99 protein-coding genes and 8 pseudogenes (2 of these 107 cut by a window edge) are annotated in these 113,546 nt (G+C 66.4%); 49 read left to right on the forward strand and 58 right to left on the reverse strand.

Annotated elements, in window-relative coordinates; genetic code table 11:
- Positions 1 to 281, reverse strand: the start of a protein-coding gene (locus ABNQ40_RS04645; RefSeq protein ID WP_109048947.1) for a NosR/NirI family protein. The gene continues 2,032 nt to the left of window position 1, outside the view; only the first 281 of its 2,313 coding nucleotides appear in the window; its start codon is at positions 279 to 281; its stop codon lies beyond the left edge, outside the window.
- Between the two features lie 347 nt (positions 282 to 628).
- Here ABNQ40_RS04645 and napE point away from each other — a divergent pair, with 347 nt between their 5' ends.
- The 6 genes from napE to ABNQ40_RS04675 are packed head-to-tail and all read left to right on the forward strand — an operon-like array spanning position 629 to position 5,349.
- Complete coding sequence (napE, locus tag ABNQ40_RS04650; RefSeq protein ID WP_109048948.1) at positions 629 to 784, forward strand: periplasmic nitrate reductase, NapE protein; 156 nt, start codon at positions 629 to 631, stop codon at positions 782 to 784.
- Between the two features lie 13 nt (positions 785 to 797).
- Positions 798 to 1,358, forward strand: a complete 561-nt coding sequence (gene napF / locus ABNQ40_RS04655; RefSeq protein ID WP_109048949.1) for a ferredoxin-type protein NapF — start codon at positions 798 to 800, stop codon at positions 1,356 to 1,358.
- Positions 1,345 to 1,632, forward strand: a complete 288-nt coding sequence (locus tag ABNQ40_RS04660) for a chaperone NapD (protein WP_109048950.1) — start codon at positions 1,345 to 1,347, stop codon at positions 1,630 to 1,632. The genes napF and ABNQ40_RS04660 overlap by 14 nt, the downstream gene beginning before the upstream one ends.
- A gap of 55 nt (positions 1,633 to 1,687) precedes the next feature.
- Positions 1,688 to 4,180 carry a periplasmic nitrate reductase subunit alpha gene (gene napA / locus ABNQ40_RS04665; RefSeq protein ID WP_391345636.1) on the forward strand — a complete coding sequence of 831 codons (2,493 nt, stop codon included), beginning with the start codon at positions 1,688 to 1,690 and terminating at the stop codon, positions 4,178 to 4,180.
- A gap of 15 nt (positions 4,181 to 4,195) precedes the next feature.
- Entirely contained in the window at positions 4,196 to 4,681 is a 486-nt protein-coding gene (locus ABNQ40_RS04670; protein WP_109050421.1) for a nitrate reductase cytochrome c-type subunit, read from the forward strand.
- Complete coding sequence (locus ABNQ40_RS04675; protein ID WP_391345638.1) at positions 4,678 to 5,349, forward strand: cytochrome c3 family protein; 672 nt, start codon at positions 4,678 to 4,680, stop codon at positions 5,347 to 5,349. The genes ABNQ40_RS04670 and ABNQ40_RS04675 overlap by 4 nt, the downstream gene beginning before the upstream one ends.
- A gap of 100 nt (positions 5,350 to 5,449) precedes the next feature.
- On the opposite strand, the gene ABNQ40_RS04680 is transcribed toward ABNQ40_RS04675, so the two are convergent.
- The 10 genes from ABNQ40_RS04680 to ABNQ40_RS04725 form a co-directional block, all read right to left on the reverse strand.
- Positions 5,450 to 6,337: a ParB/RepB/Spo0J family partition protein gene (locus tag ABNQ40_RS04680; RefSeq protein ID WP_247879821.1), complete on the reverse strand. Its 888-nt coding sequence runs from the start codon at positions 6,335 to 6,337 to the stop codon at positions 5,450 to 5,452.
- Positions 6,327 to 7,340: an AAA family ATPase gene (locus ABNQ40_RS04685; RefSeq protein WP_109050156.1), complete on the reverse strand. Its 1,014-nt coding sequence runs from the start codon at positions 7,338 to 7,340 to the stop codon at positions 6,327 to 6,329. Before ABNQ40_RS04685 ends, ABNQ40_RS04680 begins: the two co-directional genes overlap by 11 nt.
- Positions 7,337 to 7,846: a transposase gene (locus ABNQ40_RS04690; protein WP_199235337.1), complete on the reverse strand. Its 510-nt coding sequence runs from the start codon at positions 7,844 to 7,846 to the stop codon at positions 7,337 to 7,339. The genes ABNQ40_RS04685 and ABNQ40_RS04690 overlap by 4 nt, the downstream gene beginning before the upstream one ends.
- Positions 7,843 to 7,980, reverse strand: a complete 138-nt coding sequence (locus tag ABNQ40_RS04695) for a hypothetical protein (RefSeq protein ID WP_158285590.1) — start codon at positions 7,978 to 7,980, stop codon at positions 7,843 to 7,845. Before ABNQ40_RS04695 ends, ABNQ40_RS04690 begins: the two co-directional genes overlap by 4 nt.
- A 333-nt stretch (positions 7,981 to 8,313) precedes the next feature.
- Complete coding sequence (gene flgK, locus ABNQ40_RS04700; RefSeq protein ID WP_109050157.1) at positions 8,314 to 9,720, reverse strand: flagellar hook-associated protein FlgK; 1,407 nt, start codon at positions 9,718 to 9,720, stop codon at positions 8,314 to 8,316.
- A gap of 63 nt (positions 9,721 to 9,783) precedes the next feature.
- The gene (locus ABNQ40_RS04705; protein ID WP_109050158.1) at positions 9,784 to 12,210 is read right to left on the reverse strand and encodes a flagellar hook-basal body complex protein; all 2,427 of its coding nucleotides are present in this window, start codon (positions 12,208 to 12,210) and stop codon (positions 9,784 to 9,786) included.
- Positions 12,211 to 12,235: 25 nt separating this feature from the next.
- The gene (locus ABNQ40_RS04710; RefSeq protein ID WP_109050159.1) at positions 12,236 to 14,095 is read right to left on the reverse strand and encodes a flagellin; all 1,860 of its coding nucleotides are present in this window, start codon (positions 14,093 to 14,095) and stop codon (positions 12,236 to 12,238) included.
- A 494-nt stretch (positions 14,096 to 14,589) separates the two neighbouring features.
- Positions 14,590 to 15,843: a glycosyltransferase family 87 protein gene (locus ABNQ40_RS04715; protein ID WP_109050160.1), complete on the reverse strand. Its 1,254-nt coding sequence runs from the start codon at positions 15,841 to 15,843 to the stop codon at positions 14,590 to 14,592.
- Positions 15,844 to 15,969: 126 nt separating this feature from the next.
- Positions 15,970 to 16,311 carry a multidrug efflux SMR transporter gene (locus ABNQ40_RS04720; protein ID WP_109050161.1) on the reverse strand — a complete coding sequence of 114 codons (342 nt, stop codon included), beginning with the start codon at positions 16,309 to 16,311 and terminating at the stop codon, positions 15,970 to 15,972.
- Positions 16,308 to 17,378, reverse strand: a complete 1,071-nt coding sequence (locus ABNQ40_RS04725) for an SDR family oxidoreductase (RefSeq protein WP_391345642.1) — start codon at positions 17,376 to 17,378, stop codon at positions 16,308 to 16,310. Before ABNQ40_RS04725 ends, ABNQ40_RS04720 begins: the two co-directional genes overlap by 4 nt.
- Before the next feature lie 327 nt (positions 17,379 to 17,705).
- Between ABNQ40_RS04725 and ABNQ40_RS04730 the strand changes: the two genes are divergently transcribed.
- The 10 genes and pseudogenes from ABNQ40_RS04730 to ABNQ40_RS04775 form a co-directional block, all read left to right on the forward strand.
- On the forward strand, positions 17,706 to 18,833 hold the full coding sequence (locus tag ABNQ40_RS04730; protein WP_109050162.1) for an ABC transporter permease: 1,128 nt from the start codon (positions 17,706 to 17,708) through the stop codon (positions 18,831 to 18,833).
- Between the two features lie 10 nt (positions 18,834 to 18,843).
- Positions 18,844 to 19,593, forward strand: coding sequence for an ABC transporter ATP-binding protein (locus ABNQ40_RS04735; protein WP_109050163.1), 750 nt, complete (start codon positions 18,844 to 18,846; stop codon positions 19,591 to 19,593).
- Positions 19,580 to 20,587 (forward strand): HlyD family secretion protein, encoded by a 1,008-nt coding sequence (locus tag ABNQ40_RS04740; RefSeq protein WP_109050164.1) that lies wholly within the window; start codon positions 19,580 to 19,582, stop codon positions 20,585 to 20,587. The genes ABNQ40_RS04735 and ABNQ40_RS04740 overlap by 14 nt, the downstream gene beginning before the upstream one ends.
- On the forward strand, positions 20,584 to 22,044 hold the full coding sequence (locus ABNQ40_RS04745) for an efflux transporter outer membrane subunit (RefSeq protein WP_109050165.1): 1,461 nt from the start codon (positions 20,584 to 20,586) through the stop codon (positions 22,042 to 22,044). Before ABNQ40_RS04740 ends, ABNQ40_RS04745 begins: the two co-directional genes overlap by 4 nt.
- Positions 22,045 to 22,152: 108 nt before the next feature.
- Complete coding sequence (locus ABNQ40_RS04750; protein ID WP_109050166.1) at positions 22,153 to 22,842, forward strand: response regulator; 690 nt, start codon at positions 22,153 to 22,155, stop codon at positions 22,840 to 22,842.
- A gap of 38 nt (positions 22,843 to 22,880) precedes the next feature.
- The gene (locus ABNQ40_RS04755) at positions 22,881 to 23,924 is read left to right on the forward strand and encodes an ATP-binding protein (protein WP_247879822.1); all 1,044 of its coding nucleotides are present in this window, start codon (positions 22,881 to 22,883) and stop codon (positions 23,922 to 23,924) included.
- 101 nt (positions 23,925 to 24,025) lie between these two features.
- Positions 24,026 to 24,325: an ABC transporter transmembrane domain-containing protein gene (locus tag ABNQ40_RS04760; protein WP_199235338.1), complete on the forward strand. Its 300-nt coding sequence runs from the start codon at positions 24,026 to 24,028 to the stop codon at positions 24,323 to 24,325.
- A gap of 38 nt (positions 24,326 to 24,363) precedes the next feature.
- Positions 24,364 to 25,374 (forward strand): annotated as a pseudogene (locus ABNQ40_RS04765) (ABC transporter ATP-binding protein); the annotation flags it as partial.
- A 294-nt stretch (positions 25,375 to 25,668) separates the two neighbouring features.
- Positions 25,669 to 26,176, forward strand: a pseudogene (locus ABNQ40_RS04770) (hypothetical protein).
- A 70-nt stretch (positions 26,177 to 26,246) separates the two neighbouring features.
- Positions 26,247 to 26,324 (forward strand): annotated as a pseudogene (locus ABNQ40_RS04775) (2,5-dichloro-2,5-cyclohexadiene-1,4-diol dehydrogenase); the annotation flags it as partial.
- Positions 26,325 to 26,489: 165 nt separating this feature from the next.
- On the opposite strand, the gene ABNQ40_RS04780 reads toward ABNQ40_RS04775, so the two are convergent.
- The 6 genes from ABNQ40_RS04780 to ABNQ40_RS04805 all read right to left on the reverse strand — a co-directional run bounded on the left by ABNQ40_RS04780 (position 26,490) and on the right by ABNQ40_RS04805 (position 31,444).
- Positions 26,490 to 27,242: an SDR family NAD(P)-dependent oxidoreductase gene (locus ABNQ40_RS04780; RefSeq protein ID WP_109050819.1), complete on the reverse strand. Its 753-nt coding sequence runs from the start codon at positions 27,240 to 27,242 to the stop codon at positions 26,490 to 26,492.
- Positions 27,243 to 27,344: 102 nt separating this feature from the next.
- Positions 27,345 to 28,004, reverse strand: coding sequence for an alternative oxidase (locus ABNQ40_RS04785; protein WP_109050820.1), 660 nt, complete (start codon positions 28,002 to 28,004; stop codon positions 27,345 to 27,347).
- A 390-nt stretch (positions 28,005 to 28,394) separates the two neighbouring features.
- Positions 28,395 to 28,925, reverse strand: coding sequence for an Rrf2 family transcriptional regulator (locus tag ABNQ40_RS04790; protein ID WP_109050821.1), 531 nt, complete (start codon positions 28,923 to 28,925; stop codon positions 28,395 to 28,397).
- A gap of 86 nt (positions 28,926 to 29,011) precedes the next feature.
- On the reverse strand, positions 29,012 to 29,440 hold the full coding sequence (locus ABNQ40_RS04795; RefSeq protein ID WP_109050822.1) for a cupin domain-containing protein: 429 nt from the start codon (positions 29,438 to 29,440) through the stop codon (positions 29,012 to 29,014).
- A gap of 71 nt (positions 29,441 to 29,511) precedes the next feature.
- Complete coding sequence (locus ABNQ40_RS04800) at positions 29,512 to 30,267, reverse strand: SDR family oxidoreductase (RefSeq protein WP_109050823.1); 756 nt, start codon at positions 30,265 to 30,267, stop codon at positions 29,512 to 29,514.
- Between the two features lie 211 nt (positions 30,268 to 30,478).
- The gene (locus ABNQ40_RS04805) at positions 30,479 to 31,444 is read right to left on the reverse strand and encodes a LysR family transcriptional regulator (RefSeq protein WP_109050824.1); all 966 of its coding nucleotides are present in this window, start codon (positions 31,442 to 31,444) and stop codon (positions 30,479 to 30,481) included.
- Between the two features lie 160 nt (positions 31,445 to 31,604).
- Between ABNQ40_RS04805 and ABNQ40_RS04810 the strand changes: the two genes are divergently transcribed.
- From ABNQ40_RS04810 to ABNQ40_RS04830, 5 genes and pseudogenes are all read left to right on the forward strand, one after another.
- The gene (locus tag ABNQ40_RS04810; protein ID WP_109050825.1) at positions 31,605 to 32,708 is read left to right on the forward strand and encodes an HlyD family secretion protein; all 1,104 of its coding nucleotides are present in this window, start codon (positions 31,605 to 31,607) and stop codon (positions 32,706 to 32,708) included.
- Positions 32,709 to 32,736: 28 nt separating this feature from the next.
- Positions 32,737 to 34,311 (forward strand): MDR family MFS transporter, encoded by a 1,575-nt coding sequence (locus ABNQ40_RS04815; RefSeq protein WP_109050826.1) that lies wholly within the window; start codon positions 32,737 to 32,739, stop codon positions 34,309 to 34,311.
- Between the two features lie 35 nt (positions 34,312 to 34,346).
- Complete coding sequence (locus ABNQ40_RS04820) at positions 34,347 to 35,591, forward strand: adenylate/guanylate cyclase domain-containing protein (protein ID WP_391345648.1); 1,245 nt, start codon at positions 34,347 to 34,349, stop codon at positions 35,589 to 35,591.
- Positions 35,592 to 35,684: 93 nt separating this feature from the next.
- Positions 35,685 to 36,176: an Rrf2 family transcriptional regulator gene (locus tag ABNQ40_RS04825; protein ID WP_109050828.1), complete on the forward strand. Its 492-nt coding sequence runs from the start codon at positions 35,685 to 35,687 to the stop codon at positions 36,174 to 36,176.
- A 285-nt stretch (positions 36,177 to 36,461) separates the two neighbouring features.
- Positions 36,462 to 37,170 (forward strand): annotated as a pseudogene (locus ABNQ40_RS04830) (IS6 family transposase).
- A gap of 295 nt (positions 37,171 to 37,465) precedes the next feature.
- On the opposite strand, the pseudogene ABNQ40_RS04835 reads toward ABNQ40_RS04830, so the two are convergent.
- A pseudogene (locus ABNQ40_RS04835) lies at positions 37,466 to 37,913 on the reverse strand (carboxymuconolactone decarboxylase family protein).
- Between the two features lie 83 nt (positions 37,914 to 37,996).
- The gene (locus ABNQ40_RS04840; protein ID WP_109050830.1) at positions 37,997 to 38,749 is read right to left on the reverse strand and encodes an SDR family oxidoreductase; all 753 of its coding nucleotides are present in this window, start codon (positions 38,747 to 38,749) and stop codon (positions 37,997 to 37,999) included.
- A gap of 259 nt (positions 38,750 to 39,008) precedes the next feature.
- Here ABNQ40_RS04840 and ABNQ40_RS04845 point away from each other — a divergent pair, with 259 nt between their 5' ends.
- Positions 39,009 to 40,604 carry a winged helix-turn-helix domain-containing protein gene (locus tag ABNQ40_RS04845; protein WP_109491060.1) on the forward strand — a complete coding sequence of 532 codons (1,596 nt, stop codon included), beginning with the start codon at positions 39,009 to 39,011 and terminating at the stop codon, positions 40,602 to 40,604.
- 123 nt (positions 40,605 to 40,727) lie between these two features.
- Here the strand turns inward: ABNQ40_RS04845 and ABNQ40_RS04850 are convergent.
- Positions 40,728 to 41,687: pseudogene (locus ABNQ40_RS04850) on the reverse strand (IS5 family transposase).
- Between the two features lie 270 nt (positions 41,688 to 41,957).
- Between ABNQ40_RS04850 and ABNQ40_RS04855 the strand changes: the two are divergent.
- The 5 genes and pseudogenes from ABNQ40_RS04855 (at position 41,958) to ABNQ40_RS04875 (ending at position 47,648) form a co-directional block, all read left to right on the forward strand.
- Complete coding sequence (locus tag ABNQ40_RS04855; protein ID WP_109048592.1) at positions 41,958 to 43,115, forward strand: ABC transporter substrate-binding protein; 1,158 nt, start codon at positions 41,958 to 41,960, stop codon at positions 43,113 to 43,115.
- Between the two features lie 60 nt (positions 43,116 to 43,175).
- Entirely contained in the window at positions 43,176 to 44,210 is a 1,035-nt protein-coding gene (locus tag ABNQ40_RS04860; RefSeq protein ID WP_109048593.1) for a branched-chain amino acid ABC transporter permease, read from the forward strand.
- Entirely contained in the window at positions 44,203 to 45,978 is a 1,776-nt protein-coding gene (locus tag ABNQ40_RS04865) for an ATP-binding cassette domain-containing protein (protein ID WP_109048594.1), read from the forward strand. Before ABNQ40_RS04860 ends, ABNQ40_RS04865 begins: the two co-directional genes overlap by 8 nt.
- Positions 45,978 to 46,694: pseudogene (locus ABNQ40_RS04870) on the forward strand (ABC transporter ATP-binding protein); the annotation flags it as partial. The gene ABNQ40_RS04865 and the pseudogene ABNQ40_RS04870, both read left to right, overlap by 1 nt.
- A gap of 324 nt (positions 46,695 to 47,018) precedes the next feature.
- Positions 47,019 to 47,648 carry a TetR/AcrR family transcriptional regulator gene (locus ABNQ40_RS04875; protein WP_158285542.1) on the forward strand — a complete coding sequence of 210 codons (630 nt, stop codon included), beginning with the start codon at positions 47,019 to 47,021 and terminating at the stop codon, positions 47,646 to 47,648.
- A 69-nt stretch (positions 47,649 to 47,717) separates the two neighbouring features.
- Here the strand turns inward: ABNQ40_RS04875 and ABNQ40_RS04880 are convergent, their stop codons facing one another.
- The 5 genes from ABNQ40_RS04880 to argE form a co-directional block, all read right to left on the reverse strand.
- Complete coding sequence (locus tag ABNQ40_RS04880) at positions 47,718 to 48,083, reverse strand: RidA family protein (protein WP_109048597.1); 366 nt, start codon at positions 48,081 to 48,083, stop codon at positions 47,718 to 47,720.
- A 128-nt stretch (positions 48,084 to 48,211) separates the two neighbouring features.
- Positions 48,212 to 48,754, reverse strand: a complete 543-nt coding sequence (locus ABNQ40_RS04885) for a MarR family winged helix-turn-helix transcriptional regulator (RefSeq protein ID WP_109048598.1) — start codon at positions 48,752 to 48,754, stop codon at positions 48,212 to 48,214.
- Positions 48,755 to 48,887: 133 nt separating this feature from the next.
- Positions 48,888 to 50,108, reverse strand: a complete 1,221-nt coding sequence (locus ABNQ40_RS04890) for an alpha-hydroxy acid oxidase (RefSeq protein WP_109048599.1) — start codon at positions 50,106 to 50,108, stop codon at positions 48,888 to 48,890.
- The gene (locus ABNQ40_RS04895) at positions 50,105 to 51,433 is read right to left on the reverse strand and encodes an MFS transporter (protein ID WP_109490784.1); all 1,329 of its coding nucleotides are present in this window, start codon (positions 51,431 to 51,433) and stop codon (positions 50,105 to 50,107) included. Before ABNQ40_RS04895 ends, ABNQ40_RS04890 begins: the two co-directional genes overlap by 4 nt.
- A gap of 26 nt (positions 51,434 to 51,459) precedes the next feature.
- Entirely contained in the window at positions 51,460 to 52,812 is a 1,353-nt protein-coding gene (gene argE, locus ABNQ40_RS04900; protein WP_109048600.1) for an acetylornithine deacetylase, read from the reverse strand.
- 581 nt (positions 52,813 to 53,393) lie between these two features.
- Between argE and ABNQ40_RS04905 the strand changes: the two genes are divergently transcribed.
- The 10 genes from ABNQ40_RS04905 to ABNQ40_RS04950 all read left to right on the forward strand — a co-directional run bounded on the left by ABNQ40_RS04905 (position 53,394) and on the right by ABNQ40_RS04950 (position 64,309).
- Positions 53,394 to 54,488: a diiron oxygenase gene (locus ABNQ40_RS04905; RefSeq protein ID WP_109048601.1), complete on the forward strand. Its 1,095-nt coding sequence runs from the start codon at positions 53,394 to 53,396 to the stop codon at positions 54,486 to 54,488.
- 117 nt (positions 54,489 to 54,605) lie between these two features.
- The gene (locus ABNQ40_RS04910; protein ID WP_109048602.1) at positions 54,606 to 55,061 is read left to right on the forward strand and encodes a MaoC/PaaZ C-terminal domain-containing protein; all 456 of its coding nucleotides are present in this window, start codon (positions 54,606 to 54,608) and stop codon (positions 55,059 to 55,061) included.
- A 1-nt stretch (position 55,062) separates the two neighbouring features.
- On the forward strand, positions 55,063 to 55,833 hold the full coding sequence (locus ABNQ40_RS04915; protein WP_109048603.1) for an enoyl-CoA hydratase/isomerase family protein: 771 nt from the start codon (positions 55,063 to 55,065) through the stop codon (positions 55,831 to 55,833).
- Between the two features lie 2 nt (positions 55,834 to 55,835).
- Positions 55,836 to 56,285 carry a Zn-ribbon domain-containing OB-fold protein gene (locus ABNQ40_RS04920; protein WP_109048604.1) on the forward strand — a complete coding sequence of 150 codons (450 nt, stop codon included), beginning with the start codon at positions 55,836 to 55,838 and terminating at the stop codon, positions 56,283 to 56,285.
- Positions 56,282 to 57,436, forward strand: coding sequence for an acetyl-CoA acetyltransferase (locus ABNQ40_RS04925; RefSeq protein WP_109048605.1), 1,155 nt, complete (start codon positions 56,282 to 56,284; stop codon positions 57,434 to 57,436). The genes ABNQ40_RS04920 and ABNQ40_RS04925 overlap by 4 nt, the downstream gene beginning before the upstream one ends.
- A 22-nt stretch (positions 57,437 to 57,458) precedes the next feature.
- On the forward strand, positions 57,459 to 59,126 hold the full coding sequence (gene paaN, locus ABNQ40_RS04930; protein WP_109490785.1) for a phenylacetic acid degradation protein PaaN: 1,668 nt from the start codon (positions 57,459 to 57,461) through the stop codon (positions 59,124 to 59,126).
- Between the two features lie 70 nt (positions 59,127 to 59,196).
- Positions 59,197 to 60,534 carry a phenylacetate--CoA ligase family protein gene (locus tag ABNQ40_RS04935; protein WP_109048606.1) on the forward strand — a complete coding sequence of 446 codons (1,338 nt, stop codon included), beginning with the start codon at positions 59,197 to 59,199 and terminating at the stop codon, positions 60,532 to 60,534.
- A gap of 2 nt (positions 60,535 to 60,536) precedes the next feature.
- Positions 60,537 to 61,718, forward strand: coding sequence for a CaiB/BaiF CoA-transferase family protein (locus tag ABNQ40_RS04940; protein ID WP_109048607.1), 1,182 nt, complete (start codon positions 60,537 to 60,539; stop codon positions 61,716 to 61,718).
- A gap of 60 nt (positions 61,719 to 61,778) precedes the next feature.
- Positions 61,779 to 62,852, forward strand: a complete 1,074-nt coding sequence (locus tag ABNQ40_RS04945; protein WP_109048608.1) for a 2Fe-2S iron-sulfur cluster-binding protein — start codon at positions 61,779 to 61,781, stop codon at positions 62,850 to 62,852.
- Positions 62,853 to 62,935: 83 nt separating this feature from the next.
- A complete protein-coding gene (locus tag ABNQ40_RS04950) occupies positions 62,936 to 64,309 on the forward strand; it encodes an FAD-binding oxidoreductase (protein WP_109490786.1) in 1,374 nt (457 codons plus the stop codon).
- 32 nt (positions 64,310 to 64,341) lie between these two features.
- Here ABNQ40_RS04950 and ABNQ40_RS04955 read toward each other — a convergent pair whose 3' ends face one another.
- Positions 64,342 to 64,692, reverse strand: a complete 351-nt coding sequence (locus ABNQ40_RS04955; protein ID WP_158285543.1) for a YciI family protein — start codon at positions 64,690 to 64,692, stop codon at positions 64,342 to 64,344.
- A 130-nt stretch (positions 64,693 to 64,822) separates the two neighbouring features.
- On the opposite strand from ABNQ40_RS04955, the pseudogene ABNQ40_RS04960 reads away from it, so the two are divergent.
- Positions 64,823 to 68,297 (forward strand): annotated as a pseudogene (locus tag ABNQ40_RS04960) (indolepyruvate ferredoxin oxidoreductase family protein).
- A 3-nt stretch (positions 68,298 to 68,300) separates the two neighbouring features.
- Here the strand turns inward: ABNQ40_RS04960 and ABNQ40_RS04965 are convergent.
- Positions 68,301 to 68,582, reverse strand: a complete 282-nt coding sequence (locus tag ABNQ40_RS04965) for a hypothetical protein (RefSeq protein ID WP_109048611.1) — start codon at positions 68,580 to 68,582, stop codon at positions 68,301 to 68,303.
- Positions 68,583 to 68,728: 146 nt separating this feature from the next.
- Here ABNQ40_RS04965 and ABNQ40_RS04970 point away from each other — a divergent pair, with 146 nt between their 5' ends.
- Positions 68,729 to 70,774, forward strand: coding sequence for a 3-hydroxyacyl-CoA dehydrogenase NAD-binding domain-containing protein (locus ABNQ40_RS04970; protein WP_109048612.1), 2,046 nt, complete (start codon positions 68,729 to 68,731; stop codon positions 70,772 to 70,774).
- A 146-nt stretch (positions 70,775 to 70,920) separates the two neighbouring features.
- Here ABNQ40_RS04970 and ABNQ40_RS04975 read toward each other — a convergent pair whose 3' ends face one another.
- From ABNQ40_RS04975 to ABNQ40_RS04995, 5 genes are read right to left on the reverse strand one after another with little or no spacing between them, the layout of a single operon-like run.
- A complete protein-coding gene (locus tag ABNQ40_RS04975; RefSeq protein WP_109048613.1) occupies positions 70,921 to 71,802 on the reverse strand; it encodes a phosphonopyruvate hydrolase in 882 nt (293 codons plus the stop codon).
- An 11-nt stretch (positions 71,803 to 71,813) separates the two neighbouring features.
- A complete protein-coding gene (locus ABNQ40_RS04980; RefSeq protein ID WP_109048614.1) occupies positions 71,814 to 73,016 on the reverse strand; it encodes a pyridoxal phosphate-dependent aminotransferase in 1,203 nt (400 codons plus the stop codon).
- A 55-nt stretch (positions 73,017 to 73,071) separates the two neighbouring features.
- A complete protein-coding gene (locus ABNQ40_RS04985; protein WP_109048615.1) occupies positions 73,072 to 74,079 on the reverse strand; it encodes an extracellular solute-binding protein in 1,008 nt (335 codons plus the stop codon).
- A 12-nt stretch (positions 74,080 to 74,091) separates the two neighbouring features.
- Positions 74,092 to 75,738 carry an iron ABC transporter permease gene (locus tag ABNQ40_RS04990; protein ID WP_109048616.1) on the reverse strand — a complete coding sequence of 549 codons (1,647 nt, stop codon included), beginning with the start codon at positions 75,736 to 75,738 and terminating at the stop codon, positions 74,092 to 74,094.
- 14 nt (positions 75,739 to 75,752) lie between these two features.
- Positions 75,753 to 76,832 carry an ABC transporter ATP-binding protein gene (locus tag ABNQ40_RS04995; RefSeq protein WP_109048617.1) on the reverse strand — a complete coding sequence of 360 codons (1,080 nt, stop codon included), beginning with the start codon at positions 76,830 to 76,832 and terminating at the stop codon, positions 75,753 to 75,755.
- A gap of 209 nt (positions 76,833 to 77,041) precedes the next feature.
- Between ABNQ40_RS04995 and ABNQ40_RS05000 the strand changes: the two genes are divergently transcribed.
- Positions 77,042 to 77,932, forward strand: coding sequence for a LysR substrate-binding domain-containing protein (locus ABNQ40_RS05000; protein WP_109048618.1), 891 nt, complete (start codon positions 77,042 to 77,044; stop codon positions 77,930 to 77,932).
- Positions 77,933 to 78,071: 139 nt separating this feature from the next.
- Positions 78,072 to 78,452, forward strand: coding sequence for a DDE-type integrase/transposase/recombinase (locus tag ABNQ40_RS05005; RefSeq protein WP_199235258.1), 381 nt, complete (start codon positions 78,072 to 78,074; stop codon positions 78,450 to 78,452).
- A gap of 62 nt (positions 78,453 to 78,514) precedes the next feature.
- Here the strand turns inward: ABNQ40_RS05005 and ABNQ40_RS05010 are convergent, their stop codons facing one another.
- The 7 genes from ABNQ40_RS05010 to ABNQ40_RS05040 are packed head-to-tail and all read right to left on the reverse strand — an operon-like array spanning position 78,515 to position 84,657.
- Positions 78,515 to 79,168, reverse strand: coding sequence for an RraA family protein (locus ABNQ40_RS05010; RefSeq protein ID WP_109048619.1), 654 nt, complete (start codon positions 79,166 to 79,168; stop codon positions 78,515 to 78,517).
- A 34-nt stretch (positions 79,169 to 79,202) separates the two neighbouring features.
- A complete protein-coding gene (locus tag ABNQ40_RS05015; protein WP_109048620.1) occupies positions 79,203 to 80,228 on the reverse strand; it encodes a C-terminal binding protein in 1,026 nt (341 codons plus the stop codon).
- Between the two features lie 24 nt (positions 80,229 to 80,252).
- Positions 80,253 to 81,017 carry an amino acid ABC transporter ATP-binding protein gene (locus ABNQ40_RS05020; protein WP_109048621.1) on the reverse strand — a complete coding sequence of 255 codons (765 nt, stop codon included), beginning with the start codon at positions 81,015 to 81,017 and terminating at the stop codon, positions 80,253 to 80,255.
- Positions 81,014 to 81,814 carry an amino acid ABC transporter permease gene (locus tag ABNQ40_RS05025; RefSeq protein ID WP_109450217.1) on the reverse strand — a complete coding sequence of 267 codons (801 nt, stop codon included), beginning with the start codon at positions 81,812 to 81,814 and terminating at the stop codon, positions 81,014 to 81,016. The genes ABNQ40_RS05020 and ABNQ40_RS05025 overlap by 4 nt, the downstream gene beginning before the upstream one ends.
- Positions 81,815 to 81,819: 5 nt before the next feature.
- A complete protein-coding gene (locus ABNQ40_RS05030) occupies positions 81,820 to 82,527 on the reverse strand; it encodes an amino acid ABC transporter permease (protein ID WP_109048622.1) in 708 nt (235 codons plus the stop codon).
- Between the two features lie 45 nt (positions 82,528 to 82,572).
- Entirely contained in the window at positions 82,573 to 83,766 is a 1,194-nt protein-coding gene (locus ABNQ40_RS05035) for an alpha-hydroxy acid oxidase (protein WP_109048623.1), read from the reverse strand.
- A 45-nt stretch (positions 83,767 to 83,811) separates the two neighbouring features.
- Entirely contained in the window at positions 83,812 to 84,657 is an 846-nt protein-coding gene (locus ABNQ40_RS05040) for a transporter substrate-binding domain-containing protein (protein ID WP_109048624.1), read from the reverse strand.
- A 134-nt stretch (positions 84,658 to 84,791) separates the two neighbouring features.
- Here ABNQ40_RS05040 and ABNQ40_RS05045 point away from each other — a divergent pair, with 134 nt between their 5' ends.
- A complete protein-coding gene (locus ABNQ40_RS05045; protein WP_109048625.1) occupies positions 84,792 to 85,697 on the forward strand; it encodes a LysR substrate-binding domain-containing protein in 906 nt (301 codons plus the stop codon).
- Between the two features lie 230 nt (positions 85,698 to 85,927).
- Here ABNQ40_RS05045 and ABNQ40_RS05050 read toward each other — a convergent pair whose 3' ends face one another.
- The 10 genes from ABNQ40_RS05050 to ABNQ40_RS05095 form a co-directional block, all read right to left on the reverse strand.
- Positions 85,928 to 86,251, reverse strand: coding sequence for a DUF4387 domain-containing protein (locus tag ABNQ40_RS05050; RefSeq protein ID WP_109048626.1), 324 nt, complete (start codon positions 86,249 to 86,251; stop codon positions 85,928 to 85,930).
- A gap of 1 nt (position 86,252) precedes the next feature.
- Complete coding sequence (locus ABNQ40_RS05055) at positions 86,253 to 87,596, reverse strand: acyclic terpene utilization AtuA family protein (protein WP_109048627.1); 1,344 nt, start codon at positions 87,594 to 87,596, stop codon at positions 86,253 to 86,255.
- A gap of 157 nt (positions 87,597 to 87,753) precedes the next feature.
- On the reverse strand, positions 87,754 to 88,674 hold the full coding sequence (locus tag ABNQ40_RS05060) for a LysR substrate-binding domain-containing protein (protein WP_109048628.1): 921 nt from the start codon (positions 88,672 to 88,674) through the stop codon (positions 87,754 to 87,756).
- Between the two features lie 337 nt (positions 88,675 to 89,011).
- Positions 89,012 to 89,791 carry an anti-sigma factor gene (locus ABNQ40_RS05065; protein ID WP_109048629.1) on the reverse strand — a complete coding sequence of 260 codons (780 nt, stop codon included), beginning with the start codon at positions 89,789 to 89,791 and terminating at the stop codon, positions 89,012 to 89,014.
- Positions 89,788 to 90,306 carry a sigma-70 family RNA polymerase sigma factor gene (locus ABNQ40_RS05070; RefSeq protein WP_109048630.1) on the reverse strand — a complete coding sequence of 173 codons (519 nt, stop codon included), beginning with the start codon at positions 90,304 to 90,306 and terminating at the stop codon, positions 89,788 to 89,790. Before ABNQ40_RS05070 ends, ABNQ40_RS05065 begins: the two co-directional genes overlap by 4 nt.
- Before the next feature lie 89 nt (positions 90,307 to 90,395).
- The gene (locus ABNQ40_RS05075; RefSeq protein WP_109048631.1) at positions 90,396 to 91,859 is read right to left on the reverse strand and encodes a YncE family protein; all 1,464 of its coding nucleotides are present in this window, start codon (positions 91,857 to 91,859) and stop codon (positions 90,396 to 90,398) included.
- A complete protein-coding gene (locus ABNQ40_RS05080; protein ID WP_391345664.1) occupies positions 91,856 to 92,341 on the reverse strand; it encodes a DUF305 domain-containing protein in 486 nt (161 codons plus the stop codon). Before ABNQ40_RS05080 ends, ABNQ40_RS05075 begins: the two co-directional genes overlap by 4 nt.
- 309 nt (positions 92,342 to 92,650) lie before the next feature.
- Complete coding sequence (locus tag ABNQ40_RS05085) at positions 92,651 to 93,052, reverse strand: nuclear transport factor 2 family protein (RefSeq protein ID WP_109048632.1); 402 nt, start codon at positions 93,050 to 93,052, stop codon at positions 92,651 to 92,653.
- A gap of 46 nt (positions 93,053 to 93,098) precedes the next feature.
- Positions 93,099 to 93,698: an NADPH-dependent F420 reductase gene (locus ABNQ40_RS05090; protein WP_109048633.1), complete on the reverse strand. Its 600-nt coding sequence runs from the start codon at positions 93,696 to 93,698 to the stop codon at positions 93,099 to 93,101.
- 31 nt (positions 93,699 to 93,729) lie between these two features.
- The gene (locus ABNQ40_RS05095) at positions 93,730 to 94,485 is read right to left on the reverse strand and encodes an SDR family NAD(P)-dependent oxidoreductase (RefSeq protein WP_109048634.1); all 756 of its coding nucleotides are present in this window, start codon (positions 94,483 to 94,485) and stop codon (positions 93,730 to 93,732) included.
- A gap of 110 nt (positions 94,486 to 94,595) precedes the next feature.
- On the opposite strand from ABNQ40_RS05095, the gene ABNQ40_RS05100 reads away from it, so the two are divergent.
- From ABNQ40_RS05100 to ABNQ40_RS05120, 5 genes are all read left to right on the forward strand, one after another.
- Positions 94,596 to 95,525 (forward strand): LysR substrate-binding domain-containing protein, encoded by a 930-nt coding sequence (locus tag ABNQ40_RS05100; protein ID WP_391345665.1) that lies wholly within the window; start codon positions 94,596 to 94,598, stop codon positions 95,523 to 95,525.
- Between the two features lie 448 nt (positions 95,526 to 95,973).
- Complete coding sequence (locus ABNQ40_RS05105; protein ID WP_146255385.1) at positions 95,974 to 96,225, forward strand: hypothetical protein; 252 nt, start codon at positions 95,974 to 95,976, stop codon at positions 96,223 to 96,225.
- Positions 96,222 to 97,061 carry an extracellular solute-binding protein gene (locus ABNQ40_RS05110; RefSeq protein WP_109047437.1) on the forward strand — a complete coding sequence of 280 codons (840 nt, stop codon included), beginning with the start codon at positions 96,222 to 96,224 and terminating at the stop codon, positions 97,059 to 97,061. The genes ABNQ40_RS05105 and ABNQ40_RS05110 overlap by 4 nt, the downstream gene beginning before the upstream one ends.
- Before the next feature lie 2 nt (positions 97,062 to 97,063).
- Positions 97,064 to 97,657: a DUF2478 domain-containing protein gene (locus ABNQ40_RS05115; protein ID WP_247879484.1), complete on the forward strand. Its 594-nt coding sequence runs from the start codon at positions 97,064 to 97,066 to the stop codon at positions 97,655 to 97,657.
- A gap of 228 nt (positions 97,658 to 97,885) precedes the next feature.
- Positions 97,886 to 98,494, forward strand: a complete 609-nt coding sequence (locus ABNQ40_RS05120; RefSeq protein ID WP_391345667.1) for a nitrogen fixation protein NifQ — start codon at positions 97,886 to 97,888, stop codon at positions 98,492 to 98,494.
- Positions 98,495 to 98,907: 413 nt separating this feature from the next.
- On the opposite strand, the gene ABNQ40_RS05125 is transcribed toward ABNQ40_RS05120, so the two are convergent.
- Positions 98,908 to 99,156: a hypothetical protein gene (locus ABNQ40_RS05125; protein WP_391345669.1), complete on the reverse strand. Its 249-nt coding sequence runs from the start codon at positions 99,154 to 99,156 to the stop codon at positions 98,908 to 98,910.
- Between the two features lie 440 nt (positions 99,157 to 99,596).
- On the opposite strand from ABNQ40_RS05125, the gene ABNQ40_RS05130 reads away from it, so the two are divergent.
- On the forward strand, positions 99,597 to 101,651 hold the full coding sequence (locus tag ABNQ40_RS05130) for a sulfatase-like hydrolase/transferase (RefSeq protein WP_391345670.1): 2,055 nt from the start codon (positions 99,597 to 99,599) through the stop codon (positions 101,649 to 101,651).
- A 61-nt stretch (positions 101,652 to 101,712) separates the two neighbouring features.
- On the opposite strand, the gene ABNQ40_RS05135 is transcribed toward ABNQ40_RS05130, so the two are convergent.
- From ABNQ40_RS05135 to katG, 7 genes are all read right to left on the reverse strand, one after another.
- Positions 101,713 to 101,898 (reverse strand): hypothetical protein, encoded by a 186-nt coding sequence (locus tag ABNQ40_RS05135; protein ID WP_391345671.1) that lies wholly within the window; start codon positions 101,896 to 101,898, stop codon positions 101,713 to 101,715.
- The gene (locus ABNQ40_RS05140; protein ID WP_391345672.1) at positions 101,895 to 103,040 is read right to left on the reverse strand and encodes a PepSY-associated TM helix domain-containing protein; all 1,146 of its coding nucleotides are present in this window, start codon (positions 103,038 to 103,040) and stop codon (positions 101,895 to 101,897) included. The genes ABNQ40_RS05135 and ABNQ40_RS05140 overlap by 4 nt, the downstream gene beginning before the upstream one ends.
- A gap of 50 nt (positions 103,041 to 103,090) precedes the next feature.
- Entirely contained in the window at positions 103,091 to 105,550 is a 2,460-nt protein-coding gene (locus ABNQ40_RS05145; protein ID WP_391345674.1) for a TonB-dependent siderophore receptor, read from the reverse strand.
- Between the two features lie 180 nt (positions 105,551 to 105,730).
- Positions 105,731 to 106,774, reverse strand: a complete 1,044-nt coding sequence (locus ABNQ40_RS05150; RefSeq protein WP_109490654.1) for a FecR family protein — start codon at positions 106,772 to 106,774, stop codon at positions 105,731 to 105,733.
- A 99-nt stretch (positions 106,775 to 106,873) separates the two neighbouring features.
- Complete coding sequence (locus ABNQ40_RS05155; protein ID WP_109047443.1) at positions 106,874 to 107,398, reverse strand: RNA polymerase sigma factor; 525 nt, start codon at positions 107,396 to 107,398, stop codon at positions 106,874 to 106,876.
- A 337-nt stretch (positions 107,399 to 107,735) separates the two neighbouring features.
- On the reverse strand, positions 107,736 to 107,942 hold the full coding sequence (locus tag ABNQ40_RS05160) for a hypothetical protein (protein WP_109490655.1): 207 nt from the start codon (positions 107,940 to 107,942) through the stop codon (positions 107,736 to 107,738).
- A 114-nt stretch (positions 107,943 to 108,056) separates the two neighbouring features.
- Positions 108,057 to 110,285: a catalase/peroxidase HPI gene (katG, locus tag ABNQ40_RS05165; RefSeq protein WP_109047445.1), complete on the reverse strand. Its 2,229-nt coding sequence runs from the start codon at positions 110,283 to 110,285 to the stop codon at positions 108,057 to 108,059.
- 123 nt (positions 110,286 to 110,408) lie between these two features.
- On the opposite strand from katG, the gene ABNQ40_RS05170 reads away from it, so the two are divergent.
- Positions 110,409 to 111,305, forward strand: a complete 897-nt coding sequence (locus tag ABNQ40_RS05170; RefSeq protein WP_109047446.1) for a hydrogen peroxide-inducible genes activator — start codon at positions 110,409 to 110,411, stop codon at positions 111,303 to 111,305.
- A 55-nt stretch (positions 111,306 to 111,360) separates the two neighbouring features.
- Here ABNQ40_RS05170 and ABNQ40_RS05175 read toward each other — a convergent pair whose 3' ends face one another.
- Positions 111,361 to 113,546, reverse strand: partial view of a TonB-dependent siderophore receptor gene (locus tag ABNQ40_RS05175; protein ID WP_247879487.1) — the 3' portion only. The gene runs 268 nt beyond the window's last position; 2,186 of the gene's 2,454 nt are visible here — the last part of the coding sequence; its start codon lies beyond the right edge, outside the window — the gene reads right to left on this strand; it ends in the stop codon at positions 111,361 to 111,363.

The following is a 113,546-nucleotide window of genomic DNA, read 5'->3' on the forward strand; positions in this document are numbered from 1 at the left end:
CCGGTGGTGTTGACGAAGTCGGAGGTCAGATAGGCATGGCCCACCACCGCCTCGCCCTTGTAGACGGGGACGGTTGGGGAATTGGGAGTGGGCGTGCCGAAACGGTCGGCGCCGGGAACGAGGTCGGAGGGTTGCAGCTTCGCCAGATAGGGCAGCAGCCGGCCGCTGTCGGCGGCTTCCGCCGTGGCGATGTCTGGGGCGATCCCGGTCAGCAGCAGCAGGAGGGCGACGAGCGCCGATCCCACCCAACGTTGTACGCGCCTGAACCTCACGACGGCCATCCTCCGGCTTTCGCCACCTTGCGGCGGTGTCTGCATTGGTGTCTCGGAGGGCATGAAAGCGCTTGGCGGCAGGGGAGTTCTTGACCGCGGTCAAGTGCGCCGGGGGGGCTTTGTGCGAATTGCGCCAGATCAACAACTATTGGGGGAAGGGAGGCGGTGGCACCGCGCTATTCCTCCGATGGCATAACCCCTAGGGGGCGGGTGTTTCTGCGAAACAATCCCGGCAATTCGTGGTTGGAACTGTCAGCCTGAGATCAAGCAGAAGGCCGCATCCCATGAGCGCAGCCCGACAATCCGGCGCAGTCAGCAGTTTCGATGCCTCCAGCCCCGCCGGCCCGCGCCCGCCAATGGATCGCGGGACCCGCCGGCGCGAACTCGCCATGTTCCTGCTGCTGGCGGTGTTCATCTGGCCGGTTCTGTCGGTCGCGGTGGTCGGCGGCTATGGCTTCGTCGTGTGGATGTCGCAGCTGATCCTGGGCCCGCCCGGTCCGCCGCCGGTCTGACGGGGGCTGCCCGATGGCCGAGGATGGCTTAGACAGGGAGCCGATAGACAGGGGAAGGCGGAGCCTTCTGCGCGGGCGGCCGGCGGCCGGGCCGCCGCCCATCCATCCCCCCTGGTCCCTGCCCGACTATTTCACCGCGCTCTGCACCCGCTGCGGCGCCTGTGCCGAGGCCTGTCCCGAGACGATCCTGCGGGCGGGCGACGGCGGCTATCCCGAGGTCGATTTCGCCCGCGACGAGTGCAGCTTCTGCGGCGCCTGCGCCGAGGCCTGCACCGAACCGATCTTCGACCGGAGGGGGGCGCCCTGGGCCTTGCGCCCCGCCATAGCGCCCTCCTGCCTTGCGGCGCAGCGGGTGGTGTGCCGGAGCTGCCAGGACGTCTGCCCGGAAGGGGCGATCCGCTTCCAGCCGGCGCCGGGCGGGGCCGCCCATGCCCGGATCGACGATGCGGCCTGTACCGGCTGCGGCGCCTGCGTCGCCGCCTGCCCGTCCGGGGCCGTCACCCTCACCCACCAGAGCGCCCCTCAAGAGACTGCCCCTCACAAAACCGGGAGCCCAGCCCATGCCGCGCGATGACATCACCGGAGCGGGGACGGGGGGCGAACGGCATCTCGCCTCGCTGCTGCTGCATGTGCGGCCGGAGCGGCAGGCGGCGGTGCGCGCCGTCATCGCGACCATGCCCGGCACCGAGCTTCACATCGAGCAGCCCGGCAAGATGGTGGTCACCGTCGAAGGGCCGCACGAGGGCTGGATCGCCGACCGGATGACCGCGCTGCATCTGCTGGAGGGCGTGTTCTCCGCCGTCATGGTCTTTCATCACATCGACCGGGCGAGGGCCGTCGAGACCTGACACCGCCCTGCCCTGCCAGCCGGTTCCGGACACCAGAAGAAGAGGGGGCACGCCCATGTTGGACCGTCGCGACTTCATCAAGGCACAGGCGGTGGCCGCCGCCGCCGCGGCCGGGGGCATCGGCCTGCCGGCCGCAGCGCAAAGTTCCCTGGTGGCGGGGGAAGACGCCACGCTGAAATGGTCGAAGGCGCCCTGCCGCTTCTGCGGCACCGGCTGCGGCGTGATGGTCGCGACCAAGGACAACCGCGTCGTCGCCACCCATGGCGACATGCAGGCCGAGGTGAACCGCGGGCTGAACTGCGTGAAGGGCTATTTCCTGTCCAAGATCCTCTATGGGCAGGACCGGCTGACCCAGCCGCTGCTGCGCATGCGCGACGGGCAGTACCACAAGGAGGGCGAGTTCCAGCCGGTGTCCTGGGACCGTGCCTTCGACGAGATGGCGCGCCAGTGGAAGCGGGTCATCAAGGAGAAGGGGCCCGACGCCGTCGGCATGTTCGGCTCCGGCCAATGGACGATCTGGGAAGGCTATGCGGCCTCCAAGCTGATGCGCGGCGGCTTCCGCACCAACAATCTGGACCCCAATGCCCGCCACTGCATGGCGTCGGCCGCCGTCGCCTTCATCCGCACCTTCGGCATGGACGAGCCGATGGGCTGCTACGACGATTTCGAGAATGCCGACGCCTTCGTGCTGTGGGGCTCCAACATGGCGGAGATGCACCCCATCCTGTGGACCCGCATCACCGACCGCCGGCTGGCCCATAACCATGTGAAGGTGGCGGTGCTGTCGACCTTCGAGCATCGCAGCTTCGAGCTGGCCGACATCCCGATGATCTTCACGCCGGGCACCGATCTGGCGATCCTGAACTACATCGCCAACCACATCATCCAGACCAACCGGGTGAACCGGGAGTTCGTCGAAAAGCACTGCAACTTCCGGCTCGGCCAGACGGACATCGGCTATGGGCTGCGGCCGGAAAGCGTGCTGGAGGTGCGGGCGGCCAACGCCAAGGATCCCACCGATTCCAAGCCCATCGACTTCGACGCCTTCGCCAAATTCGTCAGCACCTACACGCTGGACTACACGGCGGAGCTGACCGGCGTGCCGAAGGAGCGGCTGACCGCCCTGGCCGAGCTGTATGCCGACCCGACGGTCAAGGTGATGTCGCTGTGGACCATGGGGTTCAACCAGCATGTCCGCGGCGTCTGGGCCAACCACATGGTCTACAACATCCACCTGCTGACCGGAAAAATCTCCGAGCCGGGGAACGGCCCCTTCTCGCTGACCGGGCAGCCGTCTGCCTGCGGCACGGCGCGCGAGGTCGGCACCTTCGCCCACCGGCTGCCCGCCGACATGCAGGTGACCAACCCGACTCACCGCGCCCACACCGAGGAGGCGTGGAAGCTGCCCAAGGATCTGCTGCCGGCCAAGATCGGCTATCACGCCGTCCAGCAGGACCGCATGCTGAAGGACGGCAAGCTGAACGCCTACTGGATCATGGTGAACAACAATCTCCAGGCGGCGCCCAACAGCGGCAACGAGACCTATCCCGGTTACCGCAACCCCGACAATTTCATCGTGGTGTCGGACGCCTACCCCACCGTCACCGCGTCCGCCGCCGACCTGATCCTGCCGGCGGCGATGTGGGTGGAGAAGGAGGGCGCCTACGGCAATGCCGAACGCCGCACCCATTTCTGGCACCAGCTGGTCACCGCACCGGGGGAGGCGCGGTCGGACCTGTGGCAACTGATGGAGTTCTCCAGGCGCTTCACCACCGACGAGGTGTGGCCGGCGGCGGTGCTGGACGCCAATCCGTCCTACCGCGGCAAGACCCTGTTCGACGTGCTGTTCCGCAACGGGACCGTCGACCGCTTCCCGGTGTCGGAGATCGATCCCGACTATGCCAACGACGAATCCCGCGCTTTCGGCTTCTACGTCCAGAAGGGGCTGTTCGAGGAATATGCCGGTTTCGGACGCGGCCACGGTCACGATCTGGCGCCCTTCGACCGCTATCATCAGGTCCGCGGCCTGCGCTGGCCGGTGGTGGACGGCAAGGAGACGCGCTGGCGCTACCGCGAGGGCCATGACCCCTTCGTGAAGGCGGGCGAGCAGGTGCGCTTCTACGGCAACCCGGACGGCAAGGCGAATGTCTTCGCCTTCCCCTACGAGCCGCCGGCCGAGGTGCCCGACCGGGAGTTCGACCTGTGGCTGGTGACGGGGCGCGTGCTGGAGCATTGGCACAGCGGGTCGATGACCATGCGGGTGCCGGAGCTGTACAAGGCGATGCCGATGGCGCTGGTCTTCATGCACCCCGACGACGCCAAGGCACGGGGCCTGCGCCGCGGATCGGAGGTGAAGGTGGTCTCCCGACGCGGTGAGATGATCACGCGGGTCGAGACGCGCGGGCGCAACAAGCCGCCGCGCGGGGTGGTGTTCGTGCCGTGGTTCGACTCCGCCCGGCTGATCAACAAATGCACGCTGGACGCCACCGACCCGATCAGCAAGCAGACCGACTTCAAGAAATGCGCCGCCAAGATCGTGGCCGTGTGAGGGAGGAGTTGAGCCATGCGTCCCCACCACCTCGCCGCGCTGGCGGCCCTGCCCTTCCTCGTGCCGGCGGTGCTCGCGGCGCAGAATACGGAACCGCGCCGCCTGGACTCGCCCTTCCGCCCGCCGGTGAATTTCGTCGAGCAGAACCCTGCCCCGCCGATCCCGCCGGACGTCACCGATGACCGCCGCGTCGCCCGCAACTATCCCGAACAGCCGCCGGTCATCCCGCACAATGTCCGCGACTATCAGATCACGCTGAACAACAACCAGTGCCTGACCTGCCACAGCCGCCGCTTCACCGAGGCGGTGCAGGCGCCGATGGTCAGCATCACCCATTACGTCGACCGCGAGGGCCAGACGCTGGGTGCGGTGTCGCCGCGGCGGTATTTCTGCATGCAGTGCCATGTGCCGCAGACCACGGCGCAGCTCATCGTCCCCAACACCTTCAAGGATCTGGACACCCTGGTCAGCCGGCCCTCGGACCGGGGGGACCGTCCATGAAGGCGCGCATCCCGGTGTCCCTGAAGACGGCGTGGCAGACCTTCTCGCGGCCCAGCCGAACCTTCAGCCTGGGCTTCCTGACGCTGGGCGGCTTCATCGCCGGCGTGGTGTTCTGGGGAGGCTTCAACACCGCGCTGGAGGCGACCAACCGGGAGGCCTTCTGCATCGGCTGCCACGAGATGCAGGCCAACCCCTATGAGGAGCTGAAGCAGACCATCCATTTCACCAACCGGTCCGGCGTGCGGGCGACCTGTCCCGACTGCCATGTGCCGCACCAGTGGACCGACAAGATCGCCCGCAAGATGCAGGCGTCGAAGGAGGTCTGGGGCAAGATCTTCGGCACCATCGACACCCGCGACAAGTTCGTCGCGAAACGCCGCGAGCTGGCCGAACATGAATGGGCGCGGCTGAAGGCCAACAACTCGCTGGAATGCCGGAACTGCCACAGCGCGGATTCGATGGACATCACCAAGCAGGGGGCGCGGGCGGCGCGCATCCACGAACAGTATCTGTTCACCGGGGAGCGCACCTGCATCGACTGCCACAAGGGCATCGCCCACCGCCTGCCGGACATGCACGGCGTCCCGCCGGGCTGGAGCGAGGTGTCCGACACCCCGCAGAAGCCCATCGGCCATTGGCTGGCGGATGGGAGTGGGGAGGGGCGGTGAGATTCCCTCTCCCGTCCCGGGAGAGGGCAATTTTTGGAGAGTTTACGCTCCCGGTCGGAATCCGACCACTGCAAGACAGGTGGTCGGATTCCGACCGGCCTTACTGTCCGGCCGCGGCCAGGATCGCGTCGATGGCGTTGCGCATGTCCGCCAGCGCCTGCCGGTCGGTGTCGGACAGCGACTGCGGCTTGGCCTGGAGTTCCCGCAGCACGTCGCGGGCCTGGAACACCGGCTTGGCGGTCCGGGCGGGCAGGGCGCTGGAGGCGATGCCGGCGGGGGCGCTGACCGGCTCGCGCCTCAACGGGCCGGTGGCGGGTGCCGCCGGGGAGGAGGGCAGGGGGCCCATCTCGGCGCGCTTCAGCTTTTCCCAGGCGCGGAGCTGCTCGTCCCGGTCGTCGATGGCGGCGAGCGCCTCCAACCTCGCCTTGGTCGGGCGCAGCAGGGGATAGTCCTCGCGGATCGCCGGGGCCAGACGCTGGAAGGACAGCATCATGGTGACATAGGTCTTCTTGCGGCCCAGCGCCTCGGCAAGCTGGCGGTGGGAATAGCCGTGCCGCTCGGCCAGCCGGGCCAGCGCGTCGGATTCCTCCAGCGGGTTCAGGTCGCTGCGCTGGAGGTTCTCGACGATGGCGATCTCCTCGTCGTCGTCGCCGGTGAACAGGATGCCGAAGATGGTCTCCCGCCCCAGCATCCGCATCGCCCGCAGCCGCCGCTCGCCATAGACGAGCTGCCAGTTGTCGTCGGCGGTCTGGCGCACGCCGATGGGCTGTTGCAGGCCGTGACGCTCGATGGAGGAAGCGAGGCCGCGCAATTCCTCCTCGTCGAACTCGCGGCGCGGCTGGTTCGGGTTGGGAGCGATGCGGTCGACCGGCACCTCCACCAGATGCGGCGCATGGCGGCTGAGGCCGAACAGGGCGTCCTTCATCCTGGCGGCTGCGGTGGCGCTCTGCGCCGGCTTGGTTGCCTTGCCGAGAAGACTACGCGACACGGTCGACCTCCTTGATGCGGGCGGTGCGTTCCTCGGCCAGCGCGGTTGCGACATCGCGGTAGACGGCGGCGCCGGCCACGTCCGGCATCGCTTCCACCGCCGCACGGCCGACCGAGGTCGCCTGGGCATAGACCGACGCCTTCGGCACCGGATCGAAAACCCGCAGATGCGGGCCGTATTCCTCGTGGATCTGCTCCAGAACCTCGCGGTCGTTTCGTTCCCGTTGCTTGAAGATGGTCGGCACGATGCCGAGCACCGACAGGCCGGTGTTCATCCGGCGGCGGATCTTGGTGACGTTTTCCAGCAGGAAGGCCATGCCGAGCAGGCTGAACTTCTCGGTCTGGCAGGGGATGACCGCGGTGTGGGCGGCGACCATGGCGTTCTTGGTCAGCTCGCCGATGTTGGGGGGCGTGTCGATGACGATGAAGTCGAAGCTGCGCTTCGCCGCGGCGATCTTCTCCTTCATGATGAAGTCGCCGCCGGCCTCCTTGCCCAGCTCCACCTCGGTCTCGGCGAGGCGGATGGAGGAGGGGGCGACGCGCAGGCCGCTTTCCGGCACGGTGACGAGGATGTCGTCCAGCTCCAGATCGCCATGCATGACGTAGTAGAGGGTCTTGCCCTCAGTCTCCATGGTGTAGGAGTCGATGCCGAGATGCTGGGTGGCATTGGCCTGCGGATCGCAGTCGATCAGCATGGTGGCGTAGCCCTTGATCGCCAGAGCCGAGGCGATGTTCACCGCCGACACCGTTTTGGCGCAGCCGCCCTTCTGGTTCGCCACGACGACGACCAGCGCCGGGCCGCCCAGCCTTTCCGGCTCCGGCCCGTTGATCTCGCGCGTCATCAGTGCATCGACCGCCGCCGGGATACGCTCCGCGTCATTTTCCCAGCGGCTGATCTTCTGCTTGTCGTAGCGGCGTTGCAGCCGTTCGTTCAGCCAGACGGCGAACTCGGACTGCGACAGTCCTTTCGCTTCCCGATGGGTCCGCAACTCGTCGCCCTTCACCGTCCCCTCCCCAGCATGAACCGGGCCGGAGGGTAGGGGTAGACGCTACAATGGTCAAGGAAAGGCATGCCATATGGCCGTGCATCGCCCAGCCCGGTCTGGATGGAACCATAAAACCTTACGGGAACACCCATAAACCGCACTCGCTGGAACCATAAAATGGCTCGCCACAACCGTCGGCTGCGAAGTAGGATCTGCAGTCCGCAGATGTGACGGCGTTGATGGCGTCGCGAATGGCATTCCAGAAATCGGGTAAGGTGCGGGCAGCGACGGCCCTGAGGGGGGGTGATTTTGGAGAAAGCCATCTCGATCGGATTGAAGTCGGGGCTGTAGGGCGGCAGGAGCCTCACTGTCGCCCCGGCTGCTTCGATGGCGTGTCGAACAGCGGGGAGTTTATGGGGTGGCAGGTTGTCCATCACGACGATGTCGCCGGGCGTCAGCGTGGGCACCAGAACGTGCTTGACGTAAGTGAGGGCCGCGCCGTTCATGGCGCCGCCCAGCGTCATCGGTGCGAGTGCGCTCTCGTGCCACCCAGCGGATCGCCGACACCGAAGCGCGCCGCCGCCGCCCGACAGGAAGAACCGGCATGGACGGCATCGACACCGCGCTGACGCAGATCGACGGAAAGCGCCTTAGACATGCGGGCCAGCCTCCTTCACCAGCCCTAATCTTGAATCACATTTCCCATATCATGGGAATCCCCCGATTCAGATGCCGATCAATCCGCTCTAGCTGGCCAGTGGTGCAAACGGCGTTTCCAGAGGACCGATTCGGATATCAAGAACATCACCGAAGTGTGACCATCTGACTGTAAAACGGTATGGAAACGCTTTGGTAAAAATGGAAGATGCTGGGTTCCGGTCATGCGCTGCTTTATGATTTGACTGTCGGACGGCATCCGCGCTTCCAACTAGGTTCTGTCAGCTGTCGCGTCACGTCTGGCCGGGAACAAGCATCGCAGCGTTGGACAATGTCATTTGATCACTGCTTCCAGCGTTTCATGCATCGATTTCACCACCTGCATGACACGCGCCGAAGCGGCATAAGCGGTCTGGAGTCGTTGCAGATCGGCGATCTCCTCATCCAGGTTGACGCCGGTCTTCGCATGGTACCGTTCATCGACCAGTTGGCGGGCAGCCTTTTCCTGGCTGTGCTGGTCGTTGACGATCTTCGCCGCGCTCATCCACGTTCCGGTGATGGCGTTGGCCATCCCGCCATAGGACGTGTCGGTCAGCGTCAGCCCATCGGCGTCCAGCCGGCGTCCAACCGCGTTCAGCGCCCGCACCGTCGGAGCGGTGGCGGATTGCTTGATGGTTTCCTTATCCTCCAGCAGCCTGCGATTGACCGACACCGTGAAGCGGTCGTTGCCCTCGAAAAAGCCGGACGATGCCTCCCCGACCTTCGCCGGCTTGGCATTGTCGTAGGCGTCACGGAAACTCTGCGGCTGTCTGGGACTCGTTGAGCTGGTGAACTCCTTGGCCAACGCATCGAGCTGGGATCGCAGCTTGCGGATGATCTCCGCCGTCGGGGCGCCGTCGGCGGGTGTCGGCGGCGTGGTGGTCGAGCCATCGCGCAGCATCGACACCAGGGCACCGATCTTGCCATCGAGCAGATGACCGCTGGCCGGCTTGGACTGTCTTCCGCCGGCCACCGTCACATCATTGCCCTCCACGGACAGCGATGCCGGCGTTGCGTCGAGCAGCGCCATGCCGGACCCGGTAAAGAGGACGACCCGACCATCGGCACGGGCAAGGCTTCGCACGCCGATATAGCCGTTCAACTCCTTGATCAGTTGATCGCGCCGATCCGTCGCCGCCAGGGCAGCCTCCCCCTGTTTCAGTGAGCCGACGCTGTCGTTGAGCGCACCGATCTCCTTCAGAAGCCCCTTGACTGTCGTCACGCTGCGACGGAGGTCCGACTGCATGGAACGGCCGAGCCCTTCGACACCTTCCGATACCCGGCGGATCTCGCCGGCGAAGCGATCGGCGGACTGGACCACTTGCAGCCGGGCGAACCGGCTTTCGGGCGACGCCTCCAGCGTCTTCCAGGCAGCTTGAAAGCCACTGGCATAGTCGTTCAACAGCGGTTTGCCGCCGGTGGTGCGCAGCAGGCTGCCCAAGTCACGCATATAGTCGGCCTGAGTGGCGGTCCTACCCTCACGGGTGGTCAGCGTTTCAAGCTGTCTCCGCAGGGCATCGTCGATCTCCCGCCGATACGTGGCAGTCGTTTGGCCGCTTCCGTCCATCTGCTGCTGGGCGGTGTGGCGGGTCCGGGCCGGATCGTTCGCCTTGGCGATGTTGTTGGTGACAAGGTTCAAACTGGTCTGGACGGTGCGCAGGCTCGCCGTTGCGCTGTTCAGAGCCGACAGGAGTGAGGACATGCTGCAAGACCTCCCGGTCGGGACAGTGAGGGTAGCCGACTGCGCGCAAACCGACCTGAAGCCTTAGCGCTTAAGTCCCAGCACCTCCTGGAGCATCTCATCCGAGGCCGTCATGACTTTGGCGTTCGCGGAGTAGCCGCGCTGGGTGACGATCATCTTGGTGAACTCGCTGGCGATATCGACGTTGGAGGCCTCCACGCTGTTCGCCACGATTGCCCCCGCGCCGTTGGTCTCCGGATCGTTGACGTTCGGTTTGCCGACCCCCTCGCTTTCGAGGAAGATGCCGCCGGTTTCACGCTGCAGAGCGTTGGAATTGTTGAAAGTGATGATCGGAACCTTGGCGATCATCTTGGACCGGCCGTTGTCATAGTTGACCATGACGGTGCCGTGGTCGCCGAAGACCACATCCTTGAACTGCCCGCGTGGCGCGCCGTTCTGGACCAACTGCGTGACGTTGATCTCCTTTCCGGCATACTGGGTCAAACCGCCCGGCTTCTGGTATTTGCCAAGGTTGAGCGTGATCTGCTGCGGGCCGAAGCCGTAATCCACAGTGAAGCTGATGGTCGCCGGTGAGCCTACCGAGTGGGCGGCGGCGCTGACTGCGGTGCCGGTGCCGACCAGGGCTGTGGAAATGTTGGTCAGCGTGCCGACCGTCTCCGGCGTTTTCCCGAAGGTCAGGCCGATGTGGGCCGGCGTCTGGCCGGCGACGGCACTTTGTCCAAGGGTGAACTGAGCGGCGGGGGCGTCGGAGACTGCGCCTGTTGCGCCGGGAGCGGTCAGCGTGTTGGTGCCGGTCGGGCTGGCCGCGGTCTTGGCGGTGACGGTGATGACGCCGCCCTGCGCGGTTGCCGTCACCGGCAAGGCGGTGTTGGAGTTGATCTTGTTCGCCAGCGCCGCGGTGATGTCCTCCATCGTCATCTCTTCGCCGGTGGTGCTGTAGGTCACCGCCGTGCCGTTGATGCTGAGGGTGTATTGCGTGCCGATGTCGCCCGGCGTGCCGGTGAGGGTCACCGTGCGGCTCTGGCGCACGCCGGCCACGCTGGCGACCGATGGCAGCGAACTCATGGTGTTCACCGCGGCGGCCGCGTTGGTGGCGGTTGCGGACGTGGTGACGGTGGTGTTCGCCGCATTGGCCTGGATCGACAGGATGTTGCCGGCCGAGGACGCGGTGACGGTCGAGCCCAGCACCCGGTTGATCCTGCCGGCCAGCTGCGAGACGATGTCGCTCACCGTCGGGTAGCTCTGGTAGGCGGCGGCGGTCACCGTGTAGCTGACCGGCGTGCCGTTCACGGTGATGGTGAAGGAGTCGCCGACCTCGACCTGGGTCTGCGGAAACTGGAACTTGTCGATCTCGCCGGCGCGCGCGGTCGCCGCCGTCGAGGTTTGGTTGACGATGGTGTTGGTGGTGTTGGTGCCGGACACCATTTCGGTGTTCAGCTTTAACGGCGTCCCGGCATTGCGGGCGGTCAGGCGGATCGTCTGGCCCGACGAGGTGGCGAGCACCGAGGCCGCCGGCGATGCGGAGTTGATCTGGTTGGCAAGCGTGCCGGCCAGACCCGAATAGGTCCGGATCGAGCCGATGTTGTCAGCCGTGACCTTGAGGCTGTAGGTGGCGCCGTCGACCTTTACCGAATAGGTGTCGCCGATGCGCAGGTTGTCCTGCCCGTTGGTGTTGTTGCCGGCGATGGTGATGACGTTGACCTGCGCCACCGCGGTCTGGCCGGCGATGTTCTGGCCGAAGGACATGGTGGCCGGATTGCCGGAGAAGGTACCGTCGACCGGCCTGGTGTTGGACCCCGGTGTGTCCACCACCATGCGCCAGTTGCTGTCGGCCATCTGACGCCATCGGAGATTGACGGTGCGCGGATTGCCCTGGCTGTCGAAGATCTGGATGCTGCTGTCGGGAACCTTCTTTCCCGGTGTGGGCGTCACCGGCAAATTGGCCGACAAATCGATCGTGCTGGTCGCCACCGGCTTGTCGATCAGGCTGTTGACTTGAATTGGCCCAACCCGATCCTTCTGGAGCATGCCCGTCACCGGATCGACCGGCCAGCCGTTCAGTGCGAAGCCGGCGCTGTTGACCAGATGCCGGGTTCGGTTGAGCTGGAAGTCGCCCAGTCGGGTGTAAAGGGCGGCGCTGTCGGTCGGGGTGCCGGTCTGTGGGATACCGGTCCGGCCCCCGCTTGGTGAAGGCGGTGTGGTCAGCCTTGAAACGCTGAAGAAGCCCTGCCCGTGGATGGCAGCGCTGGTGTTGTTTGCCACCTGCGTCAGGTTGCCTTGAACGTCGTTCATGAAGGCGGGTTGGGCGACGACGCCACCCGGCGCATGGTGGCGTTGCCCCGATTGCAGCACCAGAGAGCGGAACGTCGTGTCCACCCGCTTGTAACCAAGGGTCGAGGCGTTGGCGATGTTGTCCGAAATGTTGCCAAGTGCCTTCGACTGAGCGTTGAGTCCCGAGAGAGCACTCGATCTCGCTCCGAAGATGCTCATGGTGCTGCCCTTTCATCGGATGGGATCAGAACAGGCGCAGGATCGACTGCTGCGACTGGTTGGCGAGCGAGAGGGCGATGGTGCCCAACTGCTGGCGGGTCTGGAGCATCAGCAGGCTGGCGCCTTCCTCGTTCTGGTCGGCCAGCGTCAGCTTGCTGGCGCCTTCCGTCAGAACGTCGCTGAACTCCTTGGTGAAGCTCTCGCGGGTGGTGATGATGTTCAGGTTGGTCGACAGTTGCTGCGAGGCGGAGCGGATCGTCGATTTGGCGTTGTCGAGACCCGCCACCGCCTTGTCGATGTCGGAGCGGTCCATCCAGTCATTCTGCGCGCCGTCCAGCTTCAGACCCTGACCGCTGGTTGTCAGGTTGACCGCGTTCACGGTGATCGAGTTGGTGTTGCGCTCGTTCAACTGAACGGTCAGGTCGTTCGATGTATTGGCATCGGAAAGCTGCTTGGTAACGATGTTGGCCGAGCAGTTGGCCGACGCCGCCTGTTTGATGGTTTTCTCGTCGACGTTCAGACGCACCGTTCCGCTGTCGAAGGTGAATGCCTGTTCGCCGCCGGCCAGCTTTCCGTCGCCACGGTCGGACATGGCGTTGCGGGTGACCTGGGCACCGTTGGAGTTGGTGACCTGGATTTGCAGGTCGATCTTCTTCTGGATGACCGAGACGCCATTGCCCTGGTTGTTCGCCGTTTCCAGCAGCTTGCGGTCGATGGTGAAGGACACGATGGTGCCCGACGCGAAGCTTTCCGAGATCCTCTTGGTCAGCGCATTGGTCGTGCCGGAGGTCAGCGTGAAGTCGCGCACGACGCCGGTGGTGGTGGCGCCGGTCAGGGTGATCGTGCCGTTGGCGCCAAGGGCTGCGTTCGCCACGTCCTTGCCCTGCAGGCGGCCGCCGGTGATGGCGGTGCTGATCGACGATTGCAGCTTGGCCGCAATGTTCTTCGCGGCATTCTGTCCAACGGCGACGTCGCTGGAAGTCGCGGTGTAGTTGAAGGTCTGCCCCGCCACCGTGATGGTGAAGATGTCGCCTTCTTCGACGGTCCCGCCGATATTCACCGTCGACACCTGCGCCGAACCGGTCTTGGCGGCGGACGAAAGGTTCGCCTTGATCGATTGGCTGTTGTCGAAATAGGAGACGGTGCGGCTCTCCTTGCCGTCCGAGACGATGAAGTCACGGCTGCGGCCATTGGCGCCGCGAACCTCCAACTGGACGTCGGAGAAACTGCCCAGCGAGGTCGACAGGGTGCCCGACAGCTTCAGGCCGGTGAAGCCATGACTGTTTTCCGCCTTGGAGATGTCGGCGGTCTTGCCCTCGATGGAGCCGCTGCCTTTGATGCGGATCGAATAAGTGTCGGCGGAGACGACGTTGGTGACACGGGCGTTGTCGATACCGACGATGGTATTGACCGCGGCACGGGACGCGCTTGTGCTGTCCATGCTCATGCCGTTGCCGGCGATCAGGTTCTTGCCGCCATAGCCGCTGTCGCCGGCCATCTTGTCGATCTGGTCGCGCAGAGTGTTGAACTGGGCGGCCAGAGCCTTGCGGGTGGCGACCGAGGCGGCGTCGGTGCCGAGCGCCGCGTAGGCGGCAGTGGTCAAGCCCTTGGCCTGGTCGACATAATCGGAGATCTTGGTCAGGCCTTTGTCAGCGCTCTTGATCGTGCTGATCGACTGCCCCATCGCATCTTTCAGCGACGTCAGGTCGCTGGCCCGTTGTGACAGGCCCTTGGCCGCGAAGAACTCCGTCGGCCCGTCGAGGGCGCTGTTGATCTTGTTGCCGGTCGCCAGGATGTTCTGCTTCTGGGCAATCGTCTTTTGGACGTTCTGCAGTTGAAGCAGATTTGTCCTCATGGAGGCGCTCAGAGAAACTTCGTTTGACATTGTTTCACCTCGTTTAAGGCATGGCAAGCCAACGACGCCTATCCGTCGTTTTTTTGGCAAAATTTCTAAGCAAAACTAGGAAATTGATGATTTATAGTGTGCAGATGACTTTTTGAATTATTTGTATTTGATTTTACTGCGATCTATAGACGTTATTCTGCAATAATTAATTTCAGTTATTGCCAGATGTACCGCAGATAACACTGCCCTTGTCCCTTGGCGACAGGAAGTCTGGCTTGTCAGACACGATCGACCGGCAAAATCCGTAAATAATTTATCAAAATTCGGCATAAATACAGATTATCTTGCGAATTTTGCGAAAAGAGTTCAAAATAATTCCGAAAAGCGAAGGAGATAATCATGGCAAAATCTCGACCACCTTTCGCATTCATGGTCGAGAGATGCCGATTTATATTGATGTGATGTTAATTAAAACCAGAATCACCTCTAAATCTGTTGCGATGCCAATCAACTGTAACAGGGGATATCATTTACTACTTCTGCCAATTTTCGATGGAGGGAACGTGTATGTTCTGTGGAGGGGGATGAAATAGGTCTGCGACGGCGATATCCCATGACAGCGCCGCCATATGAATGAGCGCCGCCACCTGTTTGATCCAGAACGCGGTCGGCCGGTAAATCCAGTCGCCGTACAGGTGCGTGCCCACCGCAAGACACAGACACATGGCAAACAAGGCCTGTCTTTCATGGCCGGGTGTCCTGATGGCAACGGCGGCCTGACCGCCGACAAGCAGGGCGAGCATGACGTAAGACCCCTCCTCGACGCGCGGATTCCACAGCAGGAGGTAACAACAGCCGAGATGGAGGCAGCAGATCACGGCGGTCCGCGTTTCGAACCGGCGCGCCGCCAGCAAAGCCAGGATCAGGGTGGACAGGGCGGCGGCAAGGCGCAGTCCGAAGAGAGGTTCCGTCGGCCCGATCAGTCCCAACCGCTTGAGCAGCGCACCGATGTCGAACCAGGTACCGCTGTCCGGGGCCGCGGCGAAGCGCAGCTTGTCGATCATCGCCACCCATTGCGCCATCGCGTAATCGGGATGAGGATGGAGCATGCTGGCCGCCACCCCGATCAGCAGGCTCGCGGCAAAGCTTGGGCCGGCTGCGGGAAGCGCCACGATGATCAGCATGGCCGGGACAAGTGCCAGAGGCTTCACGAAGACCGCCAGGGCCAGCCAGAAACCGGCGCGCCGATGGTTGCCATCCGCCGCGTCCGCCGCGGCGACCAGCAGGATTGCGGCCATCAGCAAGGTCATCTGCCCACGCAGCAGGTCGATCACCGCCGCGGGAATGGTGAGCGCCAGGATCATCCCGGCGACTGCGGCGCCGGCACCGGGAGCCAGCATATGGGCGTAGCGCCGCACGGCGAGAACCAGGCTGGCGGAGAGGAAGAGGCGCCATGCATGGCTGTCGAGCGGCTGGAGGAGGAGGGCGAACGGCCCATACACCAGAGTGCCCGTGGGAAAATACAGGAACCCGTGCAGTCCGGGCGCGTAAAGCGGGGATGCCGTCGCCCAGGCTTCGGCTGCCTGCCGATAGATCCAGGAGATGCAGCGGTGTGGCTGAATGACCGCGATGATCGAGATCACCGCGGTCATTATCGCCCACAGCCAGAGCCCAAGCCTGAGGCGGGGCGCGGTACGACCGGTTGTGATTGGCAGGTCCAGGGTATCGGTATCGGACAAGCACAAGGGCAGCTGCAAAGGCTGTAGCGTGGCAAACCGTTTCAGCATGATGGTCGTCGAGGCTTCCCTAACGGGAAGAGGCTTTGCCCCGCCCCGCGCATCGGGCGGAACCGGAGCCGAGATCCCGGGCGTTCGATGTGTGAAGGGTGGTCGTGAGCGGTTGCGCCGCGGAGGTCAGGCCGCGGACGGTTCCATCGCGCTTGCCAGGATGAAGACGCCCAGGGCGATGACCGCGATGCCGAGCAGCGCCGCCGGGGCCAGGGCCTCACCGAACAGCCACCAGCCGCCGATGGCGGCACCGGCCATGCCGAACCCCGCCCAGACCGAATAGACGAGCGAGATGGGAAAGCGCTGGAGGGACATGGACAGCAGCCAGAAGGACAGGGCATAGCCGATGGCGACGACCACCATCGGGCCGATCCGGCTCATCCCGTCGGCGGCCTTCAGCGCGATCGTGGCGGTGATTTCCGCCAGGATCGCGAGGCCGAGAAGCCCATAGGCGCCGACCGCTGTCATGCCGCCACCGGGGTCGGCTGAACCGAATTTTCCTGAACCGCAGGGGCTTCGTCGAACATGCCGAGATCGTCGGCGAACTGGTCGAGGATCGAGAGGTTGGCGGGGGCCGACAGGCAGGCGGGCAGATAGTCCGACAGTGTCGGCGGCAGGGAAAAGCCCTCCGCCGTCAGCCGCTCGTTGGCGAAGACGACGCCGAGCGTGCTGAACTGGTAATAGGCGCGCATCGCCCGCAGCATCGCCAGCTTGATCGGTTGGTCGAGGCCGAAGACCGCCTGGAAACGCGCCCGCAGCGTCTTCCAATCGCCGTCGTCGAACCGGCTGTAGCAACGGGGGCCGCCCTGGGGGTCGCAGCGCTCGAAGGCGGCGGCCAGACTGTCCCAGGTCGTGCGTTTCGCCTCGCCGGCCGAAAGATGATAGACGTCATGGGCCAGCGTCGGCTTGGCCAGAAGCCCGACCAGGATCTCGGCGGTCCAATCGACCGGAACCACGTCGATGCCGCCCGCCAGCTCGCCCGTCACCAGACGCAGCCGGTCGCCGGCACGGAACATCCAGAAGATGCTGCTGCTGGGGATGCAGCCGAGCGTCCGGTGTCCGGTGACGATGGAGGGGCGCACCATGACGACGGGCAGGTCGGCAAACTCCTGCCGGAGCATCGCCTCGGCGGCGACCTTGGTCCGGGTGTAGGGAACGAGGTGCTGCGCTGCCTCAGCCGGTGCATCGGATTCCGTGACCACGGGCGGCGGGTTGCCCCCGCAGATCATTGCGGTTCCGCCATAGAGGAAGCGCTGCAGATGCGGCATGCGCCGCGCCCGCACGGCAAGCGCCCTGGTGCCCTCGACATTGATCAGATGGCAAAGCTCCTGCGCACGGAAGGAGGTGTCGGCGGCGAGATGCAGGATGTGGGTCACGGCATCCAGACGCCCGTCTTCGAGGCTTGTCGGATCGGTGATGTCGCCGACGACGATCTCGACCCGCCGAATGGCCTTGCGGGCTCCATCGGCGCCCATGAAGCGGATCAGGTTTTCGACAAGCCGGGCACGGGCCTGCTCCTCCCCCTTGCCCCGCACAAGACAGAATCCAATGCCAATCCGGATCGTGGGAGAGGCCGTGAGCGAGAACGGCGCCGCCGATGAATCCCGTCGCGCCGGTCAAAAGAACAGTCGTCATCTGTATCGTGTCCTTGATGGAAGGCTGCTGCATCGCACTGCGGCGACTTTGGCTTGCCGGAAACCTTCCATCGCTCTGTGCAGATTTCATGGAGCTTCGATCAAGGCCGGGTCGGCTCCCGCATTTCACCCCCGGTTCCGCCGTCTCTGCACAATCTCGACAATCGATGGATGCTCCCTCCACGACCGGATGGCACTTGGTTCGGGCAGATAGCCCGGGGACATTCGATGGTTTCGCTTGCTCGACAAAATCTTGTGCATGAATGGAGGCGGTTCGCCGCGGCGATCCTGACGCTGGCCTTCTCCGGTCTGCTGATTCTGGTCCAGGTTGGTTTGCTGCTGGGCCAGCTCGACGCCTTCACCCTACCGCTCACGCGGTCCAAGGCGGATTTGTGGATCACCGCCCCGAACATTCAGAGTTGGGACCAGTCGACAATCGTCCCGGCCCGTGTCGAAGGCCTGTTCTGGTCCCACCCCGCCGTTCGGGAGGTTCATGAGATGAGCCTCGGATACACGGACTGGCGGACCGGGGATGGCGCGCGGCAGAACGTCATGATCGTCGGCGTCAACATCCGGCCGGGCGAACTCAGCGGACTTGACGGCATTCCGGAAGGCACGCTGGCAGTCCTGTCGAATCCCGAGACGGTGCTGGTGGACCAAGCCGACGCGGCCAAGCTGGGGGCAACCATCGGCGGCACCGCGGAGATCGCCGGAAAGCGCGTGACGGTCGGCGGTTTCGTTCGCGGATTCCGCAGCAATCTCATGCCGCTCGTCTTCACTTCGGCCGAGTCCCTCCGGCGGATCAATTCCGATTGGATGGGCAGCGGGCCTCCGTATTTCCTGTTGAAGCTCGACCCCCGCTTCGATGTCCAACAGGTTCGGGACGAGTTGGAAACGGCGGGTGGGGTGCAGACCTATGGCGTCGCGACGCCGGAGGAGCTGACCACGAAGTCCGCTCTGTTCTGGCTGGAGGAGTCCGGTGCCGGCACCTCGTTCGGCTTCTCCATGCTGTTGGCGCTTCTGGTCGGCGTCGGCGTAACCGGCCAGACCCTGCGTGGAGCGGTGATCGCCTCGCTGAAGGAATATGCGGCGTTGCGTGCCCTCGGCGTCACGGTCGGCCAACTGCGCGCCATCGTTCTCGAACAATCCCTGTGGGTCGCTCTTGTCGGCAACCTCCTGATGTTCGTCATCGCCGGCCTGCTCAGCGGGCTGGCCTGGATCATGGGGATCCCGCTGGTGCTGACATGGTGGCTCGGCGGCGTCACGACCCTGTTCGTCACCGCCATCGCCTGTCTGTCGGGACTGGTCGCCCTGTCGGTGCTGTACCGCAGCGAGCCGGCCGATCTGCTGCGATAGGAGAACAACAATGCTCGTTTCCTCGGACACGCCGGCGCTCGCCGCCCGGAACCTTTGCAAATCCTACAGCAGCGGCAACAGCCGGATGGACATCCTGAAGGGGATCGACCTGACGGCACGCTGCGGCGAACTGACCCTGCTGATGGGGCCGTCCGGCTCCGGCAAATCCACGCTGATGGCGGTGCTGGCCGGCCTGTCGCGTCCCGACCGCGGCACGGTCAGCATTCTGGGCCAACCGATCGCCGATCTCGGCGAGGCCGACCGGACTGCCGTGCGCCTGCGCCACTGCGGCTTCATCTTTCAGAGCCCCAACCTGTTCGGCGCTCTCAGCGCCCTGGATCAGGTGCGGCTGGTTCTCCAGCTGACCGGCGCCCCGGCGGCGGACATCGACGACCGCGCGTGGGAGAGCTTGAAGGAGGTCGGCTTGGGCGACCGGGCCCACCTCAAGCCATCGGCCATGTCCGGCGGCGAGAAGCAGCGGGTGGCCATCGCCCGTGCCCTGGTCAAGCAGCCGACCCTGCTGTTCGCCGATGAACCGACCTCCGCCCTGGATCGCACCAACGGCGACCTGGTGATCCGCATCCTGCGCAGGATCGCCCACCGCAATGGGGCGGCGGTCCTGTGCGTGACCCACGACAGCCGTCTGGTCAGCCACGCTGACCGCATCGTCATCATCGATGACGGGCGGATCCTGTCCGACGAACGGCCCGAAACGCCTGACACCATCCATCATTGGGACATTGAAAATGCTGCGTCCTAAGCGCCTGATGCTGGGCGGATTGGCGGTGATCGCCATTGGCTCCTGCGTCGGGCTGGCCGTCTCCACCGCAATGACGGACGAGTTGTCCGGGGCCGGTTCGGGAGACCAGGAAATTCTGTCGGTGGAGGTGCCGGTCGCGGCGGCCGGTCGCGGCCGGATCGACGTCGAAGGCGGCATGATCCAGATCGCCGCCCAGCGGGACGGCGTGATCTCGGCGATCTTCGTGTCGGAAGGCGCCGACGTGCGCGCCGGCGATCTGCTGGCGCGGCAGGACGACCGGGCGGCCCGCGCCACGCTGGACGAAGCCCGTGCCGCCCTTGCCGAAACGGAGGCCCGCGGCGCCGTTCTGCGGGTCCGTGCCGCCGCCGCCCGCCGCGACCGCGACCGGCTCGACCGCCTGCGCCGGGACGGCGCCGAAGCGGTCAAGCTGGTCGACGAGGCGCAAAGCCGCCTGGAGGAGGCCGAGGCGGACCTGAAGGCCCACGACGCGGCAATCCGCCTCGCCCAGGCACGGCTGGCGACCGCGGACATGGAGATCGCCCAGCGCGAGATCCGGGCGCCGGTCGATGGGCGGATCGTCCGGCTTCAGGCCCGGCCGGGCAGCGGCGCCTCGACCCTCAGCGTCTCGACGCTGTTCACCCTGGTGCCCAACGAGCGCTTCATCTTCCGCGTCGATGTCGAAGAGCGGCTGATGCGGCAGGTCCATGCCGGCCAGCCGGTGACGGTCACGCTGGACAGCACGTCCGAGCCGCTGTCCGGCGAGGTTCTGCGCATCGGCGAGATCCTCGGGCAAAGGAAGATCGACCCGAGCGATGCCACGCAGCGTGTCGACGAGCGTGTGGTGGAGGTGGTGGTCGCCCTGTCGCCCCGCACCGGCCAACGCTTCCTGATCGGACAGCGCGGACTTGCGAAGTTCCTCACCGCCCGCACACTCCCCGGCGATGCCCGGCCGGAGACACCGGCGCTGCGGACCCCGAAGGAGGTCCGGGGATGACCGCTCCGTCGAGGACTCATCGCCGGCCGGCGACCTTCGCCGCCGTCTGTGCGATTGCCCTGTTGTCGGGCTGTTCGCTGGCCCCCCTCTACGAGCGGCCCGCCGCGCCGATCCCGGCCAGCTATCCGGTCGCTGCCCAATCCCCCCACGCCCAATCGCCCGACACCCGGCCGGCCAACCAGCCGGCATCGGGGAACGAGGCGGCATCCGCCATCCGGAGCACGGCCTGGTGTACGCAATTCCCCGACCCCGTGCTGAGACGCCTTGTCACGGCGGCGTTGGAGCACAACCGCGATCTGAAGCTGGCGGCGGCACGGGTCGAGGAGGCGCGTGCCCTGCACGGGGTGCAATCGGCCTCCCGCCTGCCCACCGTCGCCCTTGAGGCCACGACCACCCATCCGGCGAGAAACAACGAGTCCGCCCATCAGGCGGGAGTCACCCTGGCGGCGTATGAGCTGGATTTCTTCGGCAAGGCGCAGAGCCTGTCGGAGGCGGCCCTGCACGAGTATCTGGCGACGGAGCAGGCGCGGCAGGCGGCGAGGATCAGCGTGGTGGCCGAGGTGGTGCGGGGCTACGTGCTGGAGCGCGCGGCGGCGGCCCGTGTCGACCTTGCGCGGCGTGCCATCGCCTCGCGGGCGGCGGCGGTCGCATTGCTGAGTCGGCGCGTCGCGGCCGGCGTTTCCTCCCCGCTGGAACTGGAGCAGGCCAGATCGCTGGTCGGGACCGCGGACACCGACCTGATCGAGCAGCAGCTGGTCCATGCGCGCGCCGACCATGCCCTGGCCCTGCTGACCGGCTACAGCGACAGGGCGGGAGCGAAGGATGCGCCGCCCTTCACCTCCGCCGCTTTCGGTGTGGGATGGGGGGTGACGCGGGCCGGCCTCCCCTCCGAACTGCTGACGGCGCGTCCCGACATCGTCGCGGCGGAGCAGCGGCTCCAAGCCGCCAATGCCCAGATCGGCGCCGCCCGCGCCGCCTTCTTCCCCTCGATCCGGCTCACGGCCATGGGAGGTGTCGCGTCCGGTGAACTCAGCAGCCTCTTCACCGCCGGCAGCGGCGCGTTGCAATTCGTTCCCCAGGTAAGCCTGCCGATCTTCGACGGCGGGCGGAACCAAGCCAATCTGGATCTGGCGCGGGCGCGGGAAAGCTCAGCCGTCATTGAGTATGAACGGACCATCCAGACGGCCTTCCGCGAGGTGTCCGATGCCCTGGCCGGGCAGGCCTCGCTGGAGCGCGATGTCGCGGCCCGGACCGCCCTGCGCAAGGTGGAGGCACGTCGCCGGACGATGACGATGAACCGGTATCTGGCCGGTGCGGTCGGTTACCTGGAAGTCCTGGACGTCGAACGCAGCCTGTTCGCCGCCGACCAGGCGCTGCTGGACGCCAGGCGGGCGCGGCTGGAGAATGCTGCCGCCCTCTACCGTGCCTTGGGCGGCTGCCCTTCGGTGTCCGGATAAGTCCGGCGCGTAATTCGGCGAACGGCGCGACAGTCTCTGCACATTCTCCACGGAACGTCCATAAAGCGGCGCTACCATGAGTCCCACAGCCGAAATCTGGAGCAGGAAATGAGCGTGCTGGTGTTGGTTGTGGAGGATGAGCCGGACGTCGCCCGGATCATCACGGGGTATCTCGACCGTGAGGGGCTGCGGACGGTTCGTGCGGAGAATGGGCAGATCGCCCTCGATCTGCATCATCAGCTGCAACCCGACATCGTGCTCCTCGATGTCAAGATCCCCAAGCTCGACGGCTACGAGGTTCTGGCGGCGATCAGACGTCGGAGCGATACCCCCGTCATCATGGTCACGGCGCTCGACGAGGATCTCGACAAGCTTCAGGCTTTGCGGATCGGTGCCGACGATTACATCGTCAAGCCGTTCAACCCGCTGGAGGTGGTTGCCAGGGTCAAGGCGGTCCTGCGTCGCGCGATGGGCCGGAGCGACATCGCGGTGCTGCGGGTCGGTCCGCTGGAAATCGACCTTACGGCCCATGCGGTCACCGTTCACGGCGCCGATGGTCGGATCCGCATCGACCTGACGGCGACGGAATTCCGCATCCTGTCGCATATGGCACGCCAGCCCACGCGCGTTTTCAGCCGCGCCGACCTGATCGACGCCTGCCTGCCGGAAGGCAATACACTGGAGCGGACAATCGACACCCATGCCAGCAACATCCGGCGCAAACTTCATGCGGCCGGAACCGACGATTTCTTCGAGAGCATCAGGGGCGTCGGCTATCGGCTGTCGACCGTTCCATGAAGTCGGCCAAGTCATTGAACCGGCAGCTGGTTGCGTCCATGGCGGGCGTAACCGGGCTGGCGCTCATCATCATGTGCGCCGGGTCCATCCTGTTCTACGAGTTCGTCTATTTCCGGTTCTGGGCACCCGAGGGGTTGGAGGGCATTCCCGAGGCGGACAGTTATTGGCCGACGACGCCCGAGTGGACCGCCTACCTCGTGCTTTGGGCCGTCGGCATGGGAGGGGCGATCCTCGCGGCGATGCGCTTCGCCCGCCGGCTGATCCAGCCCCTGGAGGCGGTCGCCAGAGCGGCCCGGCGGGTTGCAGCCGGCGATCTGAGCGCGCGCGCCGCGCCGACGAAAGCGTCCTTCGCCGAAACACGCCAGCTGATCGAGGATTTCAACCACATGGCCGGGCAGCTGGACCGGGCGGAAACGGAAATGCGAGCCTGGCATGCCGCGATCGCCCATGAACTGCGCACGCCCCTGACCATTCTGCGCGGCCAGATCCAGGGGTACGTCGACGGTGTCTTTACACCCGATACACCGTCGCTCCAGGGGCTTCTTGTCCAGGTCGAGGGGCTGAGCCGGATCGTCGACGATTTGAAGGTTCTGACCCTGGCGCAGAACGGGCGTCTTGAGTTGAGGCTGGAGACCATCGACCTTGCCCAGGAAGTCGCCTCGGTGGTGGCCGTCACCACGCCCATGCTTCAGCTGGCCGGCGTGTCGATCCATATGGACCTGGGGTCCGTGGTGATCCGCGGCGACTGCGTCCGCATCCGGCAGGTCCTGACCGCCCTGCTCGACAACGTCCGGCGCTATGCCGCCCCTTGCGAGGTCCGCATCGAAACCCGTGTGACGCGCGACCATGCCATCCTGCGGGTCTGCGACCATGGCCCCGGCTTGCCGAAGGGGGCGGAGACGCAGGTCTTCGACGCCTTCTGGCGCAGCGACGCGTCCCGTTCACGGGAGAGCGGCGGCAGTGGCCTGGGCCTGGCGGTGGTGCAGGCCATCGCGCAGGCTCATGGCGGCGTCGCGGTGGCGATGGCGTCGGATCCCCAAGGCGTGACGTTCGAAATCCGGTTGCCGAAACTCCGCCCATAAGTCCGCAAGCATGCTGCCCGGCCATCGGCAGGTCCGGCACCGGACGGCCTGCCTGCGCCCGTGCGCCCGCCTCGTCGGCTTTGGGCATCGCCTTACCTTTCTTGTTGCGCGCCATCATCGACGACTCGCTGCCGAACGGCGATCTCAGGCTTTTGGCACTTCTCGCCGGCAGCCTGATCGCTCTTGCCTGTTTCGGAACCGTGATCGGTGCCCTTCAGGTGGCGGTCACGTCAAGGGTCGGGCAGGCGATCATGCATGACCTGCGGGTGCGGGTTTATGCGCATCTGCAATCCCTGTCCCTCGGCTTCTTCACGACGACGCGGACGGGCGAGGTGCAGTCCCGCATCGCCAGCGACATCGGCGGCCTGCAGGCGCTCGCACCCACACCGCCGGCGAGCTGACGCGCAACGTCAGCACGGTGGTGATGACGATGATCGCCATGCTGGCCCTGGAATGGCGACTGGCGCTGTTCTCCTTCCTGGTTCTGCCGGCCGCGATCTGGATCAGCCATCGTGTCGGGAAATTGCGCGAGGAGATCACCTACGAGCAGCAGCTCCGCATCGCCGATCTGTCGTCGATGGTGCAGGAATCCCTGTCGATCTCCAGCATCATCCTCGCACGCACGATGGGCCGCACCGACCATCTGACACGGCGGTTCGTCAGCGCCTCCGAGGGTGTGGCGGCGCTTGAGGTGCGATCCCACACCGCCGGTCAGTGGCAATGGGCGGTGGTCGATCTGGTGCTGCAGGCATTGCCGGCGTTGACCTTGCTGCTCGGTGGCTTCCTGATGAGCCAGGGAACAGCGGCAGTGACCATCGGCACGCTGGTTGCCATGATCGCCCTGCAGGAGCGACTGCTCTGGCCGCTGGAAGAGGTTCTGAGGTCCGGGGTCGAGATCAGAACGACGCGTGCCTTGATTGCACGCATCTTCGATTATCTCGACCGGCCGGTTGAAAACCGTGAACGGCCCGACCCGACGGTTCCCGATCAGAAAAGCATCGGCGGCGCGATCCGCCTCCATGAGGTCAGCTTCGCCTATGACGGATCTCGGCGGCCAACGATCGACGGCGTCTCGATTGACATTCCCGCCGGATCGCATGTGGCGATCGTGGGCGCGAACGGATCAGGGAAGACAACGTTCGGCTACCTGCTGGCCCGGCTCTACGATGTGGATGCCGGCTCGATCCGCTACGACGGCGTCGATGTCCGCGATCTGAGTTTCCGGTCGTTGACGGACATGCTCGGCGTGGTCACCCAGGAACCGTACCTGCCCAACGCGACCATCGCCGACAATCTCCGTTTCGCCAAACCGGATGCTTCGGATGAGGATCTGATTGCGGCCGCCAAAGTCGCGCAGGTCCACGATATGATATCGGCGCTTCCCGACGGCTACGACACGCCGGTCGGGGAGCGTGGCTATCGCTTTTCCGGCGGCGAGAAGCAGCGCATTGCACCGGCGCGCACCATACTGCGGCGTCCACGTGTGCTGCTGATGGATGAAGCGACCAGCGCGTTGGGCCCCGTCACGGAGCGGGCAATGTCGCAGGCTCTTGAAACGATTGCCAGGGAGCGCACCACAATCACCATCGCCCATCGGCTCTCCTCGGTCCGGCATGCCGATCTGATCGTTGTGATGGATCATGGGCAACTCGTCGAGCTGGGCAGACATGATGAGTTGCTTGGGCTCTGTTGCAAAGTTGGCCGGCAGGCGGCGGAATGGCTGGACGCTGTTGGGAGCCAAGCCGTGTCGGACTTCAAGGGGCGCCACTTCGAGGGTGAGATCGTGCTCCGGGCGGTACGTTGGTACTGCCGATATGGCATCAGCTACCGTGATCCCGAGCAGATGATGGCCGAGCGCGGCGTCACGGTCGATCATTCGACGATCTACCGCTGGGTGCACAAGTACGCGCCGGAGATCGAGAAGCGGCTACGCTGGCAGTGGCGCTGCCTGAGGTCAACCAGCTGGCGGGTCGGCAAAACCTCCGTGAAGGTCGGTGGCAAGTGGACTTACCTGTACCGTGCCGTTGGATCCGCCCGGTGCGGGGCTTCAAGACCCTGAAGACGCCTGCGCAACGATCAAGGGATTGGAGGCGATGCGGGCGCTCCGCAAAGGCCAAGCGTCCAGCTTCAACATCACTCGTGACATCCCGGGCGAGGCGCGCCTTGTCGAACGCGCCTTCAACCTTGGACCCGGTGTGCTCGCCGAAGCTGTGCAGTTCATCAGCCAGCAGCTGAAACTTCAGGACGCATAGCGTTGGCGGTGACGCCCGTAACCGTCACCACCATAACCTCGCGCCTGCCATCAAACTTTGCAACAGAGCCCTTTTTCTGGCCTCTGACGCATCCAGCCTGATGACCGGCAGTTCACTGATGATTGATGGCGGCTGGACGGCGGGGTAGGAGCGGCCGGGATCGTCCGGCCGCTGTGTCGTGAAAGGGGCGGTTGGCGGTCCGTTGCACCCGCTACAATCGCTTTGGTCATGCTCCGGGCCGGAACAGGCATTCTCGCGGGCGAGCGGGGCCGCCGCCCGCTCCGCAGCCCGCTCCGAGGCGGACAGCACTTCCTCACCCGATGGTGTAACCGCCATCGACGACCAGTTCCTGCCCGTAGATGTTCTTCGCCTCGTCCGAAGCGAGGAACAGCGCCGCGTCGGCGATGCTCTGCGGAGCGCCGAAGGCGCCCGGGAACAGGCGGGCGGTAACGTTGGCCGCGACCTGGCTGAGCGCAGCCTCGGGCAGGCCGACCTTGCTCCAGATCGCGGTGGCGATCGGGCCGGGGGCCACGGCGTTCACCCGGATGCCCTGCGGTGCGAGTTCGGCGGCCAGCGTCTTCGTTGCCGAGCTGATGGCTGCTTTGCTGGCGCTATAGACGGCGAGGCCCGGAAAGCCGACCTGGACCAGGAAGGTGGTGATGAAGACGATGGACCCGTTCCGGCGGATCGACGGCAGGAACAGCCGCACCGTCTGGAGCGCGCCGACGACGTTGACCGAGAACTGATCCTGGATGGCATCCTCGTCGCTGTCGGCGAACGGCACCACCTTGGCAACGCCGGCATTCGGAACGACAATGTCCACACCGCCGAAACGTCCGGTCGTTTCCCGCACCAGACGCTCCAGGTCGGCGCGTACGGTCACGTCGCCGACGACGGCCAGCACCCGGTCGGGAGCCTTGGCAACGATTTCCTGCAGGGCTTCCGCGTTGCGGGCGAACACGGCGACCTTGGCGCCTTCGTCAAGGAATCGCTCGGCGATGGACCGGCCGATGCCGGAACTGGCGCCGGTGACGACGGCGACGCGGTTGTCCATCCGGTGTGTCATCTCTTTTCCTCTCCTGGATTTCGGGCGGTGAAGGCGTCTTGGCAAATTGGGATGGGCTGGACTGTCGGCCCCCCTTGGGCAGGGGAGGGGCCAAGGTTCCGGTCACGCGGCTTTGCGCGGCTCCTCGCGGTGGTTCGCACCGGAAGGCTGGCCCGCCAGCGTATCGGCGAAGTTATGGTTCACGTCGCGGTGGTTCGCTTCGTCGTTGCGGACAGCGAGCACAACGTCACGCAGGGTCGCGGTTTCGGGGAGCTGCCAGTAATCGATGGCAAGACGCGGGGCCGGCGGGTTGGCATGCCTGCCGGCGTCGATTTCGGCGAGATAGCCGGTGTAGCTGATGACGGCTTCCTCTTCGAAATAGCCGACAACGCGGTGGGCCGTCTTCGGCGAGATCAGGTACAGCAGGAAGAAAGCGTTGTAGAAAGCACCCTGGGTCAGCAGGATCAGGACCCGTTCCAGCCAGTTCGGCTTTGCCACCTCGATGAAGGTCATCAGGTGCATGCGTTCGTTCTCGGCCTCGTCGAGCAGGGTGTGAATCCAACCCTGGTCATGCTGCATACGGCGCAGGCAGCGCAGATGCTGCAGCGTGGCGCCGACCATACCCGGAACCGCCGCCACTGTTTCCAGCACGATGGCGCGATGCCCGTAGCGCTTGGCGAAGAAGGTGTCGGCCAGCAGGCGTAGCGCCTTGGTGAAGCCCAGGGCGATGCGGTCGCTGATGTCGCGTGGCGTGTGATGTGTGGTGAGGATGAGTGTCTTCATGATGTGAGCTCCTTGGCTCTGGTGCGCTGGCGCGCCCGGTCGACGATGGCCGACGGCGTCTTCAGCGTGAGTGGGCGTCGGGTGGATCGGGCGTGTCGCCGACGGCGCCAATCGCGCGATGTCATGGCTATAATATGCTGGGAAAATACATCTTTAAGAACGGACAGATTGTCGCACCCCTGTTCGAAAAAAGCTCTGGGTGTCCGTTACCCTATTGAGTGCTTATCAGGCACAGAAACCGATGTCAGGCGGAGCGTGCCGCTACGCGAGGGTCGATGATCGGTAAAGCTTCATCTGTGATATATGTTTATGAGGGGCGAGCCGTTCGCTGTGCCGGCTTCAGGCTCGATGCCTGATGCGCGGCCCTCCGCTTCCCGATCGAGGGGCGTTTCAGCTGGATCGCGATGGGCGTGTCGTGGTCCGGGTGCTGAGCCGGTCCTGGATCCAATGGGCGATTTCGTCGGAGAATTCCGCCGGGGCCTTGCGGCCGAATGTGTTGGCGACGTTGGCAAGGGTCTCTTGGGCCAGTACTGCCCGCATCGCCTTTTCCGCACGCATCATCACCGCATGGACCGCACAGACGCCGGATGTCGCCCAGGAGGGCGGTCGCTGACCGAACACCGCGCAGCGACCGCGGATTTCCTGGCAATCGAAAAGCGGCTTGTCGCCTTCGATCGCATCGACGATGTCCAGAAAAGTGATGTCCTCCGGTGCTTTGGCGAGCCGATAGCCACCGCGTACGCCTTCGCTGGCCATCACGAGTCCGGCCTTTTCGAGCTTCGGGAAAATCTTGGCCAGAAAGGACGGCGAGATGCCCTGCAACTCGGCCAGGTCACGGCTGCTCAGTGGCTGGTTGCCCGATGAGACCAGCCAGAGAAGGCAGTGAATGCCGTACTCGACGCTGACGGTGAGATGTGCCATAGCCGGTTCCGATAGAAAATAGGGAACAGGGACATTAATAATCCGCGTTTCAAAGCGCAAGCCGTCCCTGTCCCACAGCCTCTCCGTCACTTCTTGTCCGGCGTGGTCAGCTCCGTATCGGCGGTGTCGACAACGAAGACGGCAAGGAGCTTCGCCGGCTTGGTGTCGCTGGCGTTGGCGCTGACCCCGTGATGGTCGCCCGGCAGTTCGGTGAAGTTCTCGCCCACCCCATAGGTTTTGGTCGGGCCGTCATTGACCTTGCTGCGGATCGCCCCCTCCAGCACGGTGGCGTAGATGAGCGCCGACTTCGCATGGGTATGGGCAGGCGAATATCCGCCCGGACCATATTCGACCAGCACGCCCTTGACGCTCTTGCCGGGCACGTCGGGCAGTGCGTGTTCGTAGACCAAGGTCACCTTGGCATTTTTCGACTGGGGAGTATCGGCAAGGGCCGTGGCGAACGGCAGGGTCGCGATCAGCAGGGGGGCTAGCAGGGGGGCGATAAAGCGCTTCATGGGTCTGCTCCTTTGGCAATCGACGGTTTTGATTGGACGCCGGGTAGCAACGCCCGGGGGCGGAAAGTCGTTCAGGCGCCGGCCTTGGACCGTTCGAGCCAGTCGGTCAGGCCGATCCGGCCGAGGCGGGCCGGGCCGGTGGGGACCAGGGAAAACTCGGTGACGCTGCCGCCGAAATAGCGGGCTGCCGGATCGCCGACGGCGCTGCGGCGGTCGCCCGCTGCCTTGAGATAACGGCCGATGATGTCGGCGAAGGGACCGCGGTCCGGACCGGCGATGTCGATGCGTCCGTTGAGCGGCTGCGCCAGGGCGGTCTCGGCCAGGATGGCGGCCACATCATCCGCGGCAATCGGCTGGAACTGCACCGGCGCCAGCCGCACGGTATCGCCATCGGCATGGCCGTCGGCGATGCCGGCGAGGAATTCCAGGAACTGGGTGGCGCGGACGATGGTGTAGGGAATGCCGGACTGCGCGATCAGCCGTTCCTGCTCCACCTTGGCACGGAAATAGCCGAGGTCGGCAACGCTGTCGGTGCCGACGATCGACAGGGCGACATGGTGGCGGACGCCGGCCTTCGCCTCGGCCGCGGCCAGATTGCCGCCGGAGGTCCGGAAGAAATCGGTCACGACCTTTTCGTCGAAGGACGGGGCATTGGACACGTCGACGACGGCCGCAGCGCCGGCCAGCGCCTCGGCCAATCCCTCGCCGGTGATGGTGTTCACGCCCTTGCTGGGCGAGGCGGCCACGACCTCATGGCCGCTGGCGCTCAGGATGGCAACAAGTTTGGAGCCGATCAGCCCCGTTCCACCGATGACGACGATTTTCATGAGTCCCTCTCCTGTCCGACGGGCATCCGGTGCCCGATTGAAAAGCCCGAAATGGCGGCGGCGGGCGTTCGAGCCCTACGGATCACCGCGATCCGGCTGTCCATCCGATAACGCAGACAGTATCAGTCCGCGTTTAGTCGAGCAAGCAGAAAACGAAGACTATCTTCGTCTGCGTTTGGCGGCCGAGTGGCGAAGCCGCCTGTGGGACCGTTCAGTCCTGGTGCGGGGGCAATCCGTCGGGTCCGGCTCCCGACCGCGTGGAGGAGGGGTCGAAGGGGTTCAGCCATTCGCGATGGCGGACGAAATGCACGGCCAGCAGGTCGATGAAGGTTCTCACCTTGGTCGACAGGTGATCCCGGTGCGGATAGATGGCGTTGATGGCGAATTCCACCGGCCGGTGGTCCGGCAGCAGCCGGCACAGGGCTCCGCTGCGCAAGGCGTCCAGTACGATGAAGCTGGGCAGCAGCAGCAGACCCTCGCCGCTCAATGCGACCAGCAGCAGGGTTTCCGCGCTGTTGGTCACCAGATTGCCCGACACCCGTGCCGACAGGTCCGATTGGCCCGGGCCGGTGAAACGCCACTCATTGCCGAATGGGTAATGGCTGTAGCGCAGGCAATTGTGGTTCGCCAGATCCTCCAGGTTTTGGGGAATGCCGTGCCTTTCCAGATAGGCCGGCGCCGCGCACAGCACGTGTCGCCAGGGCGTCAGCCGCCGGCAGATCAGGCTGGTGTTCTGCGGCTGCAACGGATGCACCGCCAAGTCGAACCCTTCGTCCACGATGTCCACCGAGGCCTCGCCGATGGTCAACTCCACCGAAATCGCCGGGTAGCGCGCGACGAAATCGCCGATGACCGGTGCGATGAAGCGGGCGAGGTGTGTGCCGATGTGCAGGCGCAGTGTGCCCCGCGGCGTCGCGGTCAGCGCCACGGCCAACTCGTCGGCGGCCTCCAGCTCGGCGAGAATGGTGACGCAGCGCTCATAATAGGCCCGACCGGCATCGGTCAGGCTGACCCGCCGCGTGGTCCGATTCAACAGGCGGACCGCCAGCCGGTCCTCCAGCGCCTGGACATGGTTGCTCACCATGGTGACGGAAAGGTTCAGCCGCCGTGCCGCCGCGGAAAAGCCGCCGCACTCCACCACCCGCACAAAGGCCGTCAGGCTCGTCAGCCGGTCCATGCGCACCCCCGCCGCCTTGGTTCGCCACGATTATCCACTCACACCGGATAATCTTTCCAGCCTTTCCCAAATTCTCAACCGGCGTCCCCGCACCCATCCTGACATCGCGGTCCGGGACGACCTACGGCTCCCGGAAATACCTCGGAAAAGGATGGGTGCCATGGTTGAACTCACTCACGGCAAAGAGGCCGGAGCGGCGCCTGACGCGCTCGGCACGCGCAAGGCGGTGAAGCGCATGGCGCTCGCGCTGGCTCTGCTCGGCATCGTCGCCGCGGCCGGCAACGCCGGTTATCGCTACTGGACGGTCGGGCGGTATCTGGAAAGCACCGACGACGCCTATGTCAAAGCCGATCACACGGTGATCGCGCCCAAGGTGTCCGGCTATATTGCCGAGGTGCTGGTGCAGGACAACGAGCGCGTCGTCGCCGGCCAGCCGCTCGCGCGGATCGACGACCGTGATTTCCGCGTCGCGCTGGACCAGGCACGGGCGGACCTGGAGACGGCCGAGGCGGCGATCCGCAACCTGGACGCCCAGATCGTGCTGCAGCGGTCACTGATCGAGCAGGAGAAGGCCGACGTGGCGGCGAGCGAGGTCGCCCTCGCTTTCGCGCAGAAGGACAACGCGCGGTACAGCAACCTGATGCGGACCGGCTACGGCACGACACAGCGGGCGCAGCAGGCGGAATCGACCCTGGGGCAGGCACAGGCCAAGGTAAACGGCGACCACGCCGCTCTGGCCGCCGCTGAAAACAAGATCGCGGTGCTGGTCACCGAGCGCGGCAAGGCCGTGGCACAGCGCGACCGCAGCCGCAGCGCGCTGGAGCAGGCGCGGCTGAACCTGTCCTACACGGTCATCGCCGCCCCGATCTCCGGCACGGTCGGCGCTCGCTCGCTGCGGATCGGCCAATATGTGCAGACCGGCACGCAGCTGATGGCCGTGGTGCCGCTGCAGGCGGTCTATGTCGTCGCGAACTTCAAAGAAACCCAGCTGACCAGCGTTCATGCCGGGCAGCCGGTGGAGATCGCGGTGGACGGCTTCCCCGGCGTCGAGCTGAGAGGCCATGTCGACAGCCTGTCGCCGGCCAGCGGCCTGGAGTTCGCCCTGCTGCCGCCGGACAACGCGACCGGCAACTTCACCAAGATCGTGCAGCGCATTCCCGTGAGGATCGTCCTGGACCCGGGGCCCCTGTCGGGCCTGCTGCGCCCCGGCATGTCGGTCGAGCCGACCATCGACACCCGCGAAGCGGCGACGCCCGCAGGCTGAGCCTCCCTCTGGACAAAGGACCAACACCATGTCCATTCCTGCCGCAGCCGGCCCGGCCGGCACCGCCTCCACCCGCAACTGGCTCGCCGTGACCGGCTCGACGCTGGGCGCGTTCATGGCGGTGCTCAACATCCAGATCGTCAATGCGTCGCTCGCAGACATCCAGGGTGCGATCGGCGCCGGCATCGACGACGGCGGCTGGATTTCCACCGCCTATCTGGTGGCCGAGATCATCGTGATCCCGCTGAGCGGCTGGCTGGCCCAGGTCTTCTCCATCCGCCGCTATCTGCTGACCAACGCGGTGCTGTTTCTTGTCTTCTCCGTCCTCTGCGCCTTTGCCGCCAACCTGGAGCAGATGATCATCCTGCGCGCGATCCAGGGCTTCAGCGGCGGCGTGCTGATCCCGATGGCCTTCACCATCATCATCACGCTTCTGCCAAAGGCGCAGCAGTCCGCCGGGCTTGCCCTGTTCGCCCTGTCGGCGACTTTCGCCCCGGCGATCGGGCCGACCATTGGCGGCTACCTGACGGAAAACTGGGGCTGGCAGTACATCTTCTACGTCAATCTGATCCCCGGTGCCGTGATGGTCGGACTGCTGGCCTTCTCGCTGGATCCAGCGCCCATGAAGCTCGGTCTGCTGAAGACGGGCGACTGGCCGGGGATCGTCACGATGGCGGTGGGGCTCGGCACGTTGCAGACCGTGCTGGAGGAGGGCAACAAGGAGGACTGGTTCGGCTCCCCCTTCATCCTGCGGCTGAGCATCGTGGCGGCGGTCTCGCTGGGGCTGTTCCTGTGGATCGAGCTGCGCAGCGCCCGGCCGCTGCTGAATCTGCGGCTGCTGGTGCGTCGCAACTTCGGCTTCGGCATCCTGGCGAACTTCATGCTGGGCGTGGCGCTCTACGGATCCGTCTTCGTGCTGCCCGTCTACCTGTCGCGCATCCAGGGCTACAATGCGGAACAGATCGGCGGCGTGCTGGCCTGGACCGGGCTGCCGCAGCTTCTGCTGATCCCGCTGGTTCCGCGCCTGATGAAGCGGTTCGATGCGCGCCTGCTGATCGCCGTTGGTTTTGCGCTCTTCGCCGGCAGCGCCTTCATGAACATCGCCATGACCGCCTCCTATGCCGCCGACCAGCTGCTGGTCCCGAACATCGTGCGCGCCGTCGGGCAGGCGTTGGTCTTCGCGCCGCTGTCGGCGGTGGCGACCGCCGGGATCGAGAAGGAGAATGCAGGCTCGGCCTCCGGCCTGTTCAACATGATGCGGAACCTGGGAGGCGCCGTCGGCATCGCCCTGTTGCAGACCTTCCTGACGAAACGCGAGCAGTTCCACTCCAACATCCTGTCGCACGCGGTGTCGCTGTTCGAGCCGGCGACAGCCGCACGCATCGAGCAGCTGACCCGGTACTTCCAGTCGCACGGCATCACCGACCCGCTCGACGCCGGGCGCCGCGCTTATGTCGCCATCGGCGCGGTGGTGCGCAAACAGGCCTTCGTCATGGCGTTCAGCGATGCCTTCTTCCTGCTGGGCACCGCCCTGCTGGTCGCCTTGTTCGCGACCCTGCTCCTGAAGAAACCCGACCATTTGGGCGGGGGCGGCGCCCATTGAACGGCGGCTCTCGCCCGACAATCCGGAGGGAGGTCATGAGACACCTATCCAGCCGACCGGCGACCACCCATCCCTGGCCTGCCGGTGCCGGGGAACGCCACCGGCTTCACGGTTCCGCACCGATCCTGGACATCGTGGAATGGCTGGCTGGCGATGATTGCCATGCCATGGACGAAGCGGCGTTCATCGCCGGGCTGGGACGACGCCTGCGGTCGGTCGGGTTGCCCGTCGACCGGTTGACGCTGCACCTGCGCACGCTGCATCCGGAAATTCTCGGCCGCACCGTCGCCTGGGCTCCGAACGAACCGGTGGAAATTCACGACCGGGAGCATGGCATGGAGGTGTCGGCCGGCTTTCTCGGCAGCCCGGTGCGGCGGGTGATGGACAGTGGCGAGACATTGCTGGTGCGGCCGACCGATCCGACGGGTTCGCCCTGGCCGCTGATGGACGTCTTTGCCGGGCGCGGCCTGTCCGAACTGCTGATCGTGCCGCTCGACACCGCCGATGGACCGGCCAGCGCCGCCGCCTTCGGCACGGTGAAGCCGCGCGGATTCTCCGCCGGCGAACGCGCCGCGCTGGACCGGATTCTGCCGGCGCTGCGCAACAGCTGCGAACTGCGGACCTTGCGGCAGGTGGAGCTGACGCTGCTCGACACATTCGTCGGTCCGGGAACGGCCCGGCGCATCCTGGCCGGCCATATCCGGCGCGGCCAGATGGAGACGCTGCACACGGCGTTGATGCTGTGCGACATGCGCGGCTTTACGAGCCTGTCGAACCGTTTGCCGGGCGCCCGAGTGCTGGAACTGCTGGATCTCTATTTCGATCAGGTGTTGCCGGCCGTGGCGGATGCCGGTGGTGAAGTCCTGAAGTTCATGGGGGACGCCGTCCTGGCTTTCTTCCCCGGCAGCCCGCCGGAAGCGGCCTGCGCGGCGGCGCTGCACGCGGCCGAGGAGGCCTTCGCCCGTCTCGCCGCCTTCGCCGCGACCGATCCGCCGTTGGCTGCGACCATCGCCTTGCATTACGGGGAGGTGAGCTATGGCAACATCGGGTCGGGGCGACGGCTGGACTTCACCTTGATCGGACCCGATGTGAATCTGGTCAGCCGCATCCAAGCCGTGGGCAGCCTTACCGATCGTCCGCTGCTGATGTCCCGGCGCTTTGCCGAAATGCTGCCGCCTGCTCGCACCGCGCTTGCCGGAACCTACAGCCTGAAAGGGTTTACAGAACCGGTCGACCTCTATGAACGGCTCGGCCCGCAACCGGAATTGCCGCCATTGTAATGCCGGCGTGGAAAGCAACGGCCGGATCGGTCGATTGCGGGTTCTCAACGGTACGGGTATAATGAGGTAGAATTTATGCAGGTTTGATTGGCGATGCGCTTGTCGAGCTATACGGATTACGCGCTGCGGCTGCTCATGTACCTCGCTGTGCGGCAGGAGGGATTGCCGACCATCAGCGAGATCGCGCAGGTGTACGGCATCTCGAAGAACCACCTGATGAAGGTGGCGCACGACCTCGGACGCGGCGGCTACATCGAAACGGTGAGGGGACGGAACGGCGGGCTGCGCCTCGGCCGCCCGGCCGACCAGATCCGGATCGGCGAGGTCGTCCGCTACACCGAACAGGACATGGCCATCGTGGACTGCATGGGGGCGCTGCAGGACGCGCCCCTCTGCCGGCTGAGTCCTGCCTGCAACCTGCGCAGCGCCCTGCATGAGGCGTTGCAGGCGTTCCTGGCTGTCCTTGACGACTACACGCTGGCCGACATCGTCCGGCATCGCCGAAGCATGGCGTCGATGCTCGGCCTTCCGCAGCCTCCCGTTTTCCATACCGCAGGGCGGGTGGAGGCGGAGCCGGGCTCTTGACCGCGATCGATCGGGGCTTCATCGCCACCTCGGATGAAGCGGGGTGCGTGAGTGAGCGGTACCGGGGCGGCTTAGGGAAGCGAGGCCCCGCCTAGCTTTTCCGACCGGTGCCACAGCCGCTCGGTCCGCGCGTCGTCGTCGGCCCAGGGATGGACGCCCTGCCCCGATTTCTCCGGTGTGCACCGTGGCGACGTCGTAGCCCTCGCAACAGACACCGCCGAGGCGGTCGAGTTGCGCTCACTGTCAGGTTGGCGGTTGGTGGCCCGATACGGCAGGTTCCAAGGCATGGGCGCGTTGTCGAACCCGTACCGCGGCTTCCGCTTCCCGGCCGAGATCATCAGCGATGCGGTGTGGCTGTATCGCTGCTTCAGCCTGAGCCTGCGCGAAATCGAGCTGATCCTGGCGGCGCGCGGCATCGAGGTAAGCTACGAGACTATCCGGGAGTGGGGCCTGCGCTTTGGCCGGGAGTTTGCTACCACGCTCAAACGCCGTTGACCCTGGCCGGGCGGCAAGTGGTTGCTGGACGAGGTGTTCATCCGCATTCGCGGCAAACAGCACTGTTTGTGACGGGCCATCGCCCAGAACGGCGTGGTCCTCGACATCATGCTCCAGAGCCGGCGCAACAAGAAGGCGGCCAAACGCTTTTTCGCAAGCTACTAAAAGGGTTGTGGTGCGACCCGCGTGTCGTCGTGCTTGACAAGCTGAAGTCATACGCGGCAGCGAAGTCGGATCTGAAGATCGGCGGCGAATACCGACAAAGCCGATATCTGAACAACGCCTGCGAAGTCTCGCATCAGCCGACCCGCCGGCGCGAACGGCACATGGGGCGGTTCAAGTCCGTTAGGCATGCCTAACGATTTTCTTCACCTGCTACCCAATCCACAACCATTTGCAGTTGCGCTTCCATCTGATCTCCGCCAAGTGGTAACGTGCCGCCCGAGCTCGCGCCTTCACCATCTGGTGCGAGGGGACCGGCATCGCACTGACCGCCTGAAACATCCAGAACGCAGGTTGTTCAGACCGTCAGTTCACCAACCGACCGTGAAGTTGACAGTACTGCGCCGAGGCATAGCAGCACGCCTGCCGTCCTGTTTTTTCCGGGGGGCGCCGCAGCGGCGCCGACCGCGGAACGGTCGCCGGTGACGCTTGCATCGGCGACGGCGGCCCCCCTGCCCTCGATCCTGTCCATTTCCTCATTCCCTGTTGGGTGTGACCGGCCGCCACCGCCGCGTCGGGGTGTCCCCGGAGGGGAGCGGCGGCCGATCGCTGCCGCTCCCCTCCGCATCCGCTCAGGCCTTGGCAGCCACTGGGAGACGGAAGGGGGCACCCAGCCGGTTGAAGGCGTTCATCGCGGCGATGGCGATGGTGAGATCGACCAGAATCCTTCGGCTCGAACGCCGCAGAAGCCGCCGCATAGGCAGCGTCCGACGCGTGGGTTTCGCTGACGCGGGTCACCTCCTCGGCCCAGGCCAGGGCCGCGCGCTCGGTATCGGAGAACAAATGCGGGACCTCCTCCCACACCGGCACCAGCGTGACCTTGTCGACCGACATCGTCTTGCGGAGGTCGCGGCTGTGCAGATCGATGCAGTGGGCGCAGCCGTTGATCTGCGAGACCCTGAGGAACACCAGGTGGATGAGTTCCTCGGGCAGGTTGGTGCTCTTCGTGACGTAGTGATGAACGCCGAACAGAGCCTTCGCACCATTGGGCGCGACCTCGTGCCAAGCCAAGCGTGCCATGTTCTTTACCTTTACTGGATATGATCGATTGCGGTGCCCGCTTCGCCGGCCGATGGCCGCCGCGGGGGTGTCTTCGAAGTCCTTCAGCGCGCGGTCTGCCGGCCAAGCCAGTCCTCGAACCGGACGGTGCCGAGGCGGGGGTTCCGGCCGGGGGTCAGCGATTGATCGTTGAGAACGTCGCCGAAGTAGCGCGCGTGGATGTCCGGCACGACCTTGCGCGTGTCCTTCGTCGCCAGCAGGAAGCGCCGGACCAGATCGTCGAGCGGGATCGCCTCCGGACCGGCGACCTCGAGCGTGCCGCCGACCGGAGGCGCGAGGGTGACGTCGGCGAGCGCCGCCACCACGTCGTCGGAGGCGATGGGCTGGATCAGCGCCGGCGACAGGCGGATTTCCCCGCCGACGATGGCCGACTGCGCGATCCCGCCGACGAATTCGAAGAACTGCGTGGCGCGCAGGATGGTGTGGGGAATGCCGGACGCCTTGACGAGACTTTCCTGGGCGACCTTCGCCCGGAAATAGCCGTTGCCGGGAAGCCGTTCGCTGCCGACGATGGAGAGGGCGACGTGGTGGCGGACGCCGGCCGCCGCTTCGGCGGCGAGCAGGTTGCGGCCCGAGGTCTCGAAGAAGTCGAGGACGGCCTCGTCCTCCCACACCGGCGCGTTCGCCACGTCGACGACGACGGCGGCTCCGTCGATCGCCTGGGCCAGACCCTCGCGGGTGATGGTGTTCACCCCCGTCTTCGGGGAGGCTGCGAGCGCATCGTGGCCGCGTTCGCGCAGCGTCTTCACCAGCTTCGATCCGATGAGGCCGGTGCCTCCGATGACGACGATCTTCATGGGGTCTCTCCGCTTTTCCCGACGGGAACCAGCGCCGCCGATGGGATGGAGAATGCCTGGGCGTACCGGGGAAGTCCTTGCGGCGGGCTTGGATTGCCGTTCAAGAACGCTTGTTTTTCCGTCCAAGCGAGCCAGGCGGCGCGCCTTGACGCGAACGGTGAAGCCGGCAATGCGCCGCTGTGCTATCACTGGCATGGAGCGTTCGCCCGTCGTCCCGGACAGGGAGCCGAGGGGCATCGGCCCCGGGGAGATGGCGACCTTGCGGTTCACGTTCGGAGAGTGTGTGCTCGATCAGGAGCGCCGGGAACTGACCCTGCGCGGGCAGGTCGTGGGCGTCGGCCCGCAGGTCTTCGACCTGCTGCTGCATCTCGTCCGCAACCACGACCGCGTCGTCAGCAAGGACGACCTGCTGGAGGCGGTGTGGAACGGACGGATCGTCTCGGAATCGACCATCACCAGCCACATCAACGCGGTCCGCAAGGCCATCGGCGACAGCGGCGATGAGCAGCGCCTGGTCCGCACGGTCCCCCGCAAGGGGTTCCGCTTCGTCGGGGCGATCGAAGGCGGCGCGACCGGGGAGACATGGCAGCCTGGCGGAGCGGAAATCGCCAGCCGCGCGTCCGGCGAAGGCAGGGAGACACCGTCCGGTCCGGCCCTGCCGGGCAGGCCCTCGATCACCGTGCTGCCTTTCCAGAACCTGAGCGGCGACCCCGAGCAGGACTATTTCGCCGACGGGGTGGTGGAGGACATCATCGCTGCCCTGTCGCGCATCCGCTGGCTGTTCGTCATCGCGCGCAACTCGAGCTTCGCCTACAAGGGCCGGGCGGTGGATGTGACGGAGGTCGGCCGCGAGCTGGGCGTCCGCTACGTGCTCGAAGGCAGCGTCCGCAAGGCCGGGAACAGGGTGCGCATCACCGGGCAGCTCATCGACGCGACAAGCGGGACGCATCTCTGGGCGGAGCGTTTCGAGGGCATGCTCGACGACCTTTTCGAACTGCAGGACCGGATCGCCGAAAGCGTCGTCGGCGCGATCTCGCCGCAGCTCGAGCGGGCGGAGATCGAGCGCGCAAAGCGCAAGCCGACGGAAAGCCTGGACGCCTACGATTACTACCTCCGCGGCATGGCGAAGCTGCACAGCGGAACCCGCGAGGCGATCGACGCGGCGCTGCCCCTGTTCCACAAGGCGACCGAACTCGACCCGGAATTCGCATCGGCCTATGGCGGGGCGGCCTGGTGCCATCTCTGGCGCAAGGTGAACGGTTGGATGACCGACCGGCCCCGGGAGATCGCCGAGGGGGTCCGGCTGGCGCGGCTGGCGGTGGAGTTCGGCCGCGACGACGCGGTCGCCCTGACGAGAGCCGGGCACGCGCTCGGTCACTTCGCCGGCGATCTCGATGGCGGCATCGCGCTCATCGACCGCGCCGTGTTGCTCAACCCAAATTTCGCCCCGGCTTGGTTCCTCGGCGGCTACCTGCGCGCCTTCCGCGGTGAAACGGAAAGCGCGAGCGAGCATTTCGCCCATGCCGCCCGCCTGAGCCCGCTGGATCCGGAGATGTTCCGGATGCAGGCAGGAACGGCGCTCGCTCATTTCTTCGCCGGGCGCTACGATTGCGCCGCAGCCTGGGCGGACAAGGCGTTGGGGAACCTCCCCGGCCTCCTGGTCGCTATCGCCCTGACGGCGGCGAGCCACGCGCTCGCCGGGCGGATGGAGGACGCGCGGCAGGCGATGCGGGGGCTGCGCGCACTCGACCCGACCTTGCGCGTCTCCACGCTCAAGGAGTGGCTGCCGATCCACCGTACCGAGGATATCACGCGGTTTGCGGAGGGGCTGAGACTGGCTGGGTTGCCGGAGTGAACCCGGCGCTCGTCTGAAGCTTTGACAGATGCCGTTTTGCGTCACAAGCCGCCGCTTCCGGCCGGCCGCGACTTTGGCGCACAATTCGGCGTGAGAGCAGAGTCCACCCGCGGCCGGTGGTGATCAGGCGCCCTTGCGGGAGGAGGGCATTCCCAAGCTGGTCATGATGTTCATGACTTTGCAGCCACAGGCGGTCTCGGCCTTCTGCGTGGGCAGAGTCCGGGCGCGCAGGGTGCGCCCGATCAGTTGCTTGTAGCGCATCATCGCGACCTCGCCCAAGGAGCGGCGGCCGTAGCGGACGTCCGGCTGCCAGCCCTGCCGACCACGCGCGGCAATCCCACGGATGTGGCCGTCGCGTTGGCTGGGGGCGCCGGCAGCGGTCTCGCTCGGCACCGCGGTGGAATGATCACCTCGGTGTCGGGTGTGTGGGCGGCGACAGCGCAGTAGACCGGCTCACCGTCATTAGGCGCTGTCCGCCAGCACCGTGCCGATCGGGCGCTTGATCTGGTCGAGCCGCTGGCCGACCAGCGAGGCATCGCCGTCCTGCATGGTCGTCAGCTCCGAGGCGAGGATCTCGCCGGTATCGGGATCGACCGCCAAGTGGAACTTGCTCCAGCTTCGGCGCGCCTGGCCTCCATGCTTTTCCAGGTGCCGCTCGCCTTTCCCGAACACCTTCGGCCCGGTCGGATCGATCACCACATTGACTGGCCCGTCCGTCCTGGACAGCGCTGACGCGACCTCCAGATTGGCGCTGCGCCGGGAGAAGGTCGTGTGATCCGGAACCGTCAAATCCAGGCCGAGCGGGCGCATGAGCGAGCCCAGCAAACCCTCGGTCTGCCGCCATGGCCGGCCGAACGCAAGACGCAGCATCAGCCCCGCTTCGATGGCGACGTCGGAGTAACGTGCTGGCCGCCCGCGTCGGCCCGAAGCCGGCGGCGTCCAGGTGGCGATCGCCTCCGGCGTCACCCAGATCGTCAGGTCACCGCGCCGACGCAGCGTCGCATCGTAGGCTGACCAGTTCTCCACACGGCACCGGGCCCGCGGGATCTTGTGGCGGCGGGTCTCATTGGCCTTGTACGGCATCAGCGGCTCGACTTCCGCGGGCCGCCGCTAAACCCGCTCGCCCTCCCGACCTCCACCCGCCCGGGCCTTGTGCACCAACGTCCATCACCACCATAACCTCGCGCCTGCCATCAAACTTTGCAACAGAGCCATCCCCGGACAGTGTCATCAACCAACTATTGACCGACCGGACGGACTATAATAGTTTTGATGCAAGGGCGCCAATGCCCAGACGGCGCATGACGCCGTGGCAACGCGAAAAACGCGCAAATCAGGGAAGGAGACGGCTGGATGCAGCTCCAGAGGAAGACGCTTACCGCTTTGGCGATCGGCTCGGCGTTGTTGTCGAGCTTCCCGGCCAAAGCCGATCTCACGGTTGGCGTGATCGTTTCCGCCACAGGACCGGCGGCGTCGGTCGGCGTGACGCAGCAGCGCACCGTACAAATCCTGCCGAGAGAATTCGGCGGCGAGAAGGTCAACTGGATTCTGCTGGACGACGCATCGGACACCACCACCGCGGTCAAGCATGCGAGGAAACTGATCGGCGAGGACAAGGTCGACATCATCGTCGGGCCGAGCCTGACGCCGAACTCGCTGGCCCTGCTCGACCAGCTCTCCGAAACCGGCACGCCGATGCTGAGCCTCGCCGGTTCCGGTGCGATCGTGGAACCTGTCGATGAAAAGCGGCGCTGGGCTTTCAAGACACCGCAGAGCGACGGGCAGATGGCCCAGGCGATCGTCCAGCACATGGCCTCGCATGGGGTGCGTTCCGTCGGCTTCATCAGCTTCAACGATGCCTACGGCGAAGGCTGGGCAAAGTCGCTTGGCGCGCTCGCCGAACGCAACGGCATCAAGATCGTTGCCTCGGAACGCTTCCAGCGGACCGACACCAGCGTCACCGGTCAGATCCTGCGATTGATCGGCGCCAATCCCGACGCGGTGTTCGTCGCCGCATCAGGCACGCCGGCCGTCCTGCCGCAGGCGACGCTGGCCGAGCGCGGCTTCAAGAAGCCGGTCTATCAGACGCATGGTATCGCCAATAACGACTTCCTGCGCGTCGGCGGCAAGAATGTGGAAGGCACGCTTTTGCCCGCCGGTCCGGTTCTGGTCGCGGAGCAGCTGCCCGACAGCCACCCGGCCAAGGCGCCGGCGCTGGAATTCGTCCGACTGTACGAGGCGCTGCCCAACGCCGGCATGCGCTCAACCTTCGCGGCCTATCTGTGGGATGCCGCGCTGATCCTGAAGGCCGCGGTTCCCAACGCTTTGAAAACCGCCAAGCCCGGTACGTCGGAATTCCGCAAGGCGCTGCGCGATTCCATCGAGGAGGTGAAGGACGTGGTCGCGACCAACGGTGTCTACACCATGTCCCCGACCGACCATCTCGGTCTCGACGAGCGCAGCCGGGTGATGGTCCGCATCGAGAGCGGCACCTGGCGGCTGGTCCGGTAAGCCGGTCCAGCCCGCATTTGTCCAGGCAACACTCCAGTCAACTCTGGGAGAGGCCGGATCATGGACCTGTCGATCTTCGGTTTTCTCGTTCAGGACGGTCTGGCCACCGGGGCCGTCTATGTGCTGCTGGCGGTCTGTCTGGTGATGGTGTTCACCGTCACGCGGATCGTCCTGGTGCCGCAGGGAGAGTTCGTCTCCTTCGCCGCGCTGACACTGGCTGGTTTCGAGCAGGGGCAACGGCCGGGCCTCGCCTGGATCCTGCTGATCGCCGGCGGAATTGCCTTCGCAATGGAGCTGTACGGCGCATGGCGCCGCCGGACCCGCCGCGGACTGGCGGTGGCCGCCTTCAGCTTTCTCGCCCTGCCTGCCGCGCTTTCCGCAGCGGCGCTGGTCGGAAACGCCCTGCCATGGGCGGCCCAGGTGCTTCTGACCTGCGCCATGATCACGACGCTGGGTCCCATCCTCTACCGGGTCGCGTTCCAGCCGATGGCGATGGCCAGTCCGCTCTACCTTCTGATCGCCGCCATCGCGTTGCATTTCGTTCTGGTCGGCAGCGGGCTCTACCTGTTCGGGCCGGAGGGGGTGCGCACCGCGGCCATCCTGGACGGCTCGACCGAAATCCTGGCGATGCCGGTTGCGTTCCAGACGCTGCTGATCGTCGCCGCCAGCCTGGCGCTCAACCTCGTGCTCTTCGCCTTCTTCGGCTTCACGCTGCTGGGCAAGGCTTTGCGGGCGACCGCGGTCAACCGGCGAGGCGCGCAGCTCGTAGGCGTCAGTCCCGATTATGCCGGACAGGTCACCTTCGCGCTGGCCGCCGCCATTGGGGCGTTGTCGGGCATCCTGATCGGGCCGGTCACCACGATCTACTACGATTCCGGCTTCATCCTCGGTCTCAAGGGCTTCGTTGGGGCGATCATCGGCGGGCTTGCCGCCTACCCGGCGGCCGCACTGGGAGCGCTGGCGGTGGGGCTGTTGGAGGCATTCTCCTCCTTCTGGGCCAGTGCCTACAAGGAGGTCATCGTCTTCACCCTGATCGTCCCGATCCTGCTCTGGCGTTCCTATGCCCATCTCACGGTGGATGACGACCATGAATGACCGCCCCTATGCCCGGTGCCTGAAAGGGCCGCTTCCCTGGCTTGCCGCCGCCCTGCTGCTTCCCCTGGTGCTTGGTCCCTATCACGTGGCGCTGCTCGGCTACATCATGATCGCTTCGCTGGTGACGCTGGGCCTGACCCTGCTGACCGGCGTGACCGGGCTGGTTTCCTTCGGGCAGGCCGCCTTCGTCGGGATGGGCGCTTACACGACCGCCTATCTGACGACTAGGTGGCAGCTTTCCCCCTGGCTCACGCTTCCCATCGCCCTGCTCCTGACCGGAGCGTCGGCGGCGGCGATCGGAGCGGTGACCTTGCGGATGAGCGGCCATTTCCTGGCCATCGCGTCGCTCGCCTGGGGGATAAGCCTCTTCTATCTGGTCGGGAATCTGCCCTGGTTCGGCGGCTTCAACGGGCTGTCCGGCATTCCGCCCCTGACCCTGGCCGGCTTCGACCTCCGGGGCGAGGTACCGATGTACTACGTCATCCTCCTGTGTGCCGCCGCCAGCTTCCGGGGGGTTCTGAACCTGCTGGACTCGCGGATCGGCCGGGCGATCCGTTCGATCCGCCATGGCGGGGCGCTGGCCGAGAGCGTCGGGGCCAATCCGGCGCGGCTGAAGATCGCCGTGTTCACGCTGGCCGCAATGCTGGCCGCCCTGGCCGGCTGGCTCTATGCCCACGATCAGCGCTTCGTCAATCCGACGCCCTTCGGCATCCATATGGGGATTGAATACCTATTCATGGCGGTGATCGGCGGCGCATCCAGCGTCTGGGGTGCCATCGTCGGCGCCGTCGTCGTCACCCTGCTGCGCCAAGTGCTGGAGGACACGCTGCCCGCCCTGCTCGGCCAGACCGGCAATTTCGAGATCGTGGCGTTCGGTATCCTGATGCTGCTGGTGCTGCAGCGGGCCAGGCAAGGGCTATGGCCCTGGCTGATCGAGCGGCTGGGCGTCCGCCGTCCGGCCTCCGCTGTGGCGCCCATGGCGATGCCCGGCATCCGCACCCTCCCGGCGCGCGGCGAGCCAGTGCTGAGCATCGAGGGGGTGCAGAAGAATTTCGGTGGTCTGGTGGCGGTCAACCGGCTGTCCTTTCAGGTGGAGGCCGGCGGCATCCTCGGCCTGCTCGGCCCCAACGGGGCGGGCAAGAGCACCATGTTCAACCTGATCAGCGGCGTGCTGAACGCCAGCGCCGGCGAGATCCGCTTCCTCGGCCGCCGCATCGACCGGTTGCGCAGCCGTGCCATAGCATCCTGCGGCATTGCGCGGACCTTTCAGCACGTCAAGCTGGTGCCGTCGATGACGGTGCTGGAGAACGCGGCGCTGGGCGCTCATCTGCGGGGGCGCAGCGGGCTGCTCCGCTCCTTCCTGAGGCTGGACCGGGCGGAGGAGGCCCGTCTGCTCGCCGAGGCGGCGCATCAGCTGGAGCGGGTCGGACTGTGGACGCAGCGCGACGAACTGGCGGCCAACCTGCCACTCGGCCAACAGCGTGTCCTGGAGATTGCCCGCGCACTGGCGGTCGATCCGGTGGTCCTCCTGCTCGACGAGCCGGCAGCCGGTCTGCGCTACAAGGAGAAGCAGGCGCTCGCCCGGCTGCTGCTGCGGCTGCGCGACGAAGGGGTCGCGGTGCTGCTGGTCGAGCACGACATGGAATTCATCCTGGGGATCACCGACCGGCTGGTAGTCATGCATTACGGCCAGAAGCTGGCCGAGGGTGCGCCGCGCGACGTCCAGGCCAACCCCGATGTGCAACTGGCCTATCTGGGAGCCGAGTGATGGCTGCGAGCATTCTTGCCGAGACCGAGGATTTGCGCGTGTGCTACGGCCGGGTGGAGGCGCTGCACGGCCTCTCCGTCCGCATCCACGAGGGGCAGGTCGTCACCGTCGTCGGCGCCAACGGGGCAGGCAAGACCACCTTGCTGTCGGCGCTGATGGGGCTGCTGCCGCACACCGGGCGCATCGCTTTCCCGCGCTGGCCCAATGCAGCCCTGTCGGTGCAGGAACGCATCGGCGCCGGCCTCTGCCTCGTCCCGGAAAGCCGCGATCTGTTCGGCACCATGCCGGTGGAGGACAATCTGAGGCTCGGCGGCTTCAGCCGCCGGCGGGACCGCGGCTATTCGGCCGGGCAAAGCCTGGAGGAAGTGTTCGCCCTGTTCCCCCGGCTGAAGGAGCGCAGGCGCCAGACCGCCAACACCCTATCCGGCGGCGAGCGGCAGATGCTGGCGCTGGGCCGCGCCCTGATGGCGAAGCCGAAGCTGCTGATGCTCGACGAACCCAGTCTGGGTCTGGCGCCGCTGGTGACCAAGGAGATCATCGCCGCCGTGGCGGGCCTGCGCGATCACGGGGTGTCGATCCTGCTGATCGAGCAGAATGCGCGGGCGGCGCTCGCGGTCGCCGACTACGCCTATGTGATGGAGACGGGCAGCATCATGCTGGAGGGACCGGCCGAAGCCGTGGCCCGCGATCCCCGCGTCGTCGATTCCTACCTCGGCACCCGCAAGGCGGAATCCGGCGCCGTCGAACGAGGACGTTGTCCCGGCTCCGCATCCCCGGCTGCGGACTGCTGGGAGCTAGAGCACGGTGCGTCGGCGTCGATTTCCGCAATCCGGTTTCAGAAGGGCGTCCATCATAACGGATCCGGCGGCGTGGCCGCCGTGATCCACGCGCTCAACACCGAAGTTGCCGGACTTTTCGGCCGTATGCACGCGGGGTGATGACGGGCTGCGTGGAAAAGTTTACCGGACTTGACAAGCCGACGGGCACGGCGCGATATCCCGACTGAGCGGTCGGATTTTGCAGAGAAGGAGTTTTTGGCCGTGGCCCGCACGCGCGCAATCGATTTCGACGACAAGCAGCAGTTGATCCTGGACACCGCCGCCGATCTGTTCGCCAGCAGGGGCTTTGCCAGCACGTCCATCAATGAGGTGGCGGTGGCCTGCGGCGCATCGAAATCCTGGCTCTATCACTACCACAAATCGAAGGAGGCGATCCTTTTCGCCATCCTGTCGACCCACATCAAGGAGATCCTGGTCCGTGCCGTGGAGGTGTTCGACGAGGCGGATGCGCCGGAGAAGCGGTTCCGCAAGTTCCTGCACGAGATCATGGATATCTATGCCGAGGCGCGCAGCAAGCACGTCGTGCTGCTGAACGACATCGGCAACCTGCCGCCGCAGCAGCAGGACGAAATCCGTGCTCTGGAGCGCCGCATGGTGGAGCATCTGATCCGCCTGCTGCGCGATCTCAATCCTGGACTGCTCGACGAGCGGCAGGCGCAGAAGGTCTATGCCATGCTGTTCTATGGGATGGTCAACTGGACCTATACCTGGTTCGACCAGAAGGGGCCGTTGGCACCCGGCGAACTGGCGGACCGGATCGGCGACCTGTTCCTCAACGGCTTCATCGGCCTGTCGGCGGCAAACGGGAAACCGGCGGCCTCCGCCGCCTGACGGGTCCGCCCCGGACATGCTTTCTGCAAACCGCGTCGCGGCGGACCCCCGCAGGGGCCCGCGCCGCGTTCAAGCGTCCGGTTCGGTGCCCAAATCCGCTACGACGGTGATTTCCACGATCGCCCCGGCCAGCAACTGCGCGATCACCGTCGTCCGGGTGGGAGGATTGGCGGGGAAATAGCGCGCGTAGACGGCGTTGAAGGGCTGGAAATCCTTCTCGTTCGCCAGGAAGACGCTGGCGGAGACCACATCGCCAAGCGACGCGGCGTTCGCATTGAGGACAGCTTCGATATTCCTGAAGATCTGCCGGGTCTGCGTTTCGATGTCCGGCGGGGCCATCCGCCCCGCCTCGTCGAAGGCGACCTGACCGGAAAGGAACAGCAGATTGCCCGCGCGTCGGGCAGGGGACAGCGGTACCGACTTGGGGTCGAGCATGTTTTGGAACCCTCCAGATTGACAAATCGCGGGGCGATCGCCGCGGTCCCTGCCAGCATCCCGGCCGGTATCCGGGCACGGCGCCTCCGACGCCGACTGCTCGCCGGCCCGATCCTATTGGCCCGATCCTATCGATCGTCCGGGACGCTTTCGGCGGGAGCATCGCCGGCGATCCCCCGCAGTCCACGGGAGGCAATGCCGACGCTGCCCTTGTCGATCACATCGAGCAGCGCACTGAGTTCGCCTCTTTGCTTTTCACTAAGACCGGCCCACAGCTCGTTCTCGATCGAAAGGCAGATCTTCGTCAGGTCATCGAGAACGGTTTGACCTTGCCGCGTCAGGTGGACCTCGGCCCGCCGCTTGTCGCGTTCCGCGGCGTTGCGCTCCGCATAGCCAAGCTCGCACAACTGGGCAATCGCGCGGCTGGTGGCGAACTGATCGAGGCCCGCGGCGTGGCGGATTTGCCGCGCGCTCATTCCCGGCTTGTCGCCCACGGTCGCCAGAATGCGCCAGGCCGCCTGTGACAGGCCGTAGCGGGGGCCGTAGTAATCGGCCAGCGGTTCGGCCACCCGCGCCGCGATGATGAACAGGCGATAGGGAAGCCACTGGTCGAGATGGAGGCGTTGGTCGCCGGATTTCTCCGGGGCCTTGGCGGAGCGCTTCTTCTGCATGATGGTCGGATTTTCGTTCCTTTGCCGCGGTCACGCAAGCATGAGTTGGTCGTCGTCCACCGTGCGGCCCGTCGCCTTCCCGAACAGGTCCCGCAGTCCGGCAGGCTGACCGCCTGCCGCTGACCCTCCCCCTTCAGGCTTGGAGGGCCAAGGAGCCGGACGGCTGGAGCAGGCTGCCGGGATCGCGCCGCGCAAGGGCGGAATCAGGCGCCGGCGAGCGGATCATGCCGGGATGGAAATCGGCGATAGCGGCCGCCCCCGTCAGCGCCTGGACGACGTCGAGCTCGGCCTTCAGCAGGCCCAGGGCATGGAAGACCGCGGCTTCGCCGCCAGCCGCCAGGGCATAGAGCGTGGCCCGCCCGATCTGGACCGCGTCGGCGCCGAGCGCCAAAGCGCGGGCGATATCGCAACCGGAGCGGAAGCCGCTGTCGATCAGCAGGGTCAGGCGCCCGCGCGCCTCGGCCACGAAATCCGGCAGGGTATCGATGGGAGCCACGGCGCCGTCGAGCTGGCGCCCGCCATGGTTGGAGATCACCAGCCCGTCGACTCCGATCGCCAGCGCGCGGGCGACGTGGGCGGGATCGAGCACGCCCTTGACGATCAGCGGCTTATTCCAGCGGTCGCGCAGCCGCGCGATGTCGTCCCAGCACACCGAGGGATCGAGCTGGCTCTGCATCAATTCGGCAATCGTGTCGGTCCGCTCCAACCCGAGACCGGCGGCCATCACCTCCAGCCGCGGCGCGCCGGCACGCGCCATCTGGAGGCTCCAGCCCGGATGCCGCGCCAGGCCCGCCAGGTTCGCCGGTGTCCAGCGGAAGGGGAGGGTGAAGCCGTTGCGTGCGTCCCGCAGACGCTTTCCCGCCACTGCATTGTCGACGGTGACCTCGATCGCTTCGAAGCCAAGCTCGTCGGCCTTGTCGACGATGCGGGCGGAGAATTCCCGATTTTTGAAGAGGTAGAGCTGCATCCATTTGGCACCGTCGCCCGCTGCGGCGACCTCTTCCTGCGTGCAGGTGCCGGCAGTGCTCATGACGAACGGGATGCCGGCCCGCCCGGCCGCCCGTGCCAGGGCCGCATCCCCCTTCGGCCAGGCCGCGGCGGCAAGGCCGGTCGGACCGATGATCAGCGGCATTTCGAACGTCCGCCCGAACAGCGTCGTCTTCTGGCTGCGCCGGCCGACATCGACAGGAGCGGAGCCCAGGAGCCGCCGGGCATCCAGGGCGGCACGGTTGTAGGCCAGCGTGTTCTCGCTGTCGGCGCCGCCATCATAGAAGTCGAAGATCATCCTGGGCAGGCGGCGGCGGGCAGCCTCGCGGTAATCCGCGATCGATTGCGGGTCTGCCGAACGGGTCATTTCTGTTGTTCCCTCATAAGTGCGGAAGAGGTCGTCATCGGTGGGGCGATTGCCGAATAGCGCACCCGCAGTACGATGAGGGCGACCAGACTGACCGCAGCGGCCGCTCCGGCGTAAAGGCTGGGGGCAAGTTTGCTGCCGCTGGCGGAAATCAGCCAGGTGATGATGAAAGGGGCGAATCCACCGAAGACCGTCACCGCGAAATTGTAGGCGAGCGAAAGGCCGCTGGTCCGGGTTCCGGCCGGAAACAGCTCTGCGAGCAATGCCGGGAGGGGGGCGAAATAGGCGGTCGCGAGCAGGCCCAGAATGATCTGCACGACGACCAGCCGTTCGACCGTGGGGGCCGCGGCGAGCCAGACGAACAGCGGATAGATGCAGACGAGGAATAGCGCCGCGGCCGGAGCCATGATGGCAAAGCGCCCGACGCGGTCGGACCAGGCGCCGAACACCGGCGCGAGGCAAAGCTGGATGACTCCGATCAGGGCGACGGCGCTGAAAGCGGCCGAGGCCGGGACACCCAGCTGCCGGATGGCGAAGGTGGGCATGAAGAGCGCCAGATAGGCCGAGACCGTAGCGAGAATGACGGTGGCGATCCCCAGCGCCAGACGTGGCGTCTGATCGACCAGAACGGTGCGCAGCGGCCGGTCCGCAACATTGTCCGGATTGAACTCGGGCGATTCGTCGATCCTGCGGCGGATGTAGACGGCGATCGGCCCGATAGAAAGGCCGAACAGGAACGGAATGCGCCAGCCCAGATCGCCCATCGCGTCCGCCGACAGGCTGGCCGACATGGCGATGCCGAAGGCTGCGGCGAGCATGATCATCAGCCCCTGGCTGGCGACCTGCCAGCTGGCGAAGAACCCGCGCCGCGCCGGGTCCTGTTCGGCCAGCAATGCCGTGGCGCTGCCGAACTCTCCGCCGGCTGAAAGCCCTTGGATCATCCGTGCGACCGTCATCAGGATCGGTGCTGCAATTCCGATCGTCTGATAGGTCGGAAGAACGACGATGATCGCCGTCCCGATCATCATCATGAGGATGGACAGGTTCAGCGCCGCCTTGCGTCCCTTCCGGTCCGCGTAGCTTCCGATCAGGATCGCGCCCAGCGGCCGCATCAGGAAGGCGACACCGAAGGTGGCGAAGGAAAGAAGCAACGAGGCCGTCTCATCGTCACTTGGGAAGAAGAGTCTTCCGATGACCCCGGCGAAGAAGCCGTAGACCGCGAAGTCGAACCATTCCAATGCGTTGCCCACCGACGTGGCGACGATGACCTTCCATTGCGCGGCGCTTACGCCGGTCTGGCGCGCTTGTGTCGCGCCTGGGGACATGACCACACGGCTGTTTCCGGTCGAAGTCATCCGATCATCCTCCTGCCGTCGCCGGTCCCGGATGCTGTGGGTGCGGGATCTTGGGAAGGAGCGGAAATCGGGGAGCCCGCAACGGCACCGCACATCCTGGCGACAAGCTCCGTCAGCACACGTTCACAGCGCCGGATTTGCGCGAGGTCCACAAATTCATCCGCTCTATGGGCCTGGGCGATGTCTCCCGGTCCACAGACCAACGTGGGAATGCCCGCCTGGTGGAAAATGCCGGCTTCGGTGCCGTAGGCGACCTTGCGCCCCATGTGGTCGCCGGTGAGCTCACGCACCAGCCGGGTGAAGGGCGATCCATCCTCCGCTTCGAACGCGGGTGCGGAGGCAAGCCGCTCCAGGGTAATGCATCCGCAGGCATTGCGCGTCCGCATCTCGGGAAGAAGCCGGCCAAGCGCGTGATCTTCGATCTCACGGAAAATGGCATCGGCCGGGACGCCGGGAAGATTGCGGAACTCGAAGGTGAAGTCGCAGTCGGCCGGAACCGTGTTGACCGCGATCCCACCGGTGACGAGACCCGTCTGCAAGGTGGTGAAGGGAACGTTGAACCCTTCGGAAAAGGGCCCTTCAGTGGCGAAGCGGCCGGCGATCGACTGGATATGGACGATCAACCTTGCCGCATATTCGATCGCATTGATGCCTTCCGGCGCCAGCGAGGAATGGCGAGCCAATCCTCCGACACGGCAGCGGGCGACATTGGCGCCCTTATGGGCATTGACGACCTGCATCATGGTCGGCTCGCCGACAATGCAGCCGTCGGGTATGAGCCCCTGGGCGACGATGTCCTCGACGAGAGCAGGCGCTCCCAGACAGCCGACCTCCTCGTCATAGGACAGGGCCAGATGGATCGGCGCGGCGAGGGAGCGGTCGGCGTGGGCGACCGCCACGGCGATTGCCGTACCGACGAAGCCCTTCATGTCGCAGGCTCCCCGACCATACAGGCGATCCTGCCGGATGTCGGCGGAGAACGGGTCGCTGGACCAGGTCTGGCCATCGACCGGCACTGTGTCCACGTGACCGGACAGGCACAGCCCACCGTCCAGCCGTCCGTCGCCGGTGGGAAGGCTGGCCAGGAGATTCGCCTTTGCACCGGACCTGTCATGGGTCGTGCGGCAGACGAAGCCGAGCCCGGAAAGCCGGTCCCGGACCTCCTCGATCAATCCCAGATTTGAATTGCGGCTGGTGGTGTCGAAGGCGATCAGACGGCCGATCCAGTCGATGGCAGTCTCGCCCGGTCCGGTCCGTCCCAAGCAATCCGCCTGGTCCCGCGGCCCTGCGCCGGTTGGCAGCAGCGGCGCGGTCGGTATCCGACCAGTTTCATTTTCTGCAATTTTCATACGGAAGCATCCCTAACCGTTAGCCCAAACGATCCCGGGCATTCGGCGCGCAAGGGTTTGCGCGGCGCCGTTGCGTAATTTTCCGGGGTTGGCTCCAGTCCGGCATGTCGGAACCTTTGTGATCGCAGCATGCCGATCCCGAGGAAATCAGCGTTTTATTTGCGTGTCAATTGCAATCTGCAATTAAAAATCGGGACTAACCCTTCGGCCCGAGTGCTGCCCGCGGGGGGCGTCCGCGTGCTGGCACGGCCCTACCGGGTTCAATTTTCAAAACTCGTTGAAGAGGGGCCGGCACCGGTTGCGCGCCCTTTTCAGACAACCTTGCTTGTTCAGGCCCCCCAGACGAGCCGCGGCTGGCGAGGACGCTGCAAGGCACTTGGCGGGCAACTGGATCGGACACAGTCAAGGCGGTTGCCCGGCGTCGCCGCATTTCCCGACCGACCGGACGAAAAATACATTGACCGACCGGACGGTCTTTCATAAGCTGGTTTCACGAACGAACGATGCCGGCCCGCCCGATGCAGGCTCCAGGGGGCGGGTTCGGAAGCAACCAGTCAAAAGTTAGAAACAAGGATGACGTCATGGACGGCACCGCCACCCAATCAGCGCAGCATTCGGCCGACCTGCTGAGAACCCCGCCCGGCAACCCGACCGAGGAACCGGATGCCGAGGCGATCCTGTTCGACGGCGCCGCGCCGCCGCCGTTTCCGGATCTCAACATCTTCCCGCTCAGCTGGCGGACGGAGACGCCCAAGCTGAACGAGCTGTACGAATCCTCCCGCGATCCAGGCTGGAACCCGTCGCGGCTGCCCTGGCACACGCTGAATGTGGAAGATTACACGCTGGATCAGCGCTATGCGCTGGCCTACTGGTGGGGCCTGCTGTCCACCTTCGACGGCTCGGGTCCCGTGGTCTTCGCCCGGACCATGATCCACACCTTCGAAACGCACGAGGAGGATCCGGTCCGCAAGTGCTTCTTCTCGATCACCCGCGACGAGATGCACCATGAGGAGGTCTGCGGCCGCGCCATCCAGACGCTGACCCCCGGCGGGCCGCTCGGCTACGTGCCGGAAACCATGCTGGGCAAGCTGGCCCAGAACAATGTGCAGTGGCTCTACCACAATGGCGCGCGATACTGGGACAGCTTCAAGAACGCGGTCCACAAATATCCGCTGCCCATCCTGTTCACCTCCTTCCTGATGGGGGAGGTGGCTTCGGCGACGCTGTTCAACGGCATGTACAAGTCGACCACCATTCCGGTCTTCAAGGAAGCCTTCCGCTGCATTGGCCAGGATGAGGCGCGGCACATGGGCATCTGCATCGCGGTGCTGGAGCGCATCCTGCCGGCCCTGACCGACGAACAGCGCACCATGATCACCAAGCAGATCCGCGCCGGCTTCGTCTTCCTCTCCGCCGTGCTGTACGAGCCGCCGCGCGATTTCTGGGAACTGCCGCCGACCTTCAACGACGCCAACCGGCGGCTGGAGGAGGTGGCGCGTTCCGCTGGGCTCGGCATCCTGACGCTGGAGCAGCGCCGCGAGAACTGGCGCAACGCGGTGCTCAAGATGAAGGGCCTGCTGGAGCCGCACGGGATCGTCTTCCCGGCCCTGCCGGAGGTCGGCATCGACGGTGAAACCGTGGCTTTCGATCCCGAAGACATCATCCCGGTCTTTTGACGGTCCTCCCTCGGCCTCGCCGGGAGCCTGCTCCCGGCGGCCTTTTTCGGACTGCGGGAGCCTGCTCCCGGCGGCCCTTTTTCGCACCGCACAGGAAAATCAGGGGAGGGACCAGGGTTGCGGAATTTTCTGGAGAAGCATTTCGACGAGCTGGAGGTCGGGGAGCGCTTCGTCTCCCGTGGCCGGACGATCACCGAGGCCGACATCGTCGCCTGGGCTTCGCTGTCGGGCGACTGGTACGTGCTGCACACCGATGCGCACCATGCGGCCCGCAGCCGTTTCGGCCAGCGGGTGGCGCACGGGCTGCTGGTCCATGCGGTGACCACGGGTCTCGGTGTGCCGCCGGACGCCCCGGCGATCATCGCAAATTACGGCACCGACACTCTGCGTTTCGTCGCCCCGACCTTCATCGGCGACACCATCCATCTCGAATCCGAAGTGCTGGCCAAGACGGTCAAGCGCGAGGGGCGCGACGGGGTGGTCAAGCTGCAATGGAACGCGATCAACCAGAACGGCACCACCGTGATGGTCAGCGACCTGCAAATCCTGATGGCTTATGCGGGAGGGCAGTGAGATGAGCGCCGATGCCATCCGGCTTGACCGCCAGGGAGCCGTCGCGGTCGTGACGCTGAACCGGCCGGACTTGAAGAACAGCCTGCGCCTGTCCGACATTTCCAGGCTGTCGGCAGTGCTGGACGACATTCCCGGCCGTGGCGCGCGCGCACTTCTGCTGCGCGGCGAGGGCGGATCCTTCTGCGCCGGGCGCGACCTGAAGGAAACCGATCCGGAGACCGACGACACGCTGGCGATCCTGCGCGACGTGATCAACCCGGTGTTCCTCAAGTTGCGCGACCTGCCGATTCCGACCGTCGCCGCGGTGAGAGGACCCGCTCTGGGCCTCGGGCTCGGCCTGGCACTCGCCTGCGACGTGACGTATGTCGCGGAGGACGCGGTGCTGGGCAGTCCGTTCCGCAATATCGGGGCGATCCTCGATTCCGGCGGGCACTATTTCCTGGCCGACCGCATCGGGCCGCACCGCGCCATGGAACTGATCGTCAGCGGCCGGCTGATCTCCGGCCGGGAGGCGGCGGCGATGGGCATCGTCAACCGGGCCTTCGGTGGGCTGGATCTCGATCAGGCGGCCGGCGGGTTCGCCCGCTCCGCCGCCGCCGGGCCCACGCTCGCTTTCGGCTTCTCCAAGGCGATCCTGCGCGTGGCCCGCAAGCTGGAGGACGCGCTGGAACTGGAGGCCCGTTATCAGGCTGAGGCGCTGCGCAGCAACGACGCCCGCGCCGGTATCCGCGCCTTCCAGGAGAAGCGTAAACCCGTCTTCACCGGAACCTGACCATGACAGGCGTCCCCCACACCGACCGGCCAAACCTCTCCACCCTGTCCCCGCGTGCGCGGTTTCTCGCCCACTGCGCGAAGGGCGAGTTGGCCTTCCAGCGTGACCCGGCGACCGGCCGGGCGATCTTCTATCCCCGCATGGCCGCTCCCGGCAGCGGGGCCGAGCATCCGCCGTGGGAGGTCTCGGCCGGCATCGGCACCGTTTACAGCACCACCTGCGTCCGCTCGCGCGACGGCGACCACAATGTGGCGCTGATCGACATGGAGGAGGGGTTCCGCCTGCTGAGCCGGGTGGAGAGCACCGCCCCCGATGCGGTGCGCATCGGCCAGCAGGTCCGGGTGCGCATGCGCACCGACGATGGGGAGGACCCCTATCCGGTCTTCGATCCGCTGACCGATGGTTCGGTGACCGATTGTCCGGAGACCGATTTGCGGGATGGTGCGCGATGAGCGGAGCGCTGCGCGGGGCCACCGCCATCGTCGGAGTGGGTGAAGCCGGCATTCCGGTTCTGCCGGAGGGGGCCACCCCGGTGGATGCCATGGCGCTGGCGGCGGTGCGCGCCGTCGCCGACGCCGGCCTCTTGCTGAAGGAGGTGGACGGGGTGTTCGCCGCCGGGCTGCAACTGTTCATGCCGACGCTCAGCCTGTCGGAATATCTCGGGCTGACGCCGCGCTATTCCGACAGCACGCAGGTCGGCGGCGGCGCCTTCCTCGCCCATCTCAACCATGCCCAGGCGGCGCTGGCGGCCGGGCTGTGCGACGTGGCGCTGATCGCCTATGGCAGCACCCAGCGCAGCGGCGGCGCCAAATTCGTCACCCATTCGGAGCCGAACCCCTACGAGCGGCCCTACCGGGTGCCGGGTCCGGTCGCCGCCAACGCGATGATCGCCGCCCGGCACATGCACCTCTATGGCACAACGCCGGAACAACTGGCTGAAGTGGCGGTCGCCGCCCGCGCCTGGGCCGGTCTGACGCCGGGTGCCACCATGCGGGAACCGCTGACCGTGGCGGAGGTGCTGGGGGCCCGCCGGGTCGCCGATCCGCTTGGGGTGCGGGACTGCTGCCTCGTCACCGACGGGGCGGGAGCGGTGGTTTTGGTGCGCGCCGACCGCGCCCGCGACCTCGCCCGCCCGCCGGTCCATCTGCTGGGGGTGGGGGAGGCCGTCAGCCACCGCTCCATCGCCCAGATGCCCGACCTGACCGTGACCGCGGCAACGCAGTCCGGGGCGCGCGCTTTCGCCATGGCGGGGCTGGCGCCTGCCGAGGTGGACGTGCTTCAGCTCTACGACGCCTTCACCGTCAACCCGATCCTGTTCCTGGAGGATCTCGGCTTCTGCGCCAAGGGGGAGGGCGGGGGCTTCGTCGCCGGCGGGCGGATCGCGCCCGGCGGTGCCCTGCCGATGAACACCAACGGCGGCGGCCTGTCCTACGGGCATCCGGGCATGTACGGGATCTTCACCATCATCGAGACCGTCCGCCAACTGCGCGGCGAGGCGGGGGACCGGCAGGTGGCGGGGGCGCAGGTCGGGCTGGCGCATGCCCCCGGCGGCTTCATGTCCAGCCAGTCCACCGCCATCTTCGGCACCGCCGCGACGCTGTGAGCGCAAACGAGGAGTGATGTCCATGAGTGTCGCCGCCGCCCTGTTCGAGACCCACCGGTCTCTGCTCGACCGTGCCGTCGCCGCCATCGAGGCACGCGGTTATTGGAGCGCCTTTCCCGAGGCGCCGAGCGGTCGGATCTATGGTGAGACTGCTAAGGACAACGGGCTGGCTGCTTATCGGGCGCGGCTCGGCCAACCTTTCGCGCTCGATCTGCCGGGCACGCGGGGCTGGACCGGGCGGGAGCAATCTCCTTACGGCTTCGACCTTGGCATCACCTATTCCGACTGTGACCTCGACGCGCTGCTCGCCGCCGCCGTCAAGGCCATGCCCGGCTGGGCTGCTGCGGGGCCGGAGGCGCGGGCCGGCGTGGCGGTGGAGATCGTCAAGCGGCTGAACGCGCGCTCCTTCGAGATCGCCCATGCCAGCATGTTCACATCCGGGCAGCCCTTCCTGATGGCCTTCCAGGCGGCCGGCCCGCATGCCCAGGACCGGGCACTGGAGGCGATTGCCTATGCATGGCGCGAGATGTCGCGGATCCCGAGCCATGTTCGCTGGGAGAAGGCGCAGTCCAAGAGCGACCCGCTGGTGATCGAGAAGGACTTCCGCATCGTTCCGGCCGGGGTGGGCGTGGTGATCGGCTGCGCCACCTTCCCAGCCTGGAACGGCTATCCCGGCCTGTTCGCCAGCCTCGTCACCGGCAATGCGGTGGTGGTGAAGCCGCATCCGCAGGCGATCCTGCCGCTGGCGATCACCGTGGAGGTGGCGCGCGAAGTGCTGGGGGAGTCCGGCTTCGACCCGAATCTCGTTACCCTGCTGGCCGACACGGCGGAACGGCCGCGCACTGTCGAGCTGGTCGAGCGGCCGGAGGTGGCGCTGGTCGATTTCACCGGCGGCCCGGCCTTCGGCGACTGGCTGGAGCGCAACCTGCCCCACGCGAAAGTCTTCACCGAGAAGGCGGGCGTCAACCTTGCCATCCTGCATTCCACCGACGATCCCAAGGGGATGGTGCGCAATCTGGCGACCTCTCTCTGCCTCTATTCCGGCCAGATGTGCACGACACCGCAAAACCTGCTGGTCCCGGCGGACGGCATCCGGACGCCCGATGGCGTGATGCCGGTTGCCGCCTTCGTCGCGGCGCTGGACGAGGCGATCCGGGCCTTGACCGCCGACCCGGCCGGGGCGGTGGAACTGCTCGGCGCCATCCAGAGCGATGCGACGCTGGCCCGGCTGGAGGGGTTCGCCGACGACCCGCGCGTCCTGATCCCCTCCCGCCCGATCACCCATCTCCGCCACCCCGACGCGAGGGTCCGGACCCCGCTGCTGCTCGGCGCCACCGCCGACGATCCGTTGGCCCGGCGGGAGCTGTTCGGGCCGATCGCGGTGCTGGTCGCCACCGACGGGATCGACGCCGCGGTGGGTCTCGCCCACGACCTGACGCGCCGGGCCGGTGCCATCACCTGGGTGGCGCACAGCACCGACGATGCGGTGGCGGAGCGCATTATGGACGCCGCCGCGGCGGCCGGGGCCAGCCTTGCCTTCAACCTGACCGGGCCGTTGCTGGTCAACCAGTCGGCGGCCTACAGCGATTATCACGTCAGCGGGGCCAACCCGGCGGGCAATGCCAGCCTGACCGACACGGCGTTCGTCGCCGCCCGCTTCCGGGTCGCTCAGACGCGCCGCCCGGCGTGATGCCGGCCCCCACACCCAACCGAATGAAGAAGCCGGCAAAAGCCGAAGACCACAGACAGGAGAGGGAACGATGGATGAGAGCGAAAGGCATGCGTCCGATTTCCTGGACCGCGACGGGGTGCTGGCGGTGCAGCGCCGCAAGCTGGCAGCACTCGGCCGGCGGCTGGGCGCCGACCCGGCATGGCGCGCCCATTTCGCCGGGGCTGGCATGGCGCCGGAGGATCTGGCCGACCCGGCCAACCTCCAGCATGCGCCAACCCTGGAAAAGGCGGACCTTCGCGCGCAGTATCCCTATCCCTTCCTGACGGTTCCGCTGCCCGAGGTCGCGCGCTTCTGCGCCACGTCGGGCACCACCGGGCTGCCGGTGCTGTTCGGCTACACCGAGCAGGACATGATGGAACTGGTGCCGCGCCAGCTCGGCCGCATCTTCCGCACCGTCGGCATCCGGCCGGGCGACCCGGTCTATCAGGGCTACGGCTACGGCATGTGGATCGGCGGCGTCGCGATGGACTCCGCGCTGATGGCCTATGGCGCCACCAATTTCGGCATCGGACCGGGGCGTGGCGAACTGGTGGTGGAGTGGCTGCGCGACCATGGCTATGTCGCCTGCACCATGTCGCCCCTGTGGCTGATGACGCTTGCTCGGCTGGCCCAGGAGAAGGGCATCGACCCCAAGCGTGACTGGAAGCTCAGGATCGGCGTGTTCGGAGGCCAGTCGGTTTCCCGCCAGTTCCGCGACGAGATCGAGGCGGCAATGCCGGACGGCTTCGTCGCCCACAACATCTACGGGACGACCGAGGCCGGTGGTCCGGTGGTCGGCATTTCCTGCCCGCATTCGCACGGCAGCGACGAGATGCACCTGATCAACGAGGACAGCATCCTGACCGAGATCGTCGATCCGCTGACGATGAAGCCGGTCGGGCCGGGCGAGGTTGGGGAGATCGTGGTGACCACGCTCGACAAGCAGGCCTCGCCGGTGGTGCGCTGGCGCACCCGCGACCTTGTCCGCCTGTCCGACCACCCGCACGACTGCCCCTGCGGCCGGCATGGGCTGCCGCTGATCGGCCGCATCATCGGGCGCTCCGACGACATGCTGAAGGTACGCGGCGTGATGGTTTTCCCCTCGCAGGTGGAAGACATCGTCGCCGCCACCCCCGGCACGGTGAAGGAGGCCTGGCACATCTACGTCGACCGCAAGGAGGGCGACCTCGACGGGCTGACCGTCGCGGTGGAGCGGCAAGCCGGCTGCGAGCTGAGTGCCGACCTGATCGCGGATCGGGTGGTGTCCGGCATCCATGCCCGGCTCGGCATCCGCTGCAAGGTGGAATGCCAGGAGGAGGGCGTCCTGCCGCGCTACGAGGCCAAGGCGGTGCGCGTCCATGTCCGCAGCCCCACGCCGGTGGCCTGACCATGGCCGGCGCATTGGACGGTCTGCGGGTGGTCGATCTGTCGCGGGTGCTGGGCGGTCCCTACTGCACACAGATGCTGGGCGACCACGGTGCCGAGGTCATCAAGGTGGAGCCGCCGCAGGGCGACGAGACGCGCGGCTGGGGGCCGCCGTTCCGCGACGGCACGGCCTCCTACTTCCTGGGCGCCAACCGCAACAAGCGGTGCATCGCGCTCGATCTCTCGCGTCCGGAAGGGCGGGAGGTGCTGATGCGCCTGCTGGAGTCCGCCGACGTGCTGGTGGAGAACTTCAAGGTCGGCACGCTGGAGAAGTGGGGTATCGGCTATCGAGAGGTGCTGGCGGAGCGTTTCCCGCAGCTGATCCATTGCCGGGTGTCCGGCTTCGGGGCGGACGGGCCGCTCGGCGGGCTGGCTGGCTACGACGCGGCGGTACAGGCGATGTCGGGGCTGATGAGCGTCAACGGCGAGGCCGATGGGGCGCCGGTGCGCATCGGCATTCCGGTGGTCGACCTGGCGACCGGGATGAACGCGGCGATCGCCATCCTGCTGGCGGTGCAGGAACGCCACCGCTCCGGCCGCGGGCAGTTCGTCGAGGCGACCCTGCTCGACAGCGCGCTGGCGCTGGCCCACCCGCACACCGCCAACTGGTTCCTCTCCGGCAAGCCGCCGAAGCGGACCGGCAGCGCGCATCCCAACATCAGCCCCTACGACCTGTTTCCCACCCGGACCCGGCCGATCTTCCTCGCCGTCGGCAATGACGGTCAGTTCGCGCGCTTCTGTGCCGCGATCGGACGGCCGGAGCTTTCCTCCGACACACGCTTCGCCACCAACCGCGACCGGGTGGTCAACCGCGACGCCCTGCGGGCGGAGCTGGAGGCGGCGCTGGCCGCGCGCGATGGCGAGGCGTTCGCGGTGGAATTGCTGGAGCAGGGCGTGCCCTGCGGCGCCCTTCTCGGTGTGGACGAGGCGGTTGCCCAGCCGCACGCGGTCGAACGCGGGCTGACGGTCGCCATCGGTGAGTACCGCGGCATCGCCAGTCCGGCGACCCTGTCGCGCACCCCGGCCAGCTATCGGCTGGCCCCCGGCGCCTTCGCCGCCGACACCGTGGCGGTGCTGCGGGAACTCGGCTACGGCGAGGCGGAGATCGAGGCACTGCGGGTTTCGGGCGTGGCGCCGGGCAACTGAACATCGCCCCTCTCCCAGGGCGGGAGCGGGGGCATAGGCAATCGCCGAACGAGGAACAGAATGGACGAGTGCCGGGTCACCATCGCCAACACGGGCGCCAGCTTTTCCTGCGGCCGGGGGGAAACCATCCTCGACGCCGCCCTGCGCCAGGGCGTCACCCTGCCCCACAACTGCCGGGGCGGCGCCTGCGGCCAGTGCAAGGCCGATGTCGTGAAAGGTGTGGTCGAGCATGGCTGGGTCATGAGCTTCGCCATCACCGACGAGGAGAAGGAGGAGGGGCAATGCCTGGTCTGCGTCTCCAAGCCGCTGGGCGACGAGGTGACGGTTTCGATGCACAACCCGGTTCCCGGTGCCGACGCCCAGCCCATCGCACCCATGACCACCCGCGCCCTGGTCGTCTCCTCGGTCCCGCTGACCCCGCAGATCCGGGAGATCACCCTGGCGCTCGACCCGGAATGCGGCTTCCGCTTCCATGCCGGCATGCATGTGGAGCTGGGGGAGGAGGCCGGTGACGGCGGGCGTCCCTATTCGATTGCAACGGTTCCCGGTGCGGACGGAGCCCCGCCGCTCGGCCTGCTCACCGTGCAGGTGACCCTGCAGCCGGGTGGACGCACCAGCCCCTGGCTGCATGAGAATGCCCGCGTAGGGGCCGAGCTGACCCTGCGCGGCCCCTACGGCACCTTCGGCTGCGACCGCGCGGCGGCCGGAACCGACGGGCTGCTGCTGCTGGCCGGCGGCACCGGGCTGGCGCCGCTGCTGTCGGTCGCCGGCGACCTCCTCGCCGGCGGCTTCGCCGCCCCGCTCGAACTCGGCCTGTCGGTGCGCACCGCCGCCAACCTGTTCGGCGTGGACGAGCTGGAGCGGCTGGCGCGCACCCATGCCAATTTCCGCTACTGGGCGGCCCTGACCCGACAGGAGGGCGAGCCGCCGGCCACATACTGCCGCGCCGCCCGTGTGCCCGACCTGTTGCGCGAGCGTGCGTCGGAGCTGTCCGGCCGCCGCGTTCTGGTCGCCGGCCCACCCGGCTTCGTCGAGGCGTGCCGGGGCGCGCTTGCCGCACTCGGCGTTCCCGCCGACCGTGTGACCGCCGAATCCTACGACAACCGGGCCGCCCACCTGCGCGCTGCCGATTGACTCCGGTTCATCCGGAGTTCTTCCACCCGACGGAGATTGCCATGACCCACGCCGAGCCCCGCCGGAGCGCTCAGCAGAGCATCATGTTTGAAAGCTGTATCGAGGACTTGCACCGTCTTCTACCGGGACGGGTCTCGACGGCGATGGCGGTTCGGATGCATCACGGGACCGACGTCTCGTTCCACAAGCCGTTCCCGCCGGACGCGGTGGTCTTCCCCCATACAACGGAAGAGGTTGCCGGCGTGGCGACCCTGTGCGCCGGCTATCAGGTTCCGATGATCCCGTTCGGCACCGGCACCTCATGCGAGGGGCATATCGCGGCCCTGCAGGGCGGCGTCTGCATCGATCTGTCGGGACTGTGCGGCATTCTCCGGGTCAGCCCGGATGATCTCGACGTGACGGTCCAGGCCGGGGTGACCCGCAAGCAGTTGAATGAGCATCTGCGCGACACCGGCCTGTTCTTTCCGATCGATCCGGGAGCCGATGCCTCGCTGGGCGGAATGGCCTCGACGCGGGCCAGCGGCACCAACGCGGTGCGCTACGGCACCATGCGCGAAAACGTGCTGGGCCTCACCGTGGTGCTGGCCGACGGGCGGATCATCCGGACTGGCGGGCGTGCGCGCAAGTCGGCGGCCGGGTACGACCTGACCCGCCTCTTCGTCGGATCGGAGGGGACGTTGGGCATCGTCACCGAGGTGACGCTGCGCCTCTACGGCATTCCGGAGACCATCTCCGCCGCTGTCTGCCCGTTCCCGACCCTGTCCGGCGCGGTCGACACCGCCATCGCCGTGATCCAGTCGCAAATCCCGGTGGCCCGGATGGAGTTGCTCGACGCCGTCCAGATGCGGGCGACCAATCTCTATTCAAAGCTCGACCATCCAGAGCAGCCGACCCTGTTCTTCGAATTCCACGGCACCGAAGCCGGCGTGGCCGAACAGGTGGCGCAGGTCCGCGCCATCGCCGCGGAGGCGGGAGGAACAGACTTCCGCTGGGCGTCGAAACCGGAGGAGCGCAGCCGGCTGTGGCAGGCGCGTCACGATGCCTGGTGGGCGGCGCTGGCGCTGCGTCCCGGCGCCAAGGGTTGGCCGACCGACGTCTGCGTCCCGATCTCCCGTCTTGCCGAATGCATCGAGGAGACCAGCCGCGACATTGCGGAAAACCGGCTGATCGCCCCGGTGCTGGGCCATGTCGGCGATGGCAACTTTCACCTGTGCTTCGTGCTCGATCCCGACGATGTCGACGAGATGCGGCGGGTGCGCGCGGTGAACGGGCGGATGATCAGCCGGGCCATCGCCATGGGCGGCACCTGCACGGGCGAGCACGGCATCGGCTACGGCAAGATCGACGAGCTGCGCGAGGAGCATGGTGACGCGGTGGAGGTCATGGCGGCCGTGAAGCAGGCACTCGATCCAAAAGGGTTGATGAACCCCGGCAAGCTGTTCGGTCCAACCTCCTGACCGTTCGGCGCTCGGAGCGGAGATGTGCGGGCCTAGGCCCGCACCGACACAGCTTCCGCCGCCCGCTCACGCGCCAGCTCTTGCAACAGGAAGCCGGGTTCGATTTCGGGCACCATCTGTCGGATGACCCGGACCGTGACCGACTGGAAGAGGCCGCCGCGGTTGTAGGGCTCGTCCGCCAGAAAAGCGTCGAGCTCGGCGCGGCCGGGCAGATCGATGACGAACAGGCTTCCGGCGCTGCCGCCGCTTGGTTCGTCGATCAGAGGGCCGCCGTACCGCAGCAGCCCGGCGGCGGCGATCATGTATTCGAGATGAACCGCGCGGGTGGCGGCGCGCAGCGCAGCCGAATTCGGCTTGTCGATGCAGGTGACACAGAACAGCATTCGGACGCCTCTCCGGAAGAGAATCCACATTTTCAAGAGGGTAAGGCGTCCAGCTTGACATAGTCCGACTGGACGGTCAATTATTTGTGCGGGACTGTCCGCACCCCTGCATATGGGAGAGGAAGGGACGATGGAGTTGGCGTTGGCGAAGCTCGCTCTGGATGACCGCTATCGGCTGGAAAAGGGTCGGGTCTACATCAACGGCACCCAGGCCCTGGTGCGCCTGCTGATCGCCCAGAAGCTGCGCGACAAGGCCGAGGGTCTGACCACCGGCGGCTTCGTATCCGGCTACCGCGGCTCGCCGCTCGGCAGCTTCGACCGGGAGCTGTGGAGCGCCCGCAAGCAGCTGGAGCAGCACGACATCCGCTTCTGGCCGGGGATCAATGAGGATTCTGGCGGCCACCGCCGTTTGGGGCACCCAGCAGATCGCGCTCACCGGTGACGCCGCCTATGACGGCGTCTTTGCCATGTGGTACGGCAAGGGGGCCGGACTTGACCGCTGCGGCGACGTGATGCGCCATGCCCATGGCGCAGGCACCGCCCCCAAGGGCGGCGTTCTGGCGGTGGTGGGCGACGACCATGCCCAGAAATCCTCCACGCACCCCTACAACTCGGAACCGACCTTCGCCGACCTTATGATGCCGGTCCTCAGCCCTGCCGATGTCGGCGAGGTGCTGAGCTATGGCCTGCTCGGCTGGGCGATGTCACGCTATTCCGGCTGCTGGGTCGGGCTGAAGACGATGGCGGAGATGCTGGACTGCTCCACCTCGCTGGATGCCGACCTGCACGGGCTGGTCATCCGGCAGCCCGACGATTTCACCCTGCCCGAGCGGGCGGTGCACATACGCTGGCCCGATCCCTGGCCCGACCAGGAACCGCGGCTGGTGCGCTACAAGCTGGAGGCGGCACAGGCGTTCGCGCGGGCCAACGGCATCGACCGGATCGTTGCCGACGGTCCGGTCCCGCGGCTCGGCATCATTACCGCCGGCAAGTCCTGGCACGATCTGCGCCAAGCGCTGTCCGACCTCGGCATCCCGCCGGAGGAGGCGGGTGCTGCGGGCTTGCGCATCTACAAGGTCGGCATGCCCTGGCCGCTGGAACCGCAGGGAATCCGACGTTTCGCCGAGGGGCTGGACGAGATCCTGGTGGTGGAGGAGAAGCGCGGGATCATCGAAAGCCAGCTGAAGGAGTTGCTCTACGGCCGGCCCGGCGCGCCGAAGATCACCGGCAAGCGGGCGGAGGATGGGTCGTGGCAGTTTCCGCAGGTCGGGGAGCTGTCTCCCGACCGTATTGCACGGGTGCTGGCTTCGAAGCTGGGAACCGCCGGCCTCGGCGAGACCGCCCGCCGCCGCTTGGCCCTGCTGGACCAGCAGGAGACGCTGCTCGCCAAGGCCCGCCCGGTGGTCGCCCGTCCACCCTATTTCTGTTCCGGCTGCCCGCACAACAGCTCGACCAAGGTTCCGGACGGCAGCCGGGCGATCGCCGGGGTGGGCTGCCATTACATGGCGGTAGGCATGGACCGAAACACCGCGACTTTCCCGCAGATGGGCGGGGAGGGGGCGGCCTGGATCGGGCAGGCGCCTTTCAGCAAGACGGGACACACCTTCGTCAATCTGGGGGAAGGGACCTATTTCCACTCCGGATCGCTGGGGGTGCGCGCCTGCATTGCGGCGGGGGTCAACGTCACATTCAAGCTGCTGTTCAACGACGCGGTCGCCATGACCGGCGGCCAGCCGGTGGACGGGCCGCTGACCGTGCCGCAATTGGCTGCCCAACTCCGCGCCGAGGGGGTCGGCGAGATCGTCGTGCTGTCGGAGGAACCGGAGAAGTACGGCACTGGCGCGATGCTTCCCCGCGGCGTGCCGGTGGAGCACCGTGATCGGCTGGACGAGGTGCAGCGCCGGCTGCGCGAGCGTCCCGGTGTCACCGCGCTGATCTACGACCAGACCTGTGCCGCGGAGAAGCGGCGGCGGCGCAAGCGCGGCACCATGGCGGACCCGGCGCGGCGGGTCTTCATCAACGATCTGGTCTGCGAGGGCTGCGGCGACTGTTCCAAAACCTCGAACTGCCTGTCGGTGGTGCCGCAGGAAACCGAGTTCGGGCGCAAGCGGACCATCGACCAGTCCAGCTGCAACAAGGATTTGTCCTGTCTCAAGGGATTCTGCCCCAGCTTCGTAACGGTGGAGGGCGGCAGCCTGAAGCGTCCGAAGAAGAGCGATCCGGGCAGCGAGGCACTGCCCGAACCGATGCCGCCGTCGCTTGACCGGCCGTGGAACATCTTCATCACCGGCGTCGGCGGCACCGGGGTGGTGACCATCGGCGCACTGCTTGGCATGGCGGCGCATCTGGAGGGCAAGGCCTGCGCCATTCTGGACCAGATGGGCATGGCGCAGAAGGGCGGAGCGGTGGTGACCCACGTCCGCATCGCCGGAACTTCCGACGCGATCCAGGCGGTGCGGGTGCCGACCGGCGAGGCCGACCTGCTGCTGGGCTGCGATCTGGTGGTGGCGCTGCACGACGGCACGATGTCCAAGGTGGCACCGGAGCGGGGCAAAGCGATCCTCAACACGCACGAAACCATCACCGGCGATTTCACCCGCAATGCCGACGCACGCTTTCCGACCGACGGCATGGTGAGGGCGCTGGTGGAAGCGCTGGGGGCCGACCGGGTCGAGGCGTTCGACGCGACGGCACTCGCAACCGGCCTGATGGGCGATTCGATTGCGACCAACCTGTTCCTGCTCGGCTACGCCTACCAGAAGGGCCTGATCCCGGTGTCGGCGACGGCGATCCTTCAGGCGATCGAACTGAACGGCGTGGCGGTGAAGACCAACCGCGACACCTTCACCTGGGGCCGCCGCGCCGCCCTCGACCGCAGGGCGGTGGAAGCACTTCGCGCCGGTGCGGCCACGGCGGCTGTGCCGGACAGCCACAGCCTGTCGGAAACCCTGGAGGAAATGGTGAACCGCCGCGTCAGCTTCCTGGCCGACTATCAGGACACGGCCTATGCGGAGCGCTACCGCGCCTTCGTCCGGCAGGTCGAAGCGGCCGAGCAGGGGCGGGTTCCCGGCCACAGCACCCTGACCGAGGCGGTGGCCCGCAACCTGTTCAAGCTGATGGCCTACAAGGACGAGTACGAGGTGGCACGGCTCCATACCGACACCGGGTTCCTCGACCGGGTGCGGGGACAGTTCGACGGTGAAACCCGCCTGCGCTTCCACCTCGCTCCGCCGGTGCTGGCGGAGCGCGATCCGACGACCGGGCATCTGCACAAAAGGGCCTTCGGTCCCTGGATGCTGGTGGGGTTCAGGGTGTTGGCGAAGTTCAAGCGGCTGCGCGGCACCGCGCTCGATCCGTTCGGCCGCACAGCGGAGCGGCAAATGGAGCGCCGGCTGATCGAAGAGTACCGGACGATGGTGTCCGGCCTGCTACCCGATCTGACGGTGGACAGGCATGGGCTTGCGGTCAGCCTCGCAAAGCTGCCGGAAAGCATCCGCGGCTATGGGCATGTCAAGGAAGCGGCAGTCGCCGCGGCCGAGGCGCGGAAGGCGGAGCTGCTCGCCGCATGGCGGCAGCCGCCCGCCCTTCCCCAGGCGGCCGAATGATCGTCAGGCGCGGTCGGTGACGAGACCGCCCGCGGCAGCGGCTTCCAGCTCTCCCAGCAGGTCGGCGTTCGGGCAGAAGCTCATATAACTCAAGGCCGCCGTGCTGTCCGCCAGGGCAGCACGGCATCGGCCGCGGTCGGCACAGACCGGACAGAGGCGCCCGGCATCCTGGATGGCGCCCCAATAGTCCGGGCTCAGCCGCCGCTCGTCGATGCCAAGCACGGTCATCAGCGATTGGGCGAGTGGGATGTCAGGCCCGGCAAATCCCGTGTCGAAAGTGATCATGGCGAGGCTTTCATTAAAGACCGAATGGACGGATTATTTATTAATCCGGGGACCCGCGGCACTGATTCAGATCAATCGCATTCACCCTTTTTTCGATTGGCTGGACGGCGATGCGTACAGCCTCCAACTGTCGTGAGACGCTGACCATGACCGAAGTGATCCGTATCGAACGGGACGGCGACATCGCCGTCATCGTCATCGACAATCCTCCCATCAATGCCGGCTCGGCCGAGGTGCGGCGCGGCCTGCTGGCCGCCATCGAGACGATCGGGGGCGACGCGTCCATCCGGGGGGCGGTCCTGATCGGAGCGGGCAAGACATTCATCGCCGGCTCCGACCTGCGGGAGTTCGACCGTCCCCTGCAGGAACCGCAATTGCCGTCGGTGATCGCAGCCATCGAAACCTGTGGCAAGCCGGTGGTCGCGGCGCTGCACGGTGCGGCGCTCGGCGGCGGCTTCGAACTGGCGCTCGGCTGCGACGGCCGCATCGCCCTGGCCGGCACGGTGGTCGGACTGCCGGAGGTGACGCTCGGCATCATCCCGGGAGCCGGCGGCACCCAGCGCCTGCCGCGGATCGTCGGCATCCCCGCCGCCATCCGGATGATCGCGTCGGGCGAGCGGGTGCCGGCGGCGAAGGCCCTGGCGCTCGACATGGTGGACGCGGTGGTGGACGGCGACCTGCGTCCGGCGGCGGTCGCTTTCGCCCGCCGGCTCGGCCACGGAAAGACTCCCCTGCGCGACTGCGGCGTTCCGGTCGCGGACGACGGGGAGATCGCCGCCGCCTCGCGCGACGCGTTGAAGGCCGGCCGTAACCGTCCGGCGGTCCGTGCCGCTGTGGAGGCTGTGGGCACGGCCGCTCGTCTGCCCATTGACGAGGGACTGGCCCGCGAGCGCGCCGCTTTCCAGGAACTGCGGCTGTCGCGGGATGCCAGGGCGTTGCGCCATCTCTTCTTCGCCGAACGGGAGTCGGCGCGGCACCCCGACTTGGCCGGAGCCATGCGGCGGACAGTCGAACGCATCGGTGTCATCGGCGCCGGCACCATGGGCACGGGCATCGCCATCGCCGCGCTGGACGGAGGTTTCCAGGTGGTGCTGGTGGAGGCCGACGACGCGGCGCTGGAGCGTGGCGCCCGGCGCATCGCGGATCACTACGCCAGCCGTGTCGCGACCGGGAGGCTCGGCGAGGCCGATGCGGCCGGCCGGCGCTTCCGCCTGACCGCCGGCACCGACTGGACGATGCTCGCCGACGTCGATCTGGTCATTGAAGCGGTGTTCGAGGATCTGGCGGTCAAGCAGGAGGTGTTCCGGCGCCTTGATGCCGTGGCGCGTCCGGGTGCCGTGCTGGCGACGAACACGTCCTATCTCGATGTCGACGCCATCGCGGCGGCGACAATGCGGCCTCAGGACGTCATCGGCCTGCATTTCTTCAGCCCCGCCAACGCCATGCGTCTGGTGGAGGTGGTGTGCGCGGCGGCGAGTGCGGCGGACGCGCTGGCGACCGGCCTCGCCGTCTCTAAGCGGCTGGGCAAGTTGCCGATCCTGACCGGCAACGCCTTCGGCTTCATCGGCAACCGCATCTATGCGGCCTACCGTCGCCAGTGCGAATTCATGATCGAGGAGGGCGCCTATCCCGAGCAGGTCGATGCGGTGCTGGAGTCCTTCGGCTTTGCCATGGGTCCCTTCGCGGTGGCGGACCTGTCCGGCCTCGACATCGCCTGGCGCATGCGGCAGGCGCGGGCGGCGACCCGCGATCCGCAGGCCCGCTACGTCACCATTCCCGACCGGCTGTGCGAGGTCGGCCGGTTGGGACGCAAGACCGGGGCCGGCTATTACCGCTATGCCGACGGCGGCAAGGGCCGGCAGCCCGACCCAGTCGTTCGCGACCTGATCGACCGCGCCCGCGCCGAGACGGGCATCTCACCCCGGAGCATGGACGACGATGAAATCCGGCGCCGCGCCCTCCTCGCGATCACGAACGAGGCCGCCCTTCTGCTGGCCGAGGGCGTCGCCGTGCGGGCCGCGGACGTCGATCTGGTGCTCGTCAACGGCTACGGCTTTCCCCGTTGGGAGGGTGGTCCCGTTTTCCTTGCCCGCGAGAGCGGCCACTTGGCGCTGGAGCGTGACCTCGATTGGTTGGCCGGTCTCAACGGCCCCGGCTTCACCCGTGCCGATCCCGCCCCGCTTCTCGGCTGAACCCCTGGCCGATCAGTTCCGTCAGTCTTCGCGCCCACTCGCCCATCCTGGCGCGAGAGTTGACGGAACCGACGCAGGACCACTGCCGCCGGGAAAGCGGCCCCCGGAACCGTCGCGAGGACGAGGCGGCCTCCGTCCCATCGCCGTCAGCGGAGATAGGCCCGCTCGTGCGCCTTCACCCGGTCCATTCTCTGGAGACGGAAGATTTCCTCGACCGACACGATCTCCTCATTAACCTTCTGGATGCCGCCATCCTTGATGATGGCGGAGAAGGTCTTCTGCATGGCCGTCACCGACGCGCGGATGGCGTGGTTGCCGTAGATGACCATTCGGATCTTGCCGAGCACGCGGATCCGTTCCGCGTTCATCTCAGGATAGGCGGTCGGCACGATGACGATCGGCGCCCTTCCATGCCAGGCGTTGACGAAGCTTTCGACCTCGTCGGGGGTCTTCTTCTTGGAGTGGATCAGGATCATGTCGGCGCCCGCCTCCTCGTAGGCTGCGGCCCGTTTGAGCGCCTCCGGCTCGCCCAGGCCGGCGATGAGCGCCTCGTCGCGGGCGACGATGAGGAAATCGGGATCCTTGCGGGTCTTGCATGCGGCCTCGATCTTGCCCTGGAATTCCTCGATCCGCAGCAACTCCTGGCGGCCGTCGGCAACGAGGCTGGTGACTTTGGGGAAGGATTTGTCTTCGATGACGACCGCTGCCGCGCCCGCCGCTTCGTATTGCTCGACCGCGTAGATCACGTTGACGGCGTTGCCGAACCCGGTGTCGATGTCGGCGACGATCGGCAGGTCCATCTGTTCCGACATGGCGCGCATCATGTCGAGGTGCTGGGTCATGGAAACCAGGCTCACGTCTGGTAGACCGTAGAGCGCGGACAGTTCGAACCCGCTCGCCCAGACGCCGTCGAACCCGGCCTCCTCGGCAAGTCGCGCCGACAGCGGCGCATGTGAGGCCATGATGTGGACGAGGCCCTTGTCGGCCATCGCATCGCGCAGGATGCGGCTCTTGCTCTTCGTGCTCATGTCATTACCCTTCAACGCAGGTCCGCGCAGGCTTTGATGATCTTGTCGCAGGCACGTTCGAGCTCCTCGAAGGAGGAGGCGTAAGAAATCCGGATGTAGGGCGAAGCCATGAAGCCGGAGCCGGGCACCACCGCGACCCCGGCGTCGTCGAGCAGATGCATGGCGAAGTCGGTGTCCGATGTGATGGTGTCGCCCGAGGGTGTGCGCTTGCCGATCACGCCCGCGCAGTTCGGATAGACGTAAAACGCACCCTCCGGCGTCCGGCACGTCAAACCGGGGGCCTCGTTCAGCCGCGCCACGACAAGGTCCCGGCGCCGTTGGAATTCGGCGACGAAGCTGGCTATGTAGGATTGGTCACCGGCGATCGCCTCGATCGCGGCGTGCTGCGAGATTGAACTCGTGTGCGACGAGGTCTGCCCCTGGATCGTGTTCATCGCTTTGATAAGTTCGATGGGGCCGGCGCCGTAACCAACCCGCCAGCCGGTCATGCAGTTGGCCTTGGAAACGCCGTTGACGGTGAGCGTGCGGTCATGGAGGTCGGGGGCGATCTCGGCCATGGTTGCGAAGCGGGCCGGCGGGTAGACGAGCTTCTCGTAGATGTCGTCGGCCAGTACCCAGACGTGAGGGTGTCTGCGCAGCACCTCGGCGAGGCGGGACAAATCCTCGGCGCTGTAGACCGCTCCCGTGGGGTTCAGCGGGGAGTTCAGCATCAACCACTTCGTACGCGGGCTGATGGCCGCCTCGAGGCTTTCAGGCCCGAGTTTGAAGTCCAGGACTTCCGAGCATTCCGCCATGACCGGCGTTCCGCCGGCGAGCCGCACCATGTCGGGATAGGACACCCAGCAGGGGCTGGGGATGATCACCTCGTCGCCTGGATTGAGGCTGGCGAACAGGCCGTTGAACACCACCTGCTTGGCACCGCATCCAACGGTGATCTGGTCGACGTTGTAATCGAGGCTGTTGTCGCGCTTCAGCTTATCGCGGATCGCCTCCCTCAGCGGAGTGATGCCAGCGACCGCCGTGTAGCGCGTCTTTCCGGAGCGGATCGCCTGAATGCCGGCTTCAAGAACATTATCCGGAGTATCGAAATCCGGCTCGCCCTGGCTCAACGTGATGATCTCCCGCCCTTGCGCCTTAAGCGCAGCGGCGCGGGCCGTCATCGCTTTGGTTTCCGAAGGACGAACGGCTTTGACGTGGTTGGCGACGATTCCCATGATTATCCTTGATGAAAGAGTGACGGCGCGAGCCCGCGCCGCAGGTCGGCGTTGGTCAGCGCCGGGCGTCGGCGACGATGGTGTTCCACACCTTCAGCATCTCCTCGCGCCCCTGGGAGGCGGCGCTCTGGTCGACATCGAGCAGGGCGATGTCGGCCATGTCCGGCAGCTTGACGATGGATGAGACCCTGATGTCCATGCGGGACGGGCGCCGGTACGTCGTCTCGAGGACAGCCTCCTGCACCTCCTTCGAAAGGAAGGCGTCGTAGAGACGGCGGGCGGCGTCCGGGCTTCTGGCGCCCTTGATGAGCACCACCCCCTCCGGCGACAGCACAGCGCCCTCTGCTGGATAGATCAGCGATATGCCCGGTTGCTCGGCAGCGACATACTCGTAGGCTGCGGCTTCGGAGGTGATGCCGAGGGCGTATTCTCCGTCGGAAACGCCTTTGTTCGTCTGCCCGGTCGTGCCGGTGATCACGAGGTTGGCCGCAAGCTTGCGCAATCCATCGACGCCGAACCTCTGCAGGAGAGCGTACACGGTGATGTAAGTGAAGCTGGAGTTGTTGGGGTCGGTCATGGCGACCTTCCCCTTCCACCGGGGATCGAACAGGTCCGTCCAGGATTTCGGAAGGGAAGCCCCGGCGGCGCGGCCTTTGTTCGCCATGATCAGCATGACGTGAACGTTGGTCCCGGTCCAAAGACCGCCGGGGCCTTGCAGGTTCTGGGGGATGGCGGCGATCTCGGGCGAGCGGTAGCTTTCAAAGTGCCTGACATAGGCGCCGAGCGTACCGAACCCGCCGCTCCAGAACACGTCGCCCGCGGGGCTCGTGGCCTCCGCTTCGATGCGCTTCATCAGCATGCCGGTGCCGCCGGTGACCTGCTCCACCCGCAGGTTGGGGATTCGCGTCCGGATGACGTCGAGGGCGCTCTGGACGACCTCGGTGTTGTTCGAGGTGTACAGGACGACCTTGCCCGCGCCCTGCTGCCCAAGGGAGGACGACGCGAAGCCAGCGGTGCAAAGGCCGGCACCGGCGGCAAGGACAAAGCTGCGGCGATCAAGCATGTTTTTGATCCTTCACTTGGTGGCGAACAGCCGGATGCGGAGCAGCTTCACGCTCAGCGCGATCGGCACGACGATCAGGACGACAAGCACGGCGGCGTAGGCCGAAGCCGGCCCCATGCGGCCGCTGTCGACTTGGCGAAAGATCGCGATGGGCAGCGTTTCCAGCCCGCCGCCGTAGACGACGATGGAGGCGCTGAGCTCCGACAGCGTGCTCGCCCACATCAGGACGAAGGCGGACGCGACGGAAGCCCACATCACGGGAACGACGACCTTGATGAAGGTCTTCAGGGGAGGGACGCCGAGGCTGATCGACGCCTCCTCCAGCGAGTCCGGAATGTTGTAGAGCGAGGACGCGGCCGAACGGATCGAGAAGGGCATCCGGCGCACCACATAGGTGACGATCATGATGAGCGCGGTGCCGGTGAGGACCATGCTGCCGCTGTTGAACGCCTGCACCAGCGCGATGCCCAGCACGGTACCGGAGATGGTCAGCGGCAGCACGACAAGGTAATCGAGCGCCTGGGTCGCGGCCGACCGCTTCTTGACGATCAGGTAGCTCGCCAACACCGCGAAGGCGATGCCCGCCGCCGTCGCGACCGATGCGAACTTGAGCGAATTCAGGATCGGGTCGACCCCTGCGGTGAGCGCCCGCTCGATGCCCGCCAGCGAGAACGTGCCCCAGCGGACGAGTGGACCCCGGCTTTCGCTGAAGGCGGCGACGAACACGGTGACGAGCGGCAGGAACGACAGCAGGACGACCACCATCACGAGGCCGGCAAAGGCCATGCCCCGCCACGAGGCAACCCGGACCGCAGCGGGCGCGCGCCCCTGCGCCATCTGCACGAGCCGCCGCTCGACAAACCGCTTCTGCACGAACAGCACGATGGCGACCAGCGTGATCATCACCAGGGAGAGCGTGCTCTGCATCACCGGACTGCCCCCCATCTCGTTGACGAAGGCGTTGTAGGTCTGGATCGAGAGCAGCGGGATGCGGTTGCCAAGGATGATCGAGACCGCGAAATTTCCGACGACCAGGGTGAAGACCACCATCGCGTTGACGAGAATGGCGGGCGCAACGGTGGGAATCACCACCCGGAATACGGTCTCGACCGGGGTGCGCCCTAGCGACCGGCTCGCCTCTTCCAACTGGCCATCGAATCCACGCAGCGCGGCGAGCGTGCCCAGATAGATGTAGGTGTAGTACACCAGCGTCATGACGAAGATCATGCCGCCCCAGCCGTAGAAGCTTGGAAGCTCGATCCCCGTCGAGTCGCGCAGGGCCTTGGTGACGAAGCCGTTGTTGCCGAGCACCAGAAGCCAGGACTGACAGGTGATGACTTCCGGAATGATGATGGTGGCGACCGGCAGAAGCGCTACGAAGTTCTTCAGCGGGAAATCATAGCGCGCCACGATGTAGGCGAAGGGCACGCCCACGAGAGTCGCGGCGATGGTGACCGCGACGCCGAGCACCACCGTGTTGCGCAGGCCTCTGAGGTAATCGGGAGTCGCCAGGAACCTCGCAAGCCCGTCGAAGCCGAGGCCGTCGGCGCCGCTGAAGCTGTTTCCCACCAGCGTCAGCAGAGGAAAGAGCACGAACAGGGCGTTGATCGCAATGCACAGGGTGGTCAGGGCGCCCCAGGGCAGAATACGCTGTCGCATGGATACGCCTCCCTTCAGGCCGCCACGACGCGGGATGTCCTCGGCACGACCACATCCACCGGCTGGCCGGGCGCCAGCAGGGGCTGGTGCGTGGCGCCGGCGTGCCGCTCCGCCGTGATCGTGAACTCGTTGCCGATCCGCACCGTGTAGACCGTGCGGGCGCCGAGATATTGCCGCCGTGCAACCTGGCCCTTGAGCACGTTCGGCGTGCCGGGCGCCGCTTCGGCTTCGCCCAGCACCAGCAATTCGGGCCGGGCAATGAGTTTGCCGTCTTCGCCGCCGCGCGCCGCGCCGCTGCCCAGGCAGCACAATTCGTGTCCGGCGATCGCGGCGATGACGTGGCCTTCGCCCGCCGCCCGCAGGATCCGCACCGGCAGCACGTTGGCGGCACCGATGAAATCGGCGACGTAGGCGTTGGCCGGCCGTTCGTAGAGATCCTCGGGCGTGCCCACCTGCGCGATGACACCGCGATCGAGAATGGCGATCCGGTCGGACATCGACAGAGCCTCTTCCTGATCGTGCGTCACGAAGATGGTGGTGGTCCGGGACGCCCGCTGAAGGTCGAGGATGGTTTCCCGCATGGTGACGCGCAGCTTTGCGTCCAGGTTCGACAGCGGCTCGTCCATCAGGAGCACGCGCGGGCGGATGACGAGCGCGCGGGCCAGCGCGGCACGCTGGCGTTGCCCGCCAGAGAGTTCGGCCGGGTACCGGTCGCCGAGATGCGCCAAGCCGACCCGGTCGAGGTGCGCAGCGACGCATTTCTCGACGGTGCTCCGGTCATGGCCACGGGCGCGCAAACCGTAGGCGACGTTGGCAAACACCGTTTTGTCGGGGAACAGCGCGTAATCCTGGAACACCATGCCGATGTCCCGGCGATGGACAGGCACGTGGGTCATGTCCTCGCCGTCGAAGAGAATCTTCCCCGTGTCGGGAGAGATAAAGCCGGCGATGCTTCGCAGCAACGTGGTTTTGCCGCAGCCACTTGGCCCGAGAAGCGTAAAGAACGTGCCATTGTCGATTGCAAGCTCGACGCCTTGGAGCACAGCCGCCTTGCCGTAGGCTTTCGACACCTTGCTGATGGTGATTGCAGCCATGAATCTTCCCTGTTCTTCAGAATCGGACCGCGACGGGCACTGTGGATCTGACGCATGACCGCACGGCCGCTGCTCGGTACCAGCAGCGAATGCGTTGAAATATATTGTTTTTCTTGGTTGATCGGTTGCGCCGTACGATGTCTGTATGTAAGAAAATCAGTCGGCGCTCCAGTTCGAAAATCTGACCGACCTGTTAGGAGGCTTGGGAAATGAGACGCCTTCCACCGCTCCGCGCACTCAGGGTCTTCGAGGTGGTGGCACGCCACGCGAGCGTGACCAGAGCCGCCGAAGAGCTTGCGGTTTCACACAGTGCCGTGAGCCAGCAGATCAAGCAGCTGGAAGATCATTTCGGGCAGCCCCTCTTCGTGCGTTCGGGACGCGGCATCAGTCCGACACCGGGGGCTACCGCCTTCCTGGAGGATGTGCGATCCTGTTTCGACCGCCTCGCCATCGCCTCGGAGCAACTGTCGCACCGGACCTGCGGGCGGGTGCTGAAAGTCGACGCGACCCCGTCCTTTGCCCTGCGGTGGCTGATTCCGCAAATCTCGGCGTTTCAGCTTGCAAACCCTTCGATCGAGCTGCGCATCTCGACCTCGGCGACGGATGGAATCGGCCATCTCAACGAGCCGGTCGACTTCGTTGTCAGGCGCGATGTCATGAGTCGCCCCGACCATGTGTGCCAGCGTTTTCTCGATGACGTGTCGACTGTCGTGCTGAGCCCGACCCTGCTGAAGCAGAAGCGGATTGCGTCTCCCGAGGATCTGCTTGAGGTGCCGCTGCTGCATTTGAAGTCACGGCCCGACGCATGGACAAGGTGGTTCAGGACCACCCATGTGGCAACGCCCGAAGCGATCGCCGGACCGTTCTTCGATCACTTCTTCCTGTCGCTCCAGGCCGCGATCAGCGGTCTGGGTGCGGCGATCGGGCCCTATGCACTGATCAAGGACGATCTCGCCGCAGGGCGGCTCGTCGCGCCCTTTCCGCAACACAGGCTGGTCGGGCCCGGTTTCCACGTCCTTTACAGCGCGGGCACCGCGAAAGACCGCGCCGGCCGGGTTTTCCTCGAATGGTTGCTGAAGCGGGATTTCGAAGTGGGATGATCTTGCCCCGGTTCAACTGTTCTTGCGCAGTTTGCGTGGATGGTCTGGGTTGCGGTGGCGAGCAGACTTGGGATTGCCCACATGGAAGGGGCATGCAGCAGTTCTCATTGAACCGCCGGGTCCCACGGCGGGGCGGCAAATGGCAGCGCCGCGCGTTCTGATCACCGACAAATTGAAATCCGACGCCGCCAGGCAGCAGTCGGGCATGGGCGGGGAACACCGCCAGCACAAAGGGCTGAACAACCGGGCGGAGAACTCCCACCGACCCGCCCGGCGGCGTGAACGGCAGAGGAAGCGCTTCAAAGACCCCGCCCAGGTCCAGCGCTTCCTCTCCATCCACGACCCGATCGCCAACCTCCTCCACCGTCGTCGCGACCACCGCCCTGCCGTCGACCATCGGAAGGCTCGCACCCAGGCGTTCCGGGCCTGGGCCGCGGTCGCCGGCGCGCCGCTGGCCGCCTTAATCAGCAGACGGTTCCAGCCCGCCGCGCCTTCAATCCGTCCGGCCCTCGACACGTAGACGGTGCCGCATTAACCTCTGAGCGGGAGCCGTGCCGATGAGGGCGGTAGCGCGCGGCGGTGTCATTTGGCGCTCGGCATCTCGAACATCTTCGGAATCGGCACGCCAGCCCGGATGTTCCGGATCCAGCCTTCCTCCTTGAGCAGGTGGGCTTGCGCGGCCGCCAGCACCGTGGCGGCCTGCTCCAGGGGGACGACGACCACGCCGTCGTCGTTGCCCAACACGATGTCGCCGGAGCGCACCGGGACCCCCGCCACTGAAATCGTCCCATCGATGATGCCGCCGAAGCCGTGATGCGGCCCGCGCGGCACGACCGACCTACAGAACATTGTGAAACCGGCTTTGCGCATGTCCGCGACGTCGCGGATGGCGCCATCGATGACGGCGCCCCCCAGCCGGCGATGGATGGCTTCCTCCGCCATGACGCCGCCCCAGACCGCGGTGTCCTCGACACCGCCGGCATCGACCATCACGATCTCGCCCGGCCGGGCGTTGCTGATGAGCGCGCAGATCGGGCCGCAATCCCCGACCATGGTCGTCACCGTCCGGGCTTGGCCGCACAGAACCTGACCATCCGCGATCGGCTTGATCGCGGCGTTCATCACCTGGGTGCGGTTCATGCAGTCGGAGGCGACCGCCGGCGGGATCGCCCGCCAAGCGTCGAGTTCCTCGTCGCTCAGGACCCGGAACTGGGTGTCGTGCTGCTGGAAGGCCATGGCTCGTTCCTGATGATGGAGGGCGGGATCCTGCTTAGGAAGCCTTCGCGTCCCAGCCCGGGTTGACGTTGTTCCGCAGCCGTCCCTCGAACAGGAAGTCGAGCAGGATCTCGGCGGAGAAAACGCGCATGTCGCGATAGCCGGCCTCGGAGTAGAAGGCAGCGTGCGGCGTCAGGACGAGACGCCCGGCAAGCCAGGCCTCCTCCGCCTGCCACGCCGCGATCAGCGGCGGCGGCGGCATGGGCGGTTCCTTGGGCAGCACGTCGAGACCGGCGGCGGCGAGATGCCCGCTCTTCAGCGCGTCGTGGACCGCGTCCACGTCGACGAGGCCGCCGCGCGCGATGTTGAGCAGGATGCCGCCGGGCTTCATCGACGCCAGTTCCCGCTTGCCGATGATGTTGCGGGTCTGTTCGGACAAGGGCACGTGCAGGCTGACCACGTCGGAGCGGGACAGCAGTTCCGGCAGGGACTTGACCCGCTCGATCCCAAGGCCGAGTTCATGGCCCTCCGGGAGATAGGGATCGACGTAGATCACCTTCATGTCGAAGGCGGCAGCCCGGCGCATGACCGCGGTGCCGATGCGCCCCATGCCGATCGCGCCGAAGGTGGACCCCCTGATCCGGCGCACCACGGGGACGTCTTCGGCCAGGAAGCCGGCCACGAGATCGGCCCTCAGCCGCGCCTCGTAGGAGCCGAGCCCGCGCACGAGGTGCAGCAGCATGGCAAGGGCGTGGTCGGCGACCTCCGAGGTGCCGTAATTGGGCACGTTGCAGACCGGAATGCCGCGCGCCCGGCACGCCGCGCTGTCGACGTTGTCGAACCCGACGCCGACCCGCACGATCAGGCGGCATTTGTCGAGCTTCGCGACGACCTCCGGTGTGATCCGCATGCGGTGCCAGACCAGGATCGCGTCGCAGGAGCGCCAAGCCTCGTCCGGGATGGCCGCCGGGTCGGTCTCGTCGAACACAAGGTAGTCCAGCCGGTCTCCCGATACGCCGCGCTCGATGTCGAGGTCGCGGAGATGAACGTCGGGGACCAGGACCTTGAGAGGGTGGGTCATGGGGTTTCCTTGAGGAAAGGGCCGTCACAGGACCTTTTCGAGAAAGGCTTTCAGCCGTGGGTCGGTGGGGTTCTGGAAGAGCGTCCCGGGCGGGCCGTGCTCGACGATCACGCCGCGGTCGGTGAAGAAGACCTCGTCCGCGACCTCCTGGGCGAAGCGCATCTCGTGGGTGACCAGCACGCAGGTCATGCCCTCGCGCGCCAGATCGCGGATGACGTTCAGGACCTCGCTGACCATCTCGGGGTCGAGCGCGGCGGTGACCTCGTCGAACAGGATGACCTTGGGCTGCATGGCGAGCGCGCGGGCGATGGCGACGCGCTGCTGCTGGCCGCCGGACAGTTCGCCGGGATAGGCGTCCTGCTTTCCCGTCAGTCGCACCTTGGCGAGCAGGGCGAGCGCCCGCTCGCGCACGGCGGCCGGGTTCTCGCCCAGCACCTGCACCGGCGCCATGGTCAGGTTCTGCAGCACCGTGCGGTGCGGGAACAGGTTGTACTGCTGGAAGACCATGGCGACCTGATGCCGCAGCGGCACCAGCGCCTTGTCGCTTTTCAGCGTCTCGACCGCGAAGGGGCCGACGCGGATCGTTCCCCGGTCGATCGACATCAGACCGTTGATGCAGCGCAGGATCGTCGATTTGCCCGAGCCGGACGGCCCGATGATGCAAACCACGCCGCCGTCGCGGACGGACAGCGACACGCCCTTGAGGACCGTGACGGGGCCGAAGGATTTGTGGACGTCCCGGATCTCGATGAGCGGGGCGGATTGCTGGGAATGCCGGTGATGGGTCATTGGCGAACTCGCACCCGTTGCTCCAGCCACCGCGTCAGGATGGCGATCGGGAAGCAGAAGAGGAAGAAGAGGAACAGCACGTAGAGATAGATTGCCGTCGCGTAATGCGCGCCGTCGCTGGCGATGACGGTGCGGGCGACCGAGAGGATGTCGTTGGCGCCCGTCACCACGACCAGGCTGGTGCCGATGAACAGCATGGCGTAGGTCGTCATCAGGTTCGGGGTCATGAACTGGATCGCCTGGGGCACCACCACCCGGCGCAGGATCTGCAGCCGGCGATAGCCAAGCGAGCGGGCCGATTCCCATTGGCCGGTCGGAACCGCCTCCACGCCGCCGCGGAACACCTCGGCGATGTTGGCCGTCACCGGCAGCGCCAGCCCGATGATCGCCTTGATCACGGGCGAGAACGAGAAGATCGTCCCGAACGCCTCGATCTCGAACGGCAGCAGATAGAGCATCGCGTAGAGCACGACGAGCCAGGGCGAGTTCCTGAGCACGTTCATGAGTAGGACCGACGGGGCCCGGACCAGGAGGGATTGGGAGATCATCCCGATGCCGAGTGCGGTGCCGGCGACGGCGGCGATCATCATCGCCCAGATGCTGATGACGATGTTGGCGGCGAAGCCGCCCTCGAACCGGCTGAAGTCCGGTGAGCCGCTCAGCAGCAGCGGCGTCCGCGCGGCGAGCGCCTGGAGGACGCGTCCGGTCTCCGCGCCGTAGACTGTGACGAGAAGCGCCGCGAGGACCAGCGTGACACCGGCGGTGCCCAGCGCGAAGAGCTTGAGTTCCGCGTTCATGGCCGTCACGACCCGTAGCCGGGGATGCGAAAGGCGGCGGCGATCCGGCGCACCACCAGCACGGCGATGCTGGCGATCACGAGGTAGATGACCCAGATCAGCAGCATGACCTCCAGGTTGCGGAAGGTTTCCAGCATGATCTGCGTCGCGCCGTACATGATGTCCGCCACGGCCACGAGCACGGCCTGGGACGAGGTCTTTATCAGGCTGACGATGTTGCTGGTCATGGGCGGGATGCTCATCCTGAGGCCGATGGGCAGTTCGACGTGGCGGAAGGTCTGCAACCGCGAATATCCCAGCGAGCGGGCGCCCTCGACGGTCTGGGCGGGCACGGCGAGCAGCCCTGAGCGGATGATCTCGACGGCGATCGCGCCGTTGTAGAGGCCGAGCGAGAGCACCACGCAGGTGAAGCCGGTGAACAGCGGGATCCGTCCGCCCGTCACCGGATCGGTGAGCGTCAGGCCGATCTCCGACAGCATGAAGTACAGGAAGAAAAGCTGGACGAGCGGCGGCGTGTTGCGGAACAGTTCGACGAAGATCGTGACCGGCGATTGCAGGAACCGCACCTTCAAATGAAGAAGGGCGGCGCCGGCGATGCCGATGACGAACATCAGGACCATGCCCAGCAGGCTGAGCAGGATCGTCGTGCCGACGCCGCGCAGCAACCATGTCTGATAAAGGGGGTCGAGCAGCCAACTGAAATCGAGCGTCATGCCGGAATCCTCACGGTCTGACGTTTGACGGGTTTCTGCATGCGTTCAGCCCCGGCCGTTACGGATGAGCGGAACCGCGTCGAACTCGTCGAGCCGGTTGATGCCCAGCAGAGCCATGGTCCGGGCGATCTCGTCCTTCATCAGGGACAGGGCGTGCTCCACGCCGACCCGGTCGCCGGCCGCCGCCGCCAGCAGGAACGGCCGCCCGACGAAAACCAGTTGGGCGCCCAGCTTGACCGCCTTCAGGACGTCGCTGCCACGCCGGACGCCGCCGTCGAACATCACGGTCAAGCGGTCGACCTGATCGGCGATGCGCTCCAGCAGGTCGAGCGAGCCTTGGGCGCAGTCGATCTGCCGGCCGCCATGGTTGGAGACGATAACGCCGTCGACGCCGATCTTTTCCGCCATCCGCGCGTCCGGAGCGGACATCACCCCCTTGAGGACGAGCTTGCCCTTCCAGCGCTGCCGAAGCCGTTCGATGTGCGCCCAGGACAGGCTCGACCGCCGGCCGATGTCGCGGACGAGCGTCCGGGAGAACACGGGCGGCCCCCGCTCCGCGTCCATGTTCTCGAAATGCGGCGCGTTGCGCGTCAGCAGGCTGCGCAGCAGCACGCGCCACAGCCAGACCGGCCGCGTCACCCCCTGCCACGCCAGATCGGCGGTCGGCCGCACCGGCGAACGGAAGCCGTGGCGCGCGGCGAGCTCGTGCTGGCCATGCACCGCCGTGTCGACGGTCACCACCAGCGTGTCGAAGCCGGCGCGCTCCACCCGCTCGACCAGCGGAAGGATGCGCGCCTCGTCGCCGGGAATGTAGGCCTGGAACCAGCTCGTCGCGCCGGCCTGGCGCACCTCCTCCAACCGGGTCAGCGAGGCCCCGCTCAGGATGAACGGAAGCTTCGCCCGCGCCGCCTCCTGGGCGAAGAGCACGTCGCAATCCGGCGCCACCAGCCGGCTGAACCCCATGGGCGCGATGCCGAACGGGCTGGCGTAATCGACCCCGAAGATGCGGGTCGTGGCGTCCGTCCGGGAGACGTCGACGAGAACGTTCGGGATGAAGGACCGCTCGGCGAAGCTTTGCAGGTTCCGGCGATGCGTCGCGCCGTCCTCGGCGTGGCCGGAGACGTATTTGAAGATCGCCCGTGGCAGCCTCCGTTCCGCCAACGGCTCGAAGTCGTTCAGGCACAGGGCCTGCTCCACGACCCGTGGCGTTCGCCGCGACGTGACCTCGATCTTGTGCATGCTGTCTTTCCGATCATGCGGACGAGCCGGCCGCCGTGGAGGGCCTCAGTTCGCCGCGGCGGCCTTCACCTTCGCGTCGGCGGCCCGCTTGGTCACGTAATCGCTGACGCCGAGCTTGTACTTCTTCTCGCCCTCGACCATCAGCCCCGACGCCTCGGCCCGGATGATGGCCTTGTTGACGGCGTTCAGGAAGGCGGGTTCGTTCTTGCGGACGCCGCCGCCGATGGGGATGTAGTCGAAGGTGTCGAGCGCGATCTTGTACTTGTCGCTCCAGCCCTCCTCGGCCACCTTCATGTGAAGGTTCGGGCCATCATACGCAATCGCGTCGCACCGGTTGTCCTGGAAGGCCTTGTAGATCTCCGAGGTTCCGGTGAACAGGACCAGATCGGCGCCGTATTTCTCGATCAGCGTCCGGTTGTAGACGTTGCCCTGGCTTCCACAGAGCTTGTGACCCTTGACGTCTTCCCAGGATTTGTACTCCGCGCTCTTCGGCGTCAGCAGCACCATCCCGGCCATCAGATAGTATTCCGCCGTGTAGTCGATGATCTTCTCGCGCTCGGCCGTCTTGCCCAGCGTCGCGAAGATCACGTCGATGCGCCCGGCGTTCAGCAGCTCGATGCGGTTCGAGGCCACGACCGGAACCAGCTCGATCGCGGTCTCCGAGCCGAATATGTCCTTGGCGACGGCACGCGCGAGATCGATCTCGAAGCCGGTCAGTTCGCCCTTCTGGTCGAGGAAGCCGAAGGGCACGTAATCGTTCCGGATGCCGGCGATCAGCTTGCCGCGCTGCTTGACGCGGTCGAGCTGATCGGCCTTTGCCTCGGCGCAAAAGACGAGGCTGGTCGCCAGCAGGGAGAGGAGTGCAAGCGGCTTGGCGAAACGAGGCGTCATGAAGATCCCCTTTTGCTTGAGCGCACGAAAAATCGATGGGATCGGCGCTTCGGAGCCTATGATCGCGTTGTCTTTCATAATGTCATAATAGATAATTTGCCCCTGAGAATAAGCTGAACTTATGGCTGAGTCCGATGAACGTCCGACAGATCGAGGCCTTCCAGGCAGTCATGGCAAGCGGCAGCGTGACGCGTGCGGGGGAGCGGCTGAGCATCTCGCAGCCAGCCGTCAGCCAGTTGATCGCGCAATTCGAACGGAGCTGCGGCTTCCGCTTGTTCAACCGCCAGGGCAGCAAGATCACGCCGACCCGCGAGGCCGAAGCGCTCTACAACGAGGTCCAGCGCATGTTCATCGGCGTCGGCCAGATCGCGCGGGTGGCTACGGCGCTGCGCGACCAGAACTGGGGATCCGTCAGCGTCGGCGCCTTCCCGGCTATCGCCCGGCGGGTGCTGCCAGAGATCGTGTGGAGCTTCTGCGAGGCGCATCCCGACACGCGCTTCCGTCTGGAAAGCATGCGCTCACGCAGCCTGATCGACGCGGTCGCGGCCCAGCATGTGGATTTCGGCCTGAGCATCCTGCCGGGCGACCGTCCCGAGGTGGTCAGCGCGCATCTGCACCGCCTGCGCGGGGTTTGCATCCTGCCGGCGGCGCATCCTTTGGCCGAGCGTCACACCATCCACGCCCACGACCTCGCGAACGAGGATTTCATCTCGCTCGGTCCGCAGGATCATTCGCGCTTCATGATCGACCGCGTGTTCGACGAACTCAAGGTGCCCCGGCGCAGCCGCATCGAGGCCGGCCAATCGGAGACGGCCTTTTCCTTCGTTGCGGCCAAGGCCGGTGTCGCCGTGGTCGACCCAATCAGCGCCTTCAACAACGAAGACACGCGCATCGCCGTCCGCCGGTTCGAGCCCACCGTCGAATTCGACATCTGGCTGATCCGGCCGAAGGCGGCGCGCTCGTTCAATCTGGTGGACAGCTTCGTCTCGTTCACGCTGGAGCGGCTCGAGGTTTTCGCTTCGACCCTCAACGCAGCCTGAAGGCCGCCCCGGCGCCCACCCGTTCGGCGGCACTACGACCTCTTCCGCCCCGGGGACCGCGACCTGTACCCCCGCTGGTCGCGGTCCGGAACCGGCTGCTGGAGGAGACCGCGCCGGACCGGTAGCGGATTCTCATTCCCCACCGGAATGGGCTGGCTTACGGCGCCGGACGGGCGCCGCGTTCGAAACAGGGTTCACACCCCTCCATCAAGGCGAACAATCGGCGGCGGTCAGCCCACCGGGACGGCGATGAGCATCAGGGGGACATGATGCTGGCAGCCGTACATGTCGCCATCGCCGGACGAACCCTGGGCGCGCGGGCGCCTGATGGTGATCTTGATCGCGTTGGCCATGTCGATCTCGAAGAAGGACGACACCTGCGAGACGTCGATGCCGTAGGCTCTGGCGACCGACTCCGCGCTGATCGCACCGGTCGCGCGAACGGCCTCGTAGCGATCCTTGTCCTTGAACAGGATGTCGAAGGTGATCCGGTAGGGGCCCGCATTCTTGCTGCGGACGATGTCGGCCAGATCCTTGAGCGGGCGTGTGTTCATCTCAGAGATCCTCGTAGCGGACGGGGAATAGTTCGGTCGGGGTGTCGACCTTCATCAGGTGGTAGGCGCTGAACTCGTAGACCGGTCCCAGATCCAGGTCCGAAGGGGAATAGGGGAAGGCGAGGTTGCCGGATGTGTTGATGATGCCCGGATAATGGTAATGCAGCATCGCGCCGCTGATCTGGTGGCACGCCGCATGGGCCAGTTCCTGGTCGGCGGCCGTCACCTCGATCACGAGGCCGATTTCGCGCTGGGGCGCCGTTTCCGGCTCCAATTCCTTCATCACGCCGTTGCCGCCGTAGACGTGGAAGGCCACGGCGACCGGCGCCGGGGCGAAGTAATCCAGGGCCTTCCTGCGGACGTCGTCCAGGATCGCGTCGAGCGCCCGGATCGTGGTCGGGCAGCGGATGCCGGCGATGGCGATGGAGCGGTAGCCGGCAAGCCTGGCCCCTTCGAGCTTCACGTAGTAATCGGTCGTTTCCGTCAACGTGGCGCCGCGCACCCGGACCTGACGCTCACCGACCTGCTCGAACGTGCAGCCGGACAGATCGATCTCGTGGCCAGGGCCGGATTGCTTGAAAGGGTTCTCGCGTTCGTACAGCGAATGGGCGGCGACGGATTTGACCGAGGCGCGCCTCGCCGTGCTGCCGGGCTCCAGCAGGAAGCTGTCCTCCTCCACCGTGCCGAGCATCACGTCCATGGCGAAGGGCTCGGCCGAGAAGGCTCCGCATTCGAGGATCTTTCCCATATGGATCGCCAGCGCCGGATCGGCCCCGCGCCAGATCGGGAAGGCGGCGATCACCGAATCGTCGCAGGCCCGGCCGGCGATGACGACGTCCGCGCCGCCGTCGAGCGCTTCGCAGATCGGCTCGTGCCCCATCTGCGCGACCAGCGTCACCGTCTCGTCCAGAAGCTCCGTGGTCAGGGGGGTGCCGGCTTCGAAATCGACGATTTCGCCCGCCGCGACCGCCCGTTTGGCCCGCTCGATCGGGATGTCCGAGCGGATGGTCGCAAGCCTGAAGTTCAGGCCCTGCTCCTGGGCGATCTCGCGAACCAGCCGGGCCGTCCGCTCGACCTGGACGCCCGACCCGGCACCGCCGACGCTGCCGACGATGACCGGGATGCCGGCCGCGCGGCCGGCGCGGATGAGGGCGGTCAGTTCCCGCTTGATGCTGACGTCCGACACCAGCGGCTTGCCGGAGCCGAGGTAATGCGGTCCCGGATCGGTCGATCCGGCGTCCACCGCAATGACGGCCGGTCCCAGCGACATGCCGCGGGCCAAAGCGTCGTCGCCGAAACCGTATCCTAGCGTCCCCGTCGGGGTGAGCACTGTAATCGCGGCCATCAACCACCTCGAATCGTCAACGAAGGGGGGATCGGGCAGGCACTGCGCTCCTGCCGGCGATCCGGTTGCTCCGCTGGAATTGAGGACTCGGGCGCCGGTCGGGTCAAATCGCTTGTCGCGGCTCAGCCATAACCAGGAGATATGCCCCTCGCGGTGCCTATTCCGGCGCGCCGATCAGCTTCGCAAGCTCCGCGATCCTGGCCGTCAGCCGGGTGCGGACATGCGCGATCAGTGCTTGCGAACCCAGCGAGATGTCGCGGAAGCTCGGCGTGACGACCCAGATGTCGTAGGTCACCAGCGGCCGGAAGGGGCGCACGACAAGCTGGGACGGGGCGAAATCGACCGTGCTCAACGGGTCCACGACGGCGACGCCGACTCCGGCGGCCACGAAGGAGCAGCAGGCTTCGGTCAACTGTGCCTTCAGGACGATGTCGCGTGCGGCACCGCATTCGGAAAAGGCCTGATCGACCTTGAGCTGGGCCCGGTCCTCCTCGGCCATCGCGACGAAACGCTCGCCATGCAGGTCCCCGGCTTCGATCACCGGGCAACCGGACAGCCTGTGACCGACCGGCAGGATGCAGACCGCGTCCATCGAGCACAGCCTGTCGAAACGGACGCCGGGGCGCTCGGACGCGACCATGCCGAAGCCGACATCGACCCCCTGCGAGGCGACCCGGTCGACGAGAAGCCAGGAATTACGGCTCGACAGCGTCACCCGCAGACCTGGCTTCGACCGCAGGAAGTCCGCCAGGATCGGCGGCAGGACGCGGGTCGCGAGCGACGGAAAGGCAACGATCTCGATCTCGCCATAGTCGAACTGCCGGATGGCGCGGGCTCGCGCCGACACGGAATCGACGCCGAGAAAGACCCGTTCGACCTCGGAGTACAGCATCTCGCCTTCGGCGGTCGGAATGACGCCGTTCTTCTGCCGATGGAACAGGGAGAAGCCGCAGGAACGCTCTAGCAGCAGGATCAGCTTGCTCACCGCAGGCTGGGACAGATGCAGCTTTTCGGCCGCCCGCGTGAAGCTTCCCAGTTCGACAATGGCCTTGAACGCTTCGAGCTGCCGGATGTTCATAACCAGAGGTTATCGTGGATCGCCGCGCGGCACGAGCGTCCCTTTGGGTAGCGTCGAGCGGTTGTTCCGGTGCCCCGTCGGGCACTATGGGGCCTTGTTGCACCAAGGCCTTCGGTTGCGGCATTCGGGGTGTCGCGGTTGAAGGAGACGCGGATCACGCCCGGCGGGCAGCGCATCCATCTCCTCCAGAGTTGAGGTGATCCTCCACGTCAGCCCCACGGTTACAAGCAAGATGGTGCGGGGGCTGACGGAACCGCCGTGACAAAGCCTGCCAGAAGGCCGAATGGCGTTCTCGATACGTCGGCTGGGCAGGGGGTTGAGTTGAAATCTCCCGACCCTACACGCCCTCACCGATCTGGCGCCGCACCTCGTCGGCAATCGGATGCAGAAGCGCCTGCGCATCGGCGGGTCCGACCAAACTGTAGCCCATGCCTTTGGCCGCCCATGAAAAGCCGCTGGTCGACGTCCGGCTCAAGGGCTGCATCGGGACATCCCGATCGACCGCCATGGGGCGGCTCAGCATGACCAGACGCGTGCCGTGGTCATCGTCATACATGAAGAGCGCCGCCGGCCCATGCGGGGTCGCGACGACACGTCCGCCCATGAAGCGGTAGCCCGATGCTTCGAGGTTCGGAATCCCGACCTGCCGTCCCAGACGGGCGGAAATCCAATCGGCAAGTTCGGCACCGGCGCCGGCACGCAGTTCGACGGGCCGGAGGCGGTCAGGGCTGAAGACGACGTAATTGTCGGCAGCCTCCTGGCCGAGCGAGGCGACGCCCTGCAGCGGCGGATCGGACAATCCCCGAAGTGCCCAGCCTCCGGCACCGCCGAAGCTTATCAATACAACGGCCGCGGCGGCGGCCCACCACGGCAAGCGGGATCGGCGCCCTCGGCCTTCCGCGATGTGTCTGACATTGAGTGCCGCGGGAACCGGTTCGTCGGCTATCGGCAGGAGAAGGGCTCTGAGATCGTCGCGCTGGGCGGCATAGCCCGACACGCGCTCCGCCACGTCGGGATGGACCTCCAGATAGGCCGCCACCTCGGCCTGCCGGACCGGATCGAGGCGCTGGTCGACGAAGGCATTGAGATCGTCCTCGGTGATCGGGCGGCTGATCATTTCACCCTCCGCAAATGGGATTGTCCGACAGGTTCGGCCGGCGTCTCCCTGATGCTCTTCAGCAGTTTTTCACGCGCACGGGACAATCGTGACATCACCGTCCCTATCGGAACATCGAGGATCCTGGCCGCATCCGCATAGGAGAGGTCTTCTATGCTGACGAGCAGAATGACCGCGCGCTGGTCCTCGGGAAGCGTGCCAAGCGCATGCAACAGGGCACGGTGATGCAGGCCATCCTCCTGCGCCGGCGGCGTCGAGAGCCAGTTTTCGGCGGCGTCGACGTCGATGTCCGAGGATCGCGTGGATCTGCGCTTCAATTCCGTCATGGCGAGGTTGTGCAGGATGGTGAAGACCCATCTGCGGGTGTCGCCGTCGACCCGGCGCTGGTTCCAGTGGGCGATGGCGCGTTCCAGGCAGTCCTGGACCAGATCGTCGGCCGCCGTGCGATCACGAAGCAGCGAGCGCGCGTATCGGCGAAGCGCCGGTATAAGGGGTTCAAGCAGTTCGATCATCATCGGGCATCGTGCGACCATGGATACCGAGACTGGGAATACTGAGACGTGCGCCGGCCCGCCTCCGCGTTTGAGGGCGGGCCGGCCGAATGTCACCGCGCCTGGATTTGGACGACGGCACCGGGCTGGGCCGCCGTGCCCTCGGTTATGACCAGATATCGTTTCTCGGCTTTCGCAGTGTTCTGCACGATCTGCCGGATCGGTCCCGACGCATTGACAATCGCGGATCCGGCCGGATTCGTCATGAACGCGGCGAGCGGTTGCAGCGCGCCGTGGCCGGCTTCCGTCTCGGCCAGCGCCAGCACATAGGGCTTCCTGGGTTCGAGGTTCGTCACCGAGGCCTGAAGAACCTGAATCAACCCCTGGTCGAACAGCGACACCGCCGTGACGGATTTCCCGGGCTTCCCGTTCGCCGAGACCGCGAGGTCGAGATGCGTCGCCTGCCCGGCGACCCCGAGCGGGGTCAGGTTGTCGGTTCCGGCACCTTCGGGTACGGCGTCGGGCACATAGGTGATCGCCTGCGGCGCCTGGCCGATCGGCACGGTCGCAGTCACCGTGTTCGTCATCGTGTCGATAGCCGTCATTCCGTCCGCATTCTCCAGCCCGACATAGATGCGGCTGCCGTCGCCCGACGGCCAGACGCCGTGCGGCAGGTTGCCGACGGGAATGGTCGCGACCTGCTCGAAATTGTCGGTACGGAAGACCTTCACTTCGTTCAGGCCGCCGATGGTGACGTAGGCGAACGTCCCATTGGCGTTGTGTGCGAAATTGACGTGGTTGGTGATCGGGCCGGTATCGAGCGTCTTGATCGGATCGAACGGCGGCTGGGCATTGAAGACCTGTGTCTTGCCGACATCCTTCAGGGTGAACCAGACCTGCCGGCCATCCGGCGTCGCCGCGATGTTCGGACAGAAGGGGCTGGCCTGCGGGATGCGGGCGACGATCTGGTGATCCGCCACGCTGACGACATCGGTCTCCGGGTTGAACGACGAGCAGATGTAGCCGTATTTTCCGTCCGGTGAGAAGATCTGCATGCCGGGACCGTTCGGCGTCTTGATGCGGGTCTTCTCTTCGAAGGTCTTGGCATCCAGGACGGCGACATAGTCTTCGCCGCGCACGGTGACCCAGACCTCGCTGCCGTCCGGGGTGAAGAACGCCTCGTGAGGCGAGCGTCCGACATAGGTGGTGTGCTTGACCGAATTGGTGGCCGTGTCGATGAAGGTGACCGAATTGGAGCCGATCGACACGACCGCGATGGTCTTGCGGTCGGGAGAGAAACCCATGCCATGGACCAGGACCTGGCCTTTGTAGAGCGGGCTGAAGTTCGCCGGCTGTGGGTCTCCCAGGCGAATGACGCCGAGCAATCTGTTGTCAACAGGATCGATGACCGAAACCGTGTTCGAGAATTGCTCGGCGGCGTAGATGCGATCACGGTGGCTGATCGGAAAATCAGGCGCCGTGCTGGCGTAGGGCGCTTGCCCGGCATAGGCGGGCAGATGTCCGGCAAGCATGGTGCAGGCGATCATCGCCAGGGTGGAAAGCAGACGACCCTTCATTGGGACTGGCCCTCTTTCATGTGCATGTGCATTGCAGACGGAGGGATCTGCGAGGCAGGCGAGTGAGGCGGGACCTGAGTCGGTACCGGCAGGGACGGCGGCAGCGGCTGGCCCAGGGCCATGCGCATCGCGGCGATCTCCTGCTGCTGCTCGACGATGATCTCCTGCGCGATGCGCCGAAGCTGCTCGTTCTTCCCGTACCGCAGTTCGGCGAGCGCCATGTCGATTGCGCCCTGATGGTGGGGAATCATCATCGCCGTGAAATCGGCGTCGACGTCGCCTGTCGGTTTCACCGCCATGCCGGACATCATCCTGTCCATGGCGGCGTTGTTTTCCGCAAGGAACGGCGCTTCATCGTCGAGCGCCGATGCCGTGGCCGGCTCGGTTGAGTGGGTGTGGGCGGTTTGGGCGCCGGCAGGCGTTGGTGCCGCCGTTCCCATCACCAGGGCGAGGGGCACGGCTGCCACTATCGGATATCGCATAGGAGGCTCTTCGGTCTGTCTCGTCGCGGTCTTGACGGGGTGGACTGGCCGACAACGCGATTATTCCGTGCCACGCAGATTTTTTTGCAAAGGATGGGACGCTCATCCGGTGGGGGGATGGGGCAGGCCATTTCTCAGTGACGGGGAGCGGCAACTTGAGATGCCTTCGCGACCGTATGCGTCCAGCTATGGCGTGAAACAGCTTTCTCATCGGCAGCCCTTCGCCAGGAGATCGCGAAGCCGCCGGATCCCATTCTCAACCGCCTCTTGCAGGCCGTCTGCTTCCCGGCACAATGCGCAAAGTCCAGCTTAGGTTTTCGCCGGGTTGAGCAGCACCCACAGTCTGGCGATCCTGCCATCGACGACTTCCGCCACATCGCTTCCCGTGACCGCAACCGGGCCATCGGCCGGACCCGCTTTCCATGAAAGATATCCGAGACCGTGATGGCCCACGGCGTCGCCCTGCGGCTGGAAACGAAACGCAGGTCCGAACCGCTCCAGGAGAGCGCCCGCGACCTCCGAGATGGCCGCACGTCCCCTTACGATATCAGTCGGTTCGTACATGATCGGCTCGGCCACGAAGAGCTCTGCGATGGCTGCGGCACGCTTCCCGGCGTCCCGCTCATTGAAGACGTGTTCCAGGTTCGAGCGCAGAAGGCGGTTGTAGTCCGGTTCTTCGGATGAATGCGCCGTGTGATCCGCATTGGACATTGTGCTTCCCCTTGCTGGAGCGGCCTGCCGGCCGCCGTGGAACGGTTCAGATTTTCACCAGGTTCAGAGCGGGGAGTGGTCCGCCGGGGAACTGGGTCAGGCGGCTGCCGAGGGCGAGCGAGCCGAGGTCGATGCCGAAGAAGCCGAGACGGTCGATCAGAGCGCCCACCCGGGCCTTGGCGTCGGCATCGTCGCCCGAATAGAACAGCACGCGTTTGCCGCCATCGCCGGACGGATCGCCGGAAAGCAGATGCGGCTGGAGATGGTTGAACGCCTTCACCAGCCGCGCACCGGGGACAAGACCGGCGACCACCTCCGAGGATGACCGGTCGCCAAGAGGCACGGGCTTGAACAGCGGTGCCTCGATCGGGTTGTTGGCGTCGACGACGATGCGCCCCGCCCAGTCGGGCAAACCGGCGAGTGCGTCCGGCAGCTTCGACCAGTTCACCGCGACGAACACCATGTCCTGGGCCGCCGCCTCGGCCGGCGTCCCCGCCCGTATCGACGGCCCGAGGTCAGCCGCCAGCGTTGCCAGGGTCTCCGGGCCGCGGCTGTTGGCGATGATGGCGGCGATGCCTCTGGCGGCGAGAGCCGTCGCAATGGCGCGGCCGATGTTGCCGGCGCCGATGATGCCGATGCTGGTCATGGATCATGCTCCTGCTTTGAAGGAATGGGGATCAGGCGATCTGGCCGCCGTCGACGGTGAGGGTCGCGCCGGTGATGTAGCCGGCATCCGGACCGGCCAGGAACGCGACCGCGGCGGCGATGTCCTCGGGTTGGCCATAGCGGCCGAGCGACGTCATGGCGCGCAGGGCGTCGGCATGACCCGCTGATTCCGGGTTCATGTCGGTGTTGATCGCACCCGGCTGGACCAGATTGACGGTGATGCCGCGCGGGCCGAGATCGCGCGACCAGCCACGGGTGTAGGCGGCAACCGCCGCCTTCGTCGCGATGTAGTCGGCCACGCCGGGAAAAGCGATGCGGTCGGCGCCGGTCGTGCCGATGGAGACGATCCGGCCGCCATCGCCGAGCAGCGGTGCCGCGGCGCGCACGGCCGTCGCGACGCCCTTGATGTTGATGTCGATCTGGCGGTCGAACGCGGCGACGTCCGCCGCGGGATCGCCGACCAGTCCGGTGACGAAGACGCCGGCCGAGTTGACCAGGATGTCCAGCCGACCGAACAGCTCATGGGCCTGTTTCACCAAGCGTTCGACATCGGCGCTCACGGCCTGATCGGCACGGATCGCCACCGCGCGGCGGCCGAGGCTCTCCACGGACGCCACCACCTCGTCGGCCTTGTCCTTGGTCTGCGCGTAGCTGAATGCGACGTCCGCGCCATCCCTGGCAAGGCGCCTGACGATGGCGGCGCCGATGCCGCGCGAACCGCCGGTAACCAGGGCGACCTTGCCGGTCAGGGGAGAAAGGCTGCTCATCGCGGGAACACTCCGTTGGGTTTCGATGACGGGAGTGTCGCCTTTTCATCTCTCCATGATTAGCAGGGAATGGCTTGGATTATCTTCAAGTATCCATTTAAAATAGCTGGATGGAAACGCTCGCCAATCTGGAAGCCTTCGTCCGCAGCGCCGAAACCGGCAGCTTCTCGTCCGCGGCCCGCCGCCTGGGCCTGACGCCGGCGGCGGTGAGCCGCAACGTTGCGATGCTGGAGCGCAACGTCGGGGTCCGGTTGTTCCACCGCTCGACACGCAAGCTGACCCTGACCGAGGCCGGGGAGCGCTTCCTGTCGGCGATCGGCGGCACTCTCGAAACCTTGCAGGCCGCCATCGCCGATGTGGCGACGAATGCGGAACAACCGGCCGGCGTGCTGAAGGTCAGCCTGCCGCCGACCTTCGGCATCACGCATGTCCTGCCCCTGCTGCCCGGCTTTCTGGCCCGCTATCCGCTCATCCGGCCGGAATGGCATTTCGAGAACCGCCCGGTGGACCTGATCGCCGAAGGATATGATGCGGCGATCGGCGGCGGCTTTGACCTCGCGACGGGCGTGGTGGCACGCCCGTTGGCGCCCGCCCACATCATCGCGGTGGCGTCGCCGGCCTATATGACCGACCGGATCGCGCCGGTCGATCCACCCGGACTGGCGGAGCACCAGGGAATCGTCATGCGCTCCGTCCACACTGGCCGAGTGCGCCAATGGGCGATGCGTGACGCGGCAGGTGTCGAACTGCCGGCGATGCTGCCGGAGAGCATTGTTGTCAACGATCCGGCCGCCATGCGCGAGGCGGCACTGCTCGGGCTGGGCGTTGCGCTTCTTGCCGTACCGGACGTGCTTCAGCATCTTGAGCGGGGCGATCTGCTACGCCTCCTACCCCGGTGGTACGCGGACGCAGGCGCGATCTCGCTCTACTATGCGAGCCGGGCCCAGATGCCGGCAAAGACACGGGTTTTCATCGACACGCTGCTCGACCTGTTCCGCCGGGACCGTCTTGCCGAGCGTTTTGCCGGAAGTTTGGGGTAGATTGCTGGCGCGGAAGAAGCGTGATCGCACCACATCCGCAAGATCTTCTGTGATGCGTGTCCGTCAAAGAGTGTCGCGCAAAGGGCCGTGAGGCGGCACCGGGGAAACTGCTCATTCTACCGCACGGAAACTCAAGCGAAATCCCGCCTGCGCCGATGATGCTTCCAAGGGCTCACGGTGCGCCTAATCGCAGCGTATTTAGGCATGATGGCAAGATACAAAATCGCAAGCACAAGCACATAGTAAAAATTAACTCGCAATGCGTGTGCAGAAACATGCTTGGAAATCACGTCATCATTCTGTTTATTTTGGAATTACACTCAACAAATTTATGGATCCAGAATCCGCCGATCTCCCAATTAAATCAAAGGCCCCTAATTGCATTTTACGATTCCTTTCAGCCCAGCCCAGCCCAGCCCGACTTCCGCTTCCACGGTCACGCAACAGGATGATTGCCCGATCCTCGCCGAGCCTGTTACGCTATATTCATTCGAATATAGAGGTGCGGACATCCCGATGCTCCATCTCCCGGTTCTTCGCAGGCCCGCTGTGGCGCAAGCTGAACGACGAGAAAGCACAGGCAGGCGCCCTCGCCGCGCGTCTCGTGGAGCCGGAGGAAGCCCTGCGGAGCGCAGGAAAATGCATCGCCACCTTCATCGCGGCCATCGCCGCCCCACCGATCGAGGTCAAGAGTCCATGATTCCGCTCCGCCGCCTTGCCGCCCTGACGCTGCTGGCCGCCACCGCCGCGGCCTCGTCCGCCATCCCCGTGTCCACGGCCCGCGCCGAGGAGCTGGTCCTCTATGGGGCGGGCAGCCTGCGCGCCGCGATGACCGCCATCGCCGCCGATTATGCCAAGGCGACCGGCAACAGCGTGCGCACCGCCTTCGGACCGTCAGGTCTGATGCGCGACCGGATCGAGGCCGGCGAGGCGGTCGATCTCTTCACCTCGGCCGACATGGGACATGCGCTGACCCTGCGCAAGGACGGGCGGGCCGCCGCCGTGGCGATGTTCACCCGCAACCGGCTGTGCGCTTTCGCCAAACCCGACGCGCGGCTGGAGCCGGCTTCCTTCGCCGAGCGGCTTCTCGCCCCATCGGTGCGGATCGGCACCTCGACGCCCAAGGCCGATCCCGGCGGCGACTACACCTGGGAGATGTTCCAGCGGATCGGGCAGCACCATCCCGGCGCTTTCGCCACGCTCGACGCCAAGGCCAGGAAGATCGTCGGCGGCAGCACCGCCGCCGACCCGTCCGATCCCGACCCGATTGCCTCGGCTTTCGCGCGCGGCGACATCACCGTCATGATCGCCTATTGCAGCGGCGCCGAGCAGCGGCGCCAGGCCACGCCCGACCTCCAGGTGGTGCCGGTTCCGCCGCCCTACGCCACCGGTCCCGAATATGGCCTGGCGATCACCAGCCTCCAGAAGCCGGCCGCCGTCGGGCTGATGCTGGCGATCCTGTCGCCGGAGGGGCAGGCGACGCTGGCACGCTTCGGTTTCGACCCGGTCGGCCTGCCGTCGGGCGGGGAGCACTGACCGTGCCCCGCCCCCTCCACGAACATCCGTCCCTCGCTCGCATGCCTCCGGTCCGGCCTCCGTTCGACGACCGCTCGGACGTCGCGGCGGTCGTCTATGGCGGCACGGACGACCCCGACAGGCTGCTCTCCGGTTTCCTGCTCGACCTCCAGACGCAGGGTATCGACGCGGTGGGGATCGTGCAGGTCCGCCGGGAGGCACCGGTGGAGGGGCGGGCGGCGCACGGCTTCCGCCTGCTTTCCGGCCAGGGCAGCCCCTCTCCCGATGAGGATCCCGGCGGCGAGGCGCTGGCCGACATCGGACGGCGGCTGGCGGTCCTGGTCGAAGGGCGGCCTGACATCGTTGTGCTGAACCGCTTCGGCTGGCAGGAACTCAACGGCTCCGGCCTGCTCGACGTGCTGCAACTCGCGATGCTGCGCGAGCTGCCGGCGGTCATCGCGGTGCCCGAGGCGCTGTTCCCCCACTGGCTCGAGCTTGCCAATGGGCTGACCGTCAGGCTGCCCTGCGACCGTGCCGCGCTGGACCGCTGGTGGGTGTCGCTGTGGCGGGCACAGCCGGGCGGACGTCCTCCGACGGCGTGCGAGCGCGACAAGTAACCGAGCTCCCTTCCACGCCATCATCGTCAGACAGCAAGGGTCCGGCCCCTCACGCGCCGGGCGGTGCGCCCGACCCGAGAGCATCCCCTTGGCACGAGCGGTCATCGGTCGCTAGATACGGATGACCATGACCGATGAGAGGCGGGTGTGACGGACTCTGCGGCTTACCATCGCCTGATGGCGTGTTCGGTATCCGGCGACTTTGCCGATACGCAGGATCTCGGGCGCATGCTGCTGCGCCGTTGCAGTGACGCGTCGGCATCCTACCCATGCGCGTTGGGGCTGCCCCCGGACAGCCTGGGCGCCCTGGTCAGGACCGTCTTCCCGGAGGCGGCCGCCAGCTGGACGCCGGGGCACTGCTTTTCCCGGCACGTCCATCGTCTGGCCGACGCGGAAGCGGAGCATCGCCACGCCTGTGCCGTCCCCATGGACATCGCCGCGCCGAAGATCCTGCGGGCGGAGATCCTGCGGCCAGAGATCCTGCGGTCGAAGCGCGAGGAGGAGGACTTCCTCGGTCTGCTGTTGCGCAACCGCAGCACGGATCAGCCGATTGCCGCGGCCTTCGCCGTCATCATCGCGCGCGCCTGCGTGGAAAACGATCATCTCTGGCGCTCCCTCGGGCTGGTGGGGCGCAACTCCCTGGCGGATCTGCTTCTGCGCCATTTCCATCCGCTGGCGTCCGCCAACACCCGCAAGCTGCGCTGGAAACGCTTCTTCTACGAGCGGCTCCTCGCCGAAGGCCGGCCCACCGACCGGCCAACCGTCTGCGATGCCTGCGCCCATCATTCCGATTGCTATGGCGACATCGTCCCCACAAGGCCACACGGACCACAGTGACCGGAATTGGTGGTGCAGCGATAACCTGCGTCCTGGGACCGAGTCCTGTGCCCGACTCCTGTGATGGAAGACCGGCCGGGCAGCATGGAGCGGCGCTGAAAGCGCCCCCCGCGTGACCGCACACCCTGTCTAGGTGACGGATCATCCTGCTTCTAAGGCAGAGAGCCTCTTAACAGAGTGGCCGCAGACGATATATCCGTACAGATATATCGTCTGCGGCTAGCAGGTGGGGTCCGCAGGGGGCTGCCGCATCGGTGAGAGGGAAACGGCTACCATTGGGGGCGAGATGCATAATTCCTGTCTGTATATTACGTTTACGATTGGGGCGCTGAGTGCTGGCGAGGTGTTTGCGGCCGATGCCGCCAACGATCCAGCTGTCAATGCCGGGGCCGGCGTCTTCACGCTCGGCCAGATCAACGTGTCGGCCCAGGAGGCCGGCCAGCCGTCTCGTCCAGCGCAGCGTCGCGTGACGGTTTCCAGACCACTTGCAGGTCGGTGCCGGGATTGGCGCGCTCGAACGCCTGCTCATAGCGTTGGACCAGTTCATCCGGGTAGCTGGTCATCACGACGACCCGGTCCTCCAACGCCCAGCCCGCTCCGGAACCGAACATGAGAATGGTGCCGAGCAGCGGCGCGGCGATCCTGCGGAAGAGTGGGAGCATGCCTCGGCAGCCTCAAACAGTTATATTCTGAAAGATATAACGATAACCCTATACCTGTCAGGCTCTCGCGGCAACCACGGCCATGCAGCAGGAACGCCGCCATGAGGCGCTGCGACCTGCCGGGAGCAGGCCTGCCGCCACAGGCGCGCGGTGTGCTATGGCAAAGCCGATTTCCTGCATTGCAACAATGACGTCAAAAGATAGGAGGTGATATTTAAGGAAAACGCATGCGTCTGTATGAATAAAGTTTACAGCTCTTAAGTGAAGTTTGCCGCAGATACCGTTTGACGCTCTGAATATTATCAAACTACCCTTAAGGGGTAAACGGAGAAGACTGGAGTCACTCCAGCTTCCTCAACGGAAATTCATTCCTTTTCCGAAGACCGATTGCCCATTGACGTTGCTTTTCCCCGATATGGATCGCAAAGGATAATACTGCCATGACCGAGACCGCCAACCGGCCGCAGCGCAACGGCGCGCAGCCCAACATCCTGCTGATCTCCGTCGATCAATACCGCTACCCGCGCTTCTCCTATGGCCCCAAGGGCGGGCTGGCGGAACCGCTGAAGCGGATCCTGGGCTTCCGGGGCGAGGCGGATGTGGGCGAGAACGACTATGCGCGCTTCTTTCCCGGCCTGACCCGGCTGCGCAGGAACGCGGTGGCGCTGCACAACCACACCATCGCGTCCAGCGCCTGCACCCCCAGCCGTGCGGTGATGTTCACCGGCCAGTACGGCAACCGCACCGGTGTGACCCAGACCGACGGCATGTTCAAGGACGGCAACGCGGCGCGCTTCCCGTGGCTGGAGGCCGACGGCCATCCCACCATGGGCCATTGGATGCAGGCCATCGGCTATTCCTCGCATTATTTCGGCAAATGGCATGTCAGCAACCCGGCCGGCCATTCGCTCCAGCGCTACGGCTTCTCCGACTGGGAGCTGTCCTATCCCGAGCCCCATGGGGCGGCGATCAACAACCTGGGCCTCTACCGCGATGCCGGTTTCGCCGACAACGCCTGCCTGTTCCTGCGCCGCCGCGGGCTGGCGCTGCCCTACAATTACGGGGTTTCGGCGGACGAGGCGCGGCCCGGTTCCAACACCCCCGCCACCGATGCGGCAGAGCGCCCGTGGTTCGCGGTGGTGTCCTTCACCAACCCCCACGACATCGCGACATACCCCACGGTGATTTCGCAGGCCCTGCCGCCGACCGATGGAAGCACGGCGAAGACCCAGCCGGTGTTCGGCCCGCTCGATGTGCCCCTCCAGGGGCAGTCGTCGTACCCGCCGACCGAGGGCACCATGGCGATGCCGCTCAACCCGCAGGGCTTCCCGCAGGATTGCGCTGGTCGGATTCCGACCTGGAACGAGGATTTGTCGACCAAGCCGTCCTGTCAGTTCGACGCCGCCTACAAGATCGGTCTCGCTTTGTCGGCCAAGGCGAGCCATGGCGCCGTCAGCGCCGCCGGGGACGCGGCCGGGTCCGCCGACTGGGAGGCCGCGGTGGCGATGGCGCTGAAATTCACCATCCCGTTCCAGCTCTCCGAGGATCCGGAGGGGTACAGCATCCAGCTGCTGCAATTCTATGCCTGGCTGCATTCCCAGGTCGATCCGCAGATCAACCGCGTGCTCCAGGCCCTGGAGGATTCGGGCCAGGCCGACAACACCATCGTGATCTTCGTGGCCGACCATGGCGAGCTGGGTGCCGCCCACAACATGATGCTGGAGAAGTGGCACGTCGCCTATGAGGAGGCCGTGCATGTGCCGATGGTGGTGCGGTTCCCGGCCTCGATGGGCGGCGACGGGACCTCGCTGAGGCATGTGGAGGCCGTGACCAGCCATGCCGACCTCGTGCCCACCGTGCTGGGCCTGACCGGCGTCGGCCGGAGGGCCCTGGACAAGGCGGCGGACGAGCTGGCCAAGCGCCACACCATGGCGCCGTTGCCGGGCGTCGACCTGACCCCGGTGCTGAAGGCCCCCGGCACGCCGGTGACCTACCCCAACGGCCAGCCGCGCGAAGGCGTGCTGTTCATGACCGACGACGAGGTGACCCAGCCGTCCGAGGGCGGCCGGATCGCCGAGCCCGACTATTATGGCGCCTACGAGGTGTATTGCCGGACCGTCGAGGCGGTGCGCAGCGGCGACTTCAAGGTCAAGCCGGTGCCGGAGCTGTCCCCCGGCCCGGTGCGCCAGCCCAACCACATCCGCTGCGTGCGCACCGGCAGCGCCAAGTTGGCCCGCTATTTCGACCCGGCGAACCCGCTTCTGCTGGAATGGGAGATGTACGACCTGAACCGGGACCCGAACGAGGAAACCAACCTCGTGCAGGTGACCGGGCAGGCCCCGACGGCGCGCACCGACTTGGACAACCTGCCCGGCTGGTACGACGCGGCGGCGGTCCAGGCCGAAGCCGACCGCCTCGCCGCCCTGCTGGCGGATGTGGAGCGGCGGGCGGGGCTGGAGCCGTTCGTTCCGGCCGAACAGCCGGTGCCGGCGTAACGGGGATGCGGGGGCCTGGGAAACCAGGGCCCCCGCTTGCTGCCGAATTCGGGAGGAGCCGTCAGCGCTCGCGGTTCCGCCAGGACCGAGTGGCGGCCAGCACGGGCACCGACAGCGCCGCCCAGGACAGGGCGTCCACCAGCCCGTCGTCCAGCAAGGCGGTGACCAGCCCGGCGGCGGTCACGAGTGCGATCGCGGCTGGAATGCCGAAGATCGCCAGCAGGGGGAGGGGCGCGCGCGGCTTCATTCCCCGGCCTCCCCGACGGCGCTGCGCAGGGCGGGAGCGGCGGCGTGGTCCTGCGCGGTGCGGCGGCGGGCGAACCAGAGATAGAGGCCGCTGCCGAGGATGACGATGGTCAGCACATCCAGCACCGCCCACAGGATCTTCATCGGCAGCCCGCCGTAATCGCCGAAATGCAGCGGCTGCGACAGCCGCAGCGCCAGCATGTACCAGGGCATGGAGCGCATGTCGGTGAAGGCCCCGGTCTCGGCATCGATCAGGGCGGGGGTCAGGATGCGGTTGGTGGCCGGCGTGGCTCCCTTCAGCCAGACCGCGTAATGGTGGTTGCTGGAAAAGCGCACGCCGGGGAAGGCGATGAATTGCGGGCGCATGCCGGGGGCCGCCTCCATCGCGGTGCGGACGGCGGCATCGACGGAGGCGAAACGCTCCGGGACCGGTTTGCCCGCGTAGGGGGCGATCATCGCCGCCAGCTCGTTGGAACGCCAGTAGGCGACCAGCGGCACCGACAGGGTGTTGATGACGCCGGTCAGCCCGACCACGACCACCCACATCAGCGTGACGATGCCCAGCATGTTGTGCAGGTCGAGCCATTTCAGCCGCCTGCTGCGCCCGGCCCGCACGGTGCCGAAGGACAGCTTGCGCATGAAGGGAGCGTAGATCACCACGCCCGACAGGGTGGCGACGAACAGCAGGAAGCCCATGAAGCCGAGGAACAGCTCGCCGGGCAGGCCGGCGAACATGTCCACATGCAGGCGCAGCATCACATGCATGAAGCCCTTGTCGTCGTTCAGGTCGGCCAGGATGCGCGTGCTGCGCAGGTCGATGGCGGAGATGTGCATCTGCGCCACCGGCGGGCGGGCCCCCGGACCGGTGGTGACGTTCACCACCGGCCGGTCCTCGTCGAAGCTGAGGAACAGCGGGCGCTCGCCGGGGTATGTGGCCAGTGCCGTGGCCACCGCCTCGTCCAGCGACTTCAGCGGCGTTTCGGCCGGCATCGGCGGCAGGGTGTGTTCCGCCGTCAGCGCCTCGATCTCGTCATGGAAGATCAGCGGCAGGCCGGTCAGGCACAGCAGCAGCATGAAGACCGTGCAGATCAGGCTGGTCCATTTGTGGATCAGCGTCCAGACCCGGATGGTTCGGTTGGTCATCGCAAGCTCCTCATGCCGCCGTCAGGAGGCCACCGGCCAGAAAACCGCCTTTAGAAATCGACCGAGACGGACAGCTTGGCCGTCAGCGGGGCGCCCTGGCTCAGGTAGCCGCCATAGGCCGACGCCCAGTAGGCCTTGTCGGTCACGTTCTCCACCGCCGCGCGGATGGTGACCGGACGGTTCTGGACGTCGGCGATCATCCGCGCGCCGACGTCGAAGCGGGTCCAGCTCGGGATCTTCAGCGTGTTGGCGGTGTTGAGATACTGTGACCCGGTGTGGATCACGCGGCCGGTCAGCGTCACGGTGGGGAAGGAGGCGGGAAGGAAGGGCAGGTCCCATTCGACGTTGGCGTTGAACTGGTGGCGCGGCACGCCGACGGCGTCCTTGCCCTCGGTCGCGGCGTTGCCGGTGTCCGTCAGTTCCGGATCGATGAAGGTGGCGCCGCCCAGCAGGCGCAGGCCCTGCACCGGCTCGCCATACAGCATCAGCTCGATGCCGCGGTTGCGCTGTTCGCCGGACACGCTGTAGAGGCGGGTGAAGGCGTCGGTGACGCCGCTGGGCTGGGTGGTCTGGAACAGCGACAGCGAGCCGCCGAAGCTGCCGAAATCGAGCTTGCCGCCGACCTCGTACTGGACGGAGCGGTAGGGCTCGAAGATCTCTCCGGCATTGGCCGCGGTGGACGGGGCGGTCGGACCCTGCGCCAGCCCTTCGATCCGGTTGGCGTAGAGCGACAATTCCTTCAGCGGCTTCACCACCAGCCCGACCACCGGCGTCAGCGCCGACTGGTCGTAATCGGAGGTGCGGGCGCCGTTGGCCCGGTTGTAGCCGCGGACCTGGATGTTCTGCTGGCGCAGGCCGGCGGTGAGCATCACCCGGTCGTCCAGGATCGACAGCGTGTCCGAGGCGTAGAGGCTGCGCAGCACCGACTCGCTGACCTTCGGCAGGTCGCCCGTCATGCCGCTGGCCGAGGTCGTCGCCGAACGCGGCATCCCGACCATGCGGTAGAGGTTGATGGCGGTGGTGGTGCCGAATTCGAAGCCGTTGTTGTTGGTGGTTCGCAGGGCGGAGGCGCCGGCATTCAGCTGGTGCCGGACCGGGCCGGTGTGCAGGTCGGCCCGGACGCCGGCCTGGCCGGTGCTGGTGAAATCCTCGCGCGGGACGGTCAGGCGCCTGACCGTGCCGGTGCCGTCGGGACGGGTGACGGTGGGGGAGCCGTAGTCGCCGTCCTCGCGCATGCTGCGCAGGCCGAAGGCGCCATAGGCGGTCAGGTTGGGCAGGATGTCGTATTCGGCGCGGACCTGTCCGAAGGTGTCGCGCATCTGCGAATAGGTCCAGGGCTGCGCGTAGTTCTGCGAGGCCGACGGCACGGGCGGCACGAAGCTGCCGAAATAGACCACCGGGCGGCCCTGCTCCACCCGCTGGGTCTGGGTGCCGACGTCGAGCGTCACGCGTGCGCGCTCGCCGCGGTAGTCCAGCGCCAGGGAGCCGAGCTTCAGCGTCCGCTTCTCGTCGTCGACGGCGGTGTCGCCGCCGCGGACCGCGGCGTTGACGCGCACGCCGAACTGGTTGGCGTCGCCGAAGCGGCGGCCGACATCGGCGGACAGGCCGAGCCGGCTGTCCATCGCATAGCTGGCGGTCAGGCGGGTCAGCGGTTCGTCCTCCGCCCGCTTGGGCACGAGGTTCACGCCGCCGCCGATGCCGGAGCCGCTGGGGGCCGCCCCGTTCAGGAAGGCGTTGGCGCCCTTCAGGACCTCCACCCGTTCGAACATGTTGGTGGCGACGATCTGGCGCGGCGCCGTGCCGTAGAGGCCGTCGACCGACAAATCCTCGCCCGCCAGCTGGAAGCCGCGGATGACGAAGCTCTCCGCGAAATTGCCGTAGCCGAGGCTGCTGCGCACCGCCGGGTCGTTGGCCAGCACGTCGGCGATCGTCTCCGCCTGCTGGTTGCGGATGGTCTCGGCGGTGTAGCCGGTGACGGAGAACGGAACGTCCATCGCGTCCTGGTTGCCGAGCGCGCCGATGCGCCCGCCGCGCGCCACTTGTCCGCCGGCAAAGGCCGGGGGCAGGGCGCCGGGACCGGTTGCGGTCCGGTTGCCTTCGATCTGCACCGGATCGAGCTGGACGGCGCCGCCGGCCGCCACGCGTTCGACCGTGACGGTTTCGGTGTTGAGGAAGCGGGCGACCAGCCCGGTGCCGGACAGCAGGCGGTTCAGCCCCTCGCGCGCGGTCATCGCCCCGCTGACGCCGGGGGAGGCGACGCCCTGGGTCACGGCGCCGGGGGTCAGCACCTGGATGCGGGTGGCGGCGGAGAAGGCGGCGAGCGCCCCGTCGACCGACTGCGGCGCGATGGCGAAGCTGACGGCGCTTGCCGGGTTTGTCTGCGCCATTGCCGCGGGAACGCCGGGCAGCAGGAGCCCCGGTGCGATCAGCACCGTCGTCGCCAGCAGCTGCCCAAGGAACAGGCGGTCGAACAAACCGCTGCGGACGCTGCCCCGACATCCACCCTTCACGCCAAACTTCGCCCCAAACTTCGCCAATGCCATCGCTCGCCTCTGATATCCGGTGAGAGACCGCGCCGCATTCTGCGACTGCGTCTCATTCTCTTCTTTCCCGGACATGACGATGGGACGGCGGAGATCCCTGGGAGGTTTTTTAGGCTTCCCGATTTTTTTTCAGGCCTGCCGAATTTTTTAGCGGAGCAGGGTCAGGTAGGGGGTGATGCGGGTGGCGTGCACGCCGAGGCCGCGTTCCAGCGCATCGAACACGGCATCGGGCCGGTCGAGTGCGAAGACGCCGGAGACCACGCGCTCCGCCGCCTCGTCGTTCAGCAGCACCACTCGGCCCGGCCATTGCCCGTTCAGCGCGGCGATGACGGAGGCCAGCGACTGCTGGCGGAAGACGATCTGCCCCTGGCGCCATGCGAAGGCGACGGCGGGATCGGCCGCCCGCGGCCCGCTCAGGCCGAGCGGACCGGCCTCCGCGCTTTCGCCGGGATGCAGGCGGACGCTGTCGGGCCAGGGGGCGTGGCTGTCGGTGCCGGGATGGGCGGAGACCTCGACCAGCCCTTCGCCGACGGTGACGGTCGTGCGCCCGTCCTCGCGCCGGACGCTGAACTGGGTGCCCAGCACGCGGGCGGCGCCGGCCCCGCCATCGACGACGAAGGGATGGTCGGGGGCGCGGGTGACGTGGAACCACGCCTCCCCGCGCAGGATGCGGACGCGCCTCTCGCCGTCCCGGAAATCGAGCGCGAGTGCGGTGCCGCCGTTCATGTCGGCCGTCGAGCCGTCCGGCAAGGTCAAGGTCCGGCGCTGTCCGGCCGGGGTCACCTGATCGGCGACGGCATTCTGGTAGAGCGTCGGCCCACGCCAGACGCCGAGCCCGCCGACCGCCAGCAGGACCGCCATCGCCGCGGCGAAGCGCCGGACACCGGCCGCCGCCGGGCGGCGGGACGGCGCGCTGTGGGACCCGGCATAGGCAGCACGGGCCGGCTCCTTCAGGTCGTGCAGCAGGGTTTGCAGGCCGGTCCAGGCATCGGCATGGGCCGGGCTGCGGGCCAGCCATTCGGCGAAGGCGGCACGCTCCGCCGGGGTGTGATCGTCGGATTGCAGGCGGAAGAACCACGCGTTGGCTTCGGAAAACAGCCGGTCCCCATCGGATCCGGTGCCATCGGATCCGGTGTCCGCCGTTTCGTTTTCTGCCGGCCCCCTGCGCTGGTCGTCCCGATGATCCGTCACGTCTTGCCGCAAGCTCCTGTTTGCCTCGTGTAGTGGAAGACGACCCGCGGAGGCCGATCCCTCAAAGAAAATGACCGGTCGGGACGCGAACCCCGCCGGTCAGCGCAGCGGGCGCCGCCTCATGTGGGCGCGGCATTGTTCCAGCGCCGTGCGCAGATGGTACTCCACGGTGCGCGGCGAGATGCCCAGCCGCTCGCCAATGGCGCGGTAGGGCAGCCCTTCGACATGGTAGAGCAGGAACACCTCGCGGGTTTTGGGGGGCAGGGCATCGATGGCGCCGCGCAGCCGGGCCATGGTCTGGGTCCGCTCGACCACCGCGTCGGCGGCGGGGCCTGTGGCCGGCAGATCATCGTCGGGCGGGCCGGCCTCGCGCAGGCGCTGGCGCCGGGCGGCCCGGCAATGGTCCAGCGCGATGCGGTCGGCCACCACATAGAGCAGGCCCGCCGGATTCTGGACCGCCTCGCCGTCGGGCAGGCGGGCCAGCCGCAGGAAGGCGTCCTGCGCCAGATCGCCCGCCGTCTGCGGATCGCCGGTCCGCCGCGCGATGGCACGCTCCACCCGCAGCCGATGTGCATCGAACAGCTCCGCGATCTTGCGCGCCCATGTGCCGACGGTGCCCGTCATCGGGCGCGCCGGGGCTGGAGGTCGGCGGGGAGGGGAGGGCGGAAAGTGTCGGTCACGGATGCGCGGGTTGCCGGGTGCAGGGGAGCCGGCAGTGCTGGGGCCATCGCCCGGAACGCCGGTCACACCGGTATAGCCGCACCGAGCTTAGAATGCGAACCATTCTTATTATCGGAAACCGTCCCGCCTGCCCGGACCGGGCGTTGTCACGGGGCCGGTGGCGGAGTGCCGCTGCCGCTCAGAGTCTGTCTGGTGCTTATTGAAGCACCAGACAGATTCTGAGCTTTTGGTTTTCCGTGTGATCCACGCTTCAAGCGATTCCGCTTGAAACGATCACACTCTATGGAGATGGCTTGCCGTCGAGGCGGTCCAGGATCTCCTGCGCCTGGGCGAACAGGGAGTCGCGGGCGGCGCACAGCCGTTCGAGGGCCGTCTTCGACTGGGTGATCGTCCATCGCGCGTGGTAGATCTGCCGGTCGAGAGCATCGATGTCCCTCTCGATGAAGATCAGCCACTCGCGGTCGGTCTGTGTCTGGCGGTCGCTCATGATCGAGCCTCCCATTTCCCTCATCGGTCCGCCCATGAAGTTGACCTGCGGAGTTGACCTGTGGAGGCGCCCCGCTTTCAGGGGCCGGGCGCCTCCCGGTGAAGTCCGTCCGAGTCAGTGGGACGGTCTGGCCAGATCGAAGCGGTCCGCGTTCATGATCTTGGTCCAGGCGGCGACGAAGTCCTTCGCGAACTTCTCGTGCGCGTCACGGCAGCCATAGACCTCCGCGACCGCGCGGAGCTGCGAATGCGCCCCGAAGATCAGGTCGACGCGGGTCGCCGTCCATTTCGGCTGTCCCGTCCTGCGGTCCCGCCCTTCGTAGATGCCGTCCGCATTCGGCGGCTGCCACTCCGTGCCCATGTCGAGCAGGTTGACGAAGAAGTCGTTGGTCAGCGTCCCCGGCCGGCCGGTGAAAACGCCATGTCTGGCGCCGCCGGCATTGGCGCCGAGAACGCGCAGACCCCCGACGAGAACCGTCATCTCCGGGCCGGTCAGCCGCAGCAATGCCGCCCGGTCCACCAGCGCCTCTTCCGGGATCATGAACTGCTGCCTGCCGCCGTTGACATAGTTGCGGAAGCCGTCGGCGCGCGGTTCGAGTGGGGCGAAGGACTCGACGTCGGTCTGTTCCTGCGATGCGTCCATGCGGCCGGGCGAGAACGGCACCTGCAGGGTCAGGCCGGCATCCTGGGCCGCCTTTTCGATGGCCGTACCGCCGGCTAGCACGATCAGGTCGGCAAGCGAGATTTTCCTGCCGCCGCCGGCCGCCGCGTTGAAGTCCTTCTGAATGGCTTCCAGTGTTTGCAGCACGGTCTGCAACTGTGCCGGCTCGTTGACCTCCCAATCCTTCTGCGGGGCGAGGCGGATGCGCGCGCCGTTGGCGCCGCCGCGCTTGTCGGAGCCACGGAAGGTGGACGCCGACGCCCAGGCGACCGAAACCAGCTGCGGGACAGAGAGGCCGGACGAGAGAATCCGGGTCTTGAGAGCGGCGACGTCGGCATCCTCCACCAGGGGATGATCGAGCGGCGGGACCGGGTCCTGCCAGATCAGCGTCTCCTTCGGGACGAGCGGGCCGAGATAGCGGACGACCGGCCCCATGTCGCGGTGGGTCAGCTTGAACCACGCGCGGGCGAAGGCGTCGGCGAACTGGTCCGGATTCTCGTGGAAGCGCCGCGAGATCTTCTCATAGGCCGGGTCGAAGCGCAGCGACAGGTCGGTCGTCAGCATGGTGGGCAGGCGCTTCGCGGAGCCGGCGGCGGGGCCGGGGATCGACGGCTCGGCGTCCTTCGCCTGCCATTGCCACGCACCGGCCGGGCTCTTGGTCAGCTCCCATTCGAATTTGAACAGGTTGTCGAAGAAGTGGTTGCTCCACCGCGTCGGGGTCTGGGACCAGATCACTTCCGGGCCGCCGGTGATGGCGTCGGCGCCGAACCCGGTGCCGTGCTTGCTCTTCCAGCCCACACCCTGATCCTCCAGCGCCCCGGCTTCGGGTTCGGGGCCGAGGAAGGATGGATCGCCCGCGCCATGCGTCTTGCCGAAGGTGTGGCCGCCGGCGATCAGCGCCACGGTCTCCTCGTCGTTCATGGCCATGCGGCGGAAGGTCTCGCGGATGTCGTGGGCCGCCGCCGCCGGGTCGGGATTGCCGTTCGGCCCCTCCGGATTGACGTAAATGAGACCCATCTGCACCGCGCCCAGCGGATCGGCGAGCTGGCGTTCGCCGCTGTAGCGCTCGTCGCCGAGCCAGCTGCCCTCCGGCCCCCAGAAAAGCTCCTCCGGCTCCCAGGCGTCCACGCGGCCGCCGGCAAAGCCGAAGGTCTTGAAGCCCATCGATTCCAGGGCGACGTTGCCGGCCAGAACCATCAGGTCGGCCCAGGAAAGCTTGCGGCCGTATTTCTGCTTGACCGGCCACAGGAGGCGGCGCGCCTTGTCGAGGTTGGCGTTGTCCGGCCAGGAATTGAGCGGTGCGAACCGTTGCTGGCCGGTGCCGGCGCCGCCGCGGCCGTCGGTGATGCGGTAGGTGCCGGCGCTGTGCCAGGCCATGCGGATCATCAGGCCGCCATAATGACCGAAGTCGGCAGGCCACCAGTCCTGCGAGTCCGTCATCACGGCATGCAAATCCTTGATGACCGCGTCGAGGTCGAGGGACTGAAATTCCCTGGCGTAATCGAAATCCTTGCCCATCGGATCGGACAGGGCCGAATTCCGGTGAAGCATCTCGATATCGAGCGCATTGGGCCACCAGTCGCGGTTTCTGTGGCCCCGGCCTCCCCCGGCTTTTCGTCCGCTTCCCCCGCCTCCCCCGCTGAACGGGCACTTGCCCGCGCTCTCGTCGGTCTTCGCGTCCATCGGTTCCTCCTGCTTCGCTTAGGGATTCGCGTGGCGGCACTGAATGCTCTGTGGATAAAACTGTATGGTTAACGCACGATCAGGTAAAATGGTCTTTGGTGATTGCTGCGATAAGGCAAGCTTATGATTCCCGGCTCGGTCACCCTCCGGCAGCTTCGCTATTTCGACGCGCTGGCGCAGCACGCCCATTTCGGACGCGCGGCGGCGGCCTGCGCCGTTTCGCAGCCCGCCCTGTCGATGCAGATCAAGGAACTGGAGGAGGCACTGGGGGCGGCACTGGTCGAGCGGGGCGGCAGGAGCATCCGGTTGACCGCCTTCGGGCAGGAGGCATCCCTGCGCGTCCGCGACATCCTGCGGTCGGTCGATCAACTGGGGGAGCTTGCCCTGCTTTCGCGCAACCGGATCAGCGGCCGGCTGCGCATCGGCATGATCCCCACCATCGCCCCTTATCTGCTGCCGGCCGTGATCGGGGCGATCACGCGGGAGCACCCGCATGTCGAGATCGAGGTGCGCGAGGCGACGACCTCGAAACTGATCGAAGAACTTGCGGAGGGGCGGCTCGATACCGCGATCGTCGCCCTGCCGGTGTTCGAGCCGTCACTGACCGAGGTGGCGCTGTTCACCGAGGATTTCCTGCTGGTCCGTCCGGCCGACGATGCGGGAAAACCGGTGCCCACCGGGGAAATGCTGCGGGAAATGCGGCTTCTGCTGCTTGAGGAAGGGCACTGCTTCCGCAATCAGGCCCTGTCCTTCTGCAACATGCCGTCCTCCACGCCACGCAAGGCGCTGGAGGCCAACTCCTTCTCCACACTGGTCCAGATGGTCAGGGCCGGTATGGGGGTGACGCTGATCCCGGAGATGGCCGTGGCCGTGGAGACCGGTTCGGGCGCGGTCTCCGTCGTCCGCTTCAAGGATCCCCAGCCCTCCCGGACCATCGGCATGGTCTGGCGCAGGACAAGTCCGCTGGCCGGCCAGTTCCTGAAACTGACGGAGCTGCTCGGCCGGCCGGCGGAGTCATGATCGGGCTTCGGCGAAGCGGCGAAGCCATGCGGAGAGTTCCGGTTCCGCCCGACGCTTACCAGGTCGCCCGCAGGGACAGCATCGCGTTGCGCGGCTCGCCGTAATAGCCGTAGGTCTGGACGCTGGTCATGTATTTCTTGTCGAACAGGTTGTTGACGTTCAGCGTGGCCGAAACCTTCTCGGTGATCTGGTAGCGGGTCATCAGATCCACCACCGCGTAGCTGCCCTGCTCGGTCCGCCGGCTGCCGGTGCCGTTGTAGATGTCGCCCTGCCATTTGACATTGCCGCCGACGGTCAGGCGGTCCCAGGAGCCCGGCAGCCGGTAGGTGGTGAACATCTTCAGCGTGTCGCGCGGCACATAGGTCGTCAGGCGCTGGCCGCTGGCGTCCTTCACGGTGGTGTGGGCGAAGCCACCGCCGACCTGCCAGCCGGGCAGCACCTCGCCGGTCAGCTCCAACTCGAACCCCTTGCTCTTCGCACCCTTGGCCGCCTTGTAGGCCTGCCCGCCGTCGGGGGTGAAGCGGCCGCTGTCGGCGACGGCCAGATTGTCCTGCTGGATCAGGAACACGGCGGCGCTGGCGTTCAGGCGGCCGCCGAAGAATTCGGCCTTGACGCCGGCCTCATAGGCGTCGCCGTCGATGGGATCGAGGCTCTTGCCGGCGATGTCCTTGTAGTCCTGCGGCTTGAAGATGCTGGTGTAGCTGCCATAGACCGACCAGATGTCGGTCACGTCGAAGACGACGCCGGCATAGGGGGTGAGGACGCCGTTTTCCGACCGCTTTTCCGCGGTGCCGGCGGCGGCGTTCGGGTGGCTCTCCTCGCTCTGCTCCCAGCGGCTGATGCGGCTGCCGAGGATGACGGACAGGGCGTCGGTCGGCCGCAGCCGCGTGGCGAGATAGGCCGCCATCTGCCGCTCGTTGGTCTGCGACCAGCCTGTCGGGTTCAGCGTCGGCTGGGCGCTGCGGCCGTTCCAGGTGAAATAGTTGGAAATCGAGGTGTCGTAGCCGTCGATGAACCAGAGCGGATAATCGAGCCCGCTGCGCTTGGCGTAATAGCCGCCGACGCCGGCCATCAGATCGTGGGTCCGCCCGAACAGCTCGAAGGGGCCGGTGACGTCGGCGTTGATGGAGGTCTGTTGCAGGGTCGAATTCCAGCGGCCGGGCCAGATCCCCATGCCGGTGCCGTCGCGGCCGAGCGTGCCGCGCACGCCGTAGCCGAGCAGGCCGTCATATTCGCGCGTGCTGTGCTCGACATTCAGCGTCGCCGTCCAGCCATTGGCGAAACGGTGCTTCACGTCGCTGAAGACGGTCAGGTTGTCGTGCGTGAAATAGGCCCAGTCGGCGCCGCTGTTGAAGGAGCGCGAAAAATCCGTCCTACCGCCGTCGGCAAAGAACAGCGGGAAACCGGCACGCGAGGCGTTGTCCGACCTGTGCTTCTGGTATTCCACCCCGACGGTCCACAGCGTGTCGTCGCTGACGTCGGCCTCCAGAACGCCGTAGAGCACCTTCTTGCGTTCGTGCAGCCGGTCGATGAAGCTGTCGCCGTCCTGATAGGCGCCGACGACGCGGCCGCGCAGGCGGCCGTTCTCGACCAGCGGGCCGGACAGGTCCGCTTCGCCGCGGTAGCGGTTCCAGGAACCGCCCTGTCCCTGGACATAGCCCTGGACGGTGGGGGTCGGACGCTTGCGGACCAGATTGACCGCCGCGGAAGGATCGCCGACGCCGTTCAGCAGGCCGGCCGCCCCGCGCACCACCTCGACACGGTCGAACAGCGCCATGTCGGAGATGCTGTCGCCGAAGCCGTACACCGTCGAACGCGGGATGCCGTCGACCTGATAGTTGCTGACGGCGAAGCCGCGGGCATAGATCTCCGAGCCGTCGCTGCCGAGTGCCGCGGACTGCTGCCGCGACACGCCGACGGTCTGGTTGAGAACGTCGCCGATCTCGTTCAGCCCCTGGTCGTCCATGCGCTGGCGGGTCATGACGCTGACCGACTGCGGCGTCTCGCGCAGGGTCAGGTCGAGCTTGGTGGCGCTGGTCGACGGACCGGCGGCGGCGTAGGAGCCGCTGCCCTCGCTGCGGCCGCGGTCGCTGGAGGCGACGCCCTGCACCGTCATCGTATCGAGCATCGTCGCGCCGTCGCCGCCGCTGACCGGCTTTTCCAGCGTCACCGTGTCGGCATCGACGAAGCGCGCGGTCAGTCCGGTCCCCGCCAGCAGACGCACCAGCGCCTCGCGCGGGG

This window comes from Azospirillum sp. A23 (genome assembly GCF_042938965.1).
GTDB lineage: Bacteria > Pseudomonadota > Alphaproteobacteria > Azospirillales > Azospirillaceae > Azospirillum > Azospirillum melinis.

Coding starts and splice junctions, on each gene's coding strand:
- napE (WP_109048948.1), top strand. CDS start 629: ATGGATCGCGGGACCCGCCGGCGCGAACTCGCCATGTTCCTGCTGCTG.
- napF (WP_109048949.1), top strand. CDS start 798: ATGGCCGAGGATGGCTTAGACAGGGAGCCGATAGACAGGGGAAGGCGG.
- ABNQ40_RS04660 (WP_109048950.1), top strand. CDS start 1,345: ATGCCGCGCGATGACATCACCGGAGCGGGGACGGGGGGCGAACGGCAT.
- napA (WP_391345636.1), top strand. CDS start 1,688: ATGTTGGACCGTCGCGACTTCATCAAGGCACAGGCGGTGGCCGCCGCC.
- ABNQ40_RS04670 (WP_109050421.1), top strand. CDS start 4,196: ATGCGTCCCCACCACCTCGCCGCGCTGGCGGCCCTGCCCTTCCTCGTG.
- ABNQ40_RS04675 (WP_391345638.1), top strand. CDS start 4,678: ATGAAGGCGCGCATCCCGGTGTCCCTGAAGACGGCGTGGCAGACCTTC.
- ABNQ40_RS04690 (WP_199235337.1), bottom strand. CDS start 7,846: ATGACGCTGGGCGGCGCCATGAACGGCGCGGCCCTCACTTACGTCAAG.
- ABNQ40_RS04695 (WP_158285590.1), bottom strand. CDS start 7,980: ATGTCTAAGGCGCTTTCCGTCGATCTGCGTCAGCGCGGTGTCGATGCC.
- flgK (WP_109050157.1), bottom strand. CDS start 9,720: ATGTCCTCACTCCTGTCGGCTCTGAACAGCGCAACGGCGAGCCTGCGC.
- ABNQ40_RS04705 (WP_109050158.1), bottom strand. CDS start 12,210: ATGAGCATCTTCGGAGCGAGATCGAGTGCTCTCTCGGGACTCAACGCT.
- ABNQ40_RS04710 (WP_109050159.1), bottom strand. CDS start 14,095: ATGTCAAACGAAGTTTCTCTGAGCGCCTCCATGAGGACAAATCTGCTT.
- ABNQ40_RS04715 (WP_109050160.1), bottom strand. CDS start 15,843: ATGCTGAAACGGTTTGCCACGCTACAGCCTTTGCAGCTGCCCTTGTGC.
- ABNQ40_RS04720 (WP_109050161.1), bottom strand. CDS start 16,311: ATGACAGCGGTCGGCGCCTATGGGCTTCTCGGCCTCGCGATCCTGGCG.
- ABNQ40_RS04730 (WP_109050162.1), top strand. CDS start 17,706: ATGGTTTCGCTTGCTCGACAAAATCTTGTGCATGAATGGAGGCGGTTC.
- ABNQ40_RS04735 (WP_109050163.1), top strand. CDS start 18,844: ATGCTCGTTTCCTCGGACACGCCGGCGCTCGCCGCCCGGAACCTTTGC.
- ABNQ40_RS04740 (WP_109050164.1), top strand. CDS start 19,580: ATGCTGCGTCCTAAGCGCCTGATGCTGGGCGGATTGGCGGTGATCGCC.
- ABNQ40_RS04745 (WP_109050165.1), top strand. CDS start 20,584: ATGACCGCTCCGTCGAGGACTCATCGCCGGCCGGCGACCTTCGCCGCC.
- ABNQ40_RS04750 (WP_109050166.1), top strand. CDS start 22,153: ATGAGCGTGCTGGTGTTGGTTGTGGAGGATGAGCCGGACGTCGCCCGG.
- ABNQ40_RS04755 (WP_247879822.1), top strand. CDS start 22,881: ATGGCGGGCGTAACCGGGCTGGCGCTCATCATCATGTGCGCCGGGTCC.
- ABNQ40_RS04780 (WP_109050819.1), bottom strand. CDS start 27,242: ATGACACACCGGATGGACAACCGCGTCGCCGTCGTCACCGGCGCCAGT.
- ABNQ40_RS04785 (WP_109050820.1), bottom strand. CDS start 28,004: ATGAAGACACTCATCCTCACCACACATCACACGCCACGCGACATCAGC.
- ABNQ40_RS04790 (WP_109050821.1), bottom strand. CDS start 28,925: ATGGCACATCTCACCGTCAGCGTCGAGTACGGCATTCACTGCCTTCTC.
- ABNQ40_RS04795 (WP_109050822.1), bottom strand. CDS start 29,440: ATGAAGCGCTTTATCGCCCCCCTGCTAGCCCCCCTGCTGATCGCGACC.
- ABNQ40_RS04800 (WP_109050823.1), bottom strand. CDS start 30,267: ATGAAAATCGTCGTCATCGGTGGAACGGGGCTGATCGGCTCCAAACTT.
- ABNQ40_RS04805 (WP_109050824.1), bottom strand. CDS start 31,444: ATGGACCGGCTGACGAGCCTGACGGCCTTTGTGCGGGTGGTGGAGTGC.
- ABNQ40_RS04810 (WP_109050825.1), top strand. CDS start 31,605: ATGGTTGAACTCACTCACGGCAAAGAGGCCGGAGCGGCGCCTGACGCG.
- ABNQ40_RS04815 (WP_109050826.1), top strand. CDS start 32,737: ATGTCCATTCCTGCCGCAGCCGGCCCGGCCGGCACCGCCTCCACCCGC.
- ABNQ40_RS04820 (WP_391345648.1), top strand. CDS start 34,347: ATGAGACACCTATCCAGCCGACCGGCGACCACCCATCCCTGGCCTGCC.
- ABNQ40_RS04825 (WP_109050828.1), top strand. CDS start 35,685: ATGCGCTTGTCGAGCTATACGGATTACGCGCTGCGGCTGCTCATGTAC.
- ABNQ40_RS04840 (WP_109050830.1), bottom strand. CDS start 38,749: ATGAAGATCGTCGTCATCGGAGGCACCGGCCTCATCGGATCGAAGCTG.
- ABNQ40_RS04855 (WP_109048592.1), top strand. CDS start 41,958: ATGCAGCTCCAGAGGAAGACGCTTACCGCTTTGGCGATCGGCTCGGCG.
- ABNQ40_RS04860 (WP_109048593.1), top strand. CDS start 43,176: ATGGACCTGTCGATCTTCGGTTTTCTCGTTCAGGACGGTCTGGCCACC.
- ABNQ40_RS04865 (WP_109048594.1), top strand. CDS start 44,203: ATGAATGACCGCCCCTATGCCCGGTGCCTGAAAGGGCCGCTTCCCTGG.
- ABNQ40_RS04880 (WP_109048597.1), bottom strand. CDS start 48,083: ATGCTCGACCCCAAGTCGGTACCGCTGTCCCCTGCCCGACGCGCGGGC.
- ABNQ40_RS04885 (WP_109048598.1), bottom strand. CDS start 48,754: ATGCAGAAGAAGCGCTCCGCCAAGGCCCCGGAGAAATCCGGCGACCAA.
- ABNQ40_RS04890 (WP_109048599.1), bottom strand. CDS start 50,108: ATGACCCGTTCGGCAGACCCGCAATCGATCGCGGATTACCGCGAGGCT.
- ABNQ40_RS04895 (WP_109490784.1), bottom strand. CDS start 51,433: ATGTCCCCAGGCGCGACACAAGCGCGCCAGACCGGCGTAAGCGCCGCG.
- argE (WP_109048600.1), bottom strand. CDS start 52,812: ATGAAAATTGCAGAAAATGAAACTGGTCGGATACCGACCGCGCCGCTG.
- ABNQ40_RS04905 (WP_109048601.1), top strand. CDS start 53,394: ATGGACGGCACCGCCACCCAATCAGCGCAGCATTCGGCCGACCTGCTG.
- ABNQ40_RS04915 (WP_109048603.1), top strand. CDS start 55,063: ATGAGCGCCGATGCCATCCGGCTTGACCGCCAGGGAGCCGTCGCGGTC.
- ABNQ40_RS04920 (WP_109048604.1), top strand. CDS start 55,836: ATGACAGGCGTCCCCCACACCGACCGGCCAAACCTCTCCACCCTGTCC.
- ABNQ40_RS04925 (WP_109048605.1), top strand. CDS start 56,282: ATGAGCGGAGCGCTGCGCGGGGCCACCGCCATCGTCGGAGTGGGTGAA.
- paaN (WP_109490785.1), top strand. CDS start 57,459: ATGAGTGTCGCCGCCGCCCTGTTCGAGACCCACCGGTCTCTGCTCGAC.
- ABNQ40_RS04935 (WP_109048606.1), top strand. CDS start 59,197: ATGGATGAGAGCGAAAGGCATGCGTCCGATTTCCTGGACCGCGACGGG.
- ABNQ40_RS04940 (WP_109048607.1), top strand. CDS start 60,537: ATGGCCGGCGCATTGGACGGTCTGCGGGTGGTCGATCTGTCGCGGGTG.
- ABNQ40_RS04945 (WP_109048608.1), top strand. CDS start 61,779: ATGGACGAGTGCCGGGTCACCATCGCCAACACGGGCGCCAGCTTTTCC.
- ABNQ40_RS04950 (WP_109490786.1), top strand. CDS start 62,936: ATGTTTGAAAGCTGTATCGAGGACTTGCACCGTCTTCTACCGGGACGG.
- ABNQ40_RS04955 (WP_158285543.1), bottom strand. CDS start 64,692: ATGCTGTTCTGTGTCACCTGCATCGACAAGCCGAATTCGGCTGCGCTG.
- ABNQ40_RS04965 (WP_109048611.1), bottom strand. CDS start 68,582: ATGATCACTTTCGACACGGGATTTGCCGGGCCTGACATCCCACTCGCC.
- ABNQ40_RS04970 (WP_109048612.1), top strand. CDS start 68,729: ATGACCGAAGTGATCCGTATCGAACGGGACGGCGACATCGCCGTCATC.
- ABNQ40_RS04975 (WP_109048613.1), bottom strand. CDS start 71,802: ATGAGCACGAAGAGCAAGAGCCGCATCCTGCGCGATGCGATGGCCGAC.
- ABNQ40_RS04980 (WP_109048614.1), bottom strand. CDS start 73,016: ATGGGAATCGTCGCCAACCACGTCAAAGCCGTTCGTCCTTCGGAAACC.
- ABNQ40_RS04985 (WP_109048615.1), bottom strand. CDS start 74,079: ATGCTTGATCGCCGCAGCTTTGTCCTTGCCGCCGGTGCCGGCCTTTGC.
- ABNQ40_RS04990 (WP_109048616.1), bottom strand. CDS start 75,738: ATGCGACAGCGTATTCTGCCCTGGGGCGCCCTGACCACCCTGTGCATT.
- ABNQ40_RS04995 (WP_109048617.1), bottom strand. CDS start 76,832: ATGGCTGCAATCACCATCAGCAAGGTGTCGAAAGCCTACGGCAAGGCG.
- ABNQ40_RS05000 (WP_109048618.1), top strand. CDS start 77,042: ATGAGACGCCTTCCACCGCTCCGCGCACTCAGGGTCTTCGAGGTGGTG.
- ABNQ40_RS05005 (WP_199235258.1), top strand. CDS start 78,072: ATGGCAGCGCCGCGCGTTCTGATCACCGACAAATTGAAATCCGACGCC.
- ABNQ40_RS05010 (WP_109048619.1), bottom strand. CDS start 79,168: ATGGCCTTCCAGCAGCACGACACCCAGTTCCGGGTCCTGAGCGACGAG.
- ABNQ40_RS05015 (WP_109048620.1), bottom strand. CDS start 80,228: ATGACCCACCCTCTCAAGGTCCTGGTCCCCGACGTTCATCTCCGCGAC.
- ABNQ40_RS05020 (WP_109048621.1), bottom strand. CDS start 81,017: ATGACCCATCACCGGCATTCCCAGCAATCCGCCCCGCTCATCGAGATC.
- ABNQ40_RS05025 (WP_109450217.1), bottom strand. CDS start 81,814: ATGAACGCGGAACTCAAGCTCTTCGCGCTGGGCACCGCCGGTGTCACG.
- ABNQ40_RS05030 (WP_109048622.1), bottom strand. CDS start 82,527: ATGACGCTCGATTTCAGTTGGCTGCTCGACCCCCTTTATCAGACATGG.
- ABNQ40_RS05035 (WP_109048623.1), bottom strand. CDS start 83,766: ATGCACAAGATCGAGGTCACGTCGCGGCGAACGCCACGGGTCGTGGAG.
- ABNQ40_RS05040 (WP_109048624.1), bottom strand. CDS start 84,657: ATGACGCCTCGTTTCGCCAAGCCGCTTGCACTCCTCTCCCTGCTGGCG.
- ABNQ40_RS05045 (WP_109048625.1), top strand. CDS start 84,792: ATGAACGTCCGACAGATCGAGGCCTTCCAGGCAGTCATGGCAAGCGGC.
- ABNQ40_RS05050 (WP_109048626.1), bottom strand. CDS start 86,251: ATGAACACACGCCCGCTCAAGGATCTGGCCGACATCGTCCGCAGCAAG.
- ABNQ40_RS05055 (WP_109048627.1), bottom strand. CDS start 87,596: ATGGCCGCGATTACAGTGCTCACCCCGACGGGGACGCTAGGATACGGT.
- ABNQ40_RS05060 (WP_109048628.1), bottom strand. CDS start 88,674: ATGAACATCCGGCAGCTCGAAGCGTTCAAGGCCATTGTCGAACTGGGA.
- ABNQ40_RS05065 (WP_109048629.1), bottom strand. CDS start 89,791: ATGATCAGCCGCCCGATCACCGAGGACGATCTCAATGCCTTCGTCGAC.
- ABNQ40_RS05070 (WP_109048630.1), bottom strand. CDS start 90,306: ATGATGATCGAACTGCTTGAACCCCTTATACCGGCGCTTCGCCGATAC.
- ABNQ40_RS05075 (WP_109048631.1), bottom strand. CDS start 91,859: ATGAAGGGTCGTCTGCTTTCCACCCTGGCGATGATCGCCTGCACCATG.
- ABNQ40_RS05080 (WP_391345664.1), bottom strand. CDS start 92,341: ATGCGATATCCGATAGTGGCAGCCGTGCCCCTCGCCCTGGTGATGGGA.
- ABNQ40_RS05085 (WP_109048632.1), bottom strand. CDS start 93,052: ATGTCCAATGCGGATCACACGGCGCATTCATCCGAAGAACCGGACTAC.
- ABNQ40_RS05090 (WP_109048633.1), bottom strand. CDS start 93,698: ATGACCAGCATCGGCATCATCGGCGCCGGCAACATCGGCCGCGCCATT.
- ABNQ40_RS05095 (WP_109048634.1), bottom strand. CDS start 94,485: ATGAGCAGCCTTTCTCCCCTGACCGGCAAGGTCGCCCTGGTTACCGGC.
- ABNQ40_RS05100 (WP_391345665.1), top strand. CDS start 94,596: ATGGAAACGCTCGCCAATCTGGAAGCCTTCGTCCGCAGCGCCGAAACC.
- ABNQ40_RS05105 (WP_146255385.1), top strand. CDS start 95,974: ATGATTGCCCGATCCTCGCCGAGCCTGTTACGCTATATTCATTCGAAT.
- ABNQ40_RS05110 (WP_109047437.1), top strand. CDS start 96,222: ATGATTCCGCTCCGCCGCCTTGCCGCCCTGACGCTGCTGGCCGCCACC.
- ABNQ40_RS05120 (WP_391345667.1), top strand. CDS start 97,886: ATGCTGCTGCGCCGTTGCAGTGACGCGTCGGCATCCTACCCATGCGCG.
- ABNQ40_RS05125 (WP_391345669.1), bottom strand. CDS start 99,156: ATGCTCCCACTCTTCCGCAGGATCGCCGCGCCGCTGCTCGGCACCATT.
- ABNQ40_RS05130 (WP_391345670.1), top strand. CDS start 99,597: ATGACCGAGACCGCCAACCGGCCGCAGCGCAACGGCGCGCAGCCCAAC.
- ABNQ40_RS05135 (WP_391345671.1), bottom strand. CDS start 101,898: ATGAAGCCGCGCGCGCCCCTCCCCCTGCTGGCGATCTTCGGCATTCCA.
- ABNQ40_RS05140 (WP_391345672.1), bottom strand. CDS start 103,040: ATGACCAACCGAACCATCCGGGTCTGGACGCTGATCCACAAATGGACC.
- ABNQ40_RS05155 (WP_109047443.1), bottom strand. CDS start 107,398: ATGACGGGCACCGTCGGCACATGGGCGCGCAAGATCGCGGAGCTGTTC.
- ABNQ40_RS05160 (WP_109490655.1), bottom strand. CDS start 107,942: ATGAGCGACCGCCAGACACAGACCGACCGCGAGTGGCTGATCTTCATC.
- katG (WP_109047445.1), bottom strand. CDS start 110,285: ATGGACGCGAAGACCGACGAGAGCGCGGGCAAGTGCCCGTTCAGCGGG.
- ABNQ40_RS05170 (WP_109047446.1), top strand. CDS start 110,409: ATGATTCCCGGCTCGGTCACCCTCCGGCAGCTTCGCTATTTCGACGCG.